97 protein-coding genes, 3 tRNA genes and 1 other RNA gene (2 of these 101 cut by a window edge) are annotated in these 114725 nt (G+C 70.2%); 53 read left to right on the top strand and 48 right to left on the bottom strand.

What is annotated here, in order from left to right; all coding sequences use genetic code 11:
• The 10 genes from KBX21_RS26620 to KBX21_RS11720 all read right to left on the bottom strand — a co-directional run.
• Positions 1–2565: the 5' portion of an AMP-binding protein gene (locus KBX21_RS26620; protein ID WP_247665588.1), read on the bottom strand. The gene continues 1263 nt to the left of window position 1, outside the view; 2565 of the gene's 3828 nt are visible here — the first part of the coding sequence; the start codon lies at positions 2563–2565; the stop codon falls past the left edge of the window.
• The gene (locus KBX21_RS26615; RefSeq protein WP_247665587.1) at positions 2562–13832 is read right to left on the bottom strand and encodes a non-ribosomal peptide synthetase; all 11271 of its coding nucleotides are present in this window, start codon (positions 13830–13832) and stop codon (positions 2562–2564) included. Before KBX21_RS26615 ends, KBX21_RS26620 begins: the two co-directional genes overlap by 4 nt.
• A gap of 72 nt (positions 13833–13904) precedes the next feature.
• On the bottom strand, positions 13905–14156 hold the full coding sequence (locus KBX21_RS11755) for a phosphopantetheine-binding protein (RefSeq protein WP_049574645.1): 252 nt from the start codon (positions 14154–14156) through the stop codon (positions 13905–13907).
• Positions 14157–14159: 3 nt separating this feature from the next.
• Positions 14160–15506 carry a lysine N(6)-hydroxylase/L-ornithine N(5)-oxygenase family protein gene (locus KBX21_RS11750; RefSeq protein WP_210841896.1) on the bottom strand — a complete coding sequence of 449 codons (1347 nt, stop codon included), beginning with the start codon at positions 15504–15506 and terminating at the stop codon, positions 14160–14162.
• Position 15507: 1 nt separating this feature from the next.
• Positions 15508–16167, bottom strand: a complete 660-nt coding sequence (locus tag KBX21_RS11745) for an isochorismatase family protein (RefSeq protein WP_247665586.1) — start codon at positions 16165–16167, stop codon at positions 15508–15510.
• The gene (locus tag KBX21_RS11740) at positions 16167–17831 is read right to left on the bottom strand and encodes a (2,3-dihydroxybenzoyl)adenylate synthase (RefSeq protein ID WP_210841894.1); all 1665 of its coding nucleotides are present in this window, start codon (positions 17829–17831) and stop codon (positions 16167–16169) included. Before KBX21_RS11740 ends, KBX21_RS11745 begins: the two co-directional genes overlap by 1 nt.
• Entirely contained in the window at positions 17828–18991 is a 1164-nt protein-coding gene (locus KBX21_RS11735; protein WP_210841893.1) for an isochorismate synthase, read from the bottom strand. Before KBX21_RS11735 ends, KBX21_RS11740 begins: the two co-directional genes overlap by 4 nt.
• A 66-nt stretch (positions 18992–19057) precedes the next feature.
• The gene (locus KBX21_RS11730; protein ID WP_210841892.1) at positions 19058–19816 is read right to left on the bottom strand and encodes an SDR family oxidoreductase; all 759 of its coding nucleotides are present in this window, start codon (positions 19814–19816) and stop codon (positions 19058–19060) included.
• 674 nt (positions 19817–20490) lie between these two features.
• Positions 20491–20958: a MarR family winged helix-turn-helix transcriptional regulator gene (locus KBX21_RS11725; protein WP_049574669.1), complete on the bottom strand. Its 468-nt coding sequence runs from the start codon at positions 20956–20958 to the stop codon at positions 20491–20493.
• 95 nt (positions 20959–21053) lie between these two features.
• Positions 21054–21986: a DUF5996 family protein gene (locus KBX21_RS11720; protein WP_210841891.1), complete on the bottom strand. Its 933-nt coding sequence runs from the start codon at positions 21984–21986 to the stop codon at positions 21054–21056.
• A gap of 282 nt (positions 21987–22268) precedes the next feature.
• On the opposite strand from KBX21_RS11720, the gene KBX21_RS11715 reads away from it, so the two are divergent.
• Together KBX21_RS11715 and KBX21_RS11710 are read left to right on the top strand one after the other, a co-directional pair.
• A complete protein-coding gene (locus KBX21_RS11715; RefSeq protein WP_049574674.1) occupies positions 22269–22919 on the top strand; it encodes a hydrolase in 651 nt (216 codons plus the stop codon).
• A gap of 142 nt (positions 22920–23061) precedes the next feature.
• Positions 23062–23370: a GNAT family N-acetyltransferase gene (locus KBX21_RS11710; protein WP_049574677.1), complete on the top strand. Its 309-nt coding sequence runs from the start codon at positions 23062–23064 to the stop codon at positions 23368–23370.
• Between the two features lie 1946 nt (positions 23371–25316).
• Here KBX21_RS11710 and KBX21_RS11705 read toward each other — a convergent pair.
• Together KBX21_RS11705 and KBX21_RS11700 are read right to left on the bottom strand one after the other, a co-directional pair.
• Positions 25317–25392, bottom strand: a tRNA-Arg gene (locus KBX21_RS11705).
• A gap of 147 nt (positions 25393–25539) precedes the next feature.
• Positions 25540–26790 (bottom strand): aspartate aminotransferase family protein, encoded by a 1251-nt coding sequence (locus tag KBX21_RS11700; RefSeq protein ID WP_210841890.1) that lies wholly within the window; start codon positions 26788–26790, stop codon positions 25540–25542.
• 160 nt (positions 26791–26950) lie between these two features.
• Between KBX21_RS11700 and KBX21_RS11695 the strand changes: the two genes are divergently transcribed.
• The gene (locus KBX21_RS11695; RefSeq protein WP_210841889.1) at positions 26951–28417 is read left to right on the top strand and encodes an NAD-dependent succinate-semialdehyde dehydrogenase; all 1467 of its coding nucleotides are present in this window, start codon (positions 26951–26953) and stop codon (positions 28415–28417) included.
• 257 nt (positions 28418–28674) lie between these two features.
• On the opposite strand, the gene KBX21_RS11690 is transcribed toward KBX21_RS11695, so the two are convergent.
• The 4 genes from KBX21_RS11690 to KBX21_RS11675 all read right to left on the bottom strand — a co-directional run bounded on the left by KBX21_RS11690 (position 28675) and on the right by KBX21_RS11675 (position 31658).
• The gene (locus KBX21_RS11690; protein ID WP_049574690.1) at positions 28675–29349 is read right to left on the bottom strand and encodes a GntR family transcriptional regulator; all 675 of its coding nucleotides are present in this window, start codon (positions 29347–29349) and stop codon (positions 28675–28677) included.
• A gap of 60 nt (positions 29350–29409) precedes the next feature.
• Complete coding sequence (locus tag KBX21_RS11685; RefSeq protein ID WP_049574693.1) at positions 29410–30159, bottom strand: maleate cis-trans isomerase; 750 nt, start codon at positions 30157–30159, stop codon at positions 29410–29412.
• A 39-nt stretch (positions 30160–30198) separates the two neighbouring features.
• A complete protein-coding gene (locus KBX21_RS11680; RefSeq protein ID WP_234004004.1) occupies positions 30199–31065 on the bottom strand; it encodes an Asp/Glu racemase in 867 nt (288 codons plus the stop codon).
• A 110-nt stretch (positions 31066–31175) separates the two neighbouring features.
• Complete coding sequence (locus tag KBX21_RS11675) at positions 31176–31658, bottom strand: DUF3830 family protein (protein ID WP_049574696.1); 483 nt, start codon at positions 31656–31658, stop codon at positions 31176–31178.
• Between the two features lie 340 nt (positions 31659–31998).
• Between KBX21_RS11675 and KBX21_RS11670 the strand changes: the two genes are divergently transcribed.
• The 3 genes from KBX21_RS11670 (at position 31999) to KBX21_RS11660 (ending at position 35547) form a co-directional block, all read left to right on the top strand.
• Positions 31999–33030, top strand: coding sequence for a D-2-hydroxyacid dehydrogenase (locus KBX21_RS11670; RefSeq protein ID WP_049574698.1), 1032 nt, complete (start codon positions 31999–32001; stop codon positions 33028–33030).
• A gap of 26 nt (positions 33031–33056) precedes the next feature.
• On the top strand, positions 33057–34583 hold the full coding sequence (locus KBX21_RS11665; protein WP_049574701.1) for an amidase: 1527 nt from the start codon (positions 33057–33059) through the stop codon (positions 34581–34583).
• 292 nt (positions 34584–34875) lie between these two features.
• Complete coding sequence (locus KBX21_RS11660) at positions 34876–35547, top strand: response regulator transcription factor (RefSeq protein WP_049574704.1); 672 nt, start codon at positions 34876–34878, stop codon at positions 35545–35547.
• Between the two features lie 45 nt (positions 35548–35592).
• On the opposite strand, the gene KBX21_RS11655 is transcribed toward KBX21_RS11660, so the two are convergent.
• On the bottom strand, positions 35593–35838 hold the full coding sequence (locus tag KBX21_RS11655; protein ID WP_210841888.1) for a hypothetical protein: 246 nt from the start codon (positions 35836–35838) through the stop codon (positions 35593–35595).
• A gap of 235 nt (positions 35839–36073) precedes the next feature.
• Between KBX21_RS11655 and KBX21_RS11650 the strand changes: the two genes are divergently transcribed.
• From KBX21_RS11650 to KBX21_RS11630, 5 genes are all read left to right on the top strand, one after another.
• Positions 36074–36478 (top strand): hypothetical protein, encoded by a 405-nt coding sequence (locus KBX21_RS11650; protein ID WP_247665585.1) that lies wholly within the window; start codon positions 36074–36076, stop codon positions 36476–36478.
• On the top strand, positions 36468–38171 hold the full coding sequence (locus KBX21_RS11645) for a cell wall metabolism sensor histidine kinase WalK (protein ID WP_210841887.1): 1704 nt from the start codon (positions 36468–36470) through the stop codon (positions 38169–38171). The genes KBX21_RS11650 and KBX21_RS11645 overlap by 11 nt, the downstream gene beginning before the upstream one ends.
• Positions 38168–38827 carry a response regulator transcription factor gene (locus KBX21_RS11640; RefSeq protein WP_110050898.1) on the top strand — a complete coding sequence of 220 codons (660 nt, stop codon included), beginning with the start codon at positions 38168–38170 and terminating at the stop codon, positions 38825–38827. The genes KBX21_RS11645 and KBX21_RS11640 overlap by 4 nt, the downstream gene beginning before the upstream one ends.
• Positions 38828–39013: 186 nt before the next feature.
• Positions 39014–39622 (top strand): DUF4956 domain-containing protein, encoded by a 609-nt coding sequence (locus KBX21_RS11635; protein WP_049574796.1) that lies wholly within the window; start codon positions 39014–39016, stop codon positions 39620–39622.
• A complete protein-coding gene (locus tag KBX21_RS11630; protein WP_247665584.1) occupies positions 39619–40467 on the top strand; it encodes a polyphosphate polymerase domain-containing protein in 849 nt (282 codons plus the stop codon). The genes KBX21_RS11635 and KBX21_RS11630 overlap by 4 nt, the downstream gene beginning before the upstream one ends.
• 229 nt (positions 40468–40696) lie before the next feature.
• On the opposite strand, the gene KBX21_RS11625 is transcribed toward KBX21_RS11630, so the two are convergent.
• Together KBX21_RS11625 and KBX21_RS11620 are read right to left on the bottom strand one after the other, a co-directional pair.
• Positions 40697–42646, bottom strand: coding sequence for a heavy metal translocating P-type ATPase (locus KBX21_RS11625; protein WP_210841886.1), 1950 nt, complete (start codon positions 42644–42646; stop codon positions 40697–40699).
• A gap of 364 nt (positions 42647–43010) precedes the next feature.
• Positions 43011–43727, bottom strand: coding sequence for a phosphatase PAP2 family protein (locus tag KBX21_RS11620; protein WP_234004011.1), 717 nt, complete (start codon positions 43725–43727; stop codon positions 43011–43013).
• A 779-nt stretch (positions 43728–44506) separates the two neighbouring features.
• On the opposite strand from KBX21_RS11620, the gene KBX21_RS11615 reads away from it, so the two are divergent.
• From KBX21_RS11615 to KBX21_RS11595, 5 genes are all read left to right on the top strand, one after another.
• Entirely contained in the window at positions 44507–45184 is a 678-nt protein-coding gene (locus tag KBX21_RS11615; protein ID WP_210841885.1) for a GntR family transcriptional regulator, read from the top strand.
• A 512-nt stretch (positions 45185–45696) separates the two neighbouring features.
• Positions 45697–46797, top strand: a complete 1101-nt coding sequence (pdhA, locus tag KBX21_RS11610) for a pyruvate dehydrogenase (acetyl-transferring) E1 component subunit alpha (RefSeq protein ID WP_049574745.1) — start codon at positions 45697–45699, stop codon at positions 46795–46797.
• 15 nt (positions 46798–46812) lie between these two features.
• Complete coding sequence (locus KBX21_RS11605) at positions 46813–47826, top strand: alpha-ketoacid dehydrogenase subunit beta (RefSeq protein ID WP_017545761.1); 1014 nt, start codon at positions 46813–46815, stop codon at positions 47824–47826.
• A 12-nt stretch (positions 47827–47838) separates the two neighbouring features.
• Positions 47839–49113, top strand: a complete 1275-nt coding sequence (locus tag KBX21_RS11600; protein WP_210841884.1) for a dihydrolipoamide acetyltransferase family protein — start codon at positions 47839–47841, stop codon at positions 49111–49113.
• Between the two features lie 136 nt (positions 49114–49249).
• Positions 49250–49636, top strand: coding sequence for a DUF952 domain-containing protein (locus KBX21_RS11595; RefSeq protein ID WP_049574757.1), 387 nt, complete (start codon positions 49250–49252; stop codon positions 49634–49636).
• A 123-nt stretch (positions 49637–49759) separates the two neighbouring features.
• Here KBX21_RS11595 and KBX21_RS11590 read toward each other — a convergent pair whose 3' ends face one another.
• Positions 49760–50140: a PLD nuclease N-terminal domain-containing protein gene (locus tag KBX21_RS11590; RefSeq protein ID WP_049574760.1), complete on the bottom strand. Its 381-nt coding sequence runs from the start codon at positions 50138–50140 to the stop codon at positions 49760–49762.
• A 353-nt stretch (positions 50141–50493) separates the two neighbouring features.
• Here KBX21_RS11590 and KBX21_RS11585 point away from each other — a divergent pair, with 353 nt between their 5' ends.
• Positions 50494–51216, top strand: coding sequence for a GntR family transcriptional regulator (locus tag KBX21_RS11585; protein WP_049574765.1), 723 nt, complete (start codon positions 50494–50496; stop codon positions 51214–51216).
• Between the two features lie 73 nt (positions 51217–51289).
• Here the strand turns inward: KBX21_RS11585 and KBX21_RS11580 are convergent, their stop codons facing one another.
• The 5 genes from KBX21_RS11580 to KBX21_RS11560 all read right to left on the bottom strand — a co-directional run bounded on the left by KBX21_RS11580 (position 51290) and on the right by KBX21_RS11560 (position 55552).
• A complete protein-coding gene (locus KBX21_RS11580) occupies positions 51290–52351 on the bottom strand; it encodes an aspartate-semialdehyde dehydrogenase (protein WP_210841883.1) in 1062 nt (353 codons plus the stop codon).
• A complete protein-coding gene (locus KBX21_RS11575; protein ID WP_082206536.1) occupies positions 52348–53619 on the bottom strand; it encodes an aspartate kinase in 1272 nt (423 codons plus the stop codon). The genes KBX21_RS11580 and KBX21_RS11575 overlap by 4 nt, the downstream gene beginning before the upstream one ends.
• Before the next feature lie 180 nt (positions 53620–53799).
• Positions 53800–54399, bottom strand: a complete 600-nt coding sequence (gene recR, locus KBX21_RS11570) for a recombination mediator RecR (protein WP_017545755.1) — start codon at positions 54397–54399, stop codon at positions 53800–53802.
• A 267-nt stretch (positions 54400–54666) separates the two neighbouring features.
• Positions 54667–55014 carry a YbaB/EbfC family nucleoid-associated protein gene (locus KBX21_RS11565; protein WP_049574773.1) on the bottom strand — a complete coding sequence of 116 codons (348 nt, stop codon included), beginning with the start codon at positions 55012–55014 and terminating at the stop codon, positions 54667–54669.
• A gap of 46 nt (positions 55015–55060) precedes the next feature.
• Positions 55061–55552, bottom strand: a complete 492-nt coding sequence (locus KBX21_RS11560; RefSeq protein WP_210841882.1) for a MerR family transcriptional regulator — start codon at positions 55550–55552, stop codon at positions 55061–55063.
• Between the two features lie 79 nt (positions 55553–55631).
• Here KBX21_RS11560 and KBX21_RS11555 point away from each other — a divergent pair, with 79 nt between their 5' ends.
• Together KBX21_RS11555 and KBX21_RS11550 are read left to right on the top strand one after the other, a co-directional pair.
• A complete protein-coding gene (locus KBX21_RS11555) occupies positions 55632–56753 on the top strand; it encodes an alkene reductase (protein ID WP_210841881.1) in 1122 nt (373 codons plus the stop codon).
• Between the two features lie 133 nt (positions 56754–56886).
• A complete protein-coding gene (locus KBX21_RS11550) occupies positions 56887–58041 on the top strand; it encodes a methyltransferase domain-containing protein (RefSeq protein ID WP_210841934.1) in 1155 nt (384 codons plus the stop codon).
• A gap of 49 nt (positions 58042–58090) precedes the next feature.
• Here the strand turns inward: KBX21_RS11550 and KBX21_RS11545 are convergent, their stop codons facing one another.
• Complete coding sequence (locus tag KBX21_RS11545) at positions 58091–58288, bottom strand: DUF6243 family protein (protein WP_210841880.1); 198 nt, start codon at positions 58286–58288, stop codon at positions 58091–58093.
• 120 nt (positions 58289–58408) lie between these two features.
• Between KBX21_RS11545 and KBX21_RS11540 the strand changes: the two genes are divergently transcribed.
• The gene (locus KBX21_RS11540) at positions 58409–59020 is read left to right on the top strand and encodes a TetR/AcrR family transcriptional regulator (RefSeq protein ID WP_049574788.1); all 612 of its coding nucleotides are present in this window, start codon (positions 58409–58411) and stop codon (positions 59018–59020) included.
• 8 nt (positions 59021–59028) lie between these two features.
• Here KBX21_RS11540 and KBX21_RS11535 read toward each other — a convergent pair whose 3' ends face one another.
• Together KBX21_RS11535 and ffs are read right to left on the bottom strand one after the other, a co-directional pair.
• Positions 59029–61224 (bottom strand): DNA polymerase III subunit gamma and tau, encoded by a 2196-nt coding sequence (locus KBX21_RS11535; RefSeq protein WP_210841879.1) that lies wholly within the window; start codon positions 61222–61224, stop codon positions 59029–59031.
• 121 nt (positions 61225–61345) lie between these two features.
• An RNA gene (ffs, locus tag KBX21_RS11530) (signal recognition particle sRNA small type) lies at positions 61346–61441 on the bottom strand.
• Positions 61442–61549: 108 nt separating this feature from the next.
• Between ffs and KBX21_RS11525 the strand changes: the two genes are divergently transcribed.
• Positions 61550–61637 (top strand) — tRNA-Ser (locus KBX21_RS11525).
• Positions 61638–61700: 63 nt separating this feature from the next.
• Here KBX21_RS11525 and KBX21_RS26920 read toward each other — a convergent pair.
• Both KBX21_RS26920 and KBX21_RS11520 read right to left on the bottom strand, forming a co-directional pair.
• Complete coding sequence (locus KBX21_RS26920) at positions 61701–61823, bottom strand: hypothetical protein (protein ID WP_255352550.1); 123 nt, start codon at positions 61821–61823, stop codon at positions 61701–61703.
• A gap of 75 nt (positions 61824–61898) precedes the next feature.
• Positions 61899–63638 carry a pyruvate dehydrogenase gene (locus tag KBX21_RS11520; RefSeq protein WP_210841878.1) on the bottom strand — a complete coding sequence of 580 codons (1740 nt, stop codon included), beginning with the start codon at positions 63636–63638 and terminating at the stop codon, positions 61899–61901.
• A gap of 218 nt (positions 63639–63856) precedes the next feature.
• On the opposite strand from KBX21_RS11520, the gene KBX21_RS11515 reads away from it, so the two are divergent.
• The 3 genes from KBX21_RS11515 to KBX21_RS11505 all read left to right on the top strand — a co-directional run bounded on the left by KBX21_RS11515 (position 63857) and on the right by KBX21_RS11505 (position 67339).
• The gene (locus KBX21_RS11515) at positions 63857–64633 is read left to right on the top strand and encodes an SGNH/GDSL hydrolase family protein (protein ID WP_049568226.1); all 777 of its coding nucleotides are present in this window, start codon (positions 63857–63859) and stop codon (positions 64631–64633) included.
• A 112-nt stretch (positions 64634–64745) separates the two neighbouring features.
• Positions 64746–66761 carry an FAD-dependent oxidoreductase gene (locus KBX21_RS11510; RefSeq protein ID WP_210841877.1) on the top strand — a complete coding sequence of 672 codons (2016 nt, stop codon included), beginning with the start codon at positions 64746–64748 and terminating at the stop codon, positions 66759–66761.
• Between the two features lie 23 nt (positions 66762–66784).
• Complete coding sequence (locus KBX21_RS11505; protein WP_049568221.1) at positions 66785–67339, top strand: PadR family transcriptional regulator; 555 nt, start codon at positions 66785–66787, stop codon at positions 67337–67339.
• Positions 67340–67379: 40 nt separating this feature from the next.
• Here KBX21_RS11505 and KBX21_RS11500 read toward each other — a convergent pair whose 3' ends face one another.
• A complete protein-coding gene (locus KBX21_RS11500; RefSeq protein ID WP_210841876.1) occupies positions 67380–67892 on the bottom strand; it encodes a hypothetical protein in 513 nt (170 codons plus the stop codon).
• 775 nt (positions 67893–68667) lie between these two features.
• Here KBX21_RS11500 and KBX21_RS11495 point away from each other — a divergent pair.
• The 8 genes from KBX21_RS11495 (at position 68668) to KBX21_RS11460 (ending at position 75730) form a co-directional block, all read left to right on the top strand.
• Positions 68668–70305: a pentapeptide repeat-containing protein gene (locus KBX21_RS11495; RefSeq protein ID WP_210841875.1), complete on the top strand. Its 1638-nt coding sequence runs from the start codon at positions 68668–68670 to the stop codon at positions 70303–70305.
• A 90-nt stretch (positions 70306–70395) separates the two neighbouring features.
• Positions 70396–71193: a helix-turn-helix transcriptional regulator gene (locus KBX21_RS11490; protein ID WP_210841874.1), complete on the top strand. Its 798-nt coding sequence runs from the start codon at positions 70396–70398 to the stop codon at positions 71191–71193.
• A gap of 98 nt (positions 71194–71291) precedes the next feature.
• Complete coding sequence (locus tag KBX21_RS11485; protein WP_210841873.1) at positions 71292–71669, top strand: ATP-binding protein; 378 nt, start codon at positions 71292–71294, stop codon at positions 71667–71669.
• A gap of 98 nt (positions 71670–71767) precedes the next feature.
• Positions 71768–72643: a sigma-70 family RNA polymerase sigma factor gene (locus tag KBX21_RS11480; RefSeq protein ID WP_307869190.1), complete on the top strand. Its 876-nt coding sequence runs from the start codon at positions 71768–71770 to the stop codon at positions 72641–72643.
• Positions 72644–72647: 4 nt separating this feature from the next.
• Entirely contained in the window at positions 72648–73424 is a 777-nt protein-coding gene (locus tag KBX21_RS11475; RefSeq protein ID WP_210841872.1) for a protein phosphatase 2C domain-containing protein, read from the top strand.
• Positions 73425–73543: 119 nt separating this feature from the next.
• Complete coding sequence (locus tag KBX21_RS11470; protein WP_210841871.1) at positions 73544–73948, top strand: plasmid replication, integration and excision activator; 405 nt, start codon at positions 73544–73546, stop codon at positions 73946–73948.
• Positions 73949–74045: 97 nt separating this feature from the next.
• Positions 74046–74306, top strand: a complete 261-nt coding sequence (locus KBX21_RS11465; RefSeq protein WP_210841870.1) for a hypothetical protein — start codon at positions 74046–74048, stop codon at positions 74304–74306.
• Positions 74306–75730, top strand: a complete 1425-nt coding sequence (locus KBX21_RS11460) for an FtsK/SpoIIIE domain-containing protein (RefSeq protein WP_210841869.1) — start codon at positions 74306–74308, stop codon at positions 75728–75730. The genes KBX21_RS11465 and KBX21_RS11460 overlap by 1 nt, the downstream gene beginning before the upstream one ends.
• Here the strand turns inward: KBX21_RS11460 and KBX21_RS11455 are convergent.
• Positions 75697–75864: a hypothetical protein gene (locus KBX21_RS11455; protein ID WP_210841868.1), complete on the bottom strand. Its 168-nt coding sequence runs from the start codon at positions 75862–75864 to the stop codon at positions 75697–75699. The two genes, KBX21_RS11460 and KBX21_RS11455, sit on opposite strands and share 34 nt — an antisense overlap.
• 92 nt (positions 75865–75956) lie before the next feature.
• On the opposite strand from KBX21_RS11455, the gene KBX21_RS11450 reads away from it, so the two are divergent.
• The 3 genes from KBX21_RS11450 to KBX21_RS11440 are packed head-to-tail and all read left to right on the top strand — an operon-like array spanning position 75957 to position 79073.
• Positions 75957–77642 carry a replication initiator gene (locus KBX21_RS11450; RefSeq protein WP_210841867.1) on the top strand — a complete coding sequence of 562 codons (1686 nt, stop codon included), beginning with the start codon at positions 75957–75959 and terminating at the stop codon, positions 77640–77642.
• Positions 77639–77836: an AlpA family transcriptional regulator gene (locus KBX21_RS11445; protein WP_210841866.1), complete on the top strand. Its 198-nt coding sequence runs from the start codon at positions 77639–77641 to the stop codon at positions 77834–77836. The genes KBX21_RS11450 and KBX21_RS11445 overlap by 4 nt, the downstream gene beginning before the upstream one ends.
• Positions 77837–77867: 31 nt before the next feature.
• Positions 77868–79073 (top strand): site-specific integrase, encoded by a 1206-nt coding sequence (locus KBX21_RS11440; protein ID WP_210841865.1) that lies wholly within the window; start codon positions 77868–77870, stop codon positions 79071–79073.
• Positions 79074–79228: 155 nt separating this feature from the next.
• Here KBX21_RS11440 and KBX21_RS11435 read toward each other — a convergent pair.
• From KBX21_RS11435 to KBX21_RS11420, 4 genes are all read right to left on the bottom strand, one after another.
• Positions 79229–79313 (bottom strand) — tRNA-Ser (locus tag KBX21_RS11435).
• Positions 79314–79323: 10 nt separating this feature from the next.
• Complete coding sequence (locus KBX21_RS11430; RefSeq protein WP_210841864.1) at positions 79324–79821, bottom strand: nucleoside deaminase; 498 nt, start codon at positions 79819–79821, stop codon at positions 79324–79326.
• A 4-nt stretch (positions 79822–79825) separates the two neighbouring features.
• A complete protein-coding gene (locus tag KBX21_RS11425) occupies positions 79826–80314 on the bottom strand; it encodes a tRNA adenosine deaminase-associated protein (RefSeq protein WP_049568178.1) in 489 nt (162 codons plus the stop codon).
• Positions 80315–80359: 45 nt separating this feature from the next.
• Positions 80360–80860, bottom strand: coding sequence for a tRNA adenosine deaminase-associated protein (locus KBX21_RS11420; protein WP_049568174.1), 501 nt, complete (start codon positions 80858–80860; stop codon positions 80360–80362).
• 324 nt (positions 80861–81184) lie between these two features.
• On the opposite strand from KBX21_RS11420, the gene upp reads away from it, so the two are divergent.
• The 6 genes from upp to KBX21_RS11390 all read left to right on the top strand — a co-directional run bounded on the left by upp (position 81185) and on the right by KBX21_RS11390 (position 85052).
• Entirely contained in the window at positions 81185–81838 is a 654-nt protein-coding gene (gene upp / locus KBX21_RS11415; RefSeq protein WP_049568171.1) for a uracil phosphoribosyltransferase, read from the top strand.
• Positions 81839–82264: 426 nt separating this feature from the next.
• A complete protein-coding gene (locus KBX21_RS11410) occupies positions 82265–82507 on the top strand; it encodes a hypothetical protein (RefSeq protein WP_049568168.1) in 243 nt (80 codons plus the stop codon).
• Positions 82508–82894: 387 nt separating this feature from the next.
• Positions 82895–83059, top strand: coding sequence for a hypothetical protein (locus KBX21_RS11405; RefSeq protein WP_017545737.1), 165 nt, complete (start codon positions 82895–82897; stop codon positions 83057–83059).
• Positions 83060–83079: 20 nt separating this feature from the next.
• Positions 83080–83589, top strand: coding sequence for a PH domain-containing protein (locus tag KBX21_RS11400; RefSeq protein ID WP_049568165.1), 510 nt, complete (start codon positions 83080–83082; stop codon positions 83587–83589).
• Positions 83590–83882: 293 nt separating this feature from the next.
• Positions 83883–84122, top strand: coding sequence for a hypothetical protein (locus tag KBX21_RS11395; RefSeq protein ID WP_049568162.1), 240 nt, complete (start codon positions 83883–83885; stop codon positions 84120–84122).
• A gap of 468 nt (positions 84123–84590) precedes the next feature.
• Positions 84591–85052, top strand: coding sequence for an ATP-binding cassette domain-containing protein (locus tag KBX21_RS11390; protein ID WP_210841863.1), 462 nt, complete (start codon positions 84591–84593; stop codon positions 85050–85052).
• A 92-nt stretch (positions 85053–85144) separates the two neighbouring features.
• On the opposite strand, the gene dnaB is transcribed toward KBX21_RS11390, so the two are convergent.
• Entirely contained in the window at positions 85145–86497 is a 1353-nt protein-coding gene (dnaB, locus tag KBX21_RS11385) for a replicative DNA helicase (RefSeq protein ID WP_049568156.1), read from the bottom strand.
• A gap of 346 nt (positions 86498–86843) precedes the next feature.
• Here dnaB and KBX21_RS11380 point away from each other — a divergent pair, with 346 nt between their 5' ends.
• The gene (locus tag KBX21_RS11380) at positions 86844–88193 is read left to right on the top strand and encodes an MATE family efflux transporter (RefSeq protein WP_210841862.1); all 1350 of its coding nucleotides are present in this window, start codon (positions 86844–86846) and stop codon (positions 88191–88193) included.
• Between the two features lie 334 nt (positions 88194–88527).
• On the opposite strand, the gene KBX21_RS11375 is transcribed toward KBX21_RS11380, so the two are convergent.
• From KBX21_RS11375 to KBX21_RS11350, 6 genes are all read right to left on the bottom strand, one after another.
• A complete protein-coding gene (locus KBX21_RS11375) occupies positions 88528–89364 on the bottom strand; it encodes a peptidoglycan recognition family protein (protein WP_049568149.1) in 837 nt (278 codons plus the stop codon).
• Positions 89365–89542: 178 nt separating this feature from the next.
• Positions 89543–89989 (bottom strand): 50S ribosomal protein L9, encoded by a 447-nt coding sequence (rplI, locus tag KBX21_RS11370; protein WP_017545729.1) that lies wholly within the window; start codon positions 89987–89989, stop codon positions 89543–89545.
• A gap of 27 nt (positions 89990–90016) precedes the next feature.
• Positions 90017–90253, bottom strand: a complete 237-nt coding sequence (gene rpsR, locus KBX21_RS11365; protein WP_013155832.1) for a 30S ribosomal protein S18 — start codon at positions 90251–90253, stop codon at positions 90017–90019.
• Positions 90254–90366: 113 nt separating this feature from the next.
• Positions 90367–90960, bottom strand: a complete 594-nt coding sequence (locus tag KBX21_RS11360; protein ID WP_049568143.1) for a single-stranded DNA-binding protein — start codon at positions 90958–90960, stop codon at positions 90367–90369.
• Positions 90961–91096: 136 nt separating this feature from the next.
• Complete coding sequence (gene rpsF / locus KBX21_RS11355; RefSeq protein ID WP_017545727.1) at positions 91097–91387, bottom strand: 30S ribosomal protein S6; 291 nt, start codon at positions 91385–91387, stop codon at positions 91097–91099.
• Positions 91388–91663: 276 nt separating this feature from the next.
• Positions 91664–93877 (bottom strand): transglycosylase domain-containing protein, encoded by a 2214-nt coding sequence (locus KBX21_RS11350; protein WP_210841932.1) that lies wholly within the window; start codon positions 93875–93877, stop codon positions 91664–91666.
• A 1496-nt stretch (positions 93878–95373) separates the two neighbouring features.
• On the opposite strand from KBX21_RS11350, the gene KBX21_RS11345 reads away from it, so the two are divergent.
• Positions 95374–96444 carry an inositol-3-phosphate synthase gene (locus KBX21_RS11345; protein WP_049568135.1) on the top strand — a complete coding sequence of 357 codons (1071 nt, stop codon included), beginning with the start codon at positions 95374–95376 and terminating at the stop codon, positions 96442–96444.
• A gap of 683 nt (positions 96445–97127) precedes the next feature.
• Here the strand turns inward: KBX21_RS11345 and KBX21_RS11340 are convergent.
• The gene (locus tag KBX21_RS11340) at positions 97128–97670 is read right to left on the bottom strand and encodes a GNAT family N-acetyltransferase (protein ID WP_210841861.1); all 543 of its coding nucleotides are present in this window, start codon (positions 97668–97670) and stop codon (positions 97128–97130) included.
• 173 nt (positions 97671–97843) lie between these two features.
• Between KBX21_RS11340 and KBX21_RS11335 the strand changes: the two genes are divergently transcribed.
• The gene (locus KBX21_RS11335; RefSeq protein WP_049568243.1) at positions 97844–98581 is read left to right on the top strand and encodes a class I SAM-dependent methyltransferase; all 738 of its coding nucleotides are present in this window, start codon (positions 97844–97846) and stop codon (positions 98579–98581) included.
• Between the two features lie 35 nt (positions 98582–98616).
• On the opposite strand, the gene KBX21_RS11330 is transcribed toward KBX21_RS11335, so the two are convergent.
• Complete coding sequence (locus tag KBX21_RS11330) at positions 98617–100140, bottom strand: CCA tRNA nucleotidyltransferase (protein WP_049568131.1); 1524 nt, start codon at positions 100138–100140, stop codon at positions 98617–98619.
• 344 nt (positions 100141–100484) lie between these two features.
• On the opposite strand from KBX21_RS11330, the gene KBX21_RS11325 reads away from it, so the two are divergent.
• From KBX21_RS11325 to KBX21_RS11300, 6 genes are all read left to right on the top strand, one after another.
• Positions 100485–103064 carry a DUF6049 family protein gene (locus KBX21_RS11325; RefSeq protein WP_210841931.1) on the top strand — a complete coding sequence of 860 codons (2580 nt, stop codon included), beginning with the start codon at positions 100485–100487 and terminating at the stop codon, positions 103062–103064.
• A gap of 80 nt (positions 103065–103144) precedes the next feature.
• Entirely contained in the window at positions 103145–104950 is a 1806-nt protein-coding gene (murJ, locus tag KBX21_RS11320) for a murein biosynthesis integral membrane protein MurJ (protein WP_049568126.1), read from the top strand.
• A gap of 161 nt (positions 104951–105111) precedes the next feature.
• A complete protein-coding gene (gene murJ, locus KBX21_RS11315) occupies positions 105112–106908 on the top strand; it encodes a murein biosynthesis integral membrane protein MurJ (protein WP_049568124.1) in 1797 nt (598 codons plus the stop codon).
• A gap of 246 nt (positions 106909–107154) precedes the next feature.
• The gene (locus KBX21_RS11310; protein ID WP_210841860.1) at positions 107155–108726 is read left to right on the top strand and encodes a protein kinase family protein; all 1572 of its coding nucleotides are present in this window, start codon (positions 107155–107157) and stop codon (positions 108724–108726) included.
• Positions 108727–108757: 31 nt separating this feature from the next.
• Complete coding sequence (gene sigM / locus KBX21_RS11305; RefSeq protein WP_210841859.1) at positions 108758–109384, top strand: RNA polymerase sigma factor SigM; 627 nt, start codon at positions 108758–108760, stop codon at positions 109382–109384.
• Entirely contained in the window at positions 109381–110247 is an 867-nt protein-coding gene (locus KBX21_RS11300; RefSeq protein WP_307869189.1) for a hypothetical protein, read from the top strand. Before sigM ends, KBX21_RS11300 begins: the two co-directional genes overlap by 4 nt.
• 33 nt (positions 110248–110280) lie before the next feature.
• On the opposite strand, the gene KBX21_RS11295 is transcribed toward KBX21_RS11300, so the two are convergent.
• Entirely contained in the window at positions 110281–110973 is a 693-nt protein-coding gene (locus KBX21_RS11295) for a response regulator transcription factor (RefSeq protein WP_307869188.1), read from the bottom strand.
• Entirely contained in the window at positions 110970–112199 is a 1230-nt protein-coding gene (locus tag KBX21_RS11290) for a sensor histidine kinase (RefSeq protein ID WP_210841858.1), read from the bottom strand. The genes KBX21_RS11295 and KBX21_RS11290 overlap by 4 nt, the downstream gene beginning before the upstream one ends.
• Positions 112200–112370: 171 nt before the next feature.
• Here KBX21_RS11290 and KBX21_RS11285 point away from each other — a divergent pair, with 171 nt between their 5' ends.
• The 3 genes from KBX21_RS11285 (at position 112371) to trxA (ending at position 114254) form a co-directional block, all read left to right on the top strand.
• The gene (locus KBX21_RS11285) at positions 112371–112814 is read left to right on the top strand and encodes a hypothetical protein (RefSeq protein WP_210841857.1); all 444 of its coding nucleotides are present in this window, start codon (positions 112371–112373) and stop codon (positions 112812–112814) included.
• Positions 112815–112948: 134 nt separating this feature from the next.
• Positions 112949–113881, top strand: coding sequence for a thioredoxin-disulfide reductase (gene trxB, locus KBX21_RS11280; RefSeq protein ID WP_049568107.1), 933 nt, complete (start codon positions 112949–112951; stop codon positions 113879–113881).
• A gap of 49 nt (positions 113882–113930) precedes the next feature.
• Entirely contained in the window at positions 113931–114254 is a 324-nt protein-coding gene (gene trxA, locus KBX21_RS11275) for a thioredoxin (RefSeq protein ID WP_017545709.1), read from the top strand.
• A 441-nt stretch (positions 114255–114695) separates the two neighbouring features.
• Here trxA and KBX21_RS11270 read toward each other — a convergent pair whose 3' ends face one another.
• Positions 114696–114725: the end of a ParB/RepB/Spo0J family partition protein gene (locus KBX21_RS11270; RefSeq protein ID WP_049568241.1), read on the bottom strand. Its footprint extends 930 nt past the window's final position; the window shows 30 of its 960 coding nt (coding positions 931–960); the start codon falls outside the window, past its right edge; the stop codon is at positions 114696–114698.

Raw genomic sequence — 114725 nt, 5'->3', positions numbered from 1 at the left:
GGAGACCGACGTGGTCGCCGATGCGGAGAGCGGCCCCCTGGCCGACCCGGGGATCGGCGCGGGGTCGGGTCCGGCACTCGCGGGGTCCGGCCCTGTCACCGAAGCACGGTCCGGTCCGGCGCTCGCGGGGAGTACGTCGAGGAACAGGCGGAGCATCGCCGGGACGAAGTGGCACACGGTCACGCGCTGACTCGCCAGGAACCCGACCAGGTAGGCGGGGTCGCGGTGGCCGTCCGGGCGCGCAGGGACCACGGCCGCGCCCACGGCCAGCGGCCAGAGGAACTCCCACACGGAAACGTCGAAGCCGACGGGGGTCTTCTGCGCGACCCGGTCCTCGGGGGTCAGCGCGTAGGCGGTCTGGGTCCACTCGATGCGGTTGGTGATGGCCCGGTGGGAGACCCCGACCCCCTTGGGGCGGCCGGTGGAGCCGGAGGTGAACAGCGTGTAGGCGAGCTGGTCGGGATGCGGCTGGGCCCACGGCAGGGGCGGGAGCGCGGCGAGCCGGTCCCGGGTGTCCGGAGCGTCGAGTTCGATCCGCGCGGTGTCGACGGGCAGATCCGCGAGGCTCGCCCGCTGCCCCGAGGTCGTGACCACGGCGACCGCCCCGGCGCGTTCGGCCATGTCGGCCAGGCGCGCGGACGGGTGGTCCAGGTCCAGCGGGAGCAGAACGCCCCCGGCGCGTACGACCGCCACGAAGACGGTGACCAGGTCGGCGCCGCGCGGTAGGGCGACGGCGACCACCGACTCCGGACCGACGCCGTGTTCGCGGAGCAGCCCGGCCAGCCGGGCGGCGTCCTCGTGCAACCGCCGGTAAGTGAGTTCACGGTCCTCGGTGACGACGGCGGGCCGGTCCTGATGCTCCCGCTCGGCCGCCGCGAGCAGCGCGTTGAGCGTGCTGTGGGTGGTGGGGTGCGCGGTGCCGTTGTGGCTGGCCAGTTCCGTGCGCTGGGCCGGGGTGAGCAGGTCCAGCTCACGCGGGGTGCGCCGGGGGTCGGCGCAGACCTGGCCCAGCAGATGGGTGAACAGGTCGAGCAGCTGACGGGCGGCGGCGCCGTGGACCGCGCCGGGCAGGTGGTCGAGGCGAAGGACGGTGTCGAGGTCGGGGCCGTCGTCGGGCAGGACCGTGAGCGTGGCCGGGTAGTGGGTGGCGTCGCGGACCCTGATGTCACCGGCCCTGATCCCCGCGTGGTCGGCGCGGGCGGCGGCCTCGTCGAGGGGATAGTTCTCGACGACCAGGAGCGTGTCGAAGAGGGTGCCGTGTCCGGCGGCGCGCTGGACCTCGGCCAGTCCGGTCCACTGGTGGTCGAGCAGGTCGGCCTGGTCCACCCGGGTCCGAGTGAGCAGGTCGGCGAGGGGTTCGGCGGGGTCGAGGCGAACCCGGACCGGAAGCGTGTTGGTGAACAGGCCGACGGTGTCATGAGCGCCGGGGAGCTCGGGCGGGCGCCCGGACACGGGCTGGCCGAAGACGACGTCCTCGCGACCGGTGTGCGCGGCGAGGGTCAGCGCCCACGTGACCTGGAGGACGGTGTTGACGGTCACCCCGGTGTCGGCGGCGAGGGCGCGAAGCCGCTGGCTGTCGGCGGTCCCGAGCCGGGACTCGACGCTGGCCGCCGCGGGCTCGGGCGAACCGGTGCGCGCGGAAGGGTCGTCCCCGGTCCCGGGCTCCTGCGCGCCGAGAACCCGGCCGGGCGCGAGCAGAGTGGGTTCCGGGAGCCCCTCCAGGGCGGCGGCCCATGCCTTGCGAGCGGCGTCGTGGTCGCGGCCGTTGAGCCAGGCCAGGTGGTTCCGGTAGCGCGGGGCTGCGGGCAGGGCGCCGCCGTCACCGTCCGCCTCGTACAGGCGCAGGAGGTCGCGGGCGAGGATCGGCAGCGACCAGCCGTCGAGCAGCACATGGTGGGCGGTGACCACGAGGACGGTGCGGTCGGGTCCGGTGGTCAGGGCGTGGAAGCGGATGAGCGGCGGCGCCGAGAGGTCGAATCCCCTGGCGAACTCGCGCTCCGCCACGCGGTCCTCGGCATCCGGGGGTACGGGGTCCGTGTCCGCCACGGACCCCGCGTTCGGGGACTCGGCCCCGGCGCCCGCCACAGGCTCTGCCTTCGGGGAACCAGCCCCGGCGTCCGCCCCGGACTCCGCGTTCGGGAAACCGATCCCGGCGTCCCCCACGGACCCCGAGTCCGGGAGGCCGATCCCGCCGTCCGTCACAGGCTCCGCGTTCGGGGAACCCATCCCGCCGTCCGCCACCGGCTTCGTGAGGTCGGTGTGGGTCCAGTCGAGGTCGGTGTCGGCGGGTACGAACTGGACCGGCTGGTCGAGCTCCTCGTGGAGGAAGCCCGCGCGCAGGTTCGGGTGACGGTCGAGCAGAGCGGACGCGGCCCGGCGCAGGCGTTCCGTATCGATCCGGCCGAGGAGTTCCACGCGCACCTGGATGCCATACACGTCGGCCTCGCCCCCGTCGAGGGCGTGGTGGAACAGCAACCCCTCCTGGAGAGGGCTGAGCGGCAGGACGTCGGCGATCGCCCCGGGGGCGGCGGGCGTTCCGGGGGCGGGGCTGGTGGGCTGGGTCATCGCCGCTTCCTCCACATCGATTCGAGCTGGTCGAGCTGTCCGGGGGCCAGGGAGATCAGGGGTTCCTCCGGGGCGGCCGCAGCGGGTTCGGGGTCCGGTGGGGACGCGGGTTCGGCGACCGCGGCGAGGTCGGACACCACGGGGTGGCGGAAGACCTGGCGGCCGGTGACGGTCCACCCGGCCCGACGGGCGCCACCGACCAGGCGCAGGGTGAGGACGCTGTCGCCGCCCAGGGCGAAGAAGTCCTCGTCCGCGCCGACCCCGTCCAGGCCGAGGACGTCCGCGTAGACCGCGCTCAGGGCGCGCTCGGCGTCGGTGGCGGGCGCGCGCCCGGCGGGCCGCTCGCTGGCGGTGGACGCCGGGTCGGGCAGGGCGCCGCGGTCGACCTTGCCGTTGGCGGTGAGCGGCCAGGAGTCCAGGTGGACGAACGCGGAGGGCACCATGTAGGCGGGAAGCCGCACGGAGAGCGCGGCGCGCAGGGCGTCCGGGCTCGGAACGGCCCCGGTGCCGGTGAGGTAGGCGACCAACCGGTGGTGGCCGTCCGCCCCCTCCTGGGCGGTGACCACGGCCTGGGCGACACCGTCGACGCGGGCGATCGCGGTCTCGATCTCACCCAGCTCGATGCGGAACCCGCGTACCTTCACCTGGAAGTCGGCCCGGCCCAGGAAGTCCAGGGTGCCGTCGTCCCTCCATCGGGCCAGGTCGCCGGTCCGGTACATGCGGGACCCACGCCGGTCCGGACCTGCGTGGGGGTCGGCGACGAAGCGCTCGGCCGTGAGGTCGAACCGCTGGTGGTAGCCGAGCCCCACCCCCTCACCCGCGATGTAGAGGTCCCCGGCGACCCCGGCCGGGACCGGTTGGAGGTCGGCGTCGAGCACGTACACGCGGGTGTTGGCCATGGGGCCACCGATGGAGACGGGTGCGCCGGTGCGTACGGGCGACGTGGTGGACCAGATGGTGGTCTCGGTGGGCCCGTACACGTTGGTGACGCTCGGGGCGTGGGCGGCGAGTTCGTCGGCCAGCGCCTGGGGCAGGGCCTCTCCGCCGACCAGCACGCGCAGCTCGCGCAGGACCTCCGGCTTGGTCTCCAGGAGCATCCGCCACAGGGTGGGCGTGGCCTGCATGATCCCGATCCCGCCGCCCTCCAACAGGTCGGCGAGGGCCACCCCGTCGCGGACGGTGTCCTTGTCCGCGAGGACGACCGTGGCCCCGAAGAGCAGCGGCAGGTACAGCTCCAGGGCGGAGATGTCGAAGCTCACGGTGGTCACCGCCAGCCAGCGCTCACCCGGGCCCAGCGGGAAGCGTTGGCCCATGTCGGTGAGGAAGTTGGCCAGGTTGCGGTGGCTGATCACCACACCCTTGGGTCGGCCCGTGGAGCCCGACGTGTACAGCACGTACGCCACCGAGTCCGCGTCCACCGGACCGGTACCCGCCTCCACGGGAGCGGTCGGTTCGGCGGACGCGTCCCCGAGGTCCAGGACGGGCGCGGTGACACCGGCGGGGGCCTCCACTCCCCCGCCGGTGAGAACGAGGACCGCACCGGAGTCGGCCACCATGTACGCGAGCCGGTCGGCCGGGAACTCCGGATCCAGCGGCAGGTACACACCGCCCACCCGCTGCACGGCCAGCAACGACGCCAGCATGTCCACCGAACGCGGCATCGCCACGGCGACCGTCCGTCCGGCCCCGACACCCCGACCGCGCAGCAGGGCGGCGATCTCCTCCACTCGTTCGTGGACCGAGGCGTAGGTGTGGGTACCTGCGGAGTCCTCGACGGCGACCGTGTCGGGGGTGCGCCCCGCCCAGTCGGCGAGGGCGTCACAGGGGCGGGCGGCGGTGACGGCGGTCCCGGTGCGGTTGAAGCCCTCCAGAAGCCGGTCGCGTTCGGCGTTCCCGAGCACCTCGAAGGCGCCGAGGGTCCGTTCCGGGGCGGCCGCGACCTCGCCCAACAGGTGGACGAGGCGGTCGGCGATCCGCTGCGCGGTCGGGGGGTCGAACAGGTCCGCGGAGTGGTTGAGCGCCAGCCGGGCCCCCTGGAGCGGGTCCTCGACGTAGGCGAACTCGAGGTCGAACTTGGCGGTGTCCAGGGGGGTCTCGACCAGGTGGGTGGCCGAACCGAAGAGCTGGTCGGCGCCCTCGGGCCTGCGCTGGTAGGACACCATCGTCTGGAACAGCGGGTGGCGGCTGACCGAGCGCTCCGGCCTCAGCGCCTCGACCACGGTGTCGAAGGGCGCGTCGGCGTTGGCGAAGCCCGCGAGGTCGACCTCGCGGACCCGGGCGAGGAGTTCGGCGAAGGTCGGCCGTCCGGACAGGTCCAGGCGCAGGACCAGGGTGTTGAGGAAGAAGCCGATCGCGTCCTGGAGCCCCTCGTCCGCGCGGTCCGCGACCGGGCTGCCGAGGGGGATGTCCTCGCCCGCGCCGAGGCGGTGCAGGAGGGTGGCGACGGCCGCCTGGACCACCATGAACACGGTGACGCCGTGGGCCGCCGCGAGGTCGCGCAGAGCTGCGTGGAGTTCCGGGTCGACGGGGGCCTGGGCGAGACCGCCGGTGTGTGAGGGAGTGACGGGCCGAGGCCTGTCGGTGGGCAGGGCGAGTTCGTCGGGGAGCCCCGCCAGGCTGCGGCGCCAGTGGTCGAGCCGCTGGCTGAGCGGGCTCTCGGGGTCGTCGGCCGTTCCGAGCCAGTCGGTGCGGGAGGCGGCGTAGTCCGCGTACTGGAGCGGCAGGGGCGACCAGTCGGGGGTCCGGCCGGCGGCGCGGGCGCGGTAGGCGGTGTCCAGGTCGTCCAGGAGCGGTCCGAAGGACCACTCGTCGGCGACGATGTGGTGCAGGACCACGAGGAGGACACAGCCGGGAGCGGTCCCGGGACCGGTGAACAGGCGGACCCGCAGGGGCGGGCGCTCGGCGAGGTCGAAGGGCTGGGCGGTGACCCGGGCCAGCGCGGTGTCCAGTGGTTCACCCAAGTGCTCGGCCGCCACGTCGACCAGGCCGGGGGTGTCGGCGTCCAGAAGGTGCGGAACCGGGGTGCCCGGCTGGTCCGGGTCGGTCCGGATGACGGTGCGCAGGACCTCGTGCCGCCCGACCAGGTCGGTGACGGCGGCGCGCAGGGATTCGGTGTCCAGCGGGTCGGCGACGCGCACCGCGAGGGGCACGTTGTAGGCACCGCCGGACTCGTGGAGGCGGTCGACCAGCCAGAGCCGGTGCTGGGAGTGGGAGAGTCGGCGCGGCTGGTTCGTGGAACGCGGGGCGACGCCCGGCCTGGTCTCCGTGGAGTGTTCGGTGCGACGGGCGAGAGCGGCCGCGGTGGGCGCCTCGAACAGATCGCGCACACCGACGTCCGCGCCGAGCAGGGACCTGATCCGGGAGACCGCGCGGGTGGCCAGCAGCGAGTGCCCGCCGAGGGTGAAGAAGTCCTCGTCGGGGCCGACCGTGTCGCGCCCGAGCACGTCGGCGAGGATCCCGCACAGGATCTCCTCGCGGGCGGTGGCGGGGGCGCGTCCGTTCCGGACCGGGGCGCCGGGGTCGGGAAGTGCCTTGCGGTCGACCTTGCCGTTGGCGGTGAGCGGCAGGGCGTCCATGAGGACGACGGCGCTCGGCACCATGTAGTCGGGCAACCGGGCCGCGACGTGCTCACGCAGTCCGGCCACGGAGAGGTGCGCCGCAACGGCAGCGGCCGGGGCGGAAGCTCCGTCTGGGGCGGGCGTGCCCCCCTCTTCCGGGGTGCTCGCCGGGGTGGGAGTTCCGTCTGGTGCGGCGGCAGCTCCTGTAGGGGCCTGGGCGATCCGGGGGACTGAGGTGTTCCGGGGAGCTGGTGCGCCCTCCGGTGCCGGGGTGCTCACCGGGGTGGGTGCTCCGTGCGGTGCCGAGGTCACGCCTGGTGCGCTGGAGGGCATGGCGGAGTCGGCGGGGACGGAGGATCCCCCAGTTCGAGGATCTCCCGGCTGGGCGGGCTCGGGCAAGGCAGGGGCGTCCGGGCTGTGGACAACCCCGGTGGCGGGGATGACGTGGGCGGCCAGCCAGGCGTTGCCGGTCTCGTCCTCGCGTGCGGTGACCACGGCCTCCGCGACGCCGGGCGCGGACAGCAGGGCGGTCTCGATCTCACCCAACTCGATGCGGAATCCGCGTACCTTCACCTGGAAGTCGGCCCGCCCCAGGAAGTCCAGGGTGCCGTCGTCCCTCCATCGGGCCAGGTCACCGGTCCGGTACATGCGGGACCCGGGCCGGTCCGGACCTGCGTGGGGGTCGGCGACGAAGCGCTCGGCCGTGAGTCCGAACCGCTGGTGGTAGCCGAGCCCCACCCCCTCGCCCGCGATGTACAGGTCCCCGGTCACGCCGGTGGGAACCGGTCGCAGGGCGGCGTCGAGCACGTACACCCGGGTGTTGGCCATGGGACGGCCGATGGTGACGGGGCCACTGGTGTCCAGTGGTGTGGTGGTGGACCAGATGGTGGTCTCGGTGGGCCCGTACACGTTGTGGGCGCCCCGGGAGTTTTCGGCGAGCAGCGCCGCCAGGGGCGCCTGCACGGCCTCACCGCCCACCAGCACGCGAAGCGGGGCCAGCACCTCCGGGTCGTGCTCGGTGAGTGAGCGCCACAGCGACGGGGTGGCCTGCATGATCGTCGCCCCGGAGGACGCGGTGAGTTCGCCGAGCAGGCGCGGGTCGCGGACGGTGTCCTTGTCCGCGAGGACCACCGTGGCACCGAAGAGCAGCGGCAGGTACAGCTCCAGGGCGGAGATGTCGAAGCTCACCGTGGTCACCGCCAGCCAGCGCTCACCCTGCTCCAACGGAAAGCGCCGACCCATGTCGGTAAGGAAGTTCGCCAGGTTGCGGTGGCTGATCACCACACCCTTGGGTCGGCCCGTGGAGCCCGACGTGTACAGCACGTACGCCACCGAGTCCGCGTCCGGTGGGACCGGGTTCGGGGCGCACGGCGCACCGCCGCCTCCGTCGACCCGGTCACCGGCGACGGAGAGGTCGAGCACCGGGGTGGTGACACCGGCGGGGGCCTCCACTCCCCCGCCGGTGAGAACGAGGACCGCACCGGAGTCGGAGAGCATGTACGCGAGCCGGTCGGCCGGGAACTCCGGATCCAGCGGCAGGTACACACCGCCCACCCGCTGCACGGCCAGCAACGACGCCAGCATGTCCACCGAACGCGGCACGGCCACGCCCACGACCCGGCCGGGACGCACCCCGTTCGAGCGCAGCAGGGCGGCGATCTCCTCCACCCAGGCGTCGAGATCGGCGTAGCTGTGCTCACCCTCGGCGTCGACCACGGCCGTGGTGTCGGGTGCCCAGGCGGCCCAGTCGGCGAGGGCGTCGCAGGGGCGCGGTGCGGTGACGGCGGTCGCGGTGCGGTTGAAGCCCTCCAGCAGCTGAGCGCGTTCGGCCCGTGTGGTGGCGGGGACCTCGGCGACCGGCTGTTCGGGGCTGGCCGCGATCCGGTTGATGACCGCGCGCAGACGGTCCAGGAGCGCCTCCGCCTCGTCGGCTCCGACCGCGTCGGGGCGGTGGCACAGGCGCAGGGTCAGGGTCCGGCCCGGGAAGACGTTGAGGGAGACCGGGTAGTGGGTGGCGTCCTCGATCCGGACGTCGGTGAGGCGCACCCCGCCGTGGTCCTGGTCCGCGAGGGCGTCGCGCGCGGGGAAGTTCTCGAACACCAGGAGGGTGTCGAAGAGCGGCGCATACCCGGACAGTTCCTGGGTGCGGGTCAGCCCGGTGTGGTGGTGTTCGGACAGCGCGGCCTGGCGGCGCTGGAGGTCGGTGAGCAGTTCCGCCACCGGGGTGCCGGGTTCCGTGCGCACGCGGACGGGGACGGTGTTGATGAACAGACCGAGGGTGGACTCCACGCCCGGCAGGTCGGCGGGGCGCCCGGAGACGGTGGCCCCGAAGACGACGTCGGTGCGTCCGGTGGCGGCACCCAGCACCAGGGCCCAGGCGGCCTGGACCAGGGTGTTGGTGGTGACGCCGAGTTCGCGGGCGGTGGCGGCGGCCCGCTCGGTCTCCTGCTGGGTGAGGGCGGCGTTGAGGACCCGCTGCTCCCGCCCGCCGTGGGTGGGCGCCTCCGGGGCGAGCAAGGTGGGCCCGCCGAGGTCGGCGAGCTCGGTGGACCAGGCGTGGTCGGCGGCGTCGTCGTCGCGGGCCGCCAGCCATGCGAGGTGGTCGCGGAAGTGCGTGCCGGGCGCCGGGGTGTCCGGTTCGGCGTAGCGGGTGAACAGGGCCCGCAGGAACAGCGGAGTGGACCAGCCGTCCAGGAGTGTGTGGTGGTCGGTGGTGACCAGCACGTGCCGGGTGGGGTTCAGGCGCACCAGGGTGAAACGCAGCAGCGGCGGGTGGGCGAGGTCGAAGGGGGTGGCCAGTTCCTCGGCGCTCAGCCGTTCGAGGGCCGCGTCGGGGTCCGGGTCGGCGGACAGGTCGACGCTGCGCCAGCGGGGCCGGAGTTCGGCGGGGACGAACTGGACGAGGTCCTCGCCCTCGGCGTGGAAGCCCGCCCGAAGGCTGGGGTGGTGGTCCAGGAGCAGCGCGGCGGCGCGGTGGAGGCCCTCCGGGTCCAGGTCCCCGTCGATCCGCACGGCCGACTGAGCGGTGTAGGCGTCGTGGCCGGAGCTGTAGAGGCTGTGGAAGACCAGTCCCGACTGGAGCGGCGTGGCGGGCCAGAGCTCGGCGAGACGGGCCGCGGGGTCACCCGAGGTCCGCGCCCACGCTCGCTCGACCTGCTCGATCCGGGAGGGTTCGAGGTCGAGGAGGGGCAGGTCGGAGGGGGTGAGGGTGTACGGTCCGGGGTCGGTGGCGGCCTCGGCCAGGGCGCGCAGGGCGGCGGTGAGGTCGTCGGCCAGGGCGCGGACGCCGTGGTGATCGTGGACGCCGGGGGCCCAGCGCAGAGTCAGGTGGAGGCGGGGGCCTCCGGGGCCCTCGTGGGCGATGGCGCCGATCTCCAGCCCGTGGGCGAGGGGCTCGTCGGGGTCCTCGCCGAGCATGACCCGGGTGGAGGCGGGGGCCGACTCCCAGGGCTGCGCGGCGGGGGCGCCGAAGCGGCCCAGGTAGTTGAAGAGGACGTCGGGGCGGGCACGGCCGGTGAGGCGGGGCGCGGTCTCGGAGTTGAGGTGGCGCAGCAGGCCGTAGCCGAGGCCGTGACCCGGGGTGGCGCGCAGGGTCTCCTTGACCCGCTTCAGGGTGTGGGCGGGGCCGGTGCCGGGGGTCAGGGCGACCGGGTGGGAGGTGGTGAGCCAGCCGACCGTGCGGGCGAGGTCCGCGGGGGCGGTGAGCAGTTCGCGGCGGCCGTGGCCCTCCAGCTCCACCAGGAGGCGCTGGTCCGCCGCGAGGGTGAGGGCGGTGAGCAGGACCTCCTCGGCGCCCACCCGGTAGGTGGCGCCGATCCCGGTCAGGACCTGGTGGGTGAGCCCGGGGTCCAGTTCGAGTTCGATGCTGTGGCGCGTGGCGACCACGTCGGCCTCGGGGTCGAGGTCGCGGGCGCCCAGACGGCGGTGGAGGGCGGGGTCGGTCTGCTCGGTCCAGTGGTCGAGTTCGGCGAGGCGTCCGGGGTGGCGGGCCTCCTCCTGGAGCAGGCGGGTCCAGCGGCGCAGGGAGGTGCCCGCGCCGGGGAGCTCCACCGCGCGGCCCGAGCTGAGGGCGGCGACGGCGTCGGCGAGGTCGGGGCCGATGACCCGCCAGGACACGCCGTCCACGGCGAGGTGGTGCACCTGGACCAGGAGCTGTCCCATGCGGTCGGGCCCGGCGTCGAACCACACGGCGGTGAGCGGGCGCCCCTCTGTGAGGTCGATCCTGGTGTGCGCGTGGGCCGCCTCCCGCTCGACCCTCTCCGTGAGGGAGTCCTCGGACAGCCCTCGGGCGTCGACCCGGGTCAGGGGGGCCGGGCCCCGGACCTCCTTCGAGGGCAGGACGTCCATCCGGCCGTCGCGTACGCGCAGACGCAGGGCGCCGTGGTGGGCGACGACGGCGCGCAGGGCGCCGGAGAGCGTCTCCTCGGTGATCCCGGCCGGAGTCCACAGCACCTGGGACTGGGTGAAGCGGGGACGCGGTTCGCCCTCGGCGAGGAGCTCGGCGGTGACAGCGGTCGGTTCGACCGGGCCGACGGGGTTGTCGGGCACGCGCGGGGCGTCGGCGGCGGTGCCCGCGCGGGCCGCCAGCCCGGCGACGGTGGGTGCCTCGAACACGTCGCGCACGGCCAGGGCCAGCCCGGCGGAGCGGGCGCGGTTGACCGCCTGGATGGCGAGGATGCTGTCGCCGCCCAACCGGAAGAAGTCGTCGTGGAGGCCGATGTCGGTGCCGAGGACATCGCGCAGGATGCCGAGGAGGGCCCGTTCCGCCGGGCTTGCGGGCTGGTCCCCGCCGGTGCCGGTGGGGGCGGTGACGGGTTCGGGCAGGGCCGAGGTGTCGACCTTGCCGCTGGAGTTGAGCGGCAGCCGCTCCAGGGTCACGACGCGGGCGGGAACCATGTAGTCGGGCAGTCGGGCGGCGAGGTGCTCACGGACCTCGTCCTCGGCGGGGGCCGCCGGTTCCGCGTCGGGCCGCCTCCCCTGGGCTGTCCCGGTGTCGGCCACCACGTAGGCGACGAGCTGGGCGGCGCCCGCGGGGGTCCGGCGCACCACCGTGGCGCACTGGGCGACCCGCGGGTGGGTGCGGGCGGCGGCGTCGATCTCGCCGGGCTCCACCCGGTAGCCGCGCACCTGCACCTGGCCGTCCGCGCGGCCCAGGTAGGCGACGTTTCCGTCCTCGCGGACCAGGGCGCGGTCACCGGTGCGGTACATGCGGGTGCCGGGCGGGCCGTGGGGGTCGGCCACGAAGCGTTCCGCGGTGAGGTCGGGGCGCCCCGCGTAGCCGCGGGCGAGCTGGTCCCCGGACAGGTAGAGGTCGCCCGGGACACCGCGCGGGACGGGGCGCAGGGCTGCGTCGAGCACGTGGGCGCGCACACCCGCGACGGGGCGGCCGATGACGGCGGCGGCGCTGTCGCGCACGTCGCAGACCAGGGCGTCCACGGTGTTCTCGGTGGGTCCGTAGAAGTTGAGGGCCCGGGTTCCGGGCAGGGCGCGCAGCCGGTCCCACAGGTCCTGCGGGCAGGCCTCGCCGCCGAAGGTGATCAGCGCGGGCGGCTGACGGAGTTCACCGGAGTCGAGCAGGCCCTGGAGGTAGGTGGGCGTGAAGTCCAGGTGGTCGAGCCGGTGCTCGGCGACGTGCGCGCCCAGGCGGGCGTGGTCGAAGAGCAGGTCGGAGTCGAGCAGGTGGAGTTCGTGGCCGTGGACCAGGCCCAGCAGGGTGTCCCAGGACGCGTCGAAGGTGAAGGATCCGGCGTGGCCGATCCTCGCGCGCGCGGGCAGGTACCGGCCCAGGTGGTCGCGCTGGGTGGCGGCCAGGGCGGCCAGGGAACGGTGTTCGACCACCACGCCCTTGGGCCTGCCGGTGGACCCGGACGTGTAGATGAGGTAGGCGGCCGACCTCGGGTCGGGGTCGGGGAGCGCGCCACCGAGCTGTTCGTCGAGGGCGGAGCGGACCTCCTCGGCGTCGAGTTCGAGCAGGCGCGCCTCGGCCTCCTCAGGGAGGCGGTGGGAGGTGGTGGAGTCGGCCAGCACCAGGCTGGGGCGGGCGTCGGCGAGGACGTGCGCGATCCGGTCGGCCGGGTGCTCGGGGTCCAGGGGGACGTAGGCGGCGCCCGCGCGCAGGACCGCGAAGAGGGCGACGACCAGGTCCACGGAGCGGGGCAGGGCGAGGGCGACCACGTCGCCCGGGCCCACGGTGGCGTCGCGCAGCAGACGGGCGAGGCGGTCGACCCTGTCGGTGAGCTCGGCCCGGGTCAGGCGGGTGTCGCCGTGCACCAGGGCGGTGGCGTGGGGGGCGACGGCCGCTTCCCGGCTGAGGAGCTCGGTGACCGTGGGCGGATCCTGGGCCACGGCGGGGGTGGCCAGCGGCGCGTCGGCGGGGTCGGTGGTGCCCAGGTCGGCCACCCGGGTCGTCCCGGTGGCGCGGGCGAACCCGCCGAGGAAGTGGGCGAACCCGTCGAGTCGGGCCCGGGCCCCCTGGCGGTCGTAACGGGCGTCGTTGGCGTTGGCCTCCAGGACCAGACCGCCGCTCGCCGGGCGGTAGACGGACACCGCGATGTCGTCGACGGGGCCCTCGGACAGGTTCGTGGTGGAGGAGGCGACGCCGTCGAAGGTGAACGTGTAGTCGAACAGCTTCACGTTGATCTCGGGCCCGTACAGCCCGAACCGGTCCCCGACCGCGGAGAGGTCGCGGCGCAGCTGCTCCGAGCGGTAGCGCTGGTGGGTACGCAGGTCGCGCTGGGCGGCGGCGGTGTGGTCGATCACCTCGGCCACCGTGCGGGCCGAGGAGGTGCGCAGGCGCAGCGGCAGCACGTTGACGACCATGGCGGGGGTGCGCAGGCCGACGGAGCCGACCCGGCCCATGGACGGCGAGCCCAGGAGGACGTCGTCCGCGCCGGTGAGGCGGTGGGTGTAGGCGGCGAAGGCACCCACCAGGGCGTCGGCCCAGGTCGCGCCGGAGGCCTTGGCCAGGGTGTCGAGACCCTCGGCCACCTGCGGCCCCACGGTCGTGCGCGAGCGCAGGAAGGAGGCATGCGGCGCGGGCGGCGCCGAGGACAGCAGGGCGGGTTCGGGGCGGTCGGCGAGCAGGTCCGTCCAGTACGCGCGGTCCTCGGCGAACCGGGGTGAGTCCGCGTAGTCCTCCTGGTCGGCGACGAGGTCGGCGAGGGCACCGAACCTGGTGACGGGCACCTCCTCGCCGCGACCCAGGCGGGTGTACACGTCGGCGACGCGGCGCGCCATCATCGTGATGGCGTAGGCGTCCACCGCGATGTGGTGGAAGCGCTGGAACCAGAACCACCGCCGGAGCCCCACCCGCAGCAGCGCGAAGCGGTACAGGGGCTCACTGGTGGGGTCGACCGGGCGTTCGCGGTCGGCGCGCATCCAGTCCAGGGCCCGGCCGACCGCGTCCTCCTCGCCGTCCTCACCCGCGCCCCCGTCACGGGTGAGGTCGACGACCTCCAGCTCCCTCGGGACCCCGCGCCCGACGACCTGCCCGATCCGGTCCCCGTCCACCACCACGCGGGCGCGCAGGGCGTCGCTCTCGGCGACCACCGTGCGCACGGCCACCGCGAAACGGGCGGTGTCGAGGTCGGCGGGGATGTCGGTGTACTGGCCGACGTTGAACACCGGGCTGTCCGGCGCCGTCTGTTGCGCGTACCAGACGCCTGCCTGGGCGCCGGTCAGGCCCAAACGGGTGTCGTGGGTGTCAGCCATGGGATCGGGCTCCTCGGGAGGGTGCTCTGGTCGGATCGGGGGCGGGGGGCGGGGCGAGGGGGCTCGGCGGGGTCAGCGGTTGAGGAGGGCGACCCAGGCGTCGATCGTGGGCCGCTCGGCGAGGTCGGCGAAGTCGACCTCGACCCCGGCGGAACGCCACTGCTCCATGAGGCTCATCATGCGAACCGAGTCCATCCCCCGGTCGAAGAGGTCCTCGGCGGGGTCGATGTCCTCGGCCGGCTCGGCGAGGATGTGCGCTGCGTCGGCCCGCACGCGCTCGACCGTGAACGCGGTGGCGGCGGTGTCTTCGGTCTCCTGGGACACGGGTCAGGCCCTCTCTTCGGCGGGGGCTCCGGCGCGGGCGGCGACGGAGTCGATGATCTCGGCGACGCGGGTCGCGATGTTGGACAGCAGGGAGGCCGACACCCCGTGGGTGTGCTCGGTCCCGCCCTGGAGGTACAGGCCGCACGTGAGGGTGTCGTGGGTGACGACCCGGTAGTCGCGTTCCACGGCGGGGCGGCCCTCGGGGGTGGTGACGACCTGGTCGGCGAGGTCGCCCAGCAGGGGTCGGGCGTCGGCGGGGTGGTAGCCGGTCGCGAACACCACGTGGTGGGCCGGGATCGGGGTCTGCTTCCCGGTGACAAGGTCCTCCACGACCACCGCGACGCCCTCGGTGCTCTCGCTGAGCCCGGCCACCCGCGAGGTGTTGTGCAGGTGCAGGCGCTGGTTCCCGTGGACCTTCTCCGCGTAGTGGCGCCGGTACAGCTCACCGATCAGGTCCGGGTCGACCACCGAGTAGTTCGTGTTGCGGTGGTAGCCGGTGAGCTGGTCCTTGACCTCCTGCGGGGCGGCGTGGAAGGCGTCCACGGCCTCGGGGTCGAAGATGCGGTTGGCGAAGGGGCTGTCGTCGGAGGGGCTGTAGCCGTACCGGGACAGGACCGCGTGGACCTGCGCGCGAGGGAACCGCTGGTGGAGGTGGTCGGCGACCTCGGCGGCGCTCTGCCCTGCCCCGACGACCACGAAGGAGCGGGGGTCGGCCTTGGGCGGGAGTTCGGACAGGCGGGTGAGCAGGTACTCGTTGTGCCACACGCGGGCGGACTGCTCCACGCCCTCGGGCATGCGGGGGCGCAGACCGGGGCCGAAGACGACGTTGCGGGCGCGAAGCACGACCCGCTCACCCGCCGCGTCCTCGGAGACCACGTCCAGGTGGGTGACGCGCTCCCCCGAGTACACGGGACGGACCTCGACGACCTCGTGCCCGTAGCGGACCTGGTCGGCGACCCGGCCCGCACACCAGGACAGGTAGTCGTGGAACTCCTGGCGCAGCGGGAACAGCGTCTTGTGGTTGATGAAGTCGTGCAGCCGCCCCACGTGGTGCAGGAACGACAGGAAGCTGAAGTCACTGGCCGGGTTGCGCGTCGTGACCAGGTCCTTGAGGAAGGACACCTGCATGGTGGCGTCGTCGATGAGCATCCCCCGGTGCCAGCCGAAGGTCTCCTGGCGCTCCAGGAAGACGGCGGACAGCGGTGGCTCCTGGCCCTGTTCGAGGCGTTCGGCCAGGGCGATGGCCAGGCCGAGGTTGGAGGGTCCAAAACCCACCCCGACCAGGTCGTGGACGGCGGGCGGGTGGTCGTTGGAGGCCACGGTGGTTCCTTCTCGGTCGTGGTCGGTCATGTCAGACCCCGGTGCGGGCCGGGACCTCGCGCAGGGCGGTCAGGGCCTGGTCGGCCGTGATGACGGCGGCACAGCGCCCCGCCGCGTAGACCAGAGCGGAGCGGTGGTGCTCGGCGCTGAAGTCGGCGACGGCGTCGGCGACCAGGAACGGCTGGATGTCGCGCATGAAGGCGTCGGCCGCGGTGAGCTGGCATCCGATGTGCGCGTACACGCCGGTGACGATGATCTGGTCGCGGCCCCCGGCGGCCATGCGCTCGGCCAGGTCGGTCTGGGCGAAGGCGCTGTAGCGCCACTTGGTGAGCAGGACGTCCTCGCCCTCGGGGGCGAGTTCGGCGGTGATCTCGGTGTGCTCGGCGACCGACTTCATGCCGCCGCCCCAGAAGTCGCGTTCCAGTCCGCGCTGTTCGGGGGTCATGTCGCCGGGCTTGGCGGTGTACACGACCGGGACCCCCGCGGCGTGGCAGGCCGCGCGCAGGGCGGCGATGTTGGCGGTCGCGCCGGTCACCGGCTCGGTGCCCTCGGTGTAGGGGCGCAGGAAGTAGCGCTGCATGTCGTGGACGAGCAGCACGGCCCGGCTGGCGTCCACGGTCCAGGGCGCCCGGTTCTCGGGCAGGTCCTCGGCGGTGGGCAGCGGGTAGGGGTCGATGGTCGGCAGTGCCATCACTGGTCTCCGGATGGGTCGGTGGCGCCGCGCAGGTCGCGCTTGGAGGTCTTGCCGACGGCGGTGGCCGGGAAGGAGTCCACGAAGCTGACACGGTCGGGGATCTTGTAGGCGGCGAGCCCGCGCTCGCGCAGGAACGCGAGGAGTTCACCGCGAGTGGGCGCCTGGCCTCGGGTGATGACGTAGGCGCAGGTGCGTTCGCCCAGGTAGGGGTCGGGAACAGCGACGACTGAGGCGTCGTGCACGGCCGGGTGGGCCAGGATGTGGTTCTCCACCTCCTCGGCGCCGATCTTCTCCCCGCCCCGGTTGATCTGGTCCTTGGCCCGCCCCGAGACGACGAGGTTGCCGGAGGGGTGGCGGCGGACGATGTCGCCGGTCCGGTAGAAGCCGTCCGGGGTGAAGGCGGTGGCGTTGTGTTCGGGCGCCCTGTAGTAGCCGCGGATCGTGTAGGGACCCCGGGTCAGCAGGTGGCCGGGGTCGCCTTCGGGGACCGGGCGGTCGTGGTCGTCGACGATGAGGATCTCGTCGTGGGCGCTGATCGGGCGGCCCTGGGTGGCGGTGACCACCTCGTCGGGGTCGCCGTCCCGGGTGTAGTTGACCAGCCCCTCGGCCATGCCGAAGACCTGCTGGAGGGCGCAGCCCAGGACCGGGGTGACGCGGCGGGCCGCCTGCTCGGGAAAGGTGGCGCCGCCGACCTGGAGCATGCGCAGCGACGACAGGTCGCGGCCGGACTGGGAGCCGTGTTCGACGGCGTCCAGCCAGAGCATGGCCACGGGAGGGACCACCGAGGTGAGGGTGACGCGTTCGCTCTCCACCAGCGGCAGGGCCGTGGCCGGGCTGGGGTCGGGCGCCAGGACCACGGACCCGCCCGCGTGCAGCACGCCGAGGAACCCGGGCGAGCTCATCGGGAAGTTGTGGGTGACCGGCAGGACGCCCAGGTAGACGGTGTCGGCGTTCAGACCGCAGATGTCCGCGCTGGCCCGCACCGAGTACAGGTAGTCGTCGTGGGTCCGGGGGATGAGTTTGGGCAGGCCGGTGGTGCCGCCGGACAGCTGGAAGAAGGCCACGGCGCCGGGGTCGGGTGTGGCCAGGACCGACGGGTCCGGCTCGGCGCGCAGGTCGGCCAGGGCGGTCAGACCCTCCGACGGCTCTCCGGGGTCTCCCGCCACGACCACGTGTTCCAGACCGGGTACCCGGGCACGCACCTCGGCGGCCATGGGACGGCAGTCGAACCCGGCGTGGACGTCGGAGGTGACCAGGGCGACGGCCCCGGCGGTGGAGGCCAGGTGCAGGAGCTCGCTGCGGCGGTGGGCGGGCAGCGAGTAGACCGGCAGGGCGCCCAGCCGGAACAGCGCGAAGACCACCTCGAACAGCGGCGCGGTGTTGGGCAGGTGCACCACGACCCGGTCGCCCTCGGCCACGCCCAGGCGGGACAGACCGGTGGCCAGGGAGTCGGCGCGCCGGTCCAGTTCGGCGTAGGTCCAGCGGACCTCGCCGTCCACGACGGCGGTGTTGTCGGCGAAGCGCGCGGCGCGCTCGCGCAGGAAGGCGGGGAAGGTCTCGCCCGTCCAGTAACCGGCCTCGCGATAGGCGTCGGCGAGGTCCTTGGGCCAGGGGGTCCAGTCGTGTTCGCAGACGCCGTGGTTTCGGGGATGCGTGGTCATGCGGCTCCGTCCACACCGAGGGCGAGCAGGAGGGTGCGCAGCTTGGCGGAGGTCTCGGCCAGCTCGGCGTCGGGGTCGGACTCGGGCATGATCCCGCCGCCCGCGTACAGCTCCAGGGTGCGTCCGGCGACGTCGGCGCAGCGAATGGTGACCACCCACTCGCCGTCGCCCGCCGCGTCGGTGTGGCCGACCGCCCCGGTGTAGAAGCCCCGGTCGAAGGGTTCGAGGCCGCCGATGGTGTCGAAGGCGCGACCTGTGGGGGTGCCGCACACCGCCGGGGTGGGGTGCAGGTCCGCGGCGAGCCGGTGGGCGGGCACGTCGGGGTCGGTGAGTTCGCCCGTCACCCGGGTGGACAGGTGCCACATGGTGGCGGTCCTGATCAGCTCCGGCTCCGAGGGGACCGCGAGGTCGCGGCAGTGGGGGCGCAGCGCGTCCGCGACGGCCTCCACCACCACGGCGTGTTCGTGGCGGTCCTTGGCGGAGGTGAGCAGGGCGACGGCGCGCCGCTGGTCCTTCGTGGGGTCGGCGCTGCGCGGCGCGGACCCGGCCAGGGGGTTGGAGAGCACCTGGCGGCCGCGCTTGGCGACCAGGAGTTCGGGGCTGGCGCCGATCAGGGAGCGGGTGCCGGAGCCCCGGTCGGGCAGGTCCGTGGCGAAGACGAAGGCGGTGGGGTCGCGCCAGACCAGGTTGGCCAGGACCGTGGGTACGTCCACGTTCTCGCCGCTCTCCACCTTGAGGCAGCGGGCGAGGACGACCTTGCGCAGCTCCTCGTCCTCGGCCATGAGCTTGACAGCGCGCTCCACCGCCGCGACGTGCGCCTCGGGCGCGGGCACGGGGGTGACCGTCCACGGCCCGCCGAGCGGGCTCCACCGGTGTTCGCTCTTGGCGGCCCGTGCAGGGGAGGGTGACCAGCGAACGGTCTCGGGAACGACCAGGTGGGCAGGGCTGGCGGTGTCGAAGGGGATCGCGCCCATGGCGACCGCGCCGCTGCCCGCGTGGGCCAGGGCGTCGGGAATGGCGTCGAGCCGGTCCAGGGTGGCCAGCGCCCCGGTCCCGTGGAGGGCCCGCGAGGCGGAGGAGAAGAACGAGTCGCCTGGTCGGTACTCCGCCAGGACTTCCCCCGCCGTGGCCGCGGGGGCGGCGGTGCGCTGTTCGGGCATGGGTGTGGCCTTTCTGTGTTCAGGCGCGTGGGAGGGCGACCGGGGTGGGGCCGCCTGGCGGGGGGGTCAGCGGAGCGTGGCGCCGCCGTCGACGTAGAGCTCGTGCATGGTGATGTGACGGGCCGCGTCGGAGGCCAGGAAGCGCACGGCGGCGGCGACGTCCTCGGGTTGTCCGAGTCGGCCCAGGGGGATGCCGACCTTGAAGTGGGCGGGGTCGCCGGTGATGAGGGCCTGGGGGTCAGGGGTCATGGCGCGGAGCATGGGGGTGTCGGTGGAGCCGGGCGAGACCACGTTGCAGCGCACGCCCAGGGGCGCCAGTTCCAGGCCCAGGGATTTGGTGAGGGCGACGGCGGCGGCCTTGGTGGCGGCGTAGGCGGCCATGTTGGCTCGGGGGACGCCGGCGGCGTTGGAGGCCACGGTGATCAGGGATCCGTGGCCTCGGGGACCCATGCGCCGTGCGATCTCACGGCCGATGACGAAGACTCCGGTGGCGTTGACCGCGAGCATGCGGTGCCAGTCCTGGTCGGCGCACTCGGCCAGGGGACCCGTGGCGAGGGTTCCGGCCGCGTTGACGACCAGGGTGACGGGTCCGAGTTCGGCTTCGACCTGGTCGAACAGGGCCTCGACCCCGCCGGTGTCGGTGACGTCCCCCGCCAGGGCGAGCCCGCCGCCCTCCAGAGAGCGCACGGTCTGGTCGAGCCCTTCGGGGTCGATGTCCACGGCCGCGATCCGGGCCCCGTGCCGGGCGAGGTCGACGGCCACCGCCCGCCCCACCCCACTCGCGCCTCCGGTGACCACGGCGACGGCTCCGTCGATCCCGTCCATCTGTCGCCCCCAGTCCTGCTGACCTGCGCCGAATAAGGTAAACCTCGCCTTAATTAGGTAATGCTTACCTAATAAGTCCGCGGCAAGTCTCCGGCGAGCCACGGTGGGATGTCAACCAGAACCCCAGGGAGACCTGGATCACACGAGTGGGACGTTCACCCCATTCGCCGCCTCACGCAGAGGCAGCCCGAAGGCACACAGAGCGACGGTATTTACGCAGGTCAGAACACGTTCTGGCAGCGAACCCACCGCCCCGGGAAACCCCTGGGACACCCGCACCGAACCGGCTCGAAACCTGGCCCGAGGTGAGGTGGTTGTCACCTCCGCGCGAACCCTGCCCGGGTATGCGAATCTCCTCCCTCCGCTCCCGGATCGGCGTCGGGAGGTCGGGCTCAGGTGTCAGAGAGGAGGGGCAGAGGTAGCCGCGAGTCAACCCCCGGTCTGCTGGCCGGGGCTCATGCCGCGGTCGACTCGCGGTCGATGCGTGCCGAGGGAGGGGGACCCCGACTGAAGGGCATGGTCCGGCGCCAGGCTCCGCGCACCGCGCGGACGCGGCACCGGCTTCGCCGACACCTGGCCGAGGCGAGTCCTCGCAGGTCACGCGGGACGGCGTGGGGTCGCCTCACCCGCCGCCGGTCAAAGACTGGCGCGTCGACAGTGAGGACGACGTCCGCTCAGTCGGACTGCTTCTCCATGTGGTCCGAGACGCGCTGGGAGAGCCGAGCGAACGTGCTGAGCTGGTTCGGGGTGAGGGCGTCGACGAACAGACGGCGCACGTGCTCGACGTGGAGGGGAGCGGCCTCCTCGATCGCCTCGTAGCCCGCCGGGGTGGCGACGATGAACGCTCCACGAGCGTCGTCGGGGCACTCCTCCCTGGCCACGAGACCGCGCTTCGCCATCCGCCTGACCTGGTGGGACATGCGGCTCTTCTCCCAGTTCACGAGCTTGGCCAGTTCCAGGAAGCGCATCTTCCCGTCACTGGTCTCGGTGAGGTTGACGAGCACTATGAAGTCGGAGGCGGACATTCCGGAGTCGGCCTGAAGGAGACGGGAGAGCCGCCCGATGAGCGTCTCCTGCATGTGGATGAAGCCGTCCCACGCGGCCTTCTCGTCCGCATCCAGCCAGCGTGGCGTCTCGTTCATGCGCGCAGTTTAACGAAGAAGTTGACGCCTCATCCACATGAAAACGGCGGAGGGGAGACCCCTCCGCGCGTCGACGACCGCCGTGACCTGCCGGTTCAGGCCCCGCCCCACCGGAGGGGGTCGTCCTCCAGCGCGGAGCGGTCCCAGTGCCCACGATCCGCGGCGGCCTCGTAGGTGGTGCGGAGGAACTCGGCGACCGCGCGGTCGGGGTCGGGTGCGGCGCGGGCCACCTCGTAGGGGAGCAGGAACTGCTGGAACTCGGTGCTGAAGTACGCGCCCTCGGGGCCGACCGGCTGATCGGCGAACCCGTCGGGGGCCGGGTAGGCGTACGAGTAGAAGGCGCCCTCCTCGCCACCACCGGGCCAGAACCCGCAGCTGGACAGTTCCCGGGAGTAGCCCTCGACCATGACCCAGTCCCCGCAGTTGGGCGCTCCGCCCGGATGCGGAGGAGCCGACCGTCCGGAGAAACGGGTGCAGGCGAGGTCCATCCCTCCCCAGAAGAAGTGCACCGGGCTGACCTTTCCGACGAAGTGCGACCGGAACTCACCGATCACGCGGTTCGCCTGCAACAGCTGGCGCCAGAAGAGGTGGGCCGCCTCGGCGTCGTAGGAGGCGTGCTCGTGGTCCTCGGCGAAGGGGATCGCCGGGTCGACCTCGTTGGGGTGCGGGCGGATCGGTGCCTCGATCCCGAGTCGGCCGAGCGCGTCCAGGATCCGGGAGTAGAACTCGGCGACCGGCATCGGCCGCAGCGGGAAGCTCCCCGCGCCGCCGTCGCTGCTGCGGACCTCGAGCTGGTGCCCGACGAAGTCGAACTCGATCTCGAAGGCCCCACCGCGGTACGGGATGGCCGACGTCGTCAACCCGCGCGGGCTGGCATAGAGGGTCACCTGCCACCAGTGGTTGACCAGCGGAGCGTGGGCCATGCGGATCTTGCCCACGATCTGGGTCCACATGTGCAGGGTGTCCCGGGTGGGGGTCCAGTCCGAGACCCGCAGGCCGGGCCAGTTCGTCTCTGATGTGAGGGTCATCGTTTCTCGCTTCCGTCGCTGCGCCACCCGGAGGAGTGGTTGACGCATCATCCGCATAGTAGATGACGCATCAACATATTGGGCGGAGGGCGCACCTCGGCGACCGACCGAAACCCAGGATGGTTGACGCGTCATCCAATGGTGCTAATTTAGATGACGCGTCACCTAAATCGGCGGGCTTGTCGTCACTCCCGCGCGCTCTCGCGCGCACCCCTGGCGCCTGCGCGGAGATGGACGGTACCCCCGACCGACCCCCCGGATCACCCCTGGAAGGGACCCCCTGTGAGCACCAAGGCCAAGAACGGACTGCAGGCACTGCTGACCCCGGAGGAGAGCGTTCTCGTCCTGATCGACCACCAGCCGTTCCAGTTCGCCAACCTGAACAGCCACGAACCGTCGATGGTCGTCAACAACGCCGTCGCCCTGGCCAAGGCCGCCAAGGCGTTCGACGTTCCGACCATCCTGACGACCGTGCTGGAGGAGCGCGGCGGCTACCTCATCAAGGGGCTTCGGGACGTGTTCCCGGAGCAGAAGCCGATCGACCGCACATTCATCAACACCTGGCAAGACGAGCGCGTCGTTGACGCCGTCCGGGCGACCGGCAGGAAGAAGCTGGTCATCGCCGGTCTCTGGACCGAGATCTGCCTGGCCATGCCCGCGATCCAGGCGGCGGGCGAGGGCTACGAGGTCTTCGCCGTCACCGACGCTTCGGGCGGCGCCTCGGTGGAGTCCCACGACATGGCCGTGCGGCGCATGGTCCAGGCCGGCGTGGTGCCGATCACCTGGCTGGCCGTGGCGGGCGAGTGGCAGCGCGACTGGGCCCGCGAGGAGACCGTGTCCGCCATGACCGGAATCCTGGAGCAGCACGGTGGCGCCACCGGCGTCGCCTTCGCCTGGGAGACCCAACTGTTGAGCTCCCGCGCCGGAGCCTGACGCTCCAACACGGCACCGATCGGGACGGATCGTCGGCAGGTCCGGCGACCCGTCCCACCTCGGATCCCGCGCGTGAACGAGTCCGAGCACCAAGCCGATCGGGTGGTCAACCGCCCGGCCGATCCATCAAGGAGGAGGACCCATGGCGGTCAAGGTGAACGACGTGCCCGAGGCCAAGCGCTACGAGGCCCGCGTCGACGGAGAGTCCGGGGTCGCTGGCATCGCGGGGTACATCCGCACGTCGGAACTCGTCGCGTTCGTGCACACCGAGGTCGCTCCAGAGTACGAGGGACGCGGGGTCGGGTCCGCGCTGGTCCGCACGGCCCTCGACGAGGCACGGTCCGCACGCCTGCGGGTGCTGGCGACCTGCCCCTTCTTCGCGGGCTGGATCGCCCGTCACCCCGAGTACCAGGACCTGCTCTACCAGTCCCGGAGCAGCGTCACTGACTGAGCTCGGACACGGCGCAGGGATCATCGCCGAGAGGTGGTCGGCCGCTCCTGGAGCTCGCACCGGCGCCCCTGGCCGAACGCCGCAGGGCGCCGGATACTCAGGCCCATGCCACAAAAGAAGCCGTCCGAGCTGCTTTCGCAGTTCGGGCGGCTTCTCCGCTGTCTCAGGGTGGTGCACTCGGGAGGACTCGAACCCCCGACCTCTGTTCCGCCGAGGCATGCGTCGACCTGTCGACAAGCCGACAGATCCGCTTGTGACCTGTGAGCCCCGGCAGCATCCCACTGCTCCTGCGGCTCCGCGGAGCCATCCGCGCTGACTCCGGGACCTGGAGTCTGGATCAGCCAGGGCTTGGCACGTGGACCACATGAACAGGCGGCCACGTCCTCGGCGACGGATCCTGTTCCGATGTTCCTCAACCCCCGAGTGGCCAGCGTCGCGACGCCAGAATATGGCCGATCGGGCAGTTTTCTATCCAAGCGGCCAATATAAGCCTGATTCGCTTGGTTCGTCGCGGTCCGTCTGCTGCACTGAAGATCGGGAGCGCGGTGCTCCCAGCTTCCACTCCGAGCAAAACCATGGGGCCATAGCTAACGCGGCGGGAGACCCGACACCTGGAGACGAACTTGCACTCAGGAAGGCCTGTTCGGCGTTTCCTCCCCTTCTGCTTGAGGGCTCACGAGCCAGTGTAAGAGTTCACTTGGGAACAATAGATCATTCGTCCCCCGCAAGCAGACGGAATACTTCCATTACACGACTCCCCTGCCCGATGCTCTGTCGCCTCAACCTGGAACACATCGACGACCTTTGAATAAGAAAGAGGCTACTCATGAACTCAGTGAAGAGAGTTGCACTGATCGCCGCAATCGCCTCCATGTGCGTAGCTGGTGCGGCAAGTTCGGCCGGGGCGAATGACGGAGCGCAGACCAGGGCCGCGTACCCGAGCGAATGCCAGTACGAGAACATGGGCTCCTGGGGCGGTCGTGCACTGTGCAAGAAGTCGAATGGCGGTTCCTTCAGGGCCGTCGTGCACTGCGAGAGTGTGACGACAGGGCGTGTACAAGGCTTCTTCGGCCCGTGGACGAAAACCGGAACCTCCACCGCCTATTGCCACGGAGACGGAAAGGCTCTCTTCACGGGTGTTGATCTCTCCGCACGAGACAACACCTGAGCCACGATAGAGAATGAGACGAGAGTTCGATATGAAGAAATATCTCCGTGGGCCCCTTGCGGCAGCAGCCATGACCCTGGGTATCCTCGCTACATCCACGGCCCCGGCTACCGCCGATCAGGTTGAATCGGCCGCCTCCTGGCCGAGCAACTGCACCTTCGAAAGGTTTATCGACCGGTACGCGGGCGTCGGGACCAAAGCAATCTGCAAATCAGGCGGGGGACAGTACCGGGCTGCCGTGATTTGCCGACCAGTCCTCGAGGGGTCCGACGTGACCCGCCTGTCTCCGGTCTGGAGAAACTCAGGAAGCGGGACGTACTCCTACGTTTACTGCCCACCGGAGACCGTGTATTCAAGCTCAGGTATCGAGAAACGAGCAGGCTAAGGCCCCCTAAGCCACGGCGCTCCATTCTGAAATGAGAGTGGAGCGCCCATTTTCGACTGCACATCACAGGTGAGCGCACGAGGGACTTCTGGGTGAGGTGAGTGCACCGACGGCGACGAGGACGACCAGACGCGCGGAGCCACGAGTTCTGAGGGATTCTGAGCCCGCATGGAGCACACGCACCGACAGGCGCCCGCAAGTGACGGGAGTCATGGTTGACCTGATGCGCTCCAGGCTGCCAGACCCCCGAGCCCCGGCCCCTGATCCACGTGTGTTCCACAGCCGTCCGCAAGCGACCGGATTCAACGTGCTCAGGCGGAGGTTCACCCAGGCCACAAAAGAAGCCGCCCGCCCTGGTTTCCCAGGTCGGGCGGCTTCTTCACTGTCTCAAGGTGGTGCACTCGGGAGGACTCGAACCCCCAACCTTCTGATCCGTAGTCAGATGCTCTATCCATTGAGCTACGAGTGCAGGTCTTCAGTTGTGTGTCGCCCGGTTGAGCTGGGCTCTCCCTTGCGACGTCTCTGACTCTATCACGGTGCTGGAGTGCCTTTGCGCCGTTTTTCGGTGTGACCCGGGCCATGGGGCGCCGACGCGCGGTCGGCGCCCCACAGGTGCCTACTGGCTCTCCTCCAAGGAGGCCGCCCACAGCTCGAGGGCCGTGTCGATCTGCTCGCCGTTGACCACGAGGGCCGGGATGAAGCGGACCACGTTGCCAGCCGGGCCGCAGGTGAGCAGCAACAGCCCGTTCCGGGAGGCGGCCTGCTGGGCTCGCTGCGCCGCGTCGCCGTCGGGTGTCCCGTCGGCCCTGACGAACTCGTTGGCACGCATCAGGCCGCGCCCGCGGACGTCGCCGATGCCCGCGTGGGACTCGGCGATCTTGGCCAGGCCCTGCTGGAGCCGCTCGCCCTGGCGGGCCGCGTTCTCCACCAGGTTCTCCTCCTGGATGACGTCCAGGGTGGCCAGAGCCGCAGCGCAGGACACCGCGTTGCCGCCGTAGGTGCCGCCCTGGGAACCCGGCCAGGCCTTGTCCATGATCGCGGCCGGGGCGGCGATCGCGGACAGCGGGAAGCCACTGGCCAGGCCCTTCGCGGTGATGACGATGTCCGGGCGCACACCGGAGGGCTCGTGCCCCCAGAACGTGCCGGTGCGGCCGAAGCCGGTCTGGACCTCGTCCATGACCAGCAGGAACCCGTGCCTGTCGGCGCGCTCCCGCAGCCCCTGGAGGAAGGCGTCCGGGACGGGCACGTAGCCGCCCTCACCGAGCACGGGCTCGATGAACGCGGCGGCGGTGTCCTGCGGGGAGGTCACCGTCGCGAACTGGTAGTCGAGCTCGCGCAGCGCGTACGCCACCGCTTCTTCCTCGGTCATCCCGAGCCGGTAGGCGTACGGGAAGGGCGAGACCACCACACCGGGAACGAGCGGGCCGATCCCCGCGCGGATCTTCACCCCGGACGTGGTGAGCGAGGCGGCGCCCATCGTGCGCCCGTGGAAGGAACCCTGGAAGACCACGGCGTTCTGACGGCCGGTGGCCTGGCGGGCCAGGCGCAGCGCCGCCTCCACCGCCTCACTGCCCGAGTTCACGTAGAACAGGCGGTCGATCCCCTCGGGCAGCACCTCTCCGAGACGTTCGGTGAGTCGCAGCAGGGGCCGGTGCATCACGGTGGTGTACTGGCCGTGGATCAGCGTCGCGACCTGCTCCTGTGCGGCGGCCACCACCCTGGGGTGGCAGTGCCCGGTGCTGGTCACGCCGATGCCGGCGGTGAAATCGAGGAAACGACGGTCGTCCTCGTCGTAGATGTAGACACCCTCGCCTCGCGCCGCGACGACCGGTGTCGCCTGCTTGAGAACCGGGGAGAGCTCCGCCATGCGGTGGCCTCAATTCCTTGTGTCGAGTTCCGTAGGATTGTTGACAATCGACGCTGCTATGGAAACATCCGGGGCGCGGCGGTGTCCAGCGGACGCACGTCGGGCAGTTCTGACCACAGGCCGTCCCATGCCGGGGCGGCCCGTCGACGGAGGAGAGAACATGTCGGATCGCGAAGCACGGGTCGTCGCACAGGTGGACAAGAAACTTTTCCTCGGCGGGAATTGGCGGGACGCCTCCTCCGGCGCGACCTTCGAGGTCGAGGACCCGTCCACCCGCAAGGTGCTGTGCGACGTCGCGGACGCGGGCCGGGAGGACGCCATGGAGGCCCTGGACGCCGCGGCGCGGGCCCAGCCGGGGTGGGCCAGGGTCGCGCCCCGCGAGCGCGGTGAGATCCTCCACAGGAGCTTCGAGCTGCTCATGGAGCGGCAGGAGGAGCTCGCCGTCCTCATGACCCTCGAGATGGGCAAGCCGCTGGCCGAGGCGCGGGGCGAGATCGCCTACGCCGCCGAGTTCTTCCGCTGGTTCTCCGAGGAGGCCGTGCGGATCGAGGGCGGGTTCGCCACCTCGCCGGACGGCAAGTCGCGCTTCCTGATCATGCGCCAGCCCGTGGGCCCCTGCATGCTCATCACCCCCTGGAACTTCCCCATGGCGATGGGCACCCGCAAGATCGGCCCGGCCATCGCCTCCGGGTGCACGATGATCCTCAAGCCCGCCCACCAGACGCCGCTCTCGGCGCTGGCGCTGGCCGGGATCCTCACGGAGGCGGGGCTCCCGGAGGGCGTGCTCAGCGTCCTGCCCACCTCCGACCCCGGTGCGATCACCGGGCCCCTGTTGGCGGACGGCCGCATCCGCAAGCTGTCCTTCACCGGTTCCACCGCGGTCGGCCGCAAGCTCCTGGAGCAGAGCGCGCCCCAGGTCCTGCGCACCTCCATGGAGCTGGGCGGAAACGCGCCGTTCCTGGTGTTCGACGACGCCGACATGGACGCGGCGGTCGACGGGGCGATGCTCGCCAAGATGCGCAACATCGGTGAGGCCTGCACGGCCGCCAACCGGATCTACGCGCAGTCCGGGATCGCGGAGGAGTTCTCCCGGCGGCTCAGCGAGCGCATGGGCGCGCTCCGGCTGGGCCGGGGTCTGGACGACGGCGCGGACGTGGGCCCGCTGATCGACGACAAGGCCCGCGACAAGGTCCAGGGGCTGGTGGACGACGCCGTGCGGCGGGGCGCGCGCGTGCTCGTCGGCGGCGGACCCGGCGACGGCCCGGGGCACTTCTACCAGCCGACCGTGCTGGCCGACGTTCCGTTCGCGGCGGAGCTGTCCAACACCGAGATCTTCGGTCCGGTGGCCCCGGTGCTGACCTTCGAGACGGAGGAGGAGGCGGTCCGAGCCGCCAACGACACCGAGTTCGGCCTGGTCAGCTACCTGTACACCCAGGACCTGAACCGGGCGATGCGGGTCAGCGAGGCCCTGGAGACCGGCATGGTCGGCCTCAACCAGGGTGTGGTGTCCAACCCGGCGGCACCGTTCGGCGGGGTCAAGCACTCGGGGCTGGGCCGCGAGGGCGGCCGTGTGGGCATCGACGAGTTCCTGGACACCAAGTACGTGGGGATCGGCGGGCTCGTCTGACCCACGCGTGGGTCCGGCCGGTTCGGGCGGGCCCACGCGGTGTCAGCCCCGGTGCCGTTTTCCGGCGCCGGGGTTGCCCGTGGGGACGCGGGGCGGCCCCTGGCGTCGGAACGGCGCTCCCGGCCGTCGACGTGTCGCCCCTCCCACGGGCCCGTCGCGGCCTGGACGGCGGGTCGGCACGGGCGCAGCGAGCCGTCCGTCGCGAGGAGCCGACGGACGCGGCGCGTGCTTCCGCCTCCGGGCTCCGGTGCTGGCCGTCAGGACCCGGCGCCGGTCTCCGCGTTGATCCGGGCGACGGTGTCGACCATGTGGGACTCGATCAGCGTGAGCAGCCGCTCCTCCTCACCGTCCACGATCGCGTCCAGGATCCTGCGGTGCTCGTCGAGGAGCTCCTGGGGTTCGGGGTAGACGGCCTGCATCACGGTCAGGCACATACGGGTCTCCACGAGGAGCGTCTGGGCCATGCGCTCCAGGCGCGAGTTGCCCGAGCAGCTGACCAGGGTCCGGTGGAACTCCTGGTCGGCGTCGCTCATGGCGGTCCGGTCCGCGCTGGCGGCGGCCTCCGCCAGCCGGTCCACGGCGGGGGTGAGGCGGGCCAGGGCCTCCCCCCGGTTGCCCCGCATGATCAGCTCGCAGGCGGTCCGCTCCACCGCGAGCCGGGCCACGTAGACGTCGCGGACGTCGTCGGGGGTCAGCTCGCGCACGAACAGGCCCCTGTGCCGTTCACTGCGCAGCAGCCCCTCCTGGACCAGGCGCTGCATGGCCTCGCGGAGCGGCCCCCGGCTCACGCCCAGTCTCCCCGCCAGGTCGGCCTCGCCGAGCTGGTCCCCGGGTGCGAGGGAGCCGTACATGATCGCCGACCTCAGCTGGTCGGCGATCAGCTCGGCGGTGGAACGCCTGGGGACGGGTCTGAGCTGGCCGGGGGCTGACATGGTGTTCCCTTCTGAACGACGGTACAAAGGTGATGAACCGGGCGTGGGTTGGCCCTGAGGCTAACCGGCCCCGAAGGCACTCCTGACCACGGAGGCTCCCGAACGGAAGAGCGTCCCGGGGCCGGACCGGGCCTCGCACTGGCCGGCGAGCCGGAGGCCCTCCCAGACGCTGACCTGGTTGGCGGTGAGCACCGTCTTGCCCAGCAGCGCCTCCATCGGTTCGATGAGGTCGGCGCTGTGCAGGGCGGTGTCCGGGACCAGGACCGCCTCGGCCCTGGGGTGGTCGTTGGAGATGACGAAGTCGAGCGCGTCGTCGGGGTCGAGGTAGCCGACCTCGGCGGCCGTGGCGATCCCGTGACTGGCCAGGGACATCACCTCCACCCCCGCGTCGGTGAGGAACTCCACGAAGCGCTGGGCGACGTCGTCCGGGTAGGTGGCGGCGATGGCGACCCGGGACGCGCGCAGCTGGCTGAGGGCGTGCACGAACGCGAACGACGTGCTCGAACTCGGGACGCCCGTCACCTCCTGCACGCCCTGGACCTGGCGCCGGGCACCCTCCCAGCCGAACACGAAACTGCCGCTCGTGCAGGCCCAGACGGCGGAGTCGACCCTGAGGCCGCCGAGCTCCTGCGCGCCCTTGGCGAGGACCCCCTCACTGCCCACGTCGAGCAGGGCGTCCACCCGGTGGGCGTCCTCGCGCATGAGCGTGTGCACCACGGGGAGCTCGACGTCCCCGCCGAGGGTGTCGGCGAAGGTCCTGTAGTCGTCCTCGGCGCTGTGACCGGGATAGAGGATTCCTACTCGGGTCATGATTCTCCTTGGCTCGCGGGCGCCTTCCCTGGCGGTCGTTCAGACGGCACTGGGGGCCGTCGCGTCGATCAGCCGCTGTCCGTGCGCGACGGCCCGGCGGTCGGCGGCCCGCAGCAGGTCCCACATGGTGACCTGGTTGGCCGCGATCACCGGCTTGCCCAGTTCCTGTTCCAGGGGCGCGATGATGTCGTAGGTGAGGACGTTGGTGCAGCTGATGAACACGGCCTGGGCGTCGGGGCGGTCCACCTCGTGCACCGCCCGGGCGACCTCGGCGTAGGTGACCCTCCAGATGTGGCTGAGCAGGCCGAGCCCGACGCTGGAGGTGACCCCCACGTCGTGTTCGGCGAGGTAGTCGAGCAGGCGGTCGGTGACGCTGTCCACGTACGGCGTGACCACGGCGATCCGGTCCGCCTCCAGGACCCGCAGGGCGTCGATCAGCGCGCCCGAGGTGGTGACGGCGGCGGGGGCGCCCGCCTCCCGCATGGTTCTTCGCAGCTCACGCTCACCTTCGGCGCCGTGGACGAAGCTGCCCGAGGCGCAGGCGTAGCCGATCGCGAGGGGTTCGGGTGCCATGAGGGCGCGGACCGCCTTGGTCACACCCTTGGCCTTGCTGAGGGCCGCGGCCTGGTCGACCGTCACCGGGATGCGCACGAACGGCAGGCGGGTGATGAGCAGCGAGACGTCGTCCGGAGCCCAGCGCCACAGTTCGCGGTCGAGCGCGAAGTCGTAGGGCGCCACCACGCCGACCCCCGACTGCCAGGGAGTCATGGTGTCCGCCGACAGTTCGACGACCTCGTGCGGCGCGGGTGGTGGAGGCGGAGTGGGGCCTCCCGTGAAGGGGGTCGCGGCGTGGGCCACGGGTACGGGACCGTCCTCGTGGTCCGGTCGGTCTTCTTCGGTCCGCATCGGTCACTCACCTCCCAGTGCTGTTCTCGGTTCGGTCGGCTCGGTCGGTTCGTGGGGCCGGCGCGACCCCGGGGCCTTCTCCTCGGGGCGGGGTCCTCCGCGCGGGCCCGTCAGCGTTCGAGCCGCTCGTACAGGAGGCGCTCGCCGACGCTGCCGGAGCGCCAGACGTCGTTGCAGGCCTCGGCCATGGCGGGCAGGTTCTCCACGACGGTCGCGAACACGTTCCCCGGAACCCAGCCCACGTCGCCGTTGAGCAGCAGGTTGTTGCGCCCGTAGAACAGGGCGAGGTCGATGACGCCGGGCAGGCCCTCGATCCCCTTGTCCTCCTTGAAGGTGCGGTCGAGCATGCCCTCGTCGAAGGAGAAGTAGACGATGTCGCCGGGGATCGGTGTGACGGTGGGGTTCTCCTGGCCCGGTTCCGGGTCGGCGAACCTCGGCACCATCGTGTAGACCTCGTTGCGCGCGTACTTGGCGTGCTGGACGGCGTCGCCCTGCGGGAGGGCGTTCCACACCGCCTCGCAGGTACGGGGTGCGTCCTTGTCGAGCAGTTCCGCCACGCAGGAGACCCCGCGCCTGGCGAGGGTGACGGTCATGTACCTGGGCAAGTGGTGTCCCTTCGACGGCTCTTCTTCCTGCCGGATCCCTCTGTGTCTTGTGGACTGTTGATTGTCGACAATCTTACGATCTACCTACCGAGTACGGCAATAGACACCGGGACGTGCGGGTATGTCGGCAGCGTCGGTGCGGGTGGGCGACACCCCGGGCAGACGTTGGACGTCCCCGCGAAACACGCCGCATAGGCCCGAATCGGGCGTTTTGTGGATTGTTGACAATCCTATGTCGGCTCCCTAGCGTTTCCCGTGCAGGGCGGAACCACCCATCCGACGACAGGATCAGCAAGTCAGAACACCGTCGCAACCGGAAAGCGCGCCCGTGAACAGTTCCACCACCAGCCCGTCCGTGCCCGAACGACCCCGCCTCGTCGTACTCCGAGGCGAGGACCTTCCGCCGGGCCACGAGCGCATCGACGACCACCCGAGGCTCGGCGAGGTCGTCTACGCCACCGCCGACGAACTGTCCGCCACCCTTCCCGGTGCGGACGTCCTGCTCGTGTGGGACCTGTTCACCGAGGCGCTGGCCGACTCCTGGTCCAAGGCCGACTCCCTGAAGTGGGTGCACGCGGCCACCACCGGTGTGGACAACCTGATGTTCCCCGGACTGGTGGAGAGCGACGTCCTCGTCACCAACTCGCGCGGGGTGTTCGACGAGCACATCGCCGAGTACGTCCTGGGTCTGGTCATCTCCTTCGCCAAGGACTTCCAGGGCACCTGGGACCTCCAGCGGGAACGCCAGTGGCGGCACCGCGAGACCGAGCGGGTGGCCGGTCGGCGCGTCCTCGTGGTCGGCACCGGCCCCATCGGCCGCGCGATCGCCCGCAAGCTCACGGCCGTGGGCATGGACGTCCGCGGCTCGGGCAGCCACGCCCGCGACGGCGACCCCGACTTCGGTTCCGTGGCGGAGTCCAGCCTCGCCGAACCCGGCGCCGACGGCGGGCGCACCCTGCTCGACGAGCTCCCCGAGGCCGACTACGTGGTCGTCGCCGCCCCGCTGACCGAGTCCACCCGGGGCCTGGTCGGCCGGGAGTTCCTCGACCTGATGAAACCCACCGCGCGGCTGGTCAACATCGCGCGCGGCCCCATCGTCGTCCAGTCCGACCTGGTCGCCGCCCTGGACAGGGGCGCGATCGCCGGTGCGGCACTGGACGTCTTCGAACGGGAACCGCTCAAGGCCATCAACCCGCTGTGGGGGCTGCCCGGCTCCGTCGTGTCGCCGCACATGTCCGGTGACGTCGTCGGCTGGCGGGAGGACCTGGTGGAGCTGTTCCTGGACAACCTCGCCCGTTACCTGGACGGGCGGGGACCGCGCAACGTCGTGGACAAGAGCCGGGGCTACGTACCCGGCTGACCCCTCGCGTGACTTGGGAGGCTGAAGTGACGATCCGTTCCGACCGGGCCGGGACCGATGACGCTGGTGCGGCCGGTACGGCCGAAGGCTCCGCCGGTGCCGAGACGGGAGCCCCGCGGGGCGTCCCGGCGGCGCGCGCGGGGCAACCCGTGACACCGGCCGACCTGTCCGCCGAACAACTGCTCCACGCCTACTCCACCGGGGAGCTCTCCCCCGTGGAGGCGGTGGACGCGGTACTCGAACGCATCGAGCAGGACAACCCGGCCCTGAACGCGTTCTGCCTGGTCCGCCCCGAGGAGGCGCGCGAGGCGGCCCGCGCCTCCGCCGAGCGGTGGCGGCGCGGCGAGCCCGAGGGACGGTTGGACGGGGTGCCCGCCTCGGTCAAGGACATCCACCTGACGAAGGGGTGGCCCACCCTCAAGGGGTCGGTGACCTCGTCACAGGAGGGGCCGTGGGAGGAGGACTCCCCGGTGGTTGCGCGGATGCGTGAGCAGGGGGCGGTGTTCGTCGGCAAGACCACCACCCCCGAGCTGGCCTGGAAGGGCGTCACCGACAACCCGCTCACCGGGATCACGCGTAACCCGTGGGACCTGTCCACCACGCCGGGCGGCTCCAGCGGGGGTTCGGCGGCGGCGGTGGCGGCCGGAATGGGACCGCTGTCCACCGGGACGGACGGGGGCGGTTCCATCCGCATCCCGGCCAGCTTCGCCGGGATCTGCGGGATCAAGCCCACCTGGGGCCTGGTGCCGCACTTCCCGGCGAGCCCGTTCGGGTCGCTCGCGCACACCGGCCCGATGGCGCGGACCGTGGGCGACATGGCGCTGATGCTGGACGTCGTCTCCGGGTTCGACGCCCGGGACTGGATGGCGATGCCGACCCCGGGCCCCGGCCTGGCCGAGGCGGGACGCGGCACCGAACCGGAGGAGCTGGTCCGCGGGCTGCGGATCGCCTACAGCCCCACCCTGGGCGGGTTGGACGTGGACCCCGAGGTGGCCCGTGCGGTCGCCGACGCGGTGCGGGTGTTCGCCTCGCTGGGCGCCGAGGTGGAGGAGGCCGACCCCGGCCTGCCGGACTCCCTGGAGGAGTTCCACGTGCTCTGGTACTCGGGCGCGGCCAAGGCCACCGAACACCTCACCGACCGGGACCGGGACCTCCAGGACCCCGGCCTGCGGGAGATCATCGAGGAGGGCGTCACCTACTCGGCGCAGGACTACCTGACGGCGATGGCGCTGCGGATGGCGATGGGCGCCCGGATGGGGCGGTTCCACGAGTCCTACGACCTGCTGCTCACCCCCACCATGCCGATCGTGGCCTTCGAGGCCGGTCTGGAGTCCCCGCCGGAGCTGTCCGGGAAGCGGTGGACCTCCTGGGCCGGGTTCAGCTACCCGTTCAACATGACCCAGCAGCCCGCCGCCAGCGTGCCGTGCGGGTTCAGCGAGTCCGGGCTGCCGATCGGCCTCCAGGTGGTGGGCCCCCGGCACTCCGACGACCGCGTGCTCCGTGCCTGCCGCGCCTTCGAGCTGGCCAGCCCCTGGGTGGGGCGTCGGCCGTGACGCGCGGGCACCGGGCCCCGGTTTCGGGGTCCGGTGCCCGGCTCGGTCACGGGAGCCCGGCTCCGGGCTCCGGGCTCCGTGTGACGAGATGGTGACGATGCGGCGACGGTAGTCACACCCGCACCAGCCGTCATCAGGCGCTTTGCTCCCTGAGCCAGCCCTTTGTCCGTTTACGGGACCTTCGCCCGGGGAGTTCGGTGCCTTAAGGCTCCCTCCGGGCCCCCCGTAGGCGTTAACGTCTTCCTCGGAGTGGTGTCATGTGCGCACGGACACGAGACGAGGGAGGTCCGCGATGATCGACGGTGGAGCCGAGGGTGCCCGGAAGCCGATCAGGGTCTTCCTCGTCGACGACCACGAGGTCGTCCGGCGCGGTGTGGCCGCGCTGCTGGAGACCGAGGACGACATGACCGTCGTCGGTGAGGCCGGGACCGCCGAGCAGGCGCTGTCGCGCATCCCCGTGGTCCTGCCCGACGTCGCCGTGCTGGACGTGCGCCTGCCGGGCGGCTCCGGAGTGCAGGTGTGCCGGGAGATCCGGTCCGACCACCCCGGGATCGCCTGCCTGATGCTCACGTCCTTCGCGGACGAGGACGCGCTGTACGACGCCGTCATGGCCGGGGCCGCCGGGTACGTGCTCAAGCAGATCCACGGCGCGGACCTGGTCGGCGCGGTGCGCACGGTCGCGGCCGGCGGCTCCCTGCTGGACTCGGGCAGCACCGGCGCCATGCTGGAGCGTCTGCGCGGCGCCCAAGCCGAGCCGGACCCGCTCGCGGAGCTGACCCCGCAGGAGCGCCAGATCCTCGACCTCATCGGCGAGGGCATGACCAACCGGCAGATCGGCGAGCGGCTGTACCTGGCCGAGAAGACCGTGAAGAACTACGTCTCGGCGCTGCTGGCCAAGCTGGACCTCAAGCGCCGCACCCAGGCGGCGGTGCTCGTCGCCGAGCTGCGCGGCCGCCGCTACTGACTCAAGCCCTCCCGTCCGGACGGCGCGTGCTGCGGAGCCGCCCTGCTACTGGCTCAAGCCCTCCCGTCCGGCAGCGAAGGCCGCGGCGAACCCCCGCTCCCCCAGTGCCGCACGGCCCCCGGCCGTGACGCGGTCTGCGTCGCCCCGTTCGCCCGGAGCAAGCGGCGCACCCACTGACTCGCGGAGCGCGGCCGCCGACCCCAGCAGGGTGGCGCGGCCGTGCTCTCCAGTCAGGGCGTGGGCGCCCGCCAGCCCCGCCAGGGCGAGCGCGACCGACCTCGGGTCGCCCACGGCCCGCGCGAGCCCCCTCACCGTGCGGGGCGTCGTGGACGCGGGGCACGGCGACGACGACTCCGCCCGCCGCGCACTACCCGGAGGGCGCTTCCTGCCCCCGGGCGGCCCGGCCCCGGGGGTCTCTCCCCCATGCCGGGGCCAGACCCTCGTCGCGCGCCCCGACCTGGGATCATGAAGACTTCCTCATGTCCGCTTCATGCGGACGCCGCCTTCGTCGGGGAGGCTCTGCTTCATGAGATCACCTCTGGTGCCGCTGGCGGTCGGGGCGCTGACAGTCGTCGCCGTCTCGGTCGCCGCCCTGCTGTGGGCGCTGTTCCTGCGCGATCCGGACCCCGGGCGCGCCTCCGAGGTCGTGCTCGGCGAGTCGCCCGAGGCCACCGCCTCCGCCGATCCCGACGACGACGTGGTCAGCCCTCCCCCACCGGTCACCGACCAGGAGGGGGACGGCGGGGAGGCCTCCGGGGATCCCTCACCCGAACCCTCCGCCAGCCCCTCGTCCGAGCCGCCGACCGGGTTCCCCTTCGACTGCCTCGACGGGGGCACCGGCCACGAGAGCTGGGGCGAGGAGCAGTGGGAGAGCTGGTGGGAGGCCTGCCTGGACACGCGGTACGAGAACGGGGACGACGATGACGACTGACGGTCAGCGGGGGGCGGACGGGGACGGCTCGGACCGCCGCGCCGATCCCGACGCCACCACCGTCAACGTCCCGCCGGGCCGGTCCAGACCCGGGGGATCGGGGAACGCCGCGACGCCCCCTGGAGGGTCATCCTCGGGCGGTACCTCGGTGTTTCCGACCCTCGTCCTGCGCGGCCCCCAGCCGGAGCTGCCCCAACGCCGCAGAGTGCCCGCCCGGCTGCTCATCACCGCGTGGGTGGTCCTGCTCATGGCCGCGGTCCTCGTGCTGGTCAACGTGGTCACCTGGAGCGCGCTGACCGCCCGGACCGACGAGCGGGTCGACCGCGCCCTGAACCAGGAGATCGCCGAGTTCCAGGAGTTCGCGGCGGTGGGCGTCGACCCCGGCACCGGCTCCGCCTTCAGCGACGTCTCCTCCCTCATCCGGGTCCACCTGGAGCGCCAGTTCCCCGAGGACTCCGAGATCCTCTTCGGCTGGGTGGACGAATCCGGGGAGGGCGCGGCGGACGCCGAGAGGTCGGCGTCGCGCGGGAGCCGGGGCTCCGCCGAGGCCGTCACCGGCCGCATCCGGCAGGGGCAGGAACCCCCGTACGACCTGTCCGCCGACCCCGCGATGGTCGAGGCGATCCTGGACACCTCCGACGCCCGGGGCGTGCTGGACACCCCGGCCGGACCGGTCGAGTGGGAGAAGATCCGTGCGCTGCCCCCGCAGGGCGACGGCGGACCGGCGGGGTGGTTCGTGATCGGCTACTTCACCGCCCACGACGACGACACCTCGGCCGGGACCATGGGCACCCTGGCCCTGGTCAGCCTGGGCGGACTGCTCGCGGCCGCCACCGCCGCATGGTGGGTGGCGGGCCGCATCCTCGCCCCCGTCCGACTGGTCCGGCAGACCGCCGCTGAGATCTCCGAGGAGGACCTCACCCAGCGCATCGAGGTGTCCGGTCGCGACGACATCGCGGCGCTGGCCGAGCAGTTCAACAGCATGCTGGACCGGCTGGAGGGCGCCTTCACCGAACAGCGCCGCTTCGTCGACGACGCCGGGCACGAACTGCGCACCCCCATCACGATCGTGCGCGGCCACCTGGAGCTCATGGGAGACGACCCCGAGGAGCGCCGCGAGGTGGTCCGGCTGGTCACCGACGAGCTCGACCGGATGGGCCGCATCGTGGAGGACCTGCTGCTGCTCGCCAAGGCCCAACAGCCCGACTTCGTCCACCCCGAACCCGTCTCCCTGGCCGAGCTCACCAGCGACATCGATGCCAAGGTGCGTCAGCTCGGCGACCGCGACTGGCGGCTGGAGTCGCTGGCGGAGGAGACCGCGTACCTGGACCCCCAGCGCGTCACCCAGGCGATGGTGCAGCTGGCGGCCAACGCCGTACGGCACACCGCCCCCGGCTCCACCCTGCGCACCGGTTCGAGGGTCAGCGGTTCCGAGGTGCGCCTGTGGGTCGCCGACCACGGCCCCGGGATCCCCGCCGAGGAGCACGGCCGGATCTTCGAGCGCTTCTCCCGGGGCGGTCGCACCGCGCGCGGCGAGCGGGGGGCCGGGCTGGGCCTGGCCATTGTCCGAGCCATCACCGAGGCGCACCACGGCCGGGTGGACCTGGTCTCGGCACCCGGTGCGGGCTCCACGTTCACCCTCGTCATCCCCCTGACCCCCGTTGACGGCCGCGTTGGAAGGGAACACCTGTGAGCCGTGTACTCATCGTCGAGGACGAGGAGCGGATCGCCTCCTTCGTCCAGAAGGGACTGACCGCCAGCGGGTTCACCACCACGGTGGTGGGCACCGGGGCCGAGGCGGTGGACTACGCCGTCACCGGCGGGTTCGACCTCATGCTGCTGGACCTCGGCCTGCCGGACACCGACGGGTTCGACGTGCTCCGCAGGGTGCGCGCCCTGGGCGTGGACGTCCCCGTGGTGATCCTGACCGCCCGGGACGGGGTACGGGACACCGTGACGGGTCTGGAGATCGGCGCGGACGACTACGTCACCAAGCCGTTCAGGTTCGAGGAACTGCTGGCGCGGGTCCGGCTGCGGATGCGCACGGAGCGCGCCCCGGACCTGACAGTGCTGCACGCGGGAGGGCTCCGGCTGGACCTGCGGACGCGCAGGGTCGAGGTGGGTGAGGAATCGGTGGACCTCACCGCCCGGGAGTTCGCTCTGCTGGAGCTGCTCATGCGGCACCAGGGTCAGGTGATGACCCGCCAGCAGATGTTGTCGCACGTGTGGGGCTACGACTACGACCCAGGGTCCAACGTGGTGGACGTGTTCGTGAGGGCGCTGCGCCGCAAGGTGGGCGCGGAGCGCATCCTCACGGTGCGGGGCATGGGGTACCGGCTGACCGGCTGATGCGTTCGGCGGGGGCGACCGACCGGGCCGCCCCCGCGTCACCACCGGGTGACCAGGGGACCCAGGTGACCCGCGTGCGGGTGACCCGGGGTCCCCGCGTGACCCGGTGACGCATCCCGGCGAACATGAGGGTTCCCTCATGCGGGTCTCATGAACGCCTCACCGGCGCTGCCCACCATGGTCGACATGTTCTGGTTCGCTCTGGCGGTCGACCTGACCGCGATCACGGTGTTGTCCTACGTCCTCTACTTCCGCAGGCACGGCCGGCGGGACCTGGTGCTCGCCTACGTGGCGCTCAACGTCGGCATCTTCGCGGTCGTGTCGATGCTGACCCAGCAGGAGGTGGGCCTGGCGGTCGGCTTCGGGCTGTTCGGTGTGCTGTCGATCCTGCGGCTGCGCTCCGACCTGATCAGCCAGGGGGAGATCGGCTACTACTTCGTGGCGATCGCACTCGGCCTGGTGAACGCGGTGGCCGCCCCGGCGCCGTGGCTGATGCTGGGTCTGAACGCCCTTCTGCTGGGCTCCCTGTACGCCGCCGGTCACCCGAAGCTGCTGGCCCGCACCCAGCGGCGGATCATGACCCTGGACGTGGTGCACGAGGACCCGACGGCGCTCCGGCAGGACCTGGAGCGGCGGCTGCGCGGGCGAGTGCGGCACGTGGACGTCACGGAGGTGGACTACGTGCGCGACCTCATGGTGGTGGACGTGCGCTTCCAGGAACCGAAGCCGACCGAGGTACCGGGACCGCCGACCGGGCGCCGTCAGGCCGCGACCGGCCCGTGGGGTGGGCGTTGAGACCTCTCCCCTCCCCCACCCCCGTTCTCTCCCCCGCACCCGGAAGCGCAGCCGCGGCCGAGCCGCTGAGCCTGCGCCCGGTGTCCCTGGCCGAGATCAACGAACGCGCCGCCCTGGTCACCCGCACCTGCCGCAAGTACCTGCTCCCCGCCGACCTGGTGCCCGCCCTGTTCGACGGGGCGGAGCGGGGGTTCGGGGTGCTGGAGATCGACGGCCGGACGTCCTTCCTGTACTCGTCCACCTACCTGGACACCCCGGATCTGCGGACCTTCCACGACCACCGGCAGGGGCGGCGGCTGCGCTACAAGGTGCGCACCCGTTCCTACGTGGACACCGGAACGACGATGTTCGAGGTGAAGCTGAAGGGCGCGCGGGGTATCACCGACAAGGTCCGCGTCGAACTGCCCCCGGGTTCGCCCGTCGACCGTCTGACCTGGCGGACCCGCGACTTCCTTGACCGCTCCCTGAGCCGCTGCCGTCTCGCGCCGCCGGACGTCCTGCTGCCCTCCGCGGTGACGGACTACCGGCGGACCACCGTCGTGGCCCTGTCCGGTGAGGAGCGGGTGACGGTGGACCGTGACCTGGTCGGTTACCGGGGCGACTGGGAGGTGCGGATGCGGCCGGACCTGGTGCTGTTGGAGGTGAAGACCCGGGGCGGGCTGACCGCGACGGAGCGAAGGCTGCACGCGCTCGGGATCCGTGAGGCCCGGTTCAGCAAGTACGCCGCCGCGCTGGCCGCGCTCGAACCGGCCCTCAGGGGCAACCGCTGGCACCGGGCGATGGGCCACTGCATGGACTACCCGGCCCCCGTACGGCGCCGCGAGGAGGCGCTGACGGGCGACTGACCAGCTCCGGTTGTTTCACGTGAAACATCCGGAGCCCGCTTGGGCAGCCGCTCCGGCCAGAGAAGGAGGCGGCCGCCGCCCCGTAACCGGTCGGGGCGGCGGCCTGGCTCCGTGGGCCCTCTCCCGCTACAAGAGGGAGTCCACGGCACTCACAATGGTGACACCCGGTCCCCCGCAGGTCCAGACGGCGAAGGTCCTCTCTTGTCGCTCCTGGCGCGCCGGGCCCGGGTCAGTCGGCGGGTCGCAGGTCCAGCCTCCGGAGCAGCTGGGCGTTGAGCGCCACGATGATCGTGGACAGGCTCATCAGCACCGCGCCCACTGCGGGTGCGAGCACGATGCCGACCGGTGCCAGCACTCCCGCGGCCAACGGGACCGCCGCGACGTTGTACCCGGCGGCCCAGACCAGGTTCTGGACCATCTTCCGGTAGCCCGCCCGCGACAGCCTCCGGACGGACAGCACGCCTCGCGGGTCGTCGGAGGCCAGCACCACACCGGCGGACTCGATGGCCACGTCGGTCCCGGCGCCGATGGCGATGCCCACGTCCGCGCGGGCCAGGGCCGGGGCGTCGTTCACCCCGTCACCGACCATGGCGACCCGGTGGCCCCTGTCCTGGAGGTCGCGGACCACGGCGTCCTTCTGGTCCGGCAGCACCTGCGCGAACACCTCGTCCAGACCGAGTTCGGTGGCGACGGCGTCGGCGACGTTGCGGGCGTCACCGGTCACCATGGCCACGCGTACCCCCTGCTCCTGGAGCCGTCTGACGGCCGACGCGGACTCGGGGCGGACCTCGTCGGCCAGGGAGAGCGCCCCGACCACGGACCCGTCCACCACGAGGTGGAGGACGGTGGCTCCGCGGTCGCGCCAGAACCCGGTGCGTTCGGCGAGGTCGGCGGGTTCCGTGACGCCCAGGGAGTCCAGGAGCGCGGGACCGCCCACGTGGGCCTCGGTCCCGTCCACGACGGCCCGCACCCCGTGTCCGGTGAGGGAACGGAAGTCCGTGGCCTCGGGCACCGGCCCCGCCTCCTCGGCGGCCCGGACGATCGCCCTGGCCAGCGGGTGCTCGGAGTCGGCCTCGACCGCCCCGGCCAGGGCCAGGACCCGTTCGGCGGTCCACCCGTCGACGGCGTCGACGTCACCGACCGCCGGGGCACCCCTGGTCAGGGTCCCGGTCTTGTCGAAGAGCACGGTGTCCACCAGCCGCGTGCGCTCCAAGGCCAGCCGGTCCTTGACCAGGACGCCGTTGCGCGCCGACAGGGTCGTGGAGATCGCGATGACCAGCGGGATGGCCAACCCCAGGGCGTGGGGGCAGGCGATGACCAGCACCGTGACGGTGCGTTCGACCGCCTGGCTGCCCTCGCCGAGGACCAGTCCCCACACGACCGCGGTGACCACGGCCGCCGCGAGGGCGAACCAGAACAGCAGCGCGGCCGCGCGGTCGGCCAGCGCCTGGGACCGCGACCCGGAGTCCTGGGCCTCGCTGACCAGGCGCTGGATACCGGCGAGGGTGGTGTCGTCACCGACCGCGTCCACCCGGACCCGTAGGGCGGAGTCGGTGGCGACCGTCCCCGCGACCACCCTGTCGTTCTCTGTGCGGGTGACGGTGCGGGACTCACCGGTGATCATGGACTCGTCCACGGCGGCGGAGCCCCGGACCACGGTGCCGTCTGCGGGGACCCGCCCACCGGAGCGGACCAGGACGGTGTCACCGGCGCGGAGTTCGGCGGCGGGGACCTCCTCGACACCGCCGTCGGGACCGACCCGTTCGGCGCGGTCCGGCAGCAGGGCGGCCAGGGCCTCCAGCGCCCCGGAGGCCTGCCCGAGTGCGCGCATCTCCAGCCAGTGGCCGAGGAGCATCACCACGACCAGCAGGACCAGCTCCCACCAGAAGTCGAGCTCCATGCCGACCACCCCGAAGGTGGCCAGGAGGCTGGCTCCGAAGGCCACGGTGATCGCCATCGCGACCAGCGTCATCATCCCCGGCCTGCGGTCGCGCAGCTCGCCGGGGACCCCGGCGAGGAACGGCCACCCGCCGTAGAGGAACACGACGGTACCCAGGAGCGGAGGCACCCAGGTGAGGGCGTCGGGGACCTGGTACCCGAGCCACCCGGAGACCATGTGGCTGGTGAGGACCACGGGAACGCTCAGGAGGAGGCTCCACCAGAACCGGGTGCGGAACATCGCGGCGTGGTCCCCGTGCCCGCCATGACCCTCGTGGCCGCCGTGGCCCTCGTGCCCGCCATGACCCTCGTGGCCGCCGTGGCCCTCGTAGCCAGCGTTTCCACGGTGACCTCCGAGGCCCGTGTGTCCCTCCTGCGTGTGACCTTCCCCGTCGCCATGTTGACCCATCGTCATGTCGACCCCTCTCCAGCTCCGACCCTGCACGTCCGGGACCGCCGGACCGCGCAAGCGCGCCTCGCTCGCGCGTCTCCCACCGACGAATATACCCCCAAGGGGTATCCCGAACCGGGCCGGAACACGAAGAACACCCGCCGAGCGTCTCGACGGGTGTTCTCTGCGGGGTCCTCTCGGGGGCGGTGGGGTCCTAGGAGGCGGTCTCGGTCTCCCTGCCGTACCAGGGCCACCACTGCACGGTGTGGCCGTGCGGGATCATCCGGTCCAGGCGGATCGTGAGCCTCAGCGCGAACCCGCCCGCGATCATCCCGGCCAACAGGTCCGTGAACCAGTGGAAGTGCAGGTAGATCGAGACGGTCGACTGGAGGAGCGCGATGCCCACGATGCAGTAGGCCAACCGCCGGATGATGTGGGGCCGGGCCGCACCGAACCTGATGATGAGGAAGAGCACCAGGCCGTAGATGAGGATCGCGTTCGCGCCGTGCCCGGAGGGGAAGGCGACGTTACCGGCACCCGCGAAGAAGTCGGGGTCGTAGTACTTGGCGTGGCCCCGGTTGAACAGCAGCTTCATCACGGAGACCAGGGACATCATCCCGAAGACGCCGCCCGCCCCGAGGATGATCGGCCGCCAGCTGCGGTGCCAGTAGGCCAGCTGGAGCGTGGTCACGCCCAGGACCGGCAGGGCCACGTAACGGGAGGCCACGTTGTCCGGCCAGAAGATCAGCGGCTCACGCAGCGTGTCCCAGTAGGGGCGGGGCAGCTCGTTGAGGAGGTTGTCGACCGGATGCAGCGGCCCCGCGGCCAGCATCGTCATGACGATGAGCGCCACGAAGAGCATGATCGCGATGCGGTCGGAGGCCAGACCCCACGCGATCTCGCTCACACTCGGCCAACGGACCGCGCGCACGACGGGCGGCCCCGGCGCGAGCTCCTTGCTCGGCACCACGGGGATCGGGCCGCTGTAGGGTCCGGGATCCGGCTTGCGCCGCTCCGGTTCGTGTGGCGTTGTCGACTGTCTGGACCCCACGTGCCGGGTCCGCGAAGGTTGCGTCATGTGCTCAGTGCTGTCTCACACGTCGTGGGCTGCCTGTGGCACTGCTTGAGGCGTGGGGGACGGGCTAGCCGCGGTTGTTGGGACTGATCCTGACGTCCCCGGGGGCCGACACGGAGTGTTGGTGGCGTACCGGGGGTTCACCCCTTACACCCCGTTCGACGGTCGAACCTTCGGACTGGTTCACGGTGGTCGTGACCGGCCGCCGGACAGGCTCGACGTCCAGGGAACGGAACTGGTCGACAGTGGCGTCTGTGTGGGCGCTCGTTACCGCAGTTGCTTCGGTCAGCGCAGGTCAGGGCGCTCTCGTCGGGCCATCACCGTGACGTGGGTAACTCTCCGTACGGCTTTGGGTGGTTATTGCCAACATGCGAGCCTACCCGGACCGTTGCCCTCGTTGGTGGTTTCCCGGGCCAAGTGTGACCCTTCCACCTCGGACTTTGCCGGAAGCCCACGTCGGCGACCGGTGCGCTTCACCAGCACGCGACCGGTTCGTGAGGGTTCCGTTAGCGCTTCGAGGCCGACCGTCCGGCGGACACGTGCGCGTGTGGCACCCTTCAAGGAGCTTGTCAGACGCTGGAGTGTGTCGGCACGTGTGCTGGTCGCGCACGGGTCGGAAGACGGAAGGGCCCTGGATGGTCGACCTCCCACAGTTGCCGGACGATCCCTCGAAACTGGCCCGCGAACCACTGAGGGAGCAGATCCGGCAGGTACTGGTCGAGGGTCTGCTGTCCGGGCGGTGGCAGCCCGGCGAGCGCATCGTGGAACGCAGGATCGCCACGGAGCTGAAGGTCAGCCAGGCACCGGTACGTGAGGCGCTCCGCGAGCTGGAGACACTGCGGCTCATCGAGACCGTGCCGAACAAGGGGGCCAGGGTCAGGGCCTTCGGGGTCCAGGACATGGCGGAGATCTACCCCGTCCGCGCCGGTCTAGAGCTGGTCGCCGCACAGTTGGCCGCGCCGCGTCTGGCCGAGGACCCCTCCGTGCTGGAACGCGAGGTGGAGGCGCTCCAGCGCGCCACCGCCGAGGGCAACGTCACCGAGCAGATCCGCCACAGCGTGGAGTTCCACCGCGAGGTCGTGCGGGCCGCGGACAACAGTGTGCTGCTGCACACCTGGGAGTCCCTGGGAGTCGAGGTGTGGACGGCGCTGTCGGTGCGCTGGCTCAACATGGAACTGCACGCCAAGGCCGCCGACCACGCGCAGATCACACGGGCCTTCCGCGAGGGCGACCCCGCCGTGGGGCAGATGCTCAGCGACCACGTCATGAACTACGTGGAGGCGGCGCTGCGGACCCACGAGGGCAGCCGCTAGGCACGTTCCGGAGCCCCGGCCCGGGGGGTTCCCGCACCGCTCTCCTTCCTTCCCACCTGGGCGGCTCCTGTCGCCACCTGGCGGTTTGCACCGAACTTCGCGTTTCTGTCCTAAAGTTGTATTGATCGATCATCGATCAGACCGTAGAGTGTGCGCGACGCACGTCACACCACACACGCGCGTGCCCCCTGGTGGCACGGGGTTGTTCATCCGGCCGGTGAACGAACTCGGCCGACCTCCCGGCGGATGCTTACCGCACCCCAGACCGGGAAGCAATGCCGTCAAGGGTCGCGGCGCGACAACTGCACACGCGACCCGATTCGCTTCGCGTCCGCACCCGGGCCCCGCCAGGCCCGACCGGACGCGCCCCGCAACAGCCACAGTGTCGTCGCCGATGAGCCCGGCGGCGGCACGCGCCGGGACCACGCCTGACAGCGGGGTCCGGGCCGGCCGCGTCATCCGACCCACAGGACGGTAGCCGCGCGGCCTCCGCGCACGTAGAAAGGCACACCATGGCTGACACGGCCAAGCCGAAGGGCGGCACCGCCCGGGCCTCCGCGTCCCGACGCCGGAACCGGAAGGACACCGGCATCGGCAACGAGAAGCCGGAGACCCTCCTCGACTACTACCGCCAGATGCTCTTCATCCGACGCTTCGAGGAGCGCACCGGACAGGCCTACACCCAGGCCCGCATCGGCGGTTACTGCCACCTGAACCTCGGTGAGGAAGCCACCGTCGTCGGTCTGATGACCGCCCTCCAGGAGCGCGACTACCTGTTCACGAACTACCGTGACCACGGGTACGCGATCGGCAAGGGCATGGACCCCAAGCGGGTCATGGCCGAGCTCTACGGACGCGTCGACGGCGTGTCCAAGGGCTGGGGCGGCTCCATGCACATGTACGACACCGAGACCCGCATGCTCGGCGGCTACGGCATCGTCGGCGGTCAGCTCCCCCTGGCCACCGGTGCGGCGCTCGCCGTCACCTACCGCGGCGGCGACGAGGTCGTCATGTGCCAGATGGGCGACGGCACCACCAACATCGGCGCCTGGCACGAGTCCCTCAACATCGCCAAGCTGTGGAACCTGCCGGTCGTCTTCGTGGTGATCAACAACTTCACCGGCATGGGCACGACCGTGGAGATGTCCTCCGCCGAGCCCGAGCTGTACAAGCGCGGCGCCGCCTTCCGCATCGAGGGCGAGCGCGTCGACGGCCGTGACGTCCTGGCCGTCCGCGACACCGCCTCCCGCCTGGTCGAGCGCGCCCGCGAGGAGCAGACCCCGTTCCTGCTGGAGGCCTGGAGCTACCGGCAGAAGGGCCACTCCGTCGTGGACCCGGCCAAGTACCGCACCGACGAGCAGCGTGAGCTGGCCCGCGCCGATGACAACGACCCCATCGCGATCTTCGACGCCCAGCTGACCAGGGCCGGTGTCCTCACCGACGACCTGCGCGACGAGATCGCCGCCTCGGTCAAGGCCGAGGTGGCCGAGGCCGCCGACTTCGCGGAGAACAGCCCGAAGCCGGACGTGTCCACGCTCTTCGACTACACCTACGCCACCCCGGTGCCGAACGAGTCGCGGCGTATGCCCGCCGACCCGGTGTTCGCGGAATAGGAAGGAACCACTCACATGTCCGTGATCACCTACCGCCAGGCCCTGCGCGACACCCTTCGCGCCGAGATGGTGCGTGACGAGAACGTCCTCGTGATCGGCGAGGAGATCGGCGTCTTCGAGGGCTCCTACAAGATCACCGAGGGGCTCCTCAAGGAGTTCGGCCCCCGTCGGGTCAAGGACACCCCGATCGCCGAGGAGGGCTTCGTCGGCGCGGCCGTCGGCGCCGCCATGCTGGGCCTGCGCCCGGTCGTGGAGCTCATGACGATCAACTTCTCGCTGATCGCCATCGACCAGATCATCAACCACGCCGCCAAGATCTACGGGATGTTCGGCGGTCAGACCAGCGTCCCCCTGGTCATCCGCACCCCCGGTGGCGGCGGCCAGCAGCTCGGCGCGACGCACTCGCAGAACATCGAGCTGTTCTACTCCTTCATCCCCGGCCTCAAGGTGATGGCTCCCAGCACCCCGGCCGAGGCCTCCTCGATGCTGCGCGCCGCGATCCGCGACGACGACCCGGTCCTTTTCCTGGAGAACCTGGGCCTGTACAACTCCAAGGGTGAGGTGCCCGAGGACTACGCGGAGCCGAAGAACGACAACATCGCCACCATCGGCCGTGCCGCCGTGACCCGCGAGGGCAGCGACATCACGCTGATCGGCTACTCCCGGATGGCCACCGTCGCCACCCAGGTCGCCGAGAAGCTGGCCGAGGAGGACATCAGCGTCGAGGTCGTGGACCTGCGCAGCCTGCGCCCCCTCGACCGTCAGACCTTCGTGGACTCGGTCAAGAAGACCGGCGCCGCGGTGATCTGTGAGGACGACTGGCTCACCTACGGCATCGGCGCGGAGATCGCCGCGTCGATCCAGGAGGGGGCCTTCGACTACCTGGACGCCCCGGTGCGCCGGGTGGCCATGGCCGAGGTTCCGATGCCGTACGCCAAGCCGCTGGAGACCGCCGCCCTGCCGTCGGTCGAGTCGATCAGCACCGCGATCAAGGAAACCCTGAGCGCCGTCGGCAAACGGGTCGGGTAGAGGGAGTAGTCAATGAGCGAGATCCACATGCCGCGCCTCTCCGACACCATGGAGGAGGGCGTCATCTCCACCTGGGTCAAGAAGGTGGGGGACAAGGTCGCCTCCGGTGACGTGCTGGTCGAGATCGAGACCGACAAGGCCGTCATGGAGTTCGAGGCCTACGAGGACGGGTTCCTCGTCAAGCAGAACGTCTCCGAGGGCGACACCGTGCCGATCGGTGAGGTCATCGGTTTCATCGCCGACTCGCCGGACGCGGTGCCCGAGGAGACGGCCGCGCCCGCCGCCCCGGCCTCCGAGGCAGCCGAGGAGCCGAAGGAGGAGGCCAAGGAGGAGGCGAAGCCGGAGCAGTCCGCCGAGCCCGCCCCCGCCGCCGAGTCCACCGGTGAGCGCCCCCGGACCTCCCCGCTGGCCCGCAGGCTGGCCAAGGAGTACGGCCTGGACATCACGAGGATCCAGGGTTCCGGTCCCAAGGGCCGGATCGTGCGCGCCGACATCGAGGCCGCAGCCAAGGACGGTTCCGCAGCCCAGGACTCCCAGGCCCCCGCCGCGAGCGCCCCCGCGCCCGCCGCCCAGGCCGCCCCGGCCCAGGACGACGTCCGGGGTTCCGAGGAGGTCAAGACGAGCAACGTGCGCAAGGTGATCGCGCGCCGTCTGACCGAGAGCAAGCAGACGGTCCCGCACTTCTACCTGCGCCGTACGATCGACGCCGAGGCCCTCAAGGCCTTCCGCGGCCAGATCAACCAGCAGCTGTCCAGCACGGGCGTGAAGGTCAGCTTCAACGACCTGATCGTGAAGGCCTGCGCCACCGCGCTCAAGCTGCACCCGGAGGTCAACACCTCCTGGATCAACGACACCCTGGTCCAGCACCACCGGGTCAACGTCGGCGTGGCCGTCGCCGTGGACGCCGGGCTGGTCGTGCCGGTGCTGCACGACACCGACAAGGCCACCCTGTCCGAGATCTCCACGCGTACGCGTGAGCTCGCGGGCAAGGCCCGGGACAACAAGCTGAAGCCGCAGGAGATGAGCGGCGGTACGTTCAGCGTGTCCAACCTGGGCATGTTCGGTATCGACAGCTTCTCCGCCGTGATCAACCCGCCGGAGGCCGCCATCCTCGCGGTCGGCGCGATGCGTCCGGAGGCCGTGGTCGTGGACGGTGAGGTGGCCGTGCGCAACCGCATCGCCCTGGAGCTCTCCGTCGACCACCGCGCGGTGGACGGTGCCGTGGGCGCCGCCTACCTCAAGGAGCTCGCCGAGATCCTGGAAGAGCCCATGCGGATCATCCTGTAACACCCCGTACGCGACGCCCCGGCCCGGGACCCCGGCCGGGGCGTCCGTCGTTCCCGGGGCCAAGGCCACAGAACCCGGCATGACCGGGAACCCCTGGTCCCTGCTTCGCCGGGGATGACGCGGTAGCGTCCGCTGCATGGCTCATGTACTGCACCTGACCGAACTCTCACGCTGGCGCGCCGGCGGGGACGTCGAGGCCGACTCCCTGGGCACCGAGGGGTTCCTGCACGCCTCACCGGACGAGGCCACCATGCTGGCGGTGGCCAACGCCTTCTACTCCGCCCCGGAGGAGGCGCTGGTCGTGCTGGTGGTGAACACCGACAAGGCCGCTGCCGAGGTGCGGTGGGAGGCCGCCGCGCCCGCCCCACCGCCCGGTGTCAGAGCGGACGTGCTCTTTCCCCACGTGTACGGGCCGATCCCCCGCCCAGCGGTGACCGGGCTGCGCCGCCTGGTCCGGGACCCGCAGGGCCGGTACACGGCCCTGGAGACCGTGATGGAGCCCGGCCCCTGCTTCCAGGGCTGACCCCACGTCGATGTGTCGACATGGGAACTTGTCCACAGCCTGTGGACAACGCCTCCGCTCGGCCGGACGCGAAGGGGCCCCGGCGTGGAGGTTCTCCACGACCCGGGGCCCCTTCGGTCGTACTCAGGCGTGGCCGAGGCCGGTCTGGTCGGGCGGGATGTCGCTGTGCTGCCCGACGCTCCCCGCGACGGTGTGCCGCGCCCTGCCCTTGTCGATGCCGAGGAAGCGGTTGAGATGCCCCTTCTTGCCGACCACGAACCAGGCGACCGCTCCGAACAGCGGGAACCACAGGATGAAGATGACCCACAGGAGCTTCCCCCCGCCGGTGGTGTCGCCGTTGGCCAGCGTCGAGATGATCGCGGCGATCACCAGCACGGCGATCGCGAGGAAGACGAGAAGGATGAGGACACCGGTGATGCCGCTCATCCAGGCGAAGGTGCGCTCGCCGCTGTCCATCTGCGACAGGCTCACTCGATCGGCGAGCTCCGACAGGTTCGTGATCATGACTCCCCCAGGCAAGAAGTGACTGTCTAGTTACATAGCGTAGTATTCTGCGGCGGCCCGTCACGTACATTCCGACGTTTTCCGGCGTTTCCTCACATCAGCCAACGCACCTCCGATACCGTCGTCCCGGCGGTCCCGTGGCCGACTACTTTCGGGTAGCGCCCCCCACCAGGCCTCCCCGCTGCTTTACTGGAACCATGGGCGAGCTACGGCGAACTGGCAGGTCCACTCCCTCCCTCCGGCCCGGGTCCGGCACCGGCGACGGTGACCACACGGCCACCCGAGACCACCGACCCGCGCTTCTGGCCAGAGCCATCCCTCCGACCAGGGGCGCGACAGAGGTCGGGTGAGCGGTGTCCAGGCAACCTCGCTACCTGTGGCTGGCCGACCAGCTCCGTGAACCGATCCTCAACGGCGAGATCTCCCCGGGCAGCCGCCTTCCCTCCCGCACCCGACTGGCCCGCTCCTACCGGGTCAGCGAACAGATCTCCCGCACCGCGTTGCGCCTTCTGGTCACCGAGGGCCTGGTCGAGGCCCGACCCGGCTCGGGGTACTTCGTCCGGACCGTCCCGGAGACCTTCCGGCTCTCCCGGACGGACGCCACCTCCGGCTCCGGCCTGGGCCAGCTCAACCGGGAACGCGTCAGCACCGAACAGGAACGGTGCACCGCCCCGCTGAGCACCAGACTCCGGCTCCGCGACGGCGACCCCGTGTACCGCACCACCGCGCGGGGGCTCTCCTCCGAGCGGCCGGTCACCCTGCACCGCTCCTGGGAACCGGCGATCCTCACCGCCGGAACCCTGCGCACCCCCTTCGACGCCACGGAGGTCAACACGCTGGAGCGCCTGGGCGCCGCGGGTTTCCCCGTGGACCGGGTCGTGGAGGAGGTCGGGGTCCGTGCCCTGCGCGACTCCGAGGCGGCCCTCCTGGACTCCGCCCCCGGGGTCGCGGTCCTGGTCGTCGAACGCACCCACTACTGCGGTGAACGTCCCGTCGAGACCTCCGACCTCATCGGCTCGGTCGAGCAGTGTCGACTTCTCTACAAGTTGTCACTGGCCCGCCCCCGGCGCCGGTAGCCGGACACGACCGAGGGCGGTGGCCCGCCCCTTCCGTGGAAGGGAGCGGACCACCGCCCTCGGTGCCCGGGCTCTAGGCCTGGGTGAACTCCTTGGCGACGACCTCGGCGATCTGCGCGGTGTTCAGCGCGGCGCCCTTGCGCAGGTTGTCCCCGCACAGGAAGAGGTCGAGCGACTTCGGGTCGTCGATCGACTGCCGGATACGGCCCACCCAGGTCGGGTCGGTGCCCACGACGTCGTTCGGGGTCGGGAACTCGCCCTTGGCGGGGTCGTCCAGGACCTGGACGCCCTCGGCGCCAGCCAGCAGCTTGCGGGCGTCGTCGGCGGCGACCTCGCTGTCGAAGGTCGCGTGCACCACCAGCGAGTGCGTGGTGATGACCGGCACGCGCACGCAGGTCGCGGAGACCTTCAGGTCCGGCAGCCCCAGGATCTTGCGGGACTCGTTGCGGACCTTCAGCTCCTCCGAGGACCAGCCGTCGTCCTTGAGCGAACCCGCCCACGGCACGACGTTGTAGGCCAGCGGCGCAGGGAAGGGGCCGAGCTCGTCGACGGCCGAGCGCATGTCGCCCGCGCTGTCACCGAGAGTGCGGTCCCCGCCCGCCTTGGCCATCTGGTCGCGCAGGACGTCGATGCCCTCCTGGCCAGCGCCGGAAGCGGCCTGGTAGGAGGAGACCACCAGCTCCTTGACGCCGTAGGTGCGGTGCAGCGCACCGATCGCCACGATCATCGACAGGGTGGTGCAGTTCGGGTTCGAGATGACGCCGCGCGGACGGTTGCGCACCTGGTCCGCGTTGACCTCGGGAACCACCAGCGGGACGTCGGGGTCCAGACGGAAGGCGCCGGAGTTGTCGACGGCCACCGCGCCACGGGCGGCGGCGATCGGCGCCCACTCCTTGGACACCTCGTCCGGCACGTCGAACATGGCGACGTCGACGCCGTCGAAGACCTCGGGGGCCAGCGCCTGCACGACGACCTCCTCGCCGCGCACGCTCAGGACCTTGCCCGCGCTGCGCGCCGAGGCGACCAGACGGATCTCGCCCCACACGTTCTCACGCTGGGTGAGGATGTCGAGCATGACGGTGCCGACGGCGCCGGTCGCGCCAACGATGGCCAGGGTGGGAAGACGGTTGCTCATCGGCCGGTACCTCCGTAGACGACAGCCTCGACCTGGTCGGCGTCGAGCTGGAACTCACTGTGCGCGGCCTGGACCGCCGCGTCGACCTGGTCCTCCTCGACGATGACCGAGATGCGGATCTCCGAGGTGGAGATCATCTCGACGTTGGTGCCGGAGGAGGCGATCGCGTCGAAGAAGCGCGCGGTGACGCCCGGGTACGAGCGCATGCCCGCACCGATCAGCGACACCTTGCCGATCTTGTCGTCGTAGCGAAGGGAGGCGTAGCCGACCTGCTCCTGGACCTTCTTCAGGGCACCGACCGCCTCCTTGCCGAAGTCCTTGGGGACGGTGAACGAGATGTCCGTGCGGGAGGTCGAGACCGCCGACACGTTCTGCACGATCATGTCGATGTTGATCTCGGCGTCCGCGAGCGACTTGAAGATCGTCGCGGCCTCACCGACCTTGTCGGGGACGCCGACGACGGTGATCTTGGCTTCGCTCCGGTCGTGGGAGACCCCGGAGATGATCGGCTGTTCCATGCCTTCGCTTTCCTCGACTTCCGAGACGATCCACGTCCCGGGCTTCTGGCTGAACGACGAACGGACGTGCAGGGGAATGTTGTACTGGCGCGCGTACTCGACGCAGCGCAGGTGCAGGATCTTCGTGCCGCTGGCGGCCATCTCCAGCATCTCCTCATAGGAGATCTGCGGGATGCGCTGCGCGGAGGGAACGACGCGCGGGTCGGCGGTGAACACGCCGTCCACGTCGCTGTAGATCTCGCAGGCGTCGGCGTTGAGCGCGCCAGCGAGAGCGACGGCGGTGGTGTCGGAACCGCCGCGGCCCAGGGAGGTGATGTCCTTGGTGTCCTGGGAGACGCCCTGGAACCCGGCCACGATGCAGATCGCGCCCTCGCCGATGGCCTCCTGGATACGGCCGGGGGTCACGTCGATGATCTTGGCGTTGCCGTGCAACGACGTCGTGATGACCCCGGCCTGGGAGCCGGTGAAGGAACGGGCCTCGTAGCCCAGGTTCTCGATGGCCATCGCCACGAGGGCCATCGACATGCGCTCACCCGCGGTGACGAGCATGTCGAGCTCGCGAGCGGGGGGCATCGGGGAGACCTGTTCGGCCAGGTCCAGCAGTTCGTCGGTCGTGTCGCCCATGGCCGAGACCACGACCACGACGTCATGTCCCGCCTTTTTCTGAGCCACGATCCTTTGGGCTACTCGCTTGATGGCTTCCGCGTCAGCCACGGAAGACCCACCGTACTTCTGCACGATTAGGGCCACGATCGATGCTCCTGAGGAGTTGGGATCAAGACAATTAACAATGGAGTGTAGCTAGCGACGACCATGGCACCCCGTCCGACCTGCGATGGGGAGGGCGTGGCGTCTTGACACACCGGCGATCGGGTTACCCGCCAGAGCGGAGGTTACTCATATTTCAGCCCGATTACGGCGAAGTGTGAGCTAGAACTCCAGGCTGCGGCGGCCCTCGAAGGCGCGCCCGAGGGTGACCTCGTCGGCGTACTCGAGGTCGCCGCCGACGGGAAGCCCGCTGGCGAGTCGGGTGACTTTCAGGCCCATGGGTTTGACCAGCCGCGCCAGGTAGGTCGCGGTGGCCTCCCCTTCCAGGTTCGGGTCGGTCGCCAGGATCAGCTCGGTGACCTGACCGTCGGCCAGGCGGGTCATGAGCTCCTTGACCCGGAGGTCGTCGGGGCCCACGCCCTCGATGGGGCTGATGGCGCCGCCGAGCACGTGGTAGCGCCCACGGAACTCACGGGTGCGTTCGATGGCGACGACGTCCTTGGACTCCTCGACGACGCAGATGACTGCGAGATCGCGGCGGGCGTCACGGCAGATACGGCACTCGGTCTCTTCGGCGACGTTGCCGCAGATCGAGCAGAAGCGAACCCGCTCCTTGACCTCGACGAGTGCGTTGACCAGGCGTTTTACGTCCGCGTGTTCGGCGGACAGCAGGTGGAAGGCGATGCGTTGCGCGCTCTTCGGACCGACGCCGGGCAGTCGCCCCAGCTCGTCGATCAGATTCTGTACCGCGCCCTCGTACATGCCTACCCACTCGGTCGGAACCGGGCAGGGGCCCGGTGGGGCCACTCCTGCCCCTCCCCCCACCGTATCGGGGGGTGGTGACCTCTCGCGCCCGTCTCCCTGTCGCGTTGGAGCGCGTCCCTGAAAAGGGGGTGCGGGCCGCCGCCCGCGGTGTCCGACGGGGCACCGGAGCGGCGGCGCGGTGACCGCGAGGGTTCTCCGGGAACCCCGGGGTTCCCGGAGGGCGCCTGACGGGCACCCGGCGGGTGCCCGTCGGGCGCGGGGTTCCTAGAAGCCGGGGATGCCGGGCATGCCGCCGGGCATCCCGCCGCCGCCCAGGCCCTCGGCCAGCGGCCCCATCTTCTCCTGCTGGAGGCGCTCCACCTGGGCCTCGGCGTCACGGATGGCCGCCAGGACCAGGTCCGCCACGGTCTGCGCGGTCTCCTCCGCGTCGGTGGGGTCCACCGCCTTGGGGTCGACGGTGATGTCCTCGACCTGACCCCGCCCGCTCAGCTTGACCTTGACCAGGCCGCCGCCCGAGGTACCCACGACCTCGGCCTCCTCCAGGGCCTGCTGGGCCTGTGCCAGTTGCTGCTGCATCTGCTGGGCCTGCTGGAGCAGGGCCTGCATGTCCATTCCGCCAGGGTTCACGGCCGTCTCCTCGCCACACACATGGTGCTGTTCATAGCTTCGTGTCACTTGCCTGTGAGGGTAACCGGTCCGGCCGGGGCGTCCCGGCCACTCCCGACGGACGCCCAGGCCAGCGCACCGGTCCCCCGCGGCGGGCTCCGGGCGCCACGGATCCGTCCGCGCGGTCTGCGGGTGAGGAGACGCGGGCGTTCTCGATGACCTGGTCCAGGGCCTCGCGGGTGCGTTCGAGTCCTCGGATCGCCCCGGTCACCCGGTCGCGTTCGGCCGTGAGCCAGTCGAGGAGGTCCGGTGCCGGTTCGCCGCGCTCCCGCGCGTACACGCAGGGCAGGAGTTCGCGGATGGTGTCGGTGGTGAGCCCGGCCCCGAGCAGGCACTGGACGCGGTCCACCCGTTCCACGGCGTCCTCGCCGTACTCGCGGTGGCCACCGGCGGTGCGCTCCGAGGCGAGCAGCCCCCGTTCCTCGTAGTAGCGCAGCGACCGGGGACTCACCCCGCTCCGCGCGGACAGTTCTCCGATGCGCACGAGCGCCTCCCGTCCTGGCCTGTGACCCTGGCCACGAACCCTTGAACCTCACATGGGTGTCAGATTCTACGCTCCTGCCATGGACACGACGAGGAACCACGGTCAGCCCCTGCTGGACACCTACGAACTCGGGACGCTGCGCCTGCCCAACCGGGTGGTCATGGCCCCGATGACCCGCCTGCGCGCCGACCGGGACGGGGTGCCCGGCGCGCTCATGGCCACCTACTACGCGCAGCGCGCCGGCGCGGGCCTGATCGTCTCCGAGGGGATCGCGCCCAGCGTCGAGGGACAGCAGTACCTCACCGAGCCCGGCCTGTACTCGGAGGCGCAGGTCGATGGGTGGCGACGGGTCACCGACGCCGTGCACGCCGAGGGCGGACGCATCTTCGCCCAGATCATGCACGCGGGCCGGGGCGCACACCCCGCCAACCGCCCCGACGGAGGGACCCCCGTGGCCCCCTCGGTCGTTCCGCGAACCGACCCCGTCCACACGCTGGACGGCAAGGTCTCCCCCGTCGCCCCGCGCGAGCTGACCCTCCGGGAGATCGCCGCAACCGTGGCGGACTACGCGGACGCCGCGCGCGCGGCCGTGCGGGCCGGGTTCGACGGGGTCGAGATCCACGGGGCCAACGGCTACCTGCCGCACCAGTTCCTCGCCGACAACACCAACCGCCGCACGGACGTCTACGGCGGCGGGACCACGGGACGGATCCGGTTCCCTGTGGAGGTCACCGAGGCGGTGGCGGACGCCGTCGGTGCTGACCGGGTGGGGCTGCGGCTCTCCCCCGGCAACCGGCAGTTCGAGATGGTGGAGCGCGAACCGGCCCCGGTCTACCGGGAACTGCTGCGCCAGGTGGCGCCGCTCGGCCTCGCCTACCTGCACGTCACGGACGATCCCGACCACCCCGCGCTGTCCGAGGCGCGGCGGGACTGGCAGGGCACGCTGGTGGGCAACACCGGCGAACACCGGGCGACCACCCAGGAAGGCGCCGCCGCGCTGATCGCCGGAGGACACGCCGACCTCGTCTCGGTGGGCCGCCCCTACATCTCCAACCCGGACGTGGTCGAACGGCTCGCGGCCGGGGTCCCGTGGTCCGTGATCAGGGAGAAGGACTTCCACTACGCGTCCGGGCCCAGGGGCTACGTGGACTACCCCCGGCACGACCGGGACAAGGCGCACTTGGTCGCACCGTTGACCTGATTTCACCAGGCAGAAGAGCGAAGAGTAGCGCAAGTGTCACCCTGGGTTGAAAGGATGTTCGACGGGGGTTCGGCCGCTCCGGCGGCCGTGCCCCGACCGAGAACAGCCGGACCACCAGGGGACTGAGGACGTGTTGACCGCCAGAGAGCGCAACTCGGCTCTGATCGAGGCGATAATCGCGGACGGCACGCTGACCGACGCCGCACTCGTCGACGCCTTCCGTTCCGTGCCCCGCCACCTGTTCATCCCCGAACACGGCGCGCTCACCTCGAGCGGCGGTGCCCTGAACGCCGCGGGGAACCCGGACCGCTGGCTGGCCGCCGTCTACGCGGACGACGCCATCGTCACCAGGATCGAGGGCCCGGAGGTGACGAGGCGGCGCGGGGGCGACCGGGACCCCGCCACCTCGTACAGCTCCGCGCCCACGGTGCTCGCCCGCATGCTGGAGCTGGCCCGGCTCGCGAACGGGCAGCGGGTGCTGGAGATCGGCACCGGGACGGGGTGGAACACGGCGCTGCTCGCGCACCGGCTCGGCGACGGCGCGGTCACCTCGGTGGAGATCGACGACCGACTGCTGGGCGCCGCGCGGTCGGCGCTCCACGACACGAGCCTGTCCCCGGACACGCGCCTGGCCGACGGGTACGACGGGTTCGCGGAGGCGGCGCCCTTCGACCGGATCGTCAGTGCGTGCGGGGTGCGCCGCGTGCCGGACGCCTGGCTCGACCAGCTCACCGACGACGGTCTGATCGTGTGCCCGTGGGGGCGGTTGGAGAGCGCCGGGGTGCTCATGCGCCTCGAGAGGACGGAGGCGGGCGGGTCCGGCGCGGTGGGCCGGTTCCACGGCGGCGTGGGGTTCGTACCCCTGCGCACCCCGGGCTCGGCGCCCCCGCCCGTGCGGGACGCCGGTCAGCAGCCGGACGAGTACCGGCTCACCCAGACCGACCCCGTCACCCCGATGCTGGACTTCGCCTCGGCCTTCGCCCTCTCGGTGATGGTCCCCGACTGGCGGATGCGGCGGCGGTGGATCGGTACGGGTTCGGGCATGTGGCTCTGCGATTCCCGAGGTGACTCGTGGGTGCGGGTCTACCCCTACGGCACCGCGTGGATGATCGAGCAGGGCGGCCCCAGGAGCATCTGGGACGAGGTGGAGGAGGCCCTGGCCGCGTGGTCCGGCCTGGGAGAACCCGACCCGGACCGGTTCGGCCTGGTGGTGGGCTCCGACGGGGAGCAGCGGGTGTGGCTGGACGACCCCGAGGGAAGGTCCTGGCCGGTCGGGTCACCGGGCTGAGACGGGGTCGGCCCCCCGCTGTTCCCGGCGGGGGGCCGACGCCCTGCGGTCACGACTGACCTTCGGTGTCCCCGGTCTCCGGAGCGGTGTGCTTCTCACGGAGTCTGCGCAGGAGTTCCTGCTTCCGCTCGCGCGCGGCGTCGCTGGGCCCGCCCTTGGTTCCGCCCTTGCCGCCACGGAGCGTGGAACGGGAGACGGTGGTGCGCTGACCACCCATCCCGAGGAGGTTGTCACTGTTCTTGGCCATGCCGTTGACTCCTCTCGTCGCAGACAGGCGAGACGAGTCGTCTCGTCTTCGCTGTCACGTCTGATGCTACCCGCAGCAAGACGATACGTCTCGTCATTTTGGAGCGGTTACCGTGGAGACATGGCCGACAACACCGATGAACAGAACCGACGGGCCCCGGACCCCCGCCGCCGCAGCCAACGCGCGCAGAACGCCATCGTCGACGCCGCCGAGGAGCTGCTGGGTGAGGTCGGTTACTCCAGACTCACCATGGAGGCCATCGCCGCCCGCGCCCGTGTGGGCAAACAGACCATCTACCGCTGGTGGCCGTCCAAGGCCGCCGTCGTCTTCGAGGTCTTCACCCGGCTGACCGGGGCCGAGGCCGGGCGACCGCTGCCCGACACCGGCGACCTGGACGCCGACCTCAAGACCGTACTCCGCGCCACCACGGACGAGTTCAACGACCCCGCGATGGACCGGACCACCCGGGCCTTCACGGCCGAGGTCCAGCACGACGAGGAGTTCGCGCGGGCCGTCACCGAACAGCTCGTACGGCCCAACAGCGAGGCGCTCAAGGACCGGCTGCGCTCCGGACAGGCGGCGGGGCAGCTCGCCCCGGACGCCGACCTCGACCTCGCCGTGGAGATGCTCAACGGCCCGGTGAACCACCGGTGGCTGCTGCGCACCGCGCCGATCACCCACGAGTTCGTGGACCGGCTGGTGGAGGCGGTCCTGCGCGGACTGCGCCCCTGACCTGCCGGTTATCCCGCCGCGCCGTGCTCGATCTCCTCGAGCAGCTTGCCGCCGAGCTCGGTCTCGATGAGCCCGGCGCCGCCGCCCGCCGGTCCCGAACCGGCCGCAGGACCCGAACCCGTGCCCGGACCGGCCGCGGTGGCACCCTGGGGCCGACTCGGAGCGGTGGCTCCGGAGCCACCGGACGCCGGGGGGCCCGGCTCGGGCGCCTTCGGCTCCGGAGTGCTCCGCGCGGGCCGACCGAATCCGCCGTCGTCGGGCGGCGGCGCGGAGGCACCGTCCTCGTAGGGGTCTGGCGGCGGTTCCTGGAGCCCGGTGACGATGCGGTCCGGGGACGGCCCAGCGGGGCTCGCCGCCGCCTCGGGACGCGGGGGCTCCGGCGCGGGAGCCGGTTCGGGCCGCGCGGCCGGCGCGGCCGGCGCGTCCCAGCCCTCGGGCTCACCGGCGGCGGCCTGCGGTGCGGGAGCCGGGGCGGGTTCGGGGCGACGCTGGGGGGCGGCCTGAGCACCGCCGCTGGCGGGGGCCACCCGGACCTCGAACCCGAGGACCTGCTGGATGGCACCGGCCACCACCTGGTCGCTGCCGCTGTTGCTGAACCCCTTGGCCTCGTTCGGCTTGTTGAAGCGCAGCAGCACGCTGTTGCCCTCGACCCCGACCGGCTGGACGTCGCCGCCGGTCAGCACCATCCAGGTGAACCGGCGGCGGCCCTTGACCGCCTCCAGGATCTGGGGCCAGGCACCCTGGATCCGGCCCAGGTCGAGCGCGCCGCCACCACCGGCGGGGGCCTGCCGCCGCGGGGGCTCGGGGGCGCTGCGCGTCGGGGCGTCCCAGCCCGCGGGCTCACCCGTCGCGGCTTGGGGAGCCGGACTCGGAGCGGACTTGGGCGCGGGGCTCGGAGCGGGTTCGGGGGCGCTGGGGCGCGCGGGTGCCTGGGGTGCCTGGGGTGTCGGCTCGGGTGCGGCCTGCGGCGCGGGTGCCGGGGCCGGAGCCGGTGCCGGGGTGGGCGCCACGGGAGCGGGGGCCGCCGGGGCCAGCGCACCGGAGGCCATCCGGCGCTCCATCTGCTCCAGCCGGGCCAGCAGCGCCGTGCCCTGGTCGCCGTCGGTGGCGGGCAGCAGGATGCGCGAGCACATGAGCTCCAGCAGCAGCCTGGGCGCGGTCGCGCCGCGCATCTCGGTCAGCCCCTGGTTGAGGATCTCGGCGGCCCGGGACAGCGTGGCCGGTCCCAGCCGGGCGGCCTGGTCCTTCATCTGCTCCACGGACTCCGGGGAGACGTTCACCAGGCCCTTGTCCAGGGCGTCCGGGACCGCGGCCAGGACCACGAGGTCGCGGAAGCACTCCAGCAGGTCCGTGGTGAAGCGGCGCGGGTCGTGCCCGCCCTCCACGACCCGGTCCACCAGGCCGAACGCGGCGGCCCCGTCGCGGGCGCCCAGGGCGTCGACCATCTCGCCGAGCAGGCTGGAGTCGGTGTAGCCGAGCAGGGAGACGGCGCCCTCACGGGTGATGCCACCCTCGTCCGAACCGGCGATGAGCTGGTCCAGGACCGAGAGGGTGTCACGGGCCGAACCTGCGCCCGCGCGCACGACCAGGGGCAGCGCGGACGGGTCGTAGGAGACCTCCTCCTGCTTGAGGAGGTCCTCCATGAGCTCCCTGAGGGTGCTCGGCGGGATGAGCCGGAAGGGGTAGTGGTGGGTCCGCGAGCGGATCGTGCCGATGACCTTCTCGGGTTCGGTCGTGGCGAACACGAACTTCAGGTGCGGCGGGGGTTCCTCCACCAGCTTGAGGAGCGCGTTGAAACCCTCGCGGGTCACCATGTGCGCCTCGTCGATGATGTAGATCTTGTACCGCGAGTTCACCGGCGAGAAGAAGGCACGTTCACGCAGGTCACGCGCGTCGTCGACACCACCGTGGGAGGCGGCGTCGATCTCGATCACGTCGATGCTGCCGCCGCCGTCGGGGGCGAGCGCCACACAGGAGTCGCAGGTGCCGCACGGGTCGGGGGTGGGGCCCTGCTCGCAGTTGAGGGAGCGGGCGAGGATGCGCGCGCTGGTGGTCTTGCCGCAGCCGCGCGGGCCGCTGAACAGGTAGGCGTGGTTGATGCGTCCGCTGCGCAACGCCTGGCGCAGCGGGTCGGTCACGTGTTCCTGACCGCGCACCTCACCGAACGTCGCTGGACGGTACTTGCGGTACAGCGCGATGCTCACGGTGTGATCACTCCCCTGTGTCCCTGCCTCGGTCCCATTCAACCCGCTGGCGGTGACAACTCGCACCTGGTCGGGGAAACCGGGAAGGGGGCGGCGCCGGGGCGAGGTACCCCCGGAAACAAGAAAGGACCCCCCGCGCACCCGCCAGAGCCCACTTATCCTTGCTGCCTTCCGGCCCTGGGGAGGTTCATAGGGTGACGCCGCACGAGGGGTCTGCCCCCGAGTGTATCCGAACCGGGGACCCTCGCAACCCGCGCCGGCCCACCTCCCCGGAGGGTTAGGAACCCGTTCGAAGCACTGCCGCGAAGCCTGTAGAGTTGCCCACGGAGGATTCGCCTAGTGGCCTAGGGCGCACGCTTGGAAAGCGTGTTGAGGGCAACCTCTCAGGGGTTCGAATCCCCTATCCTCCGCCACAGGAGCGAAGGCCCCGACCGGGAGACCGGTCGGGGCCTTCGTCGTTCTTCCATGTCCCCGGCTCAGTGCACGCGCTGGGCAACGGTCCGGGACGGGCAGGCGGCGCGGGCCCGTTCCACCGTGAGCGCGCCACCGTTCACGGTCCCGCCCGCGTACAGGACCTCGAGCGGCGCGATCGCGTCCATCGGGTCGAACCCGTCGAACGGCACGGCCCGGCCGGCTCGGGGACATGTCGACAAGCCGACCCGCGGACGGTCCGGCTACGGCCGGGGGATGTTGCGCAGGTTGGAACGGGCGAGGTCGATCATCGAACCCACGCCGCCCCGCAGGACCGTGCGGCCCGCGGACAGGGCGAAGCCGGTGACCTGGTCGGCGGTGATCCGGGAGGGCATCGACAGCGCGTTGGGGTCGGTGACCACGTCCACCAGCACGGGCGCGTGGGCGGCCAGGGCGTCGCGCAGGGCGTCGTGGACCTCCCGGGGGTCCTCCACCCGGATCGCCCGCATGCCCATGGCCTCGGCGATCCTCGCGTAGTCGACCGGCGCGTGGTCGGTCTCGAAGGCGGGCATCCCGTCCACCATCATCTCCAGCCGCACCATGCCGAGTGAGGAGTTGTTGAACACCACCGTCGTGATCGGCAGGTCGTGCTGCTGCACGGTGATGAGCTCGCCGAGGAGCATGCTCAGGCCGCCGTCCCCGGACAGCGAGACGACCTTGCGGTCCGGCGCGGCGTAGGCGGCGCCGATGGCGTGCGGCAGGGCGTTGGCCATGGTGCCGTGGGTGAAGGAGCCGATCACCCGGCGGCGGCCGTTCGGGGTGAGGTAGCGGGCCGCCCACACGTTGTTCATGCCGGTGTCGACGGTGAAGGCGGTGTCGTCCGGCGCCAGGGCGTCGAGGACGCTCGCCACGTACTCGGGGTGGATCGGGGTGTGGTGCTCGATGTTCTTCGTGTAGGCGTCCACGACCTTGGTCAGGGCGCGTTCGTGACGGCGCAGGACGTCCCGCAGGAAGGTGTCGTCCTCCTTCGGCCGGACCGAGGGGCGCAGGGCTCGCAGGGTCGCTGCGACGTCCCCCTGCACCCCGAGCCTGAGCGGGACCCGACGGCCGAGCCGGCGCGGATCGTGGTCCACCTGGACCACGTTGTCCTTGGGCAGGAAGTCGTCGTAGGGGAAGTCGCAGCCGAGCAGCACCGTGAGGTCGGCTTCCTGGAGGGCGTCGTAGCAGGCCCCGTATCCGAGGAGGCCGATCATGCCGACGTCGTACGGGTTGTCGTACTGGATCCACTCCTTGCCGCGCAGGGTGTGGCCCACCGGGGACTTGACCCGTTCGGCGAGGGCCATGACCTCCCCGTGGGCGTCGCGCACTCCGGCACCGCAGAACAGGGCGACGGTGTCCGCCTCGTTGATCCGACGGGCCAGCTCCCGCACGTCGTCCTCGCTGGGCCAGGGGGTGGCCCGCCCGGTGGTGACGGGGCTGGTGTCGGCGGGACCGGTGGCCTTCTGCCCGGCGACGTCACCGGGCAGGACGAGGACGGCCACGCCGGGGGTGCCCAGTGCGTGCTGGACGGCGATCCGCGCCAGGCGGGGCATCTGGTCGGGGTGGGAGACCAGTTCGCGGAACTCGGTGACGTCGCTGAAGAGCCGCTCGGGGTGGGTCTCCTGGAAGAAGCCGGTGCCGATCTGGTGCGACGGGATGTGGGAGGCCAGCGCGAGCACGGGGGCTCCGCTGCGCTGGGCGTCGTAGAGCCCCTGCACGAGGTGGGTGTTGCCGGGGCCGCAGGACCCGGCGCACACGGCGAGCTTCCCGTCGATCTGGGCCTGGGCCGCGGCCGCGAAGGCGGCGGCCTCCTCGTTGCGGACGTGCACCCACTCGATGCCGTCGGTGGTGTGGACCGCGTCCACCACCGGGTTGAGGCTGTCGCCCACGACCCCGTAGATGCGGGTCACCCCCACCGAGACCAGTGTTCGGACGAGCTGTTCGGCGACGGTGTTCCTGCTCAAGACGGACCCTCCCGGGACGGCGCGACCAGGGGCCGGACGTGTCACCCCCGGACCACGCTAGGAGCGCCCCGGCCGTATGTGCCGCAACGCCACGCTCGTGGTCGCGGCCATGCCGAATCAGGACCGGTTCGAGGGGTTGATCCGAACCTGGGTGGTGAACAAGGTGAATAGTCGTTTTCTTGAGTATTGTTCGCTGACACCCAGGAAAGGTGCGGGACATGAGGTTGGACGGGAATCTGCGGTACGTCGCCCTCGGGGACAGCCAGACCGAGGGGATCGGGGACGGCGACGAGGAGTCCGGGTACCGGGGGTGGGCGGACCGGTTCGCGGAGCACCTGGCGACGACCGGCGCGCGGGTGGACTACGCCAACCTGGCGGTGCGCGGCCGCCTGGCCCGGCAGGTCCACGAGGAACAGCTCAAGGACGCCCTGGAGCTGCGCCCGGACGTGGCGACGGTCTTCGCCGGGGTCAACGACCTCATCCGGCCGAGGTACGACCCGGACGAGGTGGTGGGGCACCTGGAGACGATGTTCGCCGAGCTCACCGGGGTCGGCGCGCGGGTGGCCACGCTGACCTTCCCCGACATCGCGCGCATCGCCCCGCTGGCCCGGCCGCTGGTGCCGCGCGTGCTCGACTTCAACGAACGGGTCCGGGAGGCGGCCGAGCGGCACGGTGTCGCGGTGGCCGACACCGCCGCCCACGAGGTGGCCGCGGACCGCCGCCTGTGGGGGGTCGACCGGCTGCACTGCTCACCCGAGGGGCACCGGAGGATCGCCGGGGCGGTGGCGCACGCGCTCGGCATCCCGGGGAGCGACCAGACCTGGGCCGACCCGCTTCCGGAGGGCCCCGTCTCCGGCGTGTTCCGGTCCGCCGCGTCGGAGGTGCGGTGGCTGGGGGCCTTCCTCGGCCCCTGGGTGGTGCGCCGTCTGCGCGGCCGCTCCTCCGGGGACGGTCGCACCGCCAAGCGTCCGGTACCGCTGCCCGTGGAGGTCTGAGACCCCTTTCCGGGACGGCCCCGGGGCGCCTCACGACTCATTGTGCAACTTGTTGCATAATGAAGTCGGGTCGGCAGGACACCGGCCCGGAGGCACCCCGCGAGGAGAGGTCATGAGCGAGTACCCCCACCTGCTGGAACCCCTGGACCTGGGCTTCACCACCCTCAGGAACCGCGTGATCATGGGCTCCATGCACGTCGGTCTGGAGGAGGCCCCCCACGGATTCGAGAGGATGGCCGCCTTCTACGCCGAACGCGCCCGAGGCGGCGTCGGCCTCATCGTCACCGGCGGCATCGCCCCCAACCCCGAGGGCGCCACCTTCACCGGCAGCGCCAAGCTCACCAACGACGACGAGGTCGCCCAGCACCGCCTCATCACCGAGGCCGTGCACCGCGAGGGCGGCCGGATCGCCATGCAGATCCTGCACACCGGCCGCTACGCCTTCAGCGAGGAGTCCGTTTCCGCCAGCGCCCTCCAGGCCCCCATCAGCCCCTTCGTGCCGCACGCCCTCACCGAGGACGAGATCGAGCGCACCATCGAGGACTTCGCCCGCTGCGCCGAACTCGCCCAGCGCGCCGGGTACGACGGCGTCGAGGTCATGGGTTCCGAGGGCTACCTCATCAACCAGTTCATCGCGCCCGCCACCAACAAGCGCGAGGACCGCTGGGGCGGCTCCTTCGACAACCGCGTCCGCCTCCCGCTGGAGATCGTCCGCCGCGTCCGCGAGCGCGTGGGCGACGAGTTCGTCCTCGTCTACCGGCTGTCCATGCTCGACCTCGTCCCCGACGGCTCCACCTACGACGAGGTCGTCGAGCTCGGCAGGCGGATCGAGACCGCGGGCGCCGACATCATCAACACCGGCATCGGCTGGCACGAGGCCCGGGTGCCCACCATCGCCACCTCCGTGCCGCGCGGCGCCTACACCTGGATCACGCAGCGCCTCAGGAAGGAGCTGACCGTCCCCGTGGTGGCGGTCAACCGCATCAACACCCCCGAGGTCGCCGAGCGGATCATCGCGGAGGGACAGGCCGACATGGTCTCCCTGGCCCGCCCGATGCTCGCCGACGCCGCCTTCGTCGCCAAGGCCGAGGCGGGCCGCGCGGAGGAGATCAACACCTGCATCGGCTGCAACCAGGCCTGCCTGGACCACACGTTCAGCCTCAAGATCACCTCGTGCCTGGTCAACCCGCGCGCCTGCCACGAGACCGAGCTGGTCCTGTCCCCCACCAGGACCCGCAGGAACGTGGCCGTGGTCGGCGCCGGGCCCGCCGGACTCGCCTTCTCCGTCTCCGCCGCCGAGGTCGGCCACACCGTCACCCTCTTCGACTCCGCCTCGGAGATCGGCGGCCAGCTCAACATGGCCCGCCGCGTGCCCGGCAAGGAGGAGTTCGACGAGACCCTCCGCTACTTCCGCGTCCAGCTGGCCAAGCACGGCGTGGAGGTGCGCCTGGACACCACCGTGACCGCCGCCGACCTCGACGGCTACGACGAGGTGGTGCTCGCCACCGGAGTCACCCCGCGCACCCCCGCCATCCCGGGTGCGGACCACCCCAGCGTGGTGAGCTACGTGGACGTGCTGCGCGGCGGGGCCGAGGTCGGAGCGAGGGTCGCGATCATCGGCGCGGGCGGCATCGGCTTCGACGTGGCCGAGTTCCTCACCGACGGCGGGGAGGAGGCCAGCCAGGACCCCGAGACGTTCTTCCGCCAGTGGGGTGTGGACACCGAGTACCGGGAGCGCGGAGGCCTGGGCGCCCCCCAGCGGACCGCGCCGCCCCGCACCGTCCACCTGCTCCAGCGCAAGGCCTCCAAGGTCGGCAAGGGCCTGGGCAAGACCACAGGCTGGATCCACCGCCTGGAGCTGCGCCACCGGGGCGTGGAGATGGTCGCGGGCGCCGACTACCGCCGGATCGACGACGAGGGCCTGCACCTGACCGTGGACGGTGAGGAGCGCGTGCTCGCCGTGGACACCGTGGTGCTGTGCGCGGGGCAGGACCCTCGCCGGGACCTGGCCGACGAACTCACCGCCGCCGGACGCTCCGTGCACCTGATCGGTGGCGCCGACGTGGCCGCCGAGCTGGACGCCAAGCGAGCCATCAAGCAGGGCACCGAACTGGCCGCCGCCCTGTAGGGGCCCCTACCTAGAATGCGCTCATGTCCCTCCCCCACGCGATCCTGACCGCCCTGCTGGAGAAGCCCTCCTCGGGACTGGAACTCACCCGGCGCTTCGACCGCTCCATCGGGTACTTCTGGTCCGCCACCCACCAGCAGATCTACCGGGAGCTGGGCAAGCTGGAGAAGGCGGGGTTCATCCGGGCGCTGCCGACGGACTCGCCCACCCGGGGCCAGCGCAAGGAGTACGAGGTGCTGGCCCCGGGTCGCGACGAGTTGGAGCGCTGGGTCGGTGAGCGGGAGGAGCCGCGCGCCCTGCGCGACCCCCTGATGCTGCGCCTGCGCGCGGCGGGGGTCGTGGAGGTGGGCGACGCGCTGGTCGAGGAGCTGCGCCGCCACCGCGAACTGCACGCCGCCCGTCTGGCGGAGTACCGGGAGTTCCAGCGGCGCGACTCCGCGCGCGGGCACGGGACCGAGCGGGACCGGGTCCAGGGCCTGGTTCTCCAGGGCGGCATCGACCTGGAACTCTTCTGGGTGAACTGGCTGGACGGGGCCATCGCCGACCTGGCCGATCCCGACCCGCCGCCCGGACCCTGATGCGTGCCGGGCGGGACCGCCGGGGAGGGAGCCGTTCACCTCAGGAGGTGCCGCCGACCCGCGGGGCGGGCCAGAACTGCGCGAGGTACTCCTCCCGGCCCTCCAGGGCACGTTTGGCCTCGGAGAACCCGACACCGTCGAGATCCCGGAACCGGTCGAAGAGCGCGAGGTAGGCGTCACTGACCACACGGCGGTTGCGATGAGCGACCCGGACCCCGTAGCGGCCCGGTCGCGGAAGCGTGAGCAGATCGTCCTGCCCGCCCGCGGTGAGTTCGTTCACGCACACCACTCCGGTGGCGATCTCGACGACGGCCGTGGCCGAACCCTCCCAGGCGTGATCGTCCCAGCCCGGTTCGCCCTCCCAGGATTCCAGCAGCAACCGAACCCGGACGTTGTTCTGGAAGCTGTGGAAGTAGACGGAGCGATCGCCGAAGCTGAAGTCGTCGTGCCCGGGAACGGACGCGGTGTCGTCGAAGTCCTCGCCGTCGAAGATCTGGAAGACACCGTAGTCGGGGTGGACGAGAGTGCTGTTCCGGTCGAGCAGGCGGCTCATGTGATCTGCTCCGTCCTGGGCAGGCGCTGGACAGGCGGCCCCGGGCGCACGAAAAGCCGCCCCCGGCTGTGCCGGGGGCGGCTGGTGGCGGTGGATGAGGGATTTGAACCCTCGAAGGGTTGGAGTATCCGGGGGCCGCACCCACCTGCGGTGAAACTATGAAGATGGCCGGTGACCTGGGCGGACGTTCTGACGTCTTCCCACGGTTACCGGCCTCTTCTCGTAGCGGTGTGCACTGAATGTGCATCGGGAGGACGCCCGGCACCCGTGCCGATTCCCAGGTGAGGCGCGCGTTCCCGGATACGCCCGCCACCACTCCCCCAGCCCCAGTACTCGGCAACCACGGTCCTGGTCCCGCGTGGGTTCTGGCGCGGTCGGCCTGTGGTCCCGCACGTCCTGAGTCGCGCCAGGTTCCGCGTGGGCTAGCGGGGTCCACGGGGGCGCGAGCCCCCTGGTACTGCCAGTGCTCCGCCACGGTCTGCTCACGGATGCTGACAACGAGCGTTGGGCCCAAATCCCCTGACAGATTCCAGTGCCCTGGGTCACCATGGTGTTCTCGGTCAGTTCTGGTCCCCGCTCAGTCTCGGACCTGTCCGAGAAGTGTCTTTGGCGTTCGGCCGTGTGGCCGTGCGCTCGGGACCGGGCGTCAGCCCGCAGCCCGAGCGGAGGCCGCTGGCCGCCGCGACGGCGCTCGCGCCGTCGCCTTGATCCCATAAAGCCCAATTCGGCACCAGGGAAGTTAGTGACGACCAAAACTAGAATCTCACTCGCAACCATGGCGATCGCACTTGTATCCTACTCGGCATTCTCCAAAAAAGAGAAAATCATAGACTGGATAAAGAACGCAGAACATGATGCGATACTTTTTGCCCTTGGAGTGATGATCTTGATGGTTTGCCTGACCAGGGCACCCGAAAGGAGTCATTCGAATGAGATAAGAATTATTTCTTGGTCATGGTTCGTTTTAGGATTCTTTGTTGTTGCAGCCTCAACATGGATCGCTACCAGTTGGCTTCTAGCAGAGGCCGCCGATGGCCAAAGGATTGAAGCCATTAGAACTGGACTAACAATCGGGGCAGGAACCGGTGGGGCTATGGCTTTGATAATTTCGGCCCGTCGGCAGTGGCTTGGAGAGAGATCCCATCTACATGACATGGCAGTTTCACGAAATAATCTTAAAGATGCACAGGAGAAGAGAGTAACTGAGCTACAGGCGAACGCGTCTGATCAGATCTCATCGGAGAGCCCTGCTGCTAGACTCTCTGGCCTATACACCCTTGAACGTCTAGCACAGAACAACCCTGAATACCGGCAGACCATAACGAACATCATTTGCGCTTACCTGCGAATGGCTTCCAGCTCCACCAACGACACGCAAAAGGAGGGCCAGAATAGTGATTTCTTTCCAGCCATCAGCCAGGAAGAGAGAGAAGTAAGACTTACAGCCCAAGAGATACTATCTAATCACCTAAGGCCAATCCAGGAAAATGATAGCAAGTCTTACTGGCCGAATATTAGCCTCGACCTATCAAGGGCCAACCTAGTAGACTTCAACCTTGATGGCTGCGAACTCAATAAGTTGACTTGCAGAAATGCCAACTTTCAAGGTTCATCCAGCTTCCGCAGAGCGAAAATAGAATTCGCTGATTTTTCCCACTCAACGTTCAGTCAGTCAGCACATTTCGAGCAGTCCAAGTTCTCGCAGATTGCTACTTTCGATTCCACAAATTTCGAGGGAGGCTGCCACTTCGAATCTGCAATATTCTCAGATAAGACTTCCTTCTCCAGGTCAAGGTTTTCCCGTTCGGCTGACTTCACCGACTCTTCCTTTCGAGGCTCAGCCAACTTTTCCCTGAGTAAGATGCGTGGAAGTGCGCAGTTCTATAGATGCAAGTTCAATCAAGGAGCGGACTTTGGAGCCGCACACTTGAACCGTCTAGCAGTTTTTCAAGAGTGCGTCTTTGGTGGCTACACTACTTTCGGATCAGCAACTTTTCGAGAAGGCGCGGACTTCGAATCATCGAGGTTCTTGGAAGTCACCTCCTTCAAGGGATCCGTTTTTGGCTCGGACGCGCTTTTCAGTGGTGTTAGTTTTCTCAAGTACTCCAGCTTTAAGAATATGAAGGTCAAATTCTTTGGCGTATTCGAAGGATCAAAGTTCAACCGCACATCTTTTAATGACAGTAGATTTGGATGCACGGTCAACTTCTCTAGATCTCATTTTTCCGGAGACGTCAATCTGTCTGCTATTAAATGTGGCTGGCCACCCATGCTGGAGGGGGCAGAGGTGACTAAGTCCAATGGTCAGCGTTGGCCAAATGAATGGGTCGTAGTTTGGGACAAGGAAGACCTTGGCCACTTCGAGAAGGCGCCTGATATCAGTTCTAAAGTGGCGGAAAAAGAGGAAAGATAGACACTTCGCAAGACATGCGAATGCGTAATTACATCTCATTCAAGGCCCACCTCTTACTAGTCCTTCCCGTTGTTGCGGTAGACCTGTCCTATGGCTGACCAAGTACTGATGGAGCTAGGCGACAGGCTGCGTGTCGCTCGCAAGGTTGAAGGCAGCTCGGGCGCTGTGCTGGCGTCTCGTGCTGGTGTCACGCAGCCGACTGTGTCGAGGGTGGAGAACGGGCAGCGGGTCTCTAGCGTGGAGGCGGTGGAGAGGCTGATCGCGGCTCTGCCGTTGCCCCCTGAGGAGGCTGAGCGGCTGACCTCCATGGCTCGGGAGGCGTATGCGCTCGCCTCGGAAGGTAAGCGGGTGGACTCCGGGGTCTCGCTCGTGCCCGATGCTGCGCGAAAGCTGTTCACGGCTGCATCGCGGGTGCGTGGGTTCCAGTCAGCGACGATCCCCGCACCGCTGCGCAGCAGTGAGTACGCCGCTGCTGCAGGGGCTGACTCCGACTCGGGCGCGGACTGGGCCAAGAACCTGGACGATGCGGGCAAGAGCTTTGAGTTCGTGGTCACTGAGTCTGCCTTGCGAACCTGGCCCGGGTCGGGTGAGTCCATGCCCGCCCAGCTCGAACACCTCCTTACGCTCGCTCAACGCCCGAACGTGTCCCTCACGGTCATCCCCTGGGGTGTGGGGCTGCCGGTGATGCCTCCACACGGGTTCACGGTGTGCGATGAGTCGGGGGTGCTGGTGGAGACCTTCACCGCCACGATGACCCTCACCGGCTCCGAGCACGTCGCCGCCTACCGCGACGCCTTCGAGGCCCTAGCCGCAGTCGCTGTGACTGGGGACGAGTTCCGGCGGGTGGTTGAGGATGTGGCCGCTGACCTCACACGGTTTATTCAGTGAACTCATTGAATCGATAGGGCGTTCTGTCGTAGCCTTCCGTCACGAGATAGGTGTATAGCCCTCTAGACGGCGGTGGTGTTGTGCGCAACTGGGCCCGAATGTTCCCTGGTCAAGTCGATGAGATCGCCCGAGTCCGCGCCTTCGTGCGCGCCTTACTGCAGGACCACCCCACGGCCGAGGACGCCGTCCTCGTCGCCAGCGAACTGGCCACCAACGCCCTGCGCCACACCCGCAGCGCCGACGACGGCGGCATGTTCGTGGTGCGGGTCAACGACCACGGAGACCGGATCCGTATCGCGGTGGTCGACTATGGCAGCAACGCAGACTGGAAGGGCGAGACCGCCGAGTCCGAACCGTGGACAGAGCACGGTCGGGGCCTGGTGCTCGTCAACGCACTGGCCAAACAGTGGGGCGCGACCCCCGAACCCGTGGGCACCTGCGTATGGGCGGACCTGGCCACCTTCGCCAAGCTGTGAGCGGTCCCCGCATGCCCCGACGCCGCGCACGCTTCGTGGTCGTGGACGCTGAGACCGGGGTGGAGATTTCGCCTGTGCTGTCTAGAGTCCTAGACTCGGTGCGTACGACCGAGGGGGCATGGATGCCGGGCCAGTTCGACCGCATAGCCGAGATGGACGACCCATTCGCGGTGCTGCGTGCTGCAACCGAACGGCTGGCCGAGGCACAGCAGGAAGTGACCGAGCTGTCCCGTCTGCGCCGTCGGCTCATCCAGGACCTGCACGCCCAAGGCATGTCCTACGCCCAGATCGCGGAGAAGGCCGGTCTGAGCCGCGGGCGCATCCACCAGATCCGCCACACCGGCCCTGCCCCTGAAGCGGCCTTCCTCGGCGTGGGAACGGTGACCGTGGCCACCCCGCTGCGGCACGACCAAGTCAAGGACCGGCCGGTGCTCTCGCTGGACGACATGGCCACCGGACAGGCCCTCGAAGAGCTGGTGCGCTCCTTCGACATGCAAGCCGTCTCCGACCACGTCACCGTCGACGGCCGCGTGGATCTGAACCGGCCCAACCTGGTGGTGGTGTGCGGGCCTGCCATGTCCGAAGCCATGCGCACCGCATATGACACTGACCCCGTCATCCGATGGGAGCACCCGCACAAGGGGTTGTGGCTGCTCACCGACACCCGCACCGGTGAAAGCTACCGGTCCGGACAGGAGATGGACCCCCAACAGCCCACGGACGTGGCCTACCTCGGCCGCCTGCCCCGCCCGGACGGCAAGGGCACCTTCCTTGCCATCGGCGGAATTCACCCCCAGGGCTCACGCGGGGTCGCGCACTTCCTCAACGGTGAAGTGGCCTCCCTGTGGGGACAGGTCGGCTCCGAACGCTTCTCGGTGCTGGTGCGCAGCACCTACGACCCCGAGACGGGTCTTCCGCAAAGCGCCGAACTGATCACCCCCGTCTACCGCCACGATCAAGACGAGAACCAGTAGCGCCATGCCGTTCCTCCTTGCCACCGACCCCGGCGACCTTGACCGGGCAAACGAGGACGTTGCCGCCTTGACCACCAACGGGGCCGTGCTCCTGGACGGCGCCAGCGCACCCCCGGGGGTCGACATCGGTTGCGCTCACGGGGTCGCCTGGCACACACGCCGTCTGGCCGGACTCCTCCTGGCCGGGCTCCTTGGAGAAGACCCCCTGCGCACCGTGCTCGCCAAAGCCATCACCACCATGGCCGAGCTGCACGGACCCGACTGCGATCGCACCAACCAGGAATTCCCCTCGTCCACCGTCGTCATGATCCGCCTGGTGGGCGACCGCCTGGAATACCTCGTGCTCTCTGACTCGGTCCTGCTCGTCCAACGCCCGGACGGCTCCGTGGTGATCATCGCCGACACTCGCCTGGACGACCTGAAGAGCCGCCTGCGCCGCGAGAACGCCGAGACTCGACCCTCGGTACGAACCCTGCGCAACACCCCCGGCGGGTTCTGGACAGCCGGTGTGGACCGCCGCGCAGCCGACGAAGCACTGACCGGATTCCTTCCCCTGTCGGACGTGACCGGGTTCGCCGCCATGACCGACGGGGCCACGCGCGGTGTCGAGGTCTTCGGCTCCCAGACCTGGGAAGACTGCTACCTCCTGGCCTCTGGCAAGGGCCCTCGTGCCCTGATCGACCACGTGCGCGACCAAGAGCACCGGGACGCCCAGGGCCAGCGCTACCAACGGGTCAAGAGCCACGATGACGCCACTGTCATCACCTGGACCCCCGCCTGAGTACCCCCCTAGACAATCCTGGGGCGGGTTGCTACCTTCTTGCGTAGACCCCTAGACAGTCGTTGTCGGTGGCGCCCGCCGCTGCCTGTCTAGGGGGGTCGACAAAGAAGGGCTGATTGATGGCTATTCAGGGTGCGTTGCCGGTCGCGTTCGACGTGGTCTTCCCCGCTGGTGCGTTCGCGCTGGGGGTGGAAGCGATCACGGACTTTGAGACCAAGCGTCCGCAGATGGACAAGGACTCCGGTCTGCCGTTGTGGGCGGTGGACGTGATCGACGCTGACCCCGAAGCACGCGGTAAGGCCAAGTCGGTGAAGGTCAAGGTCGCCGCGAACGTGTGCCCCACGTTGCCGGACGAGGTTCCGGGGCTGCCGTTCCGGCCGATCGAGTTCGAAGCGATGGCGGTCATGCCCTACGTCGACGACTCGGGCCGTCGCCCCCGGGTGGCGTACTCCCTGCGGGCTCGGGGCGTGAAGACCCCCGGTTCTGCTGGCCGCGCCAAGCCGCAGGTGAAGGACGCTGCCTGACCTGAACACAAGACGGGGCGGCCTGGTGCTCCAACACCTTCGGCCGCCCCTTAAACCCCCTGCTGGACCGCTAAATCTCAGAAGAGGTGCCCCCAGTATGTCCCAGATTCCCGAAGACCTGTCCTGCCTGTCCGGCCCTGAGCTGGTGCGGGTGTTCTTGGCCGAGTACGACAAGCCCCGGGTGACCAAGGCTGAGCGGGCGGAGTTCTTCGACTTCAAGTCACGGATCTTCGCTGCTATCGCTGCCCGGGACGGCAACCCCGACGCGGCCCGGTTCGCCGCTTGCGCTCGTGCTGACTCCGACCTTCTGTGGGCCGAGATCGCCGCCAACGAGGCTCTGAACTGGGGTGGCCGGTGATGATGCGCCAACCCAAGATCGGAGCCTCCCAGTCTTCACCGACGTTGCCGACCCCGGCTCAGGGGGTGCGGTGGACGACCCCGATCGTGGAGACCCCCGGCATCGTCGTCCTAGGCTCCTGGATCTACCGGCTGGTCCGCCTGGTGGTGTCGCTGCCGTTTCGCTTCCCCGTCATGGTCGCCTCGGCCACCGTCGTGGCCGCGTCCTGGTGGTTCTTCGCATGGCCTGGGTTGGCCACCCTCGTGGGTGTCGTGGCGACGGTGTCGCTGGTGTGGTGGCGTGCCTGGCCAACCTCTTACCGGTACTGCGTCACGTGGCGGCTGTTGGCGTGGTGGCGACACCTGGTCGTGTACCGCAGGCACTGGCAACCCGTGCTGGTGATCTCCGGGCTGGCTGAGTCCTACCAGGAACGCCGCTACCTGCCCCGTATCCGCTCCGTGGCCTGCAACGCCCGGGCCGACTACGTCCGCGTGTCCCTGGTCGCCGGAACCTCACCGACCGACTTCGAACACCGCGTGGTGGAGTTGGCACACGGGTTCGCCGCCCCCTCCTGCCGCGTCACGGTGAACGGGCCTCGGGACATCACCTTGGAGTTCCCCCGACACGACACCCTCGCCGAACCCCTCGACGCCTTCCCGATGACCCACCACGTCGACCTGTCAGCGCTGCCGATCGGCAAACGCGAAGACGGCACCCCGTGGAAGCTCCGGCTGCACGGAACCCACGTCCTCATCGTCGGCGTCACCGGGGCCGGGAAAGGCTCCGTGCTCTGGTCGGCCATCCGGGCCATGCTCCCCGCCCTCGCTGACGGGTCGGTGCAGGTGTGGGGGATCGACCCCAAACGCATGGAACTCGCCTACGGGCGGGACCTGTTCGCGCGGTACGCGGACACCGGGGAATCCGCGGTGGAACTCCTCGAACTCGCGGTGGCTCAGATGCAGGAACGCGCCGAACGCTACGCCGGGAAGCAGCGCTCCCACACCCCAACGACGGCTGATCCGTTCGTGGTCGTGGTCCTGGACGAAGTCGCCTTCCTGACCGCCTACCACCCCGACCGGGACGTGCGGAAACGCTCGGAGAACGCCATCGCCACCCTGACCTCACAAGGACGCTCGGTGGGGTTCTGCGTGCTGGCCGCGTTGCAGGACCCCCGTAAGGAGGTCATGAACCTGCGCAACCTGTTCCCGGACAAGATCGCCCTGAGGCTGGATGAGGCTTCACAGGTGGACATGGTCCTCGGTGAAGGAGCCAGGGAACGCGGGGCTGAGGCGCACCTGATCGACCCCACCCTTCCCGGCGTGGCCTATGTGCGCTTGGAGACCTCGCCGTCCCCGGTGCGGGTGCGGGCCGCGTTCGTCTCCGACACCGACATCACCACCATGGCGGATGACTACAGCTCTTCTGGGGCGGGGGAATCGTGCTGACGTTGGCGGTAGAGGGCGAGCGCGAGCCAGAGAAAGTAACCCGCATTGGCGAGGAAGACCACGCTGCTCACGATGATCGACACCAGGTGGTCCGTGCGGATCGCCAGCCTCAGGAAGATGAGCATCGATGCCATGAAGCACACTGGCGCTATCAGGTGACCCCAGCGCACTGTTTCCATGCTCCTCATCTGGACCTTTCCTGGTTGCTGTTGGGGGTGGTGGTCTGATGCCAACTCCAACCGGTAAGAGCACGCGGGCTGAACGGCTCGCGCAACCCCTGGCCCGTGAGGTGGCCGAACAGGTCGCCGCGGACCACGGCGTATGCATCCGGCCGGTCTCCCTCAGACGTACCGATATCGGGACCGGTCAAACACAGGTGATCGACGTCCCATGCGGGTCCACGCTCGAATCCCGCTGCCCGGCCTGCGCAAAGAGGAAACGCAGCCTTCGCAGAACCCAATGCGAAGAGGGCTGGCACCTCGACGCCGAACCCGTCGTGGAACCCGACCCAGCCACAGAGCAGCAACAGGCGTGGGTGGAACAGCGTGCCATGGTCACCGCCGAGCGTGACAACCTGGCCGCTACCGGGGCCGCTGACCCCGACCAGCTCGCCGCCCTCGATGCCGCGATCGCGGACCTGGACGAGGAAATCACCGCCTCCGGACTCCGAGGCTCGATCACCCGCTCCAAGTCTGCTGAGTCGGGTCCGCGTCGGGTGCGCTCCACCAAACGCCGCCAAGACGTCCCCGACCTGCCCAAGCGACCCATGACCAGGAAGACGGTCGGCCGGGCGTTCACCGATCCCGGCTCCGGGAAGATGTTCCGCCCCTCGCTGTTCCTGACCCTGACCCTGGATTCTTACGGGCGGGTCCGGTCGGACGGCACCCCGGTGGACTTTGCGACCTATGACTACCGGCGGGCTGCTCGGGACACGTTGCACTTCTCCAAGCTCGTGGACCGGTTCGTGCAGAACCTACGCCGGCTCGCTGGATTCGACGTGCAGTACTTCGCCTCCGTCGAACCCCAACGGCGCCTGGCTCCACACCTGCACATGGCCACCCGCGGGACTCTGCCCCGGGCTGAGCTGCGCCAGATCGCCGCCGCGACTTACCACCAGGTGTGGTGGCCTTCCGCTGACACGGTCCGGTACGAGGGCGAGAACTTGCCGGTGTGGGAGGAATCCATAGGTGGCTATGTCGACATGACGACCAGGGAAGTCCTCCCGACCTGGGATGAAGCGCTGGACGAGATCGACGCCGACTCCGATCCGGAACCCTTCCACGTGGTGCGGTTCGGAAAACAGGTCGACGCAAAGGGGGTCGTGGCCGGTACCGAGGACGCCGCCCGATGTGTGCGCTACCTGGCCAAGTACCTGACCAAGGACATCGCCGACTGCCACGCGGCCGAAACGACTCGGCAGGAACAACATGTGGACCGGCTCATGGAAACCCTCCGATTCGAGCCCTGCTCGCCCCGGTGTTCGAACTGGCTCCGGTACGGCATCCAACCCCAAGACCCCAAAGCCGGTCTGCGACCGGGGTTCTGCCGCTCCAAGGCCCACCGCCGCGAACACCTGGGCTACGCAGGACGCCGCGTCCTGGTCTCCCGCAAGTGGTCCGGCAAGACCCTCGCCGACCACAAGGCCGACCGGCTGGCGTGGGTCCTGGACGCACTCGGAGTCGACCCCACCAACGAGGACCAGGGCGACAACGAACACCGACATCCCCCCGCTCTGACCTCGGTCAACTCCGGAGACTTCGCCTGGGAACTGGCCAGACCCACCGACCCCGACGTCGCTCCCCGAGAACAACGCCTACTCCGCGCCGTGGGTGAAGCACTCAAACGCCGAACCCAACTCGACGCCGCACGCCAACACGAGTCTTCGGCAACCGACGAAACGAGGGCCGCATGAACACCCCCACCATTCCCCTGCCCCGCTCCGAAACGGTCCTGTGGTCGGTCACCGACACCGCCACCTACCTCCAGGTCCCCGCCAAGACCCTCTACGAGTGGCGCTACAAGGGCGACGGACCTCCCTCTCACCGCATCGGCCGCTACGTCCGCTACGTGCCCGCTGAGGTGCGTGCGTGGGTCACCTCCCGCTGACCACTCCCCTACCTGGAAAGGTCAACCCCCGATGGCTCGTGCGTGGATCTACGACCGCACCAAGGACAAGGGCTACAACGAGTCCGTGAAGAAGGCCAAGGCCGCCAAACGGACCCCTCCCGCCCGATGGCTGGTCCGCTACTACGACCCCTCCGGCAAGCTCAAGAGCGCCGGGACCTACAAGAAGAAGCCGGACGCGGAGAAGCGCCAAAGCGACATAGAGGCGAGTCTCCATGAGGGCGTGTACCGCGACCCCAACGACGGCAAGACGACTTTCGGTGAGATGGCCGAGAAGTGGCTGATCACCCGGACCGACATCAAGCGCTCCACCTGGTGGAAGTACAGAGGCCTCCTCGACCTCTACCTTCTCCCCCGCTGGGCGGACCTCCCGCTCTCGGCAATCCACTCCGAGGACATCGCCGTGTGGATCGCGCAGATGCAGAGGCCGCGAGAGGAGGGCGGCGCCAATCTGGGGGCCTCCCAGACCAGACACGTACACAGCATCCTGTCCATGGTCCTGGGCTGGTGCGTGCCCCGGCGTATCCCCTTCAACCCGGCCAAGGGCGTCCCGCTGCCCAAGCCCTCCGAGGCCGAACACGTCTACCTCAACCACCACCAGGTCGAAGCCCTCGCCAACGCCTCGGCTCTCCTGCGCACCAGTTACGACCAGGTAGCCGCTGGCGCACTGATCAACCGGCCGCTGATCCTCCTGTTGGCTTACACGGGCCTGAGGTTCAACGAGGCCGCTGCTCTGCGCGTGGGACGGGTCGACCTGGCCGGTCGGCGGATTCGGGTCACGACGGCGTTCGCTGAGGTCGAGGGCAAGCTCGTGGAGCAGACGCCCAAGACGGGCAAGAGCCGGACCGTACCCGTCCCACCGTCACTGCGGGCGGAGCTACGTCCCCTGGTGGAAGGGAAACCAGCTGACTCCCTCGTCTTCTCGACCCGGCGCGGGACCCCGCTGCGGCTGCGCAACTGGCGTCGTAGGGAGTTCGACAAGGCCATGAGGGACGCCGGGCTCGACGGAACCGGGCTCACTCCGCACAAGCTGCGGCACACCGCCGCTTCGCTGGCGATCGCGGCCGGCGCGGACGTCAAGGTGGTTCAGGCGATGCTCGGACACGCCAGCGCCACGATGACCCTGGACCGTTACGGGCACCTGTTCCCGGACCGCCTGGACGAGGTCGCCGACGCGATGGACGCGGCCCGTGTGAAGGCGCTGGCCTCCGCAGCCTGAGCGGTGCTGCTCGTGTCCACCCGGGTGAACCGACCCCGGGAACGCGAAAGGCCGGTCTCTCCGGCCATGTGCACTGTATGTGCACCGACCCGGATCAACCGGCCTTCGCAACTTCCACCGGACCTGCGCTCACCTGCGTGAACGTGGTCCTCAAGCGGTGGATGAGGGATTTGAACCCTCGAAGGGTTGCCCCTTACCCGCTTTCGAGGCGGGCGCCATCGGCCACTAGGCGAATCCACCGAGAGGTACTCTACCGGACTCGGCGCTGTGCGAAAAACCGAATCAGCAGATCCGAGCAGCGGTCGGCGACGTCCCGGCTGATCAGATCGGGTGGAACCACTTCCGGACGGTGGTTCTGGCGCGGGTCGCGGACCAGGTCCCACATCGACCCCACCGCACCGGCCTTCGTGTCGCGCGCCCCGTACACCAGCCGGTCCACCCGGGAGAGCACGGTGGCCCCGGCGCACATCACGCAGGGCTCCAGGGTGACCACCAGGGTGCACCCGGACAGGCGCCACTCGCCGTGCGCCTCGGCGGCGGCGCGCAGCGCCAGCACCTCGGCGTGGCCGGTCGGATCCCCGGTGGCCTCACGTTCGTTGTGCCCCCGGCCGAGTACGGCACCGTCCGGGCCGAGCACCACGGCACCGACAGGAACGTCCTCGGTGGCCAGGGCCCGCTCGGCCTCCGCCAGGGCGTCGAGCATCGCCTCGTCGACCGCGGCCCGGTCCAGCTCGGGCAGGCCGGTCATTCCGTCACGGCCGCAACGAGTCGAGGACGTCGGTGAACCCCGAGCGCTCCGCGACGATCGCGATCACGTCGCCGGGCAGCACTCCGCCGCCCACGGAGAGGTCGGCGAGTTCGTCCTCGGTGACGCCGAGGTCGGTGAGGAGCTGCCCGTCACCGTCCGGCCTGGGATCGGGACGGGCCCCGGCGCTCTCGATGGGCTGCGAGGAGCCGAGCCCCCCGGCCTCGGAGAGCACTCCGGCCAGCGGGTGGTCATGCACCACCCGCCCGTCCGAGAGGTAGACCCTCGGGTCCGGGTCCGAATCGTCCAGTCGGACGACGGCGAACCACTCGTCGTCCGCGTCCACGAACAGCAGGGTCAGCTCGCTGCCCCAGTCCGTGGCGAGGTCCAGCATGAGGTCGGTGATGTCGTCGATGGCATCCACGTCACCGAGCTCGACCTCAGTACCCCGCCATGTCCTGCCGCTCGGCGCGAAGACAGCTGCGAAGGTCGACACCGCGTGCCCTCCTGATCTCTACCCTGGTGGTCTTCCAGGCGTGCCCTACCCCATACCGTCCAGGACACGCTGGAAGGCCTGGGCGAATCCCAGCCGCTCGGACACGCTCGCGAGCACCTCGTCCGGATACAGGTCCAGATCACCCGCGAGGGCGCCCAGCTCCATCTCGTCCAGGCCCAGATCCGCGACCACGGACAGGTCGCCCGCGGGCAGGACCTGGTCGAGGTCGTCGTCCTCCGGGAGGTCGATGTCCAGGTAGTCCAGCGCGTCCCGGGCGACCTGCCAGTCCACCGAGGCGGTCACGTCGGACAGGAAGAGGGAGACCTCACCGCCGTACACCCGGACGATGATGAAGAAGTCGTCGCCGACCGACACCAGCCCGAGGGAGCCGCTGATGCTCGGTTGTTGGCGCAGGGCGTGGATGAGCCCCTTGAGATCGTGTGTCAGCGCGACGGGGAGGAGATCGACATCCCAGTACTCCTCTTCCCTGTACGCGACGGCCGCGAAGTCACCCGAGTCGTCGTCACCATGATCGAGCACTGTCATCGTCACCCCAACCCGGACGGTGTTTCGGTGCGGACGAGTGGCGCCCGGCCCGCCCGTGCGAGTGCCATGGTAACGATCACCCTCACTGCGCCGTAGCCCCACGTCCGCCGTAGAACGCCCTAACGCTCTCACGAGAGACGGGTCTCCCGCGCCCCCGTGACCGAACCCGTGCGCTCCTGTTTCCCACCCGACGCAACCGGGGGAGCCCGACGGGGGCGGCGGTGGCCGCAGGGAGCCCTGGTTCGGGTGATACGCGCGGTTAGACTCGGGCTGGCCCCTCTCCCCATCCACCGTCCCGTTATCCCAGCTCACCCGGAGAACGCTTTGGAAACCCTGGTCGTCGACCACCCCTTGGTCGCGCACAAGCTGACCACCCTGCGCGACGTGCGGACCGACTCACCGACCTTCCGGCGGCTGACGGACGAGCTGGTCACCCTGCTCGCCTACGAAGCGACGCGGGACGTCCGCGTGACAGAGGTCACCATCGAGACGCCGCTCGTGGAGACCACCGGCACCCAGCTGACGCGTCCCACGCCCCTTGTCGTGCCGATCCTGCGCGCCGGGCTCGGCATGCTCGACGGCATGACCCGCCTGCTGCCCACGGCCGAGGTCGGCTTCCTCGGCATGGCGCGCGACGAGGAGACCCTCCAGCCCGCCACGTACGCCGACCGCCTCCCGCAGGACCTTTCGGGGCGCCAGTGCTACGTGCTGGACCCGATGCTGGCCACGGGCGGAACCCTGGCGGCGGCGCTCAAGCTGCTCGTGGAGCGTGGCGCCGACCACATCACCGCGATCTGCCTGCTGGTGGCGCCCGAGGGCCTGGTCGCGGTGGAGCAGAAGCTGACCGAAACCCTGCCCGACGACCACGGCGCCACCCTGCGCGTGGTGACGGCGGCCGTGGACGAGCGCCTGAACGAGAACGGCTTCATCCTCCCGGGGCTGGGCGACGCGGGCGACCGTCTGTACGGCTGTTCCTGAACCAGAACCCCGCAGTGCGAGGTGTCAGCGCCCGATCGGATCACCGATCGGGCGCTTTTTCGGCTCTTTTAGAGCCGGGGTGAATGAACGCCCGAAAATCGGGCATTGGTCCCATCACGCGCCCTTGCCCCGAGGCGTCACCCCAGGTGGAGCCAGCTCGGTCAGTGGGCGACCGACACGGTGTTGCATTAGCCGAATTCATTTCGAGATTGGAACGTAACAGATTAGAGTGATGATGGTTCCTGACTACCCGTAACCGGGTACACATGCCAGACCGAAACCACCCCACAAGGGGCTCAGCCCACTGATATCCGAACGTCGCCGCCCGTTTCCGGCGCGGCACTCCGGCAACCCTCCAGTGGCTACCCAAAGCCCCGAACCGCACACGCGCCGTGCTGTTCCGCCCCCGCAGCCCCAAGGAGTGAGATGCCCGAGAACCCCTCCCCCTCGACCGCCAAGGCCGCCCGCGACCCGCGTTTCAGCCCCGTCGTCAACCGCCTGTCGTCGGAGTTCTCCGACGTGCACCACACCTCCACCGTCTCCCGGTGCGTGGACGCGGCCAGACACGGCGCCCAGGACGTGACCGGGCGGGCCACACCGGACCTCGTGGAGCGGATCGCTCGGCAGCACCTCCAGGTACTCGCCCTGGCCTTCGCGGAACAGCGCTAGACACCCACACGACGCTCCCGTAACGGTTTCGGGCCTGCACTACCTCTCTCTTCGGTTGGCGAAGAACCTGGCTCTCCGTCACCCCTCCCCCAGGGATCGGTGACCCTCCTCCGGAGCCCGGCAGCGCGCCCTCCGCCCTGTTCCACCGGTGGGAGCGCACGCCAGCGCGCCCGATTCCACCGCCCTGACCTGCACCAGAACAGAAACTCTTTCCGGGCCTCCAGTGACCCGGTTACCAACACCACCGAAACCGGACACAGCCCGCAAGGGGTGAACGTCCGACATACCGCCACGCCGAGAGTGCGCTCCAGGCTTTACGGGCAAGATGGTCGATGCGACAATCGCTGCTGGGTTGGTGGGTCAGGTGGATTCCAAGGGGAGTCAGTCGTGGCGAAGTTGAAGAAATGGGGCGGTTACGCGCTCATTGGTTTCGTGGCGTTTTATCTGCTCACGCAACCTGAAAGCGCGGCCGGCGTGATCCAGAGCGGACTGGATCTCCTGGTGGGCGGCGCGGAGTCGATGTCCCGGTTCGTCAACACGCTGCTGTCGTAGGCGGGGACGGGTCGGGTTTCATGAAGCTCGTAGCCTCAAGCAACGCGGCTCCGGCATCGGTGAACCGCTATCTCCTACCTCACGAGCAGGATGTCGTGACCATCCGCCGGCACCCCGCGGTCCTCATCGGACCGGTGGGTGCGGTTCTGGTGGCTCTGGTCTTCGCGGCCATCCTGAGCAGGACGATCGGCGCCAACAGCGCCGCGACCCTGGCACTCGTGTGGTGGCTGTGGCTACTCGTGCTGGTGTGGTTCGTGTGGCGGGTCGCCGAGTGGTCAGTGGACTACTTCGTGATCACGTCGGCGCGGTTGCTGCTGACCACGGGGCTGATCACCCGGCAGGTGAACATGATGCCGCTGGGCAAGGTCACCGACATGCGGTTCGAGCGAACCCTGGTCGGCCGCTTCCTCGGATACGGGACCTTCGTGATGGAGTCCGCCGGTCAGGACCAGGCGCTCAGCAAGATCGCCTTCATTCCCTACCCGGAGCAGCTCTACCTTGAGGTCGTGGGACTGATCTTCAAGGAGTAGCCGGACGCACCCGACGACGGACGTTCACGGAGCACCCGCCCCAGCGGCGGGTGCTTCTTCGTGTTCGGGGACCTCGACGCCGGCGGGAGCGCGTCGCACCCGGGTCGGACCGGAGTGAACCGGGCCCGACCGGGGTAGTACTGGGTTACCGATCCGTTCACCTTCCGTTCACTTTGGAGCCCGAGGCGGAGCGCGATCCCTGCACAGACGACGCGCCGAGAAGGAACCCAATTGACTCGAAGGTGAACATAGGGTTAACTTGGGTCATCTGATAAGGAAACGAGGAGGGCTTCATGGCACGCAGGACCGAACACGGGCCGCACCTCTCTCGCTCCGCGACCACCTCTCGGCGCACCCGATCCACTGCAGCGAGCCGCCGGCTCTCCGGCCTGGCCCCCGAGCCCGCGCTGGTCCCGCAGCCGCGCACGGATCACGAGGACGCCGACACCATCACCTCGGAGCACCCGATCATGCACTGGGTCCTGGTCACTGACGACAGCGGCCGCACCCGACCCGAGGCCCGCTGGCTCTAGTCCGCGACGCCGACAACCGCCCCGAAGGGCCGCCCGCACCTCGCGGGCGGCCCTTCGTCATGTCCAGGACCGGGCACCGCCCTCACGCTCCGGAACCCGTTCGTCGCTATGTCGACAAATCGGCAAGACCATAAATCTAAATGTGGACGTCTCTATTTGGCGCCATGGGCGGTACTCATGAGTGATCCCGGTCTCACTCAAAGCCATCGACGATAGGTGCAACGAGACGCTTCGTCTCGCACATGAGGCTGTACATCCACCTGTGGACGCGCCGGACGTCCACGTTCCGCACCCCCACCGCGCAGCGGGCCCGGGTGCTCCGTCGACGTCACCACACCGCGGTCGCGCACGGACAGCCTCCCTCCATGTTCCGGTCCCGCAGCACACCAGTGTGCCCATGACCAAAACACCCCCCTGCGCTCCGTGGCACCCAGAGACACCGGAACCACTCAGGACAGGGAGGGCCCCATGCTCGGCACAGGAACACGACTCCGATCCCAGCTCGCCCTGAACGAGGTCAGCAGGCGCTACGCGGGCCACACCGTCCTCGACCGCGCCAGTCTCACGATCAGCCCCGGCGAACGCGTGGGAGTGATCGGCGACAACGGCTCCGGCAAGAGCACCCCCCTGCGCCTTCTGGCAGGCGCGGAGGACCCGGACAACGGGAAGCTCACCGTCCGCCCCCGGGGAGGCGGCGGCCACCTGCCCCAGACCATGGAACGGGTCCCGGGCGGGGTCCCGCTCGGTGCCGTCGCCGACGCGATCAACGACGCCCTCCGCGACCTCAGGGACCGTGTTCGTGACGCACGACCATGTGGCGCTTCAGCGGTTCACGGGTCGCCGCCCGGAGCTCCACGAAGGGGTCCTGACCAGCGACTCCGCAGAGTAATGTCGACGTGTCTCTTTGTCGACATTTCGGCTCGAACATAAGTCGACTAATGGATTGACCGATACAACGGGGCGTGACCGAAGCGGCGCATCCAGCCGCCCATGGTCACGCCCCGTGTCGACCAGTCGACGAATTAACCCGGCGCCATGTCGACGAATCGGCTGTAGTGGCCCTGGAAGGCCACGGTCACGTCGGCTGTGGGGCCGTTACGGTGCTTGGCCACGATGATGTCGGCCTCGCCCGCGCGCGGGGACTCCTTGTCGTGCACGTCCTCGCGGTAGAGCAGGATCACCATGTCCGCGTCCTGCTCGATCGACCCGGACTCACGCAGGTCGGAGACCTGGGGGCGCTTGTCGGTGCGCTGCTCGGGACCACGGTTCAGCTGGGACAGCGCGACCACCGGCACCTCGAGCTCCTTGGCCAGGAGCTTCAGCGAACGCGACATCTCGGAGACCTCCTGCTGGCGGCTCTCCACCCGGCCGGGTGAGCTCATCAGCTGGAGGTAGTCGACGATCACGAGCTTGAGGTCGTGCTGCTGTTTGAGGCGCCGACACTTGGCCCGGATCTCCATCATCGACATGTTCGGAGAGTCGTCGATGAACAGCGGCGCGCTGGCCACCTCGCCCATCCGTCTGGCGAGCCGGGCCCAGTCATCGTCGGTCATCAGACCGGACCGCATGGTGTGCAGCGGCACCCGCGCCTCGGCGGAGAGCAGACGCATGACGATCTCGTTGCGCCCCATCTCCAGGCTGAAGAAGACGGACGCCATCTCGTTCTTGATGGACGCGGCCCGCGCGAAGTCCAGGGCCAGGGTCGATTTGCCCACTGCGGGACGGGCGGCGATGATCACCATCTGACCCGGGTGGAGGCCGTTGGTGAGGGCGTCGAAGTCGGCGAAGCCCGTGGGCACGCCGGTCATGCTGCCGTCGTTGGCGCCGATCGCCTCGATCTCGTCGAGGGCCCCGGGCATGATGTCGCCGAGGACCACGTAGTCCTCGCCCGTGCGCTTCTCGGCGACCTTGTAGATCTCCGCCTGGGCGTGGTCGACGAGGTCGTCCACCTCGCCGTCGCCCGCGTAGCCGATCTGCGCGATCCGGGTGCCGACCTCGACCAGGCGCCGCAGGATCGCCCGGTCCGAGACGATCTTGGCGTAGTAACCCGCGTTGGCCGCGGTGGGGATCGCCTCGGTGAGCGTGTGCAGATAGGGGGCCCCGCCGACCCGCGTGGCCTCCCCGCGCTTGGTCAGCTCAGCGTTGACCGAGATGGCGTCCACCGGCTCGCCGCGGGAGAAGAGGTCCACGACGCTGTCGTAGATGATCTGGTGCGCGGGGCGGTAGAAGTCCGCGGAGCGGATGATCTCGACGACCTGGGTGATGGCGTCCTTCGACAGCAGCATGCCGCCCAGGACGCTCTGTTCGGCCGGGATGTCGTGAGGTGGGGTGCGCTCGTATCCGCCCTCTTCAGGTGGTTGCTCAGCGACACTCACGAACTTCTCCCCACACCGGCCGCGTGCGTCGACCCGGATCGGACCGACTCTTCCAGCATGCCCCATCCGGGGTGCCGAAGACGCCGCGCGGCTCGCCTGTGGACAACCCCCTACCACCACAACCGAAGCCCCGTGGGGCATTGCGCACAGAGGTTATGCACATCACCTGTGGATAACTTTGCCACGAGTCGCCCATAGCCCATTTGAACTGGGAAAACGCGGTTCACTGCCGGGAGGTGCAAGATGTCTCACAGGGCGGCTTTCCACAGGTTATCCACAGGCTTCGGTGGTTCGTGCCAGACGCCACACCGGCCGTCGAACGCCTGTCCGGTACTGTGGCTCCGTCATGGCCAATCTGCTCTCGGCGGCTCCCTTCCGGCACCGCCACGATCGCGAGATCTTCGCCCTCGCCATCCCCACGTTCTTCGCCCTGATCGCCGAACCGCTCTTCCTGCTCACCGACGCCGCGATCGTCGGCAGTCTGGGCACCCAGGCGCTGGGCGGCCTCGGGGTCGCGGGTCAGGTCCTGCTGACCCTCGCGGCGGTGTGCATCTTCCTCGCCTACGGGACCACCGCCGCGGTGGCCCGTAAGTTCGGTGCCGGAGACGTCCCGGGCGGCGTCCGGGACGGGGTGGACGGGCTCTGGCTCGCGATCCTGCTGGGGATCGCCGCGATCGGGATCGGCTGGCCGCTGGGCCCGTGGATGATCGACCTCCTGGGCGCCTCGCCCGAGGTCGCCCCCTACGCCCTCACCTACCTGCGGATCAGCCTGCTGAGCACGCCGTTCCTGCTGATCATCATGGCGGGGACCGGCGTACTGCGCGGACTCCAGGACGCCCGGACCCCCCTCGTGGTCGCGGTCGCGTCCTACGTCGGCAACGCCGTGCTGTGCGCGACCTTCGTCCTCGTGTTCGACTGGGGCATCGCCGGGTCCGCCTGGTCGACCGTGATCGCCCAGGGCGGCGGGGCGTTCTGGTACGTGGCCACCATCGCCCGGTCGGCCCGGCGTGCGGGCGTCTCCCTCACGCCGTCACTGTCAGGGCTGCGATCCTCGGCCTCGGCCGGGTTCGCCCTGTTCCTGCGCAGCGTGTCCATGCGCGTGGTGGCGCTGGTGACCACCGCCGTCGCGGCCCGGCTCGGTGACGAGTCCATCGCCGCGCACCAGGTCAGCTACAACATCTGGGCTCTGCTGGTGTTCGCGATGGACGCCATCGCCATCGCCGGGCAGTCGATCGTGGGCCGCTACCTCGGCGCGGGCGACGTGCGTGGAACCAGGGACGCCACCCGGCGGATGGTCGAGTGGGGCGTGATGTCGGGGCTCCTGTTCACCGTGCTCGTGTTCCTCGTCCTGCCCTGGGCCCACGTCCCGTTCACCTCGGACCCGAGCGTGGCCGCGCTCATCATGGCCTCCCTCGTGGTGGTCGCCCTCATGCAGCCGCTCAGCGGCGTCACCATGGTGCTGGACGGCGTCCTCATGGGCGCCGGGGACCAGCGCTACCTGGCCTGGGCCTCCCTGTGGACGATGCTCGCGTTCATGCCGTTCGCCCTGGTCATCCCCGGTCTCGCCACTTCGGAGACCGGCGCCCTGGTGGGTCTGTGGATCGCGTTCGCCGTGTGGATCCTCGCCCGTGCCGTCACCCTGGGCCTACGCGCCCGGGGTGAGGCCTGGCTGATCACCGGGGCCCATCGCCCCTGATCCCCAAATCCCCGAATCCGCAAGTCACCAAGTCACCAAGTCACCAAGTCACCAAGTCGACCCCGGCCCGGGGCACAGGGTTCACCGCCCACCTCGACCGCGGGTGTGGGTCCTGCCCGTGCGACCCGACCCAGGCCCGTTCGGGCCCCGGAGAGTCCGGCTCCGAGCAGGGACCGCGCGGGAGGAGCCGAGCCGCCAGCGGGGAACGGGCCGGGCCTGGTCAGCGAAGAACCCCTCCGTGAAGGCGCCGGACTCGCGCCGAAGGGAAGCGCGGACGCAAAGAGGAACCGCCCCTGCGGGGGAGGCAGGGGCGGCCGGCGACGGAGATCTCCTCCTAGAAGCCGGAGTCGAGGTCTCCCACCGTGGGACCGTGGTAGAAGGTCGCGACCCGTTCCGAACTCGGGACGGCCGGGTAGCTCGGCAGTTCCTCCAGCGTGAGTTCCCGTCCGGCGTGCTCGCTCATGTGGCTCAGCTGCTTGCGCAGCCTGCTCCCCACGTCGTCACGGAGCTTGGGGAGCATCGCGTAGAGCTGGTCTCCCGGGCAGTTGGTGGCGTTGTAGTCCCGGTGGCCGACGATCGCCTTCTGCGGGTCCAGGCGGTAGACCAGGCACAGCCACGCGCAGGTGTCGACCAGCGAGGACATGAGGGCACCCGGCGGCGTGGACGAGGTGTAGGTCCCCTCGTTCTCGATGCCGATCGTGTGCGAGTTGTGGTTCGCCGTGTGCGCTCCCAGCACGTGCTTACCGTCGCGGATGGCCTGGAGGGACTTGTCCCGGCCCTCCATGATGTGGCCGCCCCGGCTGATGGTCAGCTGCTGACCGGTGTCGCTCCAGCCGTTGTTGTCCATGTGGTAGCGCTGGATGGACCGGGAGAGCGCGGCGGCGTGGGTGGTGGAGGTGTCGGACACGTTCGAGGTCGCGGTGTGGTGCACGACGATGTGGGTCGGCCCCTTCGCGAGTACCTCGATGGTTCCCTTGGGTGCGCGTGCCCCCCAGTCGGACCGGGTGTACACCTTGGGTGTCGCCGCCGCGGTGGCCTGTCCGGTCACCGACACCCCCAGGGCCCCGCCGAGCAGTACTCCTCCGGCGGTCAGGGCGGCCCCTCGCAGCATCGTCCTACGGTCCACCGCGAGAGGGTGGTCTGTCGTCTCGGGCAGTTTTTCAACGGCCATCGGTATGCTGTCCTCTCCGTGCGGAGCATTGCTGAACGCAACGCTACACAGAGAACACGTTAGATTACAAAGAGTAACTAAAGGGTGTTTTTCGGCCCCTCGGCGTGTTCCTGGGGAACAGAAGAACCCCGCCCCTCCGAAGAGGGACGGGGTCCGTGACCGGAACGGCCGACGCGTACTAGGCGCCGACGATGTCCAGCTTGATCGTCGCGGCGACCTCGGGGTGCAGGCGGACCTGAACCTTGTGGGCACCGACGGACTTGATCGGGTTCTTGATCTCGATCCGGCGCTTGTCCAGCTCGGGACCGCCGGTGGCCTTGACGGCCTCGACGATGTCCGCGGGCGTGACCGAACCGAACAGACGACCACCCTGACCGGCGCGCTGCTTGAGACGCACGTTCAGCGCACCCACGCGGCCCGCGACCTGCTGGGCCTCGTCCAGGGTGCGGATGTCACGCGCCTTGCGGGCGCGCTGGATCAGGTCGATCTGCTTCTGACCACCGCGGGTCCACCGAATGGCGAACCCTCGGGGCAGCAGGTAGTTGCGACCGTAACCGTTCTTCACCTCGACGACGTCGCCGGGGGCTCCGAGACCGTTGACCTCGTGGGTCAAAATCAGCTTCACGACAAAGACCTCCCTCGGATATCGCCGCTAGCGAGCGGTGCTGGTGTAGGGCAGCAGGGCTACCTCGCGCGCGTTCTTGATCGCGGTCGCGACGTCGCGCTGGTGCTGCGTGCAGTTGCCGGTCACCCGACGGGCACGGATCTTGCCGCGCTCGGAGATGAACTTACGGAGAAGCGTGGTGTCCTTGTAGTCGATGTAGGACTGCTTCTCCTGGCAGAAGAGGCAAACCTTCTTCTTGGGCTTGCGCGCTGCCGGCTTAGCCATCGTGGTGCTCCTTCGCAAGAGCCCCGGGGTCCTCCCGGGGATGGGCTGGGACAATGGAAAGGTGACGCGACCCCGTAGGGGCCGGGTCGGGTGTTACGTGGGGAAGCCGCTGTTTAGAACGGGGGCTCGTCGGAGAATCCTCCGCTGTTGCCGCCGCCGAAACCGCCGCCGCCGTTGGTGGCCCACGGGTCGTCTGCCGGGGCGCCGCCCCGACCACCCTGCTGGCCACCGAAGCCGCCGCCCTGGTTCCCGTAGCCGCCCTGGGACGACTGTCCGCCCTGGGGCTGGCCGCCGCCGAAACCGCCGCCCTGCTGACCGCCGCCGAAGCCGCCGCCACCCTGACGCTGCGTCTTCGTCACCTTGGCGGTGGCGCTGCGCAGTGCCGGGCCGACTTCTTCGACGTCGATCTCGAAGACGGTCCGCTTCTCACCCTCGCGGGTCTCGAAGGACCGCTGCTTCAGGCGGCCCTGCACGATGACGCGCATGCCACGCTGAAGACTCTCGGCCACGTTCTCCGCGTACTGCCGCCAGACGGTGCAGGAGAGGAACATGGACTCTCCGTCCTTCCACTCCCCCGCCTGACGGTCGAAGGTGCGAGGCGTCGAGGCCACACGGAAGTTGGCGACCGCGGCTCCACTGGGCGTGAAGCGCAGTTCAGGGTCGTCGACGAGGTTGCCGACGAGCGTGATCTGGGTTTCGCCTGCCATGGATCGGCTCCGGTTCGAGATAGTTCGGGATCAGGCGGTTTCGCCTGCTCCCCGCATCATCCGCGCCCCTAGAGACAAAACAGTCCCGGGGACAAAAACGGACGGGCGGGGCCAGGGGATCAGGGCACCGGGGTGCCTAGTGAACCTCGGGACGCAGAACCTTGGTGCGGAGCACGGCCTCGGCGATGCCGAGCTGACGGTCGAGCTCCTTGACCGTCGCGGGCTTGGCGGTCAGGTCGATGACCGCGTAGATGCCCTCGGAGTTCTTGTTGATGTCGTAGGCGAGGCGACGCTTGCCCCAGATCTCCGTCTTCTCGACCGAGCCGCCGTCGTTGCGGACGACGCCCAGGAAGTTCTCCAGCGACGGAGCGACGGTGCGCTCGTCGAGGTTGGGGTCGAGGATGACCATGATTTCGTAACGACGCATAAGCGTACGTTCCTCCTCTGGACTGTTGCGGCCATGGAATCTCCATGGCAGGAGGGCAGGAGCCCGGCGTTCCGCCGCCCGGTCCCACCGGGGGCATCGCTCAGGCTCTGAGCCATACGGGAACCAAGGCTACCAGCAGCGGAGTACCACCGGCGTTGCGCTCCCGGTCGTGCGGAACCCCTGGGTCGTCGTGGCCAACGGCCGGGGGCCGGTGCCGAAGGGTCTCCCCTCCGCGCACCGGCCCCCGGCCGTGCCTGCCTGGCTACTGCGAGCCGATCAGTCCCTGGGCCTGATCAGGCTGTTGTTGCCGTTGGCGTTGGCCTGGTTGCTCTGGTCGCCACCGGGCGGACCGCCGGGGAGGTTCTCCTCCTCGTCGTCACAGTGGTCCGGCCTGCCGACCCAGACGTCGCACTCGTCCGGGTCCGGGCTCTCCTCGGTGTCACAGCCCGGCTCCCAACCCCATTCGCACTCGTCCGGCGAGGGTTCCGTGTCGCACTCCGGGCTGTTGGGGTCGCACTCCTCCTCGCTCGGAGTCTCGCTGGGCTCGTCGCTCGGCTCGTCCGTCTCCTCCGGGGTCTCGCTCGGAGAGGGGGTCGGCAGGAACCGCTGGTCCTCGCCCACCCACTGCGGGGCCGGGAACTGCTGGTGCTCCTGCCCCTCCATGGCGACCTCCATGAAGGCCTTCCACACCATCGCGGAGGTGGTGCCGCCGAAGACGTCACCGAACTCCGGGCCGAAGTCCAGCGGCTCGCTCTGCGCGCGGCTCAGCCCCACCGAGGTGGCCAGCTGCGGCGTGTACCCCACGAACCAGGCCGAGACGGCGTCGGAGGAGGTACCCGTCTTGCCCGCGACCGGACGCCCGTCGTCGAGGGCGGCGTTCTTCGCCCCGCCCTCCAGGACGGCCTGCTGCATGGCGTAGGTGGCGTCCGCGGCGACCCCCTCGGAGAGGACCTCCGTGCCGCTCTCCAGCTCCGCCTGGTCGTCGGGGGTGACCTCGGTGCCGTCGGCCGTCATCACCTTGGTGACCATGTGCGCCGGGAAGTGGCGGCCCTCGGCGGCGAAGGTCGCGTAGCCGCTGGCCATGTCGAGCGCGTTCACCTGGTGGGTGCCCAGAGCGACCAGTGGACCGACCTGCGAGGTCTCCTGCCGGTCCGGGTGCACGCCCATCTCCACCGCGAGCTCGTCCACGCGGACCGGGTCGACCGTGATCGCCAGGTCCACGTAGCTGGTGTTCACCGAGTCAGCGGTGGACTTGATCAGGTCGACCTCGCCGTAGTCCACCTCACCGGAGTTGATCACCGGGCTGGCCAGCCCGGGGAACTCGAGGCCGCTGTCGCCGTCGAACTGGCTGCGCAGGCCGATGCCGTCCGACAGGGCACGGGCCAGCACGTAGGGCTTGTACGCCGATCCCGCCTGGGTCTGGTGCACCAGGGAGTTGTTGATCACCGCGGAGACGTCCGGCCCGCCGTTGAAGGCCACGACCTCCCCGGTGCTCGGGTCGACCGCCGTGAGGCCGCGCATGGTGTCGTCCGCCGCTCCCTCGGGGAGGACGTCGAAGGCCTCTTCGGCCGCGGTCATCAGATCGGGGTCCAGGGAGGTCTCGATGACCAGGCCCTTGGTGGCGATGTCCGCACCGGTGACGTTGGAGCCCGCGTACCGACGTTCGACCTCGTTGATCACGGCCTGACGGACGTACCCCAGCTTGGGGTCGTCCAGGCCGGCCTCGGGCTCGTAGTCGATGATGCTGTCCGGGATCTGGAGCTGCTGGGCCTCGGCCTCGGGCAGGCCGCGCTCGCCGCCGGTGTTCTCGTACATCGCGGCCAGCTGCCGCTGGACGTACGGCCAGCGCTCCTTCTCCAGGTAGTTGGCGGTCCAGGAGTCCGGCTCGGGGTTCTCGAAGTTGCTCGGCATCTGGATGATGATGCCGAGGTAGGCGCCCTCGGCCCGGTCCAGATCGCTCACGCTCTTGCCGAAGTACTCCTGGGCGGCCATCTCGATGCCCGAGGCGCCACGACCGAAGTAGATCGTGTTGAGGTAGGTCGTGAGGATCTGGTCGGGTTCGAGCTGCTGGCCCAGCTTGATCGAGATGAAGATCTCGCGGATCTTGCGGGTCATCGGCGGTTCGCCGTCGAGCTCGCTGTAGTAGTTACGGGCCATCTGCTGGGTGATGGTCGAGCCACCGCCCGCCTCGCCTCGGGAGAGGATGGCGCGGCCGATGCCCTTGATGTTGATGCCCGGGTCCTCGTAGAAGGTGGCCTGCTCGGCGGCGAGCACACCGTCGATGACCTCCTCCGGGATGTCCTCGCGCTGCACGGCGACGCGCTGGACCTCACCGGTGGTGAGCGCGACGTCGCCCTTCTCGTCGTCCCCCTGCGCGGCCCACAGGATCTGGGTGGCCGAGGCGTCCTTCTCCGCGTTCCTCTTGAGCTCGCCCTCGTCGGGTGCCATGGCGTACAGCACCGCGAAGGTGGCCACACCGCCGATGATCATCAGTCCGCAGAAGGCCAGAGCGGGTTTCCAGGCCTTGGACAGGAAGCGCTTGAACCAGGGGCGGTCGTCGGGTTCGTCCTCACGGGGGCGACGGCGGCCTCCGCCACCGCCCCTGCCGCCACGTCCGCCAGAGGCCGCGGCGGCGCGGGAACCCCGCCCGCCGGAGCGGGCGCCGTGTTCGCGATCGCGGGGGTCGCGCGGGCCCTCGGAGCGGCGACGTCCGCCAGCTCGCGGGTCGTCCGGGCGGCGACGGGGGCGGTCGCCGTCCTCAGGTCGTCGGGGGCGCTGGCCGTCGGGGCGCCGACGCGGGCGCTCTCCGTCGTCCTCGGGGCGGCGTCGCGGGCCGTCGGGGCGCCTGGGGCGCTCTCCCTCGGCACGGCGGCGTCCGCCCTCGGGGCGGGGGCGCCCCTCGGAGCGGCTCTCGTCCCCCGGGGGGCGGGCTCTGCGGGAGCGCGGAGCGGGCCCGTCGTCTCCCCGGAAACCGTCCTCGGAGTCAGGTCGGCGCCGTCCGCCCGCACGTTCTTCCCGGGGAGGGCCACCGGCCCTGCGCCTTCCGCCGTCGCCGCGCGGACCGTCGTCCGGGCCGTCGGCCCGGCGACGGCCGCCGTCGGCATTCCGTCGTCGTTCGGTACTCACGTGGTCCTCGATTGCCTCTCACGGCCGCTCGGCCTGACGATTCCTTGGTGGAAACGGGGGTCGGTCCCCCTGGGGGATCGGTGATTCGCGACCTGTGATGGTGGAGCGGCGCGGTCGGGTGCGGTTGGACCCGGTTCCGCCGCTTTGGCCTTCTTTCAAGGCTTGATAAAGAGACGCCCACCCGGGGGTGAAGGTTTTCAACAGGTCGCGAAGACGTTGGCCGCTACTTCCTCCTGATCGTTGGCCTGCGGGAGCGCTTCCCCCGTCGCGTCGGTGCTCTGGGCCGACGTCAACGTCGCCGCGGCTTGGCTTCGCTCGGGGGTCTGAACCGGCTTCGCACGCAAATCAAAGGTCACGTTAGAGCGATCGAACGATATAGCACAACCCACGCGCGAGGGTATCGCGCGCTTTGCAGGACCTCGTCACCCTCCGCCGGGAACCGCCGGTCCTGGCAGTTCGGCTGCTCGGGGGGCGAGCGGGGCGCAGCGTGTGACTGCGGTCACCGGAAGGGAGCGGTTCGGGGTCGTCCGACTTCCGACTGGTTCGTGTGGGATCACGCACGGGATCACGCAGGTCTCCCCAGCACCACGGTCACCGGCGGTCACTCTGTTGTCGCCCGGACCGTTGACCGCCTACGTCCTCACCATGAAGCGTGGATAGAGTCAGATCAGAACAAACCAGCCAGACATGGACAGTTCTCCCCGTATTCGACGGCCGTGAGGGGGAACAGATACGCCGTGCGCGCTGCTGACCACATACGGAATACGACGCAGGATGACGAGCCCCGGACCGCCGTCGGCGCGGGCCCGTCGCCGTGCGCTGTGGAATCCATGTTCGCGGAGAAGAAGGAGCAAGGACCAATGGGTTCGGTACGTGTAGCCGTCGTGGGTGTCGGCAACTGTGCGGCGTCGCTCGTCCAGGGTGTGCACTACTACAAGGACGCCGATCCGGAGTCACGGGTCCCCGGCCTGATGCATGTCCAGTTCGGCCCGTACCACGTGAGCGACATCGAGTTCGTCGCCGCCTTCGACGTGGACGCCAAGAAGGTCGGGCACGACCTCGCCGACGCGATCACCGCGAGCGAGAACAACACCGTCAAGATCTGTGACGTCCCGCTGACTGGCGTGACCGTCATGCGCGGCCCGACCTACGACGGTCTGGGCAAGTACTACCGCGAGATCATCCAGGAGTCCCCCGAGGACGCCGTGGACGTGGTCGCCGCCCTGAAGGCCAGCAAGGCCGACGTCCTCGTCTCCTACCTCCCGGTGGGCTCCGACGAGGCCGACAAGTTCTACGCGCAGTGCGCCATCGACGCGGGCGTGGCCTTCGTCAACGCGCTCCCGGTGTTCATCGCCTCCGACCCCGAGTGGGCCGAGAAGTTCACCAAGGCGGGCGTGCCGATCATCGGCGACGACATCAAGTCGCAGATCGGCGCCACCATCACCCACCGGGTGCTGTCCAAGCTGTTCGAGGACCGGGGTGTGATCGTCGACCGCACCTACCAGTTGAACTTCGGCGGCAACATGGACTTCAAGAACATGTTGGAGCGCGAGCGCCTGGAGTCGAAGAAGATCTCCAAGACCCAGTCGGTCACCTCGCAGATCCCCCACGAGCTGAAGGCCGGCGCGGTGCACATCGGTCCCTCCGACCACGTGCCGTGGCTGGACGACCGCAAGTGGGCCTACATCCGTCTCGAGGGCCGCGCCTTCGGTGACGTCCCGCTGAACCTGGAGTACAAGCTGGAGGTGTGGGACTCCCCCAACTCCGCCGGGATCATCATCGACGCGGTACGCGCCGCGAAGATCGCCAAGGACCGCGGCATCGGCGGCCCGATCCTGGAGCCCTCCTCCTACTTCATGAAGTCGCCGCCGGAGCAGTACAGCGACGCCGAGGCGCACACCAAGGTCGAGAACTTCATCGCGGGCGAGTAGCCAGCGATCCGCCCGGGGCCCGTCGGCCCCGGGCACCCTCTCCGGGACACGTCCAGTCTGTGGGCGTGTCCTTCTTCGTCTGGGCCGAACTGCTCGCGCTCGGCTTCTTCCGGGGCGCCATGGCCACCCCCTGGGAGCCGTGGCCACCGCCGGGACGAGCGCCCGGATCGGCGAGAGCGGATGAGTCGCCGGTCTGCTCGCCTCGGCCGCCGTCGCCCCGCTGCTGTTCGGCCCGCCGTTCTCCCCGGCCCTTCCCGATCGCCGCCCCGGTCCTGGGCTTGGTGTCCCAGGCGTTGAGGGTCACTGTCGACACGCTGGTGAGGCGACATGTCGACGTACCCACCGGGGCCGGGGGTTCTCCGTCCACGACGTGCTGTGCGACGCCGCGTTCGCACCAGGTGCGGCGATCACCGCTGGCCTGGTCCCGACGTCCGGGGTGAGTGTCCCTGTGGTGTGCGGGGACGGTCCGGCCCACCTCCCGATGGGCGCGGCCCGGACGGTGCGCGCCCGCCGCCCGCGCGCGGGGACCGTTCGCAGTGTTCGGGCCGGCGCCCCCACCCGGAAAGTCCCGCGCCCGCGGAGGGTTCGCGGCCGGATACCGCCCCGGGCGGGGCAGCGGCCGGGGTGGACGTGTCGACATTTCCACCAGTCGACGAGTCGACTGGTTCCGCCTCCCTCTGGTCCTATCCCCCCGCGCCCTGGACCACGGGCTGCTCCTCCGTGGTCTCCCGGTACGGGCGCAGCCCCCGGGCCCGGTAGTTGGCGAGGGCGTGGTCCCCGTCCAGAGAACAGGTGTGCAGCCACACCCGGCGGGTGGCGTCACGATCCGGCCGCCGGGTGCCCAGGTCCCACGCGCGGCGCAGGGCCTCGGTGAGCATGTGCCCGCCCAGCCCCCGGCCGAGGAAACCGGGCAGGAGGCCGAAGTAGACGACCTCCACCGCTCCCTCGGGCTGGGCCTCCAGCTCCGCGTAGCCCGCTGGCGTGCCCCGGTCGTACAGGACCCACGTCTCCACGTTGGGGTCCGCCACCTGGTCACGCCACTCCTCGGTGCTCCAGGGGGCGCGGTCGATCCACTGGTAGTCGCCACCGACCGTCGTGTAGAGGAACCGGGCGAACTCGGGTCCGGGCACCTCCGCGCGGACGAAGCGCACGGAGCCCTCGGGCTCGCGGCCGGGCCTGAGCTCGGCGGGGTCGGTCGACTCCAGGTACCAGGTGGTGATCGTCATCGCGCCATCCTCGCACCGGAGGTGTCGCCCCGGTCTCGCGGGTCCTTCCGGGAAAGGGGGGAGGTCAGGCCCCATGACCACGAGTCGACAAGTCGCCATCTCCATGAGTAGTCAAAACTTCACTTAAAGTAGTGTCCCCGCAGGCATTCGCGCACGAGCAGGGGATGGTGGCCATGAGCGGCGGCTTCGGACCGGGCGGTTCTTCGAACGGGTTCGGCAACGGGCCCGGGAACAGAGGGGTCGCCAAACGGATCGGGGCGGTCACCCGACAACTCCCCGCCCGGGGCGACCGGCTCCTCGACGTGGGCTGCGGCCACGGCGCCCACACCGTCGGACTCGCCGCGGGCTACGTGCGAGTGGACGCCATCGACACCGACCCCGCGCTGCTCGACGCACTGACCGGACGCATAGCCGGGACGAGCCTGGAGGACCGCGTGGGGGTACACAAGATGGCCCCCGAATCGCTGGCCTTCGACACCAACACCTTCGACCGGGTCACCGCGTTCGACGTGATCGAGCACCTCGACGACCTCGACGGCGCCCTCAGCGAGATCCACCGGGTGCTCAGGCCCGGCGGCGCGCTGTCCGTGACCACGTCCAACCGCTGGTTCCCCTTCGAGACGCACGGGGTCCTCTGGGGCGATCGGCGGCGCTCCGCCCTCACCGCCCCGTTCCTGCCCTGGGTTCGGCCCCTGCACGTGCGGATGTCGGACACCCGGTCCTTCAGCAGCCAGGAACTGGGACGCCTGCTGCGCGGCCACGGGCTCCGCGTGCGCGCGATCGACTACCTCATGCCGTCCCTCGACCGCCGTCCCCCGGCCGCGCGCGGCGTCTCGGACACCCTGGAGGGCACCCCGCTGCGGGTGTTCGGCGCGGGGATGGCGGTCACGGCGATCAAGCCCGGGCTCTGAGCGGCGGCGCCCTCCGGCGCCCCGCCCCGCGCGGCCTACCCGTCCTGGCGGCCGTCCTGCCCCAGGTGGTCGACCGCCCAGGAGCGCAGCTCCTCGACGACCTTCTCCTTCTCCATGGGGCCGTTCTCCAGGCGCAGCTCCAGGAGGTACCTGTAGGCCTTGCCCACCAGCGGACCGGGCTTCACGCCCAGGATCTCCTGGATCTCGTTGCCGTCCAGGTCCGGGCGGATCCGGTCCAGCTCCTCCTGCTCGGCCAGTTCGGAGATGCGGCGCTCGATGTCGTCGTAGGAACGCGCGAGCGCGACGGCCTTGCGCCGGTTGCGGGTGGTGCAGTCGGCCCTGGTCAGGATGTGCAGGCGCTCCAGCTGGTCTCCGGCGTCCCGGGCGTACCGGCGCACCGCCGAGTCCGTCCACTCGCCCCGGCCGTAGCCGTGGAACCGCAGGTGCAGCGCGACCAGCGTGCTCACCTGCGAGATCACGTCCTTGGAGAAGCGCAGCGCGGACAGCCGCTTGCGGGTCATGGAGGCGCCCACCACCTCGTGGTGGTGGAAGGTCACCCGGTTGCCGCCCTCGAAGGCGCGGGTCCGGGGCTTGCCGATGTCGTGCAGCAGGGCGGACAGGCGCAGCACGAGGTCGGCTCCGTGACCACGTCGGCGCTCCAGGTCCATGGCCTGGTCCAGGACGGTGAGCGAGTGTTCGTAGACGTCCTTGTGCCGGTGGTGCTCGTCGATCTCCAGCCGCATCTTGGGGATCTCGGGCATGACGTGCTCGGCGATGCCCAGATCCACCATGAGTTCGATCCCCCGGCGCGGGTCCGGGCTGAGCATGAGCTTGGTGAGTTCGTCCCGGACACGCTCGGCCGAGACGATGGACAGCCGGTCCGCCATGCCCCGGGCGGCCTCGGCCACCTCGGGCGCCAGGGAGAAGCCGAGCTGAGCGGCGAAGCGGACCGCGCGCATGATGCGCAGCGGGTCGTCGCTGAAGGAGTCCTCCGGGCGGCCCGGGGTCCGCAGCACCTTGGCCCTGAGGTCGGCGAGCCCGCCGAAGGGGTCCACGAACTCCCGGCTGGGCAGGTGCACCGCCATCGCGTTGACGGTGAAGTCACGGCGCAGCAGGTCGTCGTGGATGTTCGTCCCGTAGGCCACCTCGGGCTTGCGGGACTTGGGCGAGTAGGCCTCGCTGCGGTAGGTGGTGATCTCCAGCTGGAGTCCGCGCTTGCGCAGGCCGACGGTGCCGAACTCGATGCCGACGGTCCACACGGAGTCCGCCCAGCCGTCGATGAGTTCGAGGACGCGCTGGGGAACCGCGTCGGTGGTGAGGTCCACGTCGTTGGAGTCGCGTCCCAGGAGCGCGTCGCGGACCGGGCCACCGACGATGGCGAGCTGCTGGCCCTGGGCGTCGAAACGGTCGCCGAGCTCGTCGGCGACGGGTTGGATCGAGTCGACCAACGCGGCGACCGCCGCTCGCTGCGCGCCGCTGAGTTCACCCGCGGGCGGGCTCACCTCTGCGGACGGGTTCTGGGCGGCGTCGTTCTCACGCGAAGGCTCTGTGTTCGGCACACCACGCAGGTTAGGCGGCCGCACGGGGTGTCCGCGAATCAAGTTTGGTACCCCTGCGGGCCTGTGGCGGCCCTGGTGTCGGGCCCCGGTGGATGAAAGGGTGGGTCGATCACGTCCCCGAACAACGGTCCGCGTCAGAACCGGGGTTCGGGGAACGCGGTATCTTCGGGTGGAGTGGTGGCATGTCACGGTCAGTCCGAGGCCACCAGCCCCGCTTGGGCCGAGCGAGCCGCGCGGGCACCCCGACCGACCCCGCCCCACCTTCCGTATCCCTGGCGGGACGGACACCTGGACCCGAATCAGGAAACCAAGCGTTGCGTCGAACTGCTTCCGCGGCCGCGGTCATGGCCATGACCGCCGCTCTGCTTCCGATACCGGCCACCCTCTCTCCCGCGTCGGCCGAGCCCGACGAGGAGGGTTCGGCCGCCCCGCTCGTCGTGGACCGGATCACCCCGGACTCCGTGGACGAGGACAGCACCCTGCGCGTGGCGGGCGAGGTGACCAACACCACCGGGGAGACCGTCGAGGACGTCACCGTCCGCATGCGCTACTCCCGGCACCCCTTCACCTCGCGTGACGAGCTGGACGACTTCTCCACCGGCGAGGACTGGCAGCCCAGCTCCTCCGGGCCCGACGAGGAGTTCGAGGGGGAGCTGGAACCGGACGGCACCCTGGAGTACTCGCTGAGCACCGCCGCCGACGACCTCGGGCTGACCTCCTACGGGGTGTACCCCATGGTCATCGAGGCGGTGGACGGCGACGGCACCACCCTCGGCTCGCAGTACACCTTCCTCCCCTACACCGGTGACGACGACGTCCCCAGCCTGGACCTGGCCTGGGTCTGGCCGCTGATGGACTCCCCCCAGCGCGCCGACGACGACACCTTCCTCGACGACGAGCTCCATGGCTCGGTCGGCGCCGACGGGCGTCTCGGACGGCTCCTGGAGTCCGGCGCGCAGGTGCCCCTGTCCTTCGAGGCCGGGGACGAGGACCTCGTCGAGGAGCTCGGGCTGGAGGAGGACGAGGAGGACCCGGACGAGAGCTCCCCGACCGCTGGCGAGGAGGTCACCGCCGAGGAGAGCGCCGACTCCGTCTCCCCCGAGGCCACCGAGGAGGGCGCCGACGAGGACGAGGCCCCCTCCGACGCACCCGACGAGGAGGACGAGGGCGAGGAGGAGGAGACGCCGTCGCGCACCGAGGGGATCCCGGTGACGTGGTCCGTCGACCCCGGCACCCTCGACGACATCCTCCGCATGGCCTCGGCCGACCACGAGGTCCTGGAGGGCGCGTTGGACGACCCGGCCAAGGAGCCGGGCCGCCGTGACCAGCCCGCGGACCCGGCCGCCCAGGTGTGGCTGCGTGAGGCCCGCGGGGTCCTGGCCGCCGACACGGTCGTGGCCTCCCCCTACGCCAGCGCCGACCTGGTCGCGCTCCTCCTCAACGACATGGAGGGTGACGCCGAGGCCTCGCTGAGGCTCGGCCAGGAGTCCGTGGCCCGGGCGCTCGAACTGGAGGCGGACGACCGGTTCGCGGTGCCTCCGGGCGGACTCATGGACGAGCGCGTCCAGGAGCTGTACACGGAGCACGGAGCCCAGCGCTTCCTGCTGTCCGAGGAGGGACTCCCGCCCGCCTCGTGGATCTCCACGACCCCCGGCGCCGAGGCCCCCCTGCCCGCCAGCGGCGACGAGGCGGAGGGTGAGGAGCCCTACGCCCTGGTGAGCGACTCCGGCCTGACCGACGTGCTGTCGATGCCCTCGTGGGAGCCGGGCGAGTCCGCCCTGGCCCTCCAGCGATTCGCCGCGGAGACCGCGATGATCGCCGGGGAGAGCGGCGCGGGCGACCGCGTGGTCGTCGCCGCCCCCGAACCCGGTTGGGACCCCAGCCCCGAGTTCGCCTCGGGCGTGCTGAGTGCCACGGACGACCTGCCCTGGCTCTCCCCCGAGCGTCTGGACCGGGTCGAGCTCCCCGACTCCAAGGACCGGGAGGAGACCCGCCAGGACCTGGACTACCCCGACGACGCCTACGGTGACGGTCTCAGCTCCACCTACCTCGGCCAGATCGAGGACGTCAGCCGGGACGTGCGCCTGTTCAACAGCATCCTGGTCGGTGACAGCGACCCCTTCCGCCCCGCGCTGGTACGCCTGGAGTCGGTGCACTGGCGGGACCGTGAGGCCCTGGCCGGAGCCACCCGCACCCTGGTGGTCAAGTCGGTCCAGAGCCGCAGAGAGGACGTGCGCGTCATCCCGGGCGAGCCGGTCACCCTGGCCAGCAGCACCGGGACCACCGGCGTGCTCGTCGCCAACGACCTCCAGGACGAGGCCGTCCACGTGTACCTGTCGCTGTACTCGGAGAACTCCGAGCGACTGAGCGTCGGCGAGTACACGCACCACTTCGAGATCGATCCCGGCGCCAAGACCACGGTCTACGTCCCGTTGTCGGCCCGGATCAACGGCAGCACGAACGTGCACGTCAGCCTCCAGAACGCCGACGGCGAGCCGATCAGTTCGCAGGACACGCTGATCCAGGTGAACGCCACGGGTCTGGGCACGCAGGCGCTGCTGATCAGCGGGATCGGCCTGCTGATCCTGATCGCGGCGCTGGCGCCCCGGGCCCTGCGCAAGTGGGCCCGCAAGCAGACGGCCAGGGCCGGTGCCGCCGAGACCGGTGCGACCGGGGACGGGCCGAAGGAAGGCGAGGAGTCCGCCGGGTCCCAGGACCCCGGCGAGCCCCAGGACGCCGGCGCAGCCGCCGCCACCAGCGAACCCGGGTCGGACACGCCCGAGGGCGACAAGGAGGCCGAGGGCACCGCACCGGGCGCCCCCGCCGACAAGGAGCCGGGCGACGGCGTCCCGGCGGACGACGGCGCCTCCGACGGCACCCCCTCGGCCAAGGACGACCCGGACGACAGCGGCTCCGGAAAGTGACCGCCACACCCTGATCCGCGGCGCCGTCCCCAGGCGCCGCGGCCCGAACCCTCCCCAGACGAAAGGAACCCTGATCCACGGTGGTCACCGACTCCCCGAACGGCGACGAACAGTCCTCCCGTTACACGCCCAAGCACAGCAAGCTCCCCCACGAGGGCGCCATGCCCGGTGACAGCGCCGTACGCCCCGCCGGTGGACCCACACCCTCGTACGAGGAGGGCGAGCTCCCCGAGGCCGAGGCGCCCGCCCAACAGGAGGACTCCGGCTCCGGCGGCATGATGCGGTCCAGCATGATCATGGCCGTGGGCACCATGGCCTCCCGTATCTCCGGGTTCGCCCGCACCATCGTGCTGGCCGCCGCCATCGGCACCCACCTGCTCGGTGACGCCTACCACACGGCGCACACGATCCCCTTCATCCTGAACGACCTGCTCATCGGCGGCCTGATGGCCTCCGTGGTCATCCCGTTCCTGGTCAAGCGGCGCAAGCGCGACGCCGACGGTGGCAAGGCCACCGAGGACCGCCTGTTCACCTCCATGGTGCTGGCGCTGCTGCTGGTGACCACGGTCGCGATCCTGGCCGCCGAGGCCCTTATCTGGCTGTACGGCTCCCGGTTCACCCCGTTGCAGTTCGAGGCGTCGGTCTACCTGGCCCGCTTCCTGCTTTCCCAGATCTTCTTCGTGGGCCTGAGCGGCCTGCTGAGCGCCATGCTCAACACGCGCGGCAAGTTCGGCGCGGCGGTCTGGGCCCCGGTGCTCAACAACTTCGTCATCATGGGCGTCGCCGCGATGTTCCTGGTCGTGGCGGGCCCGGGTCGCACCCCGGAGAACGTCTCCACCAACGAGCTCACCCTGCTGGGCGCGGGCACCGCCGCGGGCATGGCGCTTCAGGCCCTGGTGCTGTTCGTCGCCCTGACGCGGACCGGCTACCGCTGGCGGCCGCGCCTGGACCTGCGCGGTTCCGGGCTCGGCGAGGCGCTGCGTACCGCCGGGTGGATGATGCTCTACACCCTCCTGACCCAGGCGGGCCTGTGGATCACCACCAACATCGCCAACGCCGCCAACGTGGCCAGCATCGAGCAGGGCCTGGACGTCGGCGCCGGTATCAGCGCCTACAACCTGGCGTACCAGCTCTTCCAGCTGCCCTACGCGATCATCGCGGTCTCGCTGATCACCGTCCTGCTGCCCCGCATGAGCGCGCACGCCGACGACCACGACTGGGACTCCGTCCGCTCCGACTTCTCACGCACGCTGCGGATCTCCGCGTTCGTGCTCGTCCCCGTCGCCTTCGCGGTGGCGATGTTCGCCGAACCGCTGTCGGTCCTGGCGTTCGCCCGCGGCTCGGTGTCGGTCGCCGACGCGTCCGCCATCGGCCAGATCCTCGCCGTGATGTCGCTCGGGCTGCTGCCGTTCACGGTGTTCCAGCTCATGCTGCGCGTGTTCTTCGCCATGGGCGACACCCGCACCCCGGCCCTGATCGGTCTGGCCAACCTCGCCGTCCACAGCGGTCTGGCCCTGGTCGCCTACCTTCTCCTGCCGCCGAACCTGGTGGTCGTCGGCGTCGCCTCGGGCTTCATGATCTCGTTCCTCTCGGGCCTGACCATCGCCGGCCAGATCCTCAGCCGCCGCATCGGGGGACTTGACGGAAAGCACGTGATTGGAACATTGTTGCGGCTGCACCTGGCCGTCGTTCCCAGCATCGCGGCGGGCTTCGGTGTGCTCTGGTTCTTCGAGACGCGGGTCGGCGACGGTCTGGCCACCAACATCGGCGCTCCCCTGGTGGGCTGTGCCGTCGGTGCCCTGCTCTTCCTGGTCTCCGCCCGACTGCTGCGCGTCCCCGAGCTGAGCGCCGCCGTGGAACTCATCCGCGGCCGCCTGCGCCGTTAGATGCCGTGACCCCTTCCGGCCCCGCCCCCGCCGGAGACCTCCAGCCACAAGAGTCAGAAGAAGAGGACCACCCCACGGTGTCCAGCGATCACCCCCGTCAGTACGCCGACGGTCCGGATCCCGGTCCAGAGGAAACCCGCGAGCGCCCGTCCCGCCGTCACATGGTGATGCCCGAGGACGTGCTCGACGCCTACGAGCGGGCCGAACCCGGCACCGAGCCGGAGACCGGGCTGAAGACGCTCCGGGACCCGAGCGAGATCGGTGACGTCGGCACCGCGGACCGTGCGGGTCTGGAGGACGGCGACGAGATCGGCGGTGCCACGCACACCGGTCCGGGCAACATCGCCAAGTCGACCGCGATCATGGCGGTCGGCACCATCGCCTCCCGGGTGACGGGGTTCGTCCGCACCATCGTCCTCGCGGCGGCGATCGGCACCCAGATGCTGGGTGACGCCTACCAGACCGCCGGCATGGTGCCGTACATGATCTACGACCTGCTCATCGGCGGGTTGCTGGCCAGCGTGTTCGTGCCGTTCCTGGTCAAGCGGCGCAAGCTGGACGAGGACGGCGGGGACAGGACGGAACAGCGTCTGGTCACCCTGATGCTGCTCGCGCTGTTCGTGCTGACCCTGGTGTCGGTGCTGATCGCCGAGTGGTTCATCCGGATCTACGCGGGCGGGTTCAGCGGGGCCCAGTACGAGGTCTCCGTCATCCTCGCCCGCTACCTGGTGCTCCAGATCTTCTTCATCGGCGCCAGCGGCCTGGCCAGCGCGATGCTGAACGCGCGGAACAAGTTCGGCGCCCCCATGTGGGCGCCGGTGCTGAACAACGTCGTCATCATCGGCGTCTGCCTGTGGTTCCTGTCCCTGGCCGGGCCCGGCCGGACGCCGGACACGATCACCGCCAGCGAGCTCGCGCTGCTGGGCCTGGGCACAGCCGTCGGCCAGGTCGTCCAGGCCGCCGTTCTGGTCTGGGCGCTCGCCGCCGCCGGCTTCCGCTGGCGGCCGCGCCTGGACCTGCGCGGTTCCGGGCTCGGCGAGGCGGCCAGCGCGGCCTCGTGGATGATGCTCTACATCGTCGTCGCCCAGGTGGGCGCGCTCGTCTCGACCAACGTCGCCACCCGCGCCGGTTCGATGGCCGCCGACCTCGGCTACGAGACCGGTTCGGGCATCGCGGCGTACAAGTTCGCGTCGATGCTGTTCCAGCTGCCGTACGCGATCATCGCGGTCTCGGTGATCACGGCCCTGCTGCCCCGCATGAGCGAGCACGTCGCGGCCGGGCGCAAGGACCAGGTGCGGAGCGACTTCTCCCGGGGCTTCCGGCTCTCGTCGGTCCTGATCGTGCCCATCGCGGTGGCGATGATCGTCTTCGCCGTGCCGTTCTGCGTGATGATCTACGCGCAGGGAAGCACCAGCGCCGAGGACGCCGCTGCGATCGGTCGCATCCTCATGGTCTTCTGCGTGATGTTGATCCCCTTCACGCTGTTCCAGCTCCAGATGCGCGTTTTCTACGCGCTGGGCGACACGCGCACCCCGGCCCTGGTGTCGATCCCCTCCGAGGCCGCCCACGCCGTCACCGCGATCAGCCTGCTGTACTTCATGGCGGACAGCCCGCAGAACATCGTCGTGTGGCTGCCCGTGCCCTACGGTCTCTACTACGTCGTGGGTTCGATCATCATGTGGTATCTCCTCAACAGGAGGCTGAACGGGCTCGACGGCCGCAGGACCGCGGCGACCCTGTTCAAGCTGCACGTGGCCACGGTTCCGGCTGCCGCGTTCGGCGTCCTGATGATCTTCGCCCTCGGCGGCCTGCCGGGCGACGTGTGGCCCGCCCTCGCGTCGATGGTGGCCGGAGGACTGGTCGGTGCCGTACTGTTCGTGGTTGCCGCCAAGTTCCTCAATGTGACTGAAGTCACAGCGTTCCTGGATTTGGTCAGAACACGGCTGCGACGCCGCTGATCACCTGGAATGGATGACGTTGGGTGGTCGCGCCCGGGTACGCCCCGGAAGATGCGTGACCATCCGGTGTCCTCCAAAGAGGCTGTTCACGCGTCCTAGCATGGACAGACACCGCTTTACCGCCAGAGCATCGTTTATCCGAGCTGCCCGAAGGGAGGCTGGGGACAGCCGACAGCGCCGGACCCCCGCGCGTGCGCCCGTGACGGCGCCACGCGATCCACGGCACTGTCACCCGTCACTCCCATCATGAGCACCTTCCTGATCGAACCCGGGGCGAAGCTGGCCAACCGCTACCGACTCGACACCGTGGTGAGCGAGACCGGTGGCGCGACCCGGTGGAAGGCCACCGACGAGACGCTCGCGCGCCCCGTCGCGGTGTGGACCTTCGCAGAGGGATTCCCCCGCACGTCCGAGGTGGTGCGCGCCGCCCGGGCCACGAGCCGTATCCCGGACGCCCGCGTCACCCAGGTCTTCGACGCCGACGACACCACCCCCGTCCCCTACGTCGTCGAGGAGTGGGTCATCGGCTCCTCCCTCGCCGAACTCCTCGCTCAGGGTCCGATGGAGCCCGAGCGCGCCGCCGGCCTGGTGGCCGAGGCCGCCGAGGCCATCGCCGCCGCGCACGCTGGCGGCCTGCACCACCTGTGCCTGACCCCCGGCAAGCTCATGTGGAGCAGCGGTGGAGCGGTCAAGGTCACCGGTATCGGCGTGGACGCCGCCCTGCTGGGGAACAACGTGCCCCAGCCCGCCGCCGTCGACGCCCAGGGGCTGGGAAACCTGCTCTACGCGGCCCTCACCGGGTACTGGCCCGGCGGCCCGCAGAGCGGCCTGCCCGGCGCCCCCCAGGGCCCCATGGGCCCCTACCCGCCCGGACAGCTCAGACAGGGCGTGGGCGAACCCCTGGCCTCCATCACCACCCGGGCGGCCCTGCCGCAGCTGGTGGGACAGATGGTGCCCGGCCCGGCCATCACCAGCCCGGCCGACTTCTGCGCCGCCATGGCGGAGGTCCCCCGCCTCATTCCGCTGCCGGTCTCCCCGGCGGAGTCCGCGCCGCCCGAGCCCGGGACCTCCCGGCGCACGGGTGAGTTCGACGCCACCAACAACCAGCGCCGCACCAGTCGTACCGCCTCCGCTCCGGCCCGCGCCAGTGCGCGTCCGGCGCCCTCCCGCATGGACCAGAGGGCGGCGACCTCCCGTGAGGGGAGTCTGTCCACCAAGCGCGTCCTGGTCGGCGCGATGGCGGTGGTGCTGTTCGTGGCGGTCGTCGTCGGCGCCTGGTCGTTCGGGTCGATGATGAACTCCGGCACGGACGGCGAGGCCGACCCCAGCGTCAGCGCGACCGAGGACACCCCGGAGGAGTCGGACCTCAACGTCCTCGACATCACCGGGTCCGACGGGTTCGATCCGCTCGGCGACAACTCCGAGCACGGGCAGAACGCTCCCCTGGCCCACGACGGCGACCCCGGCACGGCCTGGAACACCGAGGGCTACAACGACCCGATGGGCACCGAGAAGTCCGGTGTCGGTCTGATCCTGGACCTCGGGGCGAGCCAGGAAGTGCACGAGGTCGACCTGACCCTGCCGCAGCAGGACTACGGGGTCCAGATCCGGGTCGGCGACAGCGACTCCGTCTCCGACGACGCCAGCCTGGACGCCAACCTTCCCTCCGCATGGGAGGGCCAGGTCAGCGGTGAGCAGACCATCACCCTGGACGAGGCCGCCACCGGCCAGTTCGTCCTGATCTGGTTCACCGACCTGCCCTCGGACGACGGACGCTTCCGTGGGACCATTAACGAGGTCGAGGTTCGCGGGACCTAGTTCTACTTTGTGGGGTATGTGATCAGCGCTGATGGACGCGGCCCAGGAGCTTCCTGACACGGAGCTGTTGTCGAGGCACGCTCAGGGTGACGAACAGGCGTTCGCGGTACTGGTTCGCCGTCACCGTGAGCGCCTGTGGTCTGTCGCCGTCCGGATGATGGGCGACCCCGAGGAGGCCTCGGACGCCCTCCAGGACGCCTTCATGTCAGCGTTCCGCGCCGCCGACCGGTTCCGGGGGGAGTCGCAGGTCAGCACCTGGATGCACCGCATCGTGGTGAACGCCTGCCACGACCGCCTCAGACGCCGCAAGGTGCGCCCGGCGACCCCGACCGAGGACGAGACCCTCGACGTCATCTCCAACGACCGCCTGAGCCGTTCTGGGGGCGGGCACGACCACGCCTCCCAGACCGAGGCCCGGTTGGACGTCCACGCCGCCCTGGACCTCCTCCCCCTGGACCAGAGGATGGCGCTGACCCTCGTGGACATGCTCGGCTACCGGGTGGACGAGGCCGCTGAGATCCTCGAGGTCGCTTCGGGAACGGTCAAGAGCCGGTGTGCGCGGGGTCGCGCCAAACTTCTTCCGTCGCTCTCCCATCTAAGGAACCCTCAGCCGCCGCGAGACGTCACATCTGGGAGAGGAGGTGCCAACCCATCGTGACGTCCCATCCTGACGTGGAGGCACTCGCCTTCTTCGCCGAGGACCTCCTGGACCCCGACGAGGAACGCTCCGTTGCCACACACATAGAGACCTGCGCGTCCTGCGCCACGGTCCTCGACGAGCTCTCGGGGGTCACCCGCGTCCTCGCCGAGGAACCCCTGCCGGCGCTGCCGCAGGACGTCGCCGACCTCCTCGACAGCCGGATCGCCGAGGCCGTGAGCGAACGCTCGGCGACCTCCACGGCCGGGGACGGCCCTGCCCGCGACGCCGAGGAGCCCGAGGACTCCGAAGCGCCCGCGGCGGACACGTTGGCACCGGTGGTCCCCCTCAACCGACGGCGGGGCTTCGGCCTGCCCCACCTCATGGCGATCGCGGCCGTGACCGTGTTCGTGGTCGGCGGCGGAGCCGCGATCCTCAACGGGATGATGAGCGAGCAGGAGACCACCGCCGCCTCACCCCTGCTGGAGGAGAGCAAGTCCGAGTCCGCCCCCGACACCGCCCAGTCCTACTCCGCGAAGTCGGTGGCGAGCGGCACGGTCTACACCGAGGACGGGCTCGGCGCCCAGGCCTCGGAGGTCCTCTCCGCGGAACGCGAACCGGAGGGCACCGATGAGGAAGCGGGCACCCAGGCGCTCACCCAGCTGACCACCGAGGCTCAGGAGTGCGTCACCCGCTTCGAGCAGGAGAGTGGCGTCCGGGTCACCCTGGTCGACGACGCCCTCTTCGACGCCGGTGACGGCGCCGGACCCGCGTGGGTCCTGTTCACCCAGGACACCGACGGCGCCGGTGTGGTCGTGCTCGACCCGGGCAGCTGCGCGGACGGGAGCCCCGCCGAAGGCGTGCTCGCCCAGCGGCCGCTGTAGACGGGCTCCGCACCGGCGGTCGCGCCCACGGTCTCAGCGGTCGTCTCCGGCGCGCACCAGCCCGCTCTCGTAGGCCAGCACCACCAGCCCCACGCGGTCGCGCACCCCGAGCTTGGCCAGCAGACGGCCCACGTGGGTTCGCGCGGTGGCCGGGCTCAGGTACAGCTCCGCGCCGATCTCCTGGTTGGACATCCCCCGCCCGACCAGAGCGAGGACCTCGCGCTCACGAACGGTGAGCCCGTCCAGGCGATCGGCGGCCCCGGGTGGCAGCTCGGTACCGGCGAGGCGTTCGATGACGCGGCGGGTCACCCCGGGCGACAGCAGCCCCTCCCCCGCCGCCACCGTGCGGACCGCGTCCCTCAGCTCGCGCGGTCTGGCGTCCTTGAGCAGGAACCCGGCCGCGCCCAGGCGCAGCGCGGAGAACACGTTGTCGTCCTCGCCGAAGGTGGTGAGGACCACCACCCGGGTGTCGACATGTCGGCGCCCCGACGTGTCGACACGTCGACGTTCCAGCTCCCGCAGAACGCCGAGCCCGTCCAGGACGGGCATCTGGAGGTCCAGCAGCACCACGTCGGGTCGGTGGCGGTCGATCTCGACCACGGCCCCGCGCCCGTCGGCCGCCTCCGCCACCACCTCGATGTCGCCGTCCCGCTCCAGCAGCGAACGCACCCCGGTCCGGACCAACTCCTGGTCGTCCACGAGCAGGACCCTCGTCGGCGCGCTCACACCCCGCCCCCGAGTGGCAGCCGCGCGCGTACCCGGAACCCCCTGCCGGGTACCGGTCCCGCCTCCAGGGTTCCCTCCACCATCCGGACCCTCTCCCTCATCCCGGCCAGTCCCGATCCGCAGCGCTCCCCGAGTGCCTCGCCCGGCAGCGGACCCGTCCCGTCGTCGGTGACCGTCACCGTGAGCGACTCCTCAGCGCGTTCGAGCACCACCTCGGCGGCCTCGGCCCGCGCGTGCCGGAGCGTGTTCGTGAGCGCCTCCTGGACCACCCGGTAGGCGGTCGCGTCGACCAGTCCGGGCAGCCCCGGACCCGGCTGCCCGGTCACGTCCACTCCCAGTCCCGCCGCCCGCACGGAGGCCACCAACTCGTCCAGGTGCGCGAGCCCCGCCACGCGCTCGATCCCGTCCCCGGCCCCCTGGCCGCCCCGGGGGTCGCGCAGTGCCCGCACCGTGGAGCGCAGGTCGCGCAACCCCTCCCGCGCGGCCTGCGCGACGTGGTCCAGCTCGGCACGGGCCACGGGAGGGTCCATGGCGCCCTCCTCCAGGGCTTCGGCCGCCACCGAGGTGTGCAGGGAGACCACCGACAGGTGGTGGCCCACCGCATCGTGCAGGTCGCGTGCGATCCGGGCGCGTTCGCGGGCCAGGAGCTCGGCCGACTCCGCCTCCCGCGCCTGGGCGTCCAGGACCGCGATCAGCTCGCGTTGGCGGGCGCCCTCGGCCCTCTGGCGGACCCCGTCTCCGAACGCGATCGCCGCACCCATGATGGCCACGGTCGACACCAGTTCGAACCCGAGGAGGAAGGCCGGGTCCTGCCCCTCCCCCAGCCTCGCCACGGTGGAGACGACGACCAGCGCCGCCGCCGTCCCCACGGCCCACCGGGTGCGGTCGAAGACGGCCGCGGAGTACAGGGCGGCGGCCACGGGCACCGCCAGACCGATCACCGGCAGGTCCACGACGTAGTAGGCGATGAGGAGGACGGCGGTGAGCAGGAGGACCGCCAGGGGCCATCGGCGCCGGAACAGCATGAGCAGACCGAGGACGGCCGCGAACCCGTAGGCCAGGACGGCGGGGAGGTCTCCTCCGCCGATTCCCGCGCCGATGGCGATGGCCACCACCGCGAAGACGGCGAACCCCAGGAGGGCGTCGACGACGACGGCCTGACGGCGGGCGGGGTCGGTGTGGCCGGACTGGTCCTGCTGGCCTGGCGGGCCGGGGCGGTCGCGCATGCGGCGATTCTACGGAGCCGGGCCCCGGCCGCACCGGCGCTCACGTGCGCGTCCGGCTACGCGTTTCGACGTACCCGGAGGAGACCCGGGACGGACGCCCGGCGGCGGTCCTCACACGTAGCTTTCCGGGGTGTCGGGCGAGCACCGCCCGCGGTCCACGAGGGGAACAGCATGAACCGCCACCCGTCCCCGTCCGCCAGTGCCCCACACGGCGTGTCCTGGCCCCTGGTCCTGAGCCTGGGCGCGCTGGCCCTGGTGCGCCCCCTGATGAACGTCACCGGGATCACCGAGGCGATCGGCTCACCCTGGGCACAGTTGAGCGCCACGCTGCTGGTGACCCTGGCGTGGGTGACGGCCGTGCTCGTGGCGCAGGTGCCCCGCCCCTTCCTCACCCTCGTCTGCGCGGGTGTCGCCTACGGGGTCCTCGCGATCCTGCTCAGCGCCGTGCTGTCGCCGCTCCTCGGAGAGGGCCTCCAGGGGCCGCTCACCAACCCCTTCACGATGGTCTCGGTCCTGGCCGTGAACGCCGTGTGGGGCGCGGTCGCCGGGGGGCTGGCCCTCGTCGTCGGGACGGCCCTGGGACGCGGGTCCGGGCGGGTGTCCGGGAGAGGCTGAGGCCCATACCCCACCCCCGTACGCTGCATCGATGTCGGACCGGGAATGGCGTGCGCCTACCATCGGTTGTGCTAACCATCTTTCCCCTGTCACACCACCGTGGCCGGGCAGCGACTGTGTGAAGGGCCTAGAGCGTGAGTGACGTCCGCAATGTCATCATCATCGGTTCCGGACCGGCGGGTTACACCGCTGCCGTGTACGCCGCGCGCGCGGAACTGCGCCCGCTGGTGTTCGAGGGGTCCATCACGGCCGGCGGTGCGCTCATGAACACCACCGACGTGGAGAACTTCCCCGGTTTCCCGGACGGGATCATGGGCCCTGACCTCATGGACAACCTGCGCAAGCAGGCCGAGCGCTTTGGCGCCGAGCTGGTCCCCGAGGACGTCACCGACGTCGACCTGACCAAGCCGGTCAAGGAGGTCACCGCGGGCGGCGAGACCTTCCTCGCGCACACCGTCATCCTGGCCACCGGCTCCGGCTACCGCGAGCTCGGCGTCCCCGGTGAGAAGGAACTGTCCGGCCGGGGCACCTCATGGTGCGCCACCTGCGACGGCTTCTTCTTCCGCGACCAGGACATCGCCGTGGCGGGCGGCGGCGACACCGCCATGGAGGAGGCCCTCTTCCTCACGCGCTTCGCCAAGTCGGTGACGGTCATCCACCGCCGTGACGAGCTGCGCGCCAGCAGGATCATGGCCGAGCGCGCGCTCGCCAACGACAAGATCACCTTCGTCTGGGACACCGAGGTCACCGAGGTCGTGGGTGAGGACCGCGTCAGCGGCCTCAAGCTGGTCAACAACAAGACCAACGAGACCAGCACGCTGGACGTCACCGGTCTGTTCGTCGCGATCGGCCACGACCCCCGCGTGGAGCTCTTCCAGAAGCAGATCGAGCTCGACGAGGAGGGTTACGTGAAGGTGGACGCCCCGTCCACGCGGACCAACCTCGAAGGCGTCTTCGCCGCCGGCGACGTGGTCGACCACCAGTACCGCCAGGCGATCACCGCCGCGGGCACCGGTTGCTCCGCCGCCCTGGACGCCGAGCGCTTCCTCGCCGCCATCGGCAACTAGCTTCCCCGACCCCCTCGTCCGGTTTCGTCGAACCAAGGAGAACCAAGCAGTGTCCACCGTCAAGAACGCCACCGACGCCTCCTTCGAGGAGGTCGTCCTCAACAACGACAAGCCCGTCCTGGTGGACTTCTGGGCCGACTGGTGCGGCCCCTGCAAGCAGATGGCCCCGGTCCTGGACAAGCTGGCCGCCAACCATGGCGACAAGATCGACGTCGTGAAGATCAACACCGACCAGAACCCCGAGACGCCGCGCGCGTACAACGTCCTGTCGCTGCCGACCATGAACGTCTACAAGGGCGGCGAGGTCGTCAAGCAGATCATCGGCGCCAAGCCGACGCGTCTGCTGGAGAAGGAGCTCGCGGAGTTCCTGTAACCCGAAGCACCGCACACACGCACGAGAGGCCCTCAGGTGGACCCTGGGGGCCTCTCTGCGTTCCTGCGAACTCACCCCGGGGTCGAGCCCCCACGGCCGCCCTGCGGCCCCTGTGGCGCCTCGCGGTCGGTTCAATGAGTCCCTGACCGGCTGTTTCACGTGAAACAGCCCTTCGGGGCGTCATCGTTGGGGTCACCGATGCGCCCCACACGCCACGCCCAGTGCCGGGCCCCTGCGGGCCGAAGCACCGAGCCCGTGACCACGGGCCCCTGCGGCCCCCCTGGGATGTCGAAAACGTCGAAGGTGAATCGCGGCGCCAGCAGGGGCGGCGGGGGTGCACCTCGTCGAACGGGGCCACACCACCTCTGGGCCACCGGGCGCCGGACACGACGATGGCGGTGTTTCACGTGAAACACCGCCATCGCTCGCGAGGGTGGAGGGTCAGTTCTCGCGGTCCATCTGACCGATGAT

Source organism: Nocardiopsis sp. B62, assembly GCF_018070675.1.
In the GTDB taxonomy this organism is placed as follows: domain Bacteria; phylum Actinomycetota; class Actinomycetes; order Streptosporangiales; family Streptosporangiaceae; genus Nocardiopsis; species Nocardiopsis prasina.
Note: the sequence above shows the minus strand (reverse complement) of the source record. Positions and strands in the feature narration are given on the sequence as shown.

Coding starts and splice junctions, on each gene's coding strand:
- KBX21_RS26615 (WP_247665587.1), bottom strand. CDS start 13,832: ATGGCTGACACCCACGACACCCGTTTGGGCCTGACCGGCGCCCAGGCA.
- KBX21_RS11750 (WP_210841896.1), bottom strand. CDS start 15,506: ATGACCGACCACGACCGAGAAGGAACCACCGTGGCCTCCAACGACCAC.
- KBX21_RS11745 (WP_247665586.1), bottom strand. CDS start 16,167: ATGGCACTGCCGACCATCGACCCCTACCCGCTGCCCACCGCCGAGGAC.
- KBX21_RS11740 (WP_210841894.1), bottom strand. CDS start 17,831: ATGACCACGCATCCCCGAAACCACGGCGTCTGCGAACACGACTGGACC.
- KBX21_RS11735 (WP_210841893.1), bottom strand. CDS start 18,991: ATGCCCGAACAGCGCACCGCCGCCCCCGCGGCCACGGCGGGGGAAGTC.
- KBX21_RS11730 (WP_210841892.1), bottom strand. CDS start 19,816: ATGGACGGGATCGACGGAGCCGTCGCCGTGGTCACCGGAGGCGCGAGT.
- KBX21_RS11725 (WP_049574669.1), bottom strand. CDS start 20,958: ATGAACGAGACGCCACGCTGGCTGGATGCGGACGAGAAGGCCGCGTGG.
- KBX21_RS11720 (WP_210841891.1), bottom strand. CDS start 21,986: ATGACCCTCACATCAGAGACGAACTGGCCCGGCCTGCGGGTCTCGGAC.
- KBX21_RS11710 (WP_049574677.1), top strand. CDS start 23,062: ATGGCGGTCAAGGTGAACGACGTGCCCGAGGCCAAGCGCTACGAGGCC.
- KBX21_RS11700 (WP_210841890.1), bottom strand. CDS start 26,790: ATGGCGGAGCTCTCCCCGGTTCTCAAGCAGGCGACACCGGTCGTCGCG.
- KBX21_RS11695 (WP_210841889.1), top strand. CDS start 26,951: ATGTCGGATCGCGAAGCACGGGTCGTCGCACAGGTGGACAAGAAACTT.
- KBX21_RS11690 (WP_049574690.1), bottom strand. CDS start 29,349: ATGTCAGCCCCCGGCCAGCTCAGACCCGTCCCCAGGCGTTCCACCGCC.
- KBX21_RS11685 (WP_049574693.1), bottom strand. CDS start 30,159: ATGACCCGAGTAGGAATCCTCTATCCCGGTCACAGCGCCGAGGACGAC.
- KBX21_RS11680 (WP_234004004.1), bottom strand. CDS start 31,065: ATGCGGACCGAAGAAGACCGACCGGACCACGAGGACGGTCCCGTACCC.
- KBX21_RS11675 (WP_049574696.1), bottom strand. CDS start 31,658: ATGACCGTCACCCTCGCCAGGCGCGGGGTCTCCTGCGTGGCGGAACTG.
- KBX21_RS11660 (WP_049574704.1), top strand. CDS start 34,876: ATGATCGACGGTGGAGCCGAGGGTGCCCGGAAGCCGATCAGGGTCTTC.
- KBX21_RS11650 (WP_247665585.1), top strand. CDS start 36,074: ATGAGATCACCTCTGGTGCCGCTGGCGGTCGGGGCGCTGACAGTCGTC.
- KBX21_RS11645 (WP_210841887.1), top strand. CDS start 36,468: ATGACGACTGACGGTCAGCGGGGGGCGGACGGGGACGGCTCGGACCGC.
- KBX21_RS11635 (WP_049574796.1), top strand. CDS start 39,014: ATGTTCTGGTTCGCTCTGGCGGTCGACCTGACCGCGATCACGGTGTTG.
- KBX21_RS11625 (WP_210841886.1), bottom strand. CDS start 42,646: ATGTTCCGCACCCGGTTCTGGTGGAGCCTCCTCCTGAGCGTTCCCGTG.
- KBX21_RS11615 (WP_210841885.1), top strand. CDS start 44,507: ATGGTCGACCTCCCACAGTTGCCGGACGATCCCTCGAAACTGGCCCGC.
- pdhA (WP_049574745.1), top strand. CDS start 45,697: ATGGCTGACACGGCCAAGCCGAAGGGCGGCACCGCCCGGGCCTCCGCG.
- KBX21_RS11605 (WP_017545761.1), top strand. CDS start 46,813: ATGTCCGTGATCACCTACCGCCAGGCCCTGCGCGACACCCTTCGCGCC.
- KBX21_RS11600 (WP_210841884.1), top strand. CDS start 47,839: ATGAGCGAGATCCACATGCCGCGCCTCTCCGACACCATGGAGGAGGGC.
- KBX21_RS11595 (WP_049574757.1), top strand. CDS start 49,250: ATGGCTCATGTACTGCACCTGACCGAACTCTCACGCTGGCGCGCCGGC.
- KBX21_RS11590 (WP_049574760.1), bottom strand. CDS start 50,140: ATGATCACGAACCTGTCGGAGCTCGCCGATCGAGTGAGCCTGTCGCAG.
- KBX21_RS11580 (WP_210841883.1), bottom strand. CDS start 52,351: ATGAGCAACCGTCTTCCCACCCTGGCCATCGTTGGCGCGACCGGCGCC.
- recR (WP_017545755.1), bottom strand. CDS start 54,399: ATGTACGAGGGCGCGGTACAGAATCTGATCGACGAGCTGGGGCGACTG.
- KBX21_RS11565 (WP_049574773.1), bottom strand. CDS start 55,014: ATGGACATGCAGGCCCTGCTCCAGCAGGCCCAGCAGATGCAGCAGCAA.
- KBX21_RS11555 (WP_210841881.1), top strand. CDS start 55,632: ATGGACACGACGAGGAACCACGGTCAGCCCCTGCTGGACACCTACGAA.
- KBX21_RS11545 (WP_210841880.1), bottom strand. CDS start 58,288: ATGGCCAAGAACAGTGACAACCTCCTCGGGATGGGTGGTCAGCGCACC.
- KBX21_RS11540 (WP_049574788.1), top strand. CDS start 58,409: ATGGCCGACAACACCGATGAACAGAACCGACGGGCCCCGGACCCCCGC.
- KBX21_RS26920 (WP_255352550.1), bottom strand. CDS start 61,823: ATGGACGCGATCGCGCCGCTCGAGGTCCTGTACGCGGGCGGGACCGTG.
- KBX21_RS11515 (WP_049568226.1), top strand. CDS start 63,857: ATGAGGTTGGACGGGAATCTGCGGTACGTCGCCCTCGGGGACAGCCAG.
- KBX21_RS11510 (WP_210841877.1), top strand. CDS start 64,746: ATGAGCGAGTACCCCCACCTGCTGGAACCCCTGGACCTGGGCTTCACC.
- KBX21_RS11505 (WP_049568221.1), top strand. CDS start 66,785: ATGTCCCTCCCCCACGCGATCCTGACCGCCCTGCTGGAGAAGCCCTCC.
- KBX21_RS11500 (WP_210841876.1), bottom strand. CDS start 67,892: ATGAGCCGCCTGCTCGACCGGAACAGCACTCTCGTCCACCCCGACTAC.
- KBX21_RS11495 (WP_210841875.1), top strand. CDS start 68,668: ATGGCGATCGCACTTGTATCCTACTCGGCATTCTCCAAAAAAGAGAAA.
- KBX21_RS11490 (WP_210841874.1), top strand. CDS start 70,396: ATGGCTGACCAAGTACTGATGGAGCTAGGCGACAGGCTGCGTGTCGCT.
- KBX21_RS11485 (WP_210841873.1), top strand. CDS start 71,292: ATGTTCCCTGGTCAAGTCGATGAGATCGCCCGAGTCCGCGCCTTCGTG.
- KBX21_RS11475 (WP_210841872.1), top strand. CDS start 72,648: ATGCCGTTCCTCCTTGCCACCGACCCCGGCGACCTTGACCGGGCAAAC.
- KBX21_RS11470 (WP_210841871.1), top strand. CDS start 73,544: ATGGCTATTCAGGGTGCGTTGCCGGTCGCGTTCGACGTGGTCTTCCCC.
- KBX21_RS11465 (WP_210841870.1), top strand. CDS start 74,046: ATGTCCCAGATTCCCGAAGACCTGTCCTGCCTGTCCGGCCCTGAGCTG.
- KBX21_RS11460 (WP_210841869.1), top strand. CDS start 74,306: ATGATGCGCCAACCCAAGATCGGAGCCTCCCAGTCTTCACCGACGTTG.
- KBX21_RS11455 (WP_210841868.1), bottom strand. CDS start 75,864: ATGGCATCGATGCTCATCTTCCTGAGGCTGGCGATCCGCACGGACCAC.
- KBX21_RS11450 (WP_210841867.1), top strand. CDS start 75,957: ATGCCAACTCCAACCGGTAAGAGCACGCGGGCTGAACGGCTCGCGCAA.
- KBX21_RS11445 (WP_210841866.1), top strand. CDS start 77,639: ATGAACACCCCCACCATTCCCCTGCCCCGCTCCGAAACGGTCCTGTGG.
- KBX21_RS11440 (WP_210841865.1), top strand. CDS start 77,868: ATGGCTCGTGCGTGGATCTACGACCGCACCAAGGACAAGGGCTACAAC.
- KBX21_RS11430 (WP_210841864.1), bottom strand. CDS start 79,821: ATGACCGGCCTGCCCGAGCTGGACCGGGCCGCGGTCGACGAGGCGATG.
- KBX21_RS11420 (WP_049568174.1), bottom strand. CDS start 80,860: ATGACAGTGCTCGATCATGGTGACGACGACTCGGGTGACTTCGCGGCC.
- KBX21_RS11410 (WP_049568168.1), top strand. CDS start 82,265: ATGCCCGAGAACCCCTCCCCCTCGACCGCCAAGGCCGCCCGCGACCCG.
- KBX21_RS11400 (WP_049568165.1), top strand. CDS start 83,080: ATGAAGCTCGTAGCCTCAAGCAACGCGGCTCCGGCATCGGTGAACCGC.
- KBX21_RS11395 (WP_049568162.1), top strand. CDS start 83,883: ATGGCACGCAGGACCGAACACGGGCCGCACCTCTCTCGCTCCGCGACC.
- KBX21_RS11390 (WP_210841863.1), top strand. CDS start 84,591: ATGCTCGGCACAGGAACACGACTCCGATCCCAGCTCGCCCTGAACGAG.
- KBX21_RS11380 (WP_210841862.1), top strand. CDS start 86,844: ATGGCCAATCTGCTCTCGGCGGCTCCCTTCCGGCACCGCCACGATCGC.
- KBX21_RS11375 (WP_049568149.1), bottom strand. CDS start 89,364: ATGGCCGTTGAAAAACTGCCCGAGACGACAGACCACCCTCTCGCGGTG.
- rpsR (WP_013155832.1), bottom strand. CDS start 90,253: ATGGCTAAGCCGGCAGCGCGCAAGCCCAAGAAGAAGGTTTGCCTCTTC.
- KBX21_RS11360 (WP_049568143.1), bottom strand. CDS start 90,960: ATGGCAGGCGAAACCCAGATCACGCTCGTCGGCAACCTCGTCGACGAC.
- rpsF (WP_017545727.1), bottom strand. CDS start 91,387: ATGCGTCGTTACGAAATCATGGTCATCCTCGACCCCAACCTCGACGAG.
- KBX21_RS11350 (WP_210841932.1), bottom strand. CDS start 93,877: ATGATCATCGGCGGTGTGGCCACCTTCGCGGTGCTGTACGCCATGGCA.
- KBX21_RS11345 (WP_049568135.1), top strand. CDS start 95,374: ATGGGTTCGGTACGTGTAGCCGTCGTGGGTGTCGGCAACTGTGCGGCG.
- KBX21_RS11340 (WP_210841861.1), bottom strand. CDS start 97,670: ATGACGATCACCACCTGGTACCTGGAGTCGACCGACCCCGCCGAGCTC.
- KBX21_RS11335 (WP_049568243.1), top strand. CDS start 97,844: ATGAGCGGCGGCTTCGGACCGGGCGGTTCTTCGAACGGGTTCGGCAAC.
- KBX21_RS11325 (WP_210841931.1), top strand. CDS start 100,485: ATGGCCATGACCGCCGCTCTGCTTCCGATACCGGCCACCCTCTCTCCC.
- murJ (WP_049568124.1), top strand. CDS start 105,112: ATGGTGATGCCCGAGGACGTGCTCGACGCCTACGAGCGGGCCGAACCC.
- KBX21_RS11310 (WP_210841860.1), top strand. CDS start 107,155: ATGAGCACCTTCCTGATCGAACCCGGGGCGAAGCTGGCCAACCGCTAC.
- sigM (WP_210841859.1), top strand. CDS start 108,758: ATGGACGCGGCCCAGGAGCTTCCTGACACGGAGCTGTTGTCGAGGCAC.
- KBX21_RS11290 (WP_210841858.1), bottom strand. CDS start 112,199: ATGCGCGACCGCCCCGGCCCGCCAGGCCAGCAGGACCAGTCCGGCCAC.
- KBX21_RS11285 (WP_210841857.1), top strand. CDS start 112,371: ATGAACCGCCACCCGTCCCCGTCCGCCAGTGCCCCACACGGCGTGTCC.